Origin of the sequence: Streptomyces sp. NPDC050439 (assembly GCF_040655335.1) — a bacterium.
GTDB lineage: Bacteria > Actinomycetota > Actinomycetes > Streptomycetales > Streptomycetaceae > Streptomyces.
The window spans coordinates 1344479-1456784 of the sequence record NZ_JBFAJT010000001.1 but is presented as its reverse complement, the minus strand read 5'-3'; the positions used below and the strand labels follow the sequence as shown (position 1 = coordinate 1456784).

The following is a 112306-nucleotide window of genomic DNA, read 5'->3' as shown; positions in this document are numbered from 1 at the left end:
GTCACCTCCTCGGTGACCGTGTGCTCGACCTGGAGGCGGGGGTTGGCCTCGATGAAATGGAACTCCTCTCCGCGGAGCAGGAACTCGAAGGTGCCGAGTCCGGTGTAGCCGCACTCGCGGGCCATCCGCAGGGCCGCGGACACGAGCTTTTCCCGGACCGCCGGGGCGAGTCCCGGCGCCGGAGCGATCTCGACGAGCTTCTGGTGGCGGCGCTGGGCGCTGCAGTCGCGCTCCCAGAGGTGGGTGATCTCGCCCGTCACGTCGCCCAGGACCTGGATCTCGATGTGGCGGGCGCCGGTCAGCAACTCCTCCACGTACAACTCCGCGCGTCCGAAGCCCTGCTGGGCCTCGGAACGGCAGCGCTCCCAGGCGTCCGCCAGCTCTTCGGGGTTCCGCACGGCCCGCATGCCGCGCCCTCCGCCACCGCCGATGGCCTTCACCATCACCGCGCCCGAAGGGCCGAGGCCGGCAAGGAACGCGGTGGCATCGGCCAGGCTCGTCGGCCCCTGTGTGCCCGCGAGGACAGGCACGCCCAGCCGCGCGGCGAGCGCACGCGCGCGTGCCTTGTCGCCGAAGAGGCCGAGCACCTCGGGGGACGGCCCCACGAACCGCAGCCCGGCCTCAGCGCAGCGCCCCGCGAACTCCGCGTCCTCGCTCAGGAATCCGTAGCCTGGGTGCAGCAGCTCGCAGCCGGAACGGCGGGCCGCGGCAAGGACCGCGTCCGCGTCCAGATAGGCGGCCGGTCCCGTGCCCCCCAACGGCTGCGCCTCATCGGCCAGTTGTACGTGCCGGGCGGCGGCGTCGTCCTGCGCGTACACGGCGACCGTGCGCAGGCCCACCTCCGCGGCGGCCTGCAGGACGCGGACGGCGATCTCCCCGCGGTTGGCGACGAGCACGGCGGCAGAACCCATGAAGCCCTCCTGAGGTATCCGGCCCCGAGGTGTCCGCCCCTGAGGTGTCCGGCGCCGCCATGCTCATTGACATTGGCGTCAACGTCAATAAGCTCGCCGCGTGGCACGACATCAACAGCCCTGGGCGACCCGCACCGCCCGCGACCGCAGCGACGCCCCGGCGCGTGGGCGGCTCCTCGACGCCGCCGAGGCCGTGTTCGCGCGGCGCGGGTACGGCGCGACGACCATCGCCGACATCACCGCGGAGGCGGAGGTCTCGCGGGCGGGCTTCTATGTGTACTTCGCGTCCAAGGAGGAGATCTTCCGCGTCCTCGCGGTGCGTGTACGGGACGCGTTCCTGGCCGCGCAGGACGTGCCGGGCGTCGACCGTGACGACGCCCGCGAGGTCGTCCAGGCGTCGACCGCCGCCTTCATCGCCGCCTACGCCCAACACCTGCCGCTGCTGCGGCTGTTGGAGCAGCAGGCGCAGACCGACGCGGACGTCCGTGCCCTGTGGGAGGAGACCCAGGAGCGTCCGATCCACCGTTCCGCCCGCTACATCCGGCGGCTCGCGGCCGAGGGCACGGCCCGGCCGGTCGCCGATCCGCTCGCCGTGGCCCGCGCGGTCGGCGGCATGAGCATCCAGTTCGCCCGGCTCACGGCGTCGGCCCCGGAGACGTACGACGCGGCCGTCCGCGATGTGACCGCCATGTTCCTGCACCTGCTCGGAGTCGATCACCCGGACCGTGCCCCGGACCGGGGCCCGGACTGGACCCCGGACCGGGCCGCACGCTGAGGAGCCGCCCCATGCGCAGGGAAGCCCCTCATCGCCGAAGACGAGTGCGGGCCGCCCCGGCTCGAGGCGGGCCAGCGCCCCTACGTGTACGTGCGCACCGCCCCCGGCAGCGTCCTCACGGCGGCGGGACTGCGCGAGGGGGCGGGCGGTGCCATGGCGACCTACAAGGTGTCGGCGGTCGAGATCCTCGACGGACTGCCGCTCACCGCGACGGGCAAGTTCAGGAAGACGGAGCCGGCGGAGCGGGCGGCGGCTACGGCCGGGCCTGCGCGGCAAGGTGATCCCACGCCGCCTGCGCCGTGAACTCGGCCTGCCCGCCCCGCAGCAGCAGCTCCGCCGACGCGAACGCCGACTGGCCGGCGTGGGCGGCGACGTAGGGGATCGCGATGCAGCGCATGCCCGCCGCGTGCGCCGCGACCGCGCCCGGAGCGGCGTCCTCCAGGACCACGCAGTCGGCCGGGTCCGCGCCGAGGAGCGCGGCGGCTGCCAGGAACACGTCGGGCGCGGGCTTGCCGTGCGCGACCTCGTCCGCCGAGACGACGGTGGTCAGGAGCGCGTCGAGGCCGGTGCCCGCGAGGATCGCCTCGATGGCGGCGCGGGACGACCCGGAGGCCACGGCCATCGGCACGCCGGCACCGTGCAGCCGCTCCACGAACTTCCGCATCTCGGGGAAGACGTGGGTGTCGGCGCGGGCGAGCGCGAGATAGCGGCGGTCGAGCTCCGAGAGCAGTTCGGCCACCGGTACGCCGATGCCGTACCGGTCCTTCCACGTGGCGAGGGTCTCCTGGGTGCCGATGCCCACGTACTGCTCGTTGTCGGCCCAGGTGTAGGCGACGCCGTGCTCGGCGAGCAGTTCGCGCGACGCCTCGTAGTAATTCGGCTCGCTGTCCACGAGAGTGCCGTCGAGATCGAAGATGACCGAGGTGCCGCCGAAGATGCTCATGCACTCCAGCATGCCAAAGCCGCAGTTCAACGCTGCTCGGCGGAGGCCCTGCCGATCGACTCGACGAGCGGCAGCAGACGGTGCGGGACGCGCTCGCGCAACGCCATCTCCGTACGGGTGCGGACCACGCCCGGCATCTGGATCAGCTGCTGGACCACGTCCTCCAGGTGGCCGTTGTCCCGAGCCACGACACGGGTCAGGAGATCACCGCCGCCGGTGATCGAGAACGCCTCGATGATCTCCGGCACGGCGGCGAGCGCGTCACCCACCTCGTCCAGATGCCCCTGCGTGACCTCGATGTGCACGAAGGCGAGCACGGGATGCCCGAGCGCGGCGGCCGACAACGAAGGCCCCGTCCCGGTGATCACCCCATCCCGCTCCAGCCGGTCGAGCCGCGCCTGCAACGTGCCACGAGCAACCCCGAGCACACGCGCGTACTCCCGCACACTGGTACGAGGCTGCTCCAGAAGAAGCCGCAGAATACGGGTGTCGAGCTCATCGACGGCCATGGCACGGATCTCCCGGGTACGAGGGACGACTTCGCGACTGTACCAACGGAACACGGCGTTCGGCCTCCGGGAGACCGGCCTGACCTGCGGATACCGCCCTCGCCTCCCGCCTCAGCCGGTCGCGCCCCCGCGCTGGACCGCCCGTACCGCCGCCACCAGCGCCCTCACCCCCCGCTCGGCCTTCTCCCGTGGGCAGCCCGCGTTCAGGCGGACGTGGCCGGGGGCGCCGTATGACGTGCCGGGCATGATGGCCACCTTTTGGGTCTCGATCAGTTCGCGTTGGAGGGCGTCGTCGTCCACGGACAGGGGGCTCAGGTCGATCCAGGCCAGGTAGCCGGCCTGGGGTGGGGTCCAGTTCAGGGTGGGGAACGCCTCGTTCAGGTGGGTGGCGATCAGGTCGAGGTTGCCGCGGAGGTATGTGCCCAGGGCGTCCAGCCAAGGGGCGCCCCGGCGGTATGCCGCGATGTGGCCGACCAGGGAGAGCACCGCCGGGGAGGACAGGCCGTCGGCCTCCTTGAGGTTGCGGAGGTATGCCTCGCGAGTTGCCGGGTCGGCGATGATGCCGTAACTGCCCGTCAGGGCTGGGATGTTGAAGGATTTCGAGGCAGATGTCACCAGTGCCCAGCGCCCTTCGTGGTGGCCGTGCAGGGGCCACGGGCGGTGGACGTGCGGGGGGTGGGCCAGGTCCGAGTGAATCTCGTCGCTGATCACCGCGACGCCGTACCGCGCGCACAGAGCTGCGGTGCGGTCCAGTTCGGCCTCCGTCCACACGTGGCCGGTGGGGTTGTGGGGTGAGCAGAGGAGCAGAACGGACGTGTCCGGGAGGGCGAGGAGACGTTCCAGTTCGGCCCAGTCACCGAGCGGGCAGCCGAGCAGCCGCCGCTCGTGCGCGGCGATGGTCTTGGGGAACGCGTCGTACGTCGGCGTGTGGACGACGACGCCGTCGCCGGGGCGGGACCACAGGCGAAGCAGCTGGGAGATCTGGTAGATCACGGACGGGCCGTAGACGATCGACTCCGGCTCCACCTCGGTCGCGTGACGTTCCCCGTACCAGTCGACGATCGCGGAGAGGAAGTCCGTCTGGCGCCACCGGGAGTAGCCGAGCACCCCGTGGTCGAGCCTGCCGCGGAGCGCCGACAGGACCGCGGGCGCCGTCTCGAAGTCCATGTCCGAGATGGTGAACGGCAGCAGGTCGGGGACGCCGAAACGGTCCTCGACGTAGTCCCACTGCGTGCACCACGTGCCGTGCCGGTCCATGGGTTTGTCGAAGTCGAAGGAAGGGGCCACCACCGGTCAGCCCACCCGCACCAGCGACGCGATCGCGTCCTTCACCGACTGCACCTGCGGACCGATGATCACCTGCACATTGTGCGCGTCGAGCTTGATGACGCCGACAGCGCCGAGCTTCTTCAGGCGGGCCTCCTCGACCCGTCCGGCGTCCGCGACCGTCATGCGCAGGCGGGTGATGCAGTTGTCGAGGGTCTGGATGTTCTCGGCGCCGCCGATCGCCTCCAGGATCGCCACGGCGTCGTACTTCCCGGAGATCAGCTCACGCGGAGCCCCGGCCCCGGCCCCGTCCGCGGCATCTTCCTTTTCCTTGGCGGGCGCCCCCTCCTCGGCCTCCTCCGCCGGCTCCTCCCGCCCCGGCGTCTTGAGGTCGAAGCGCATGATGGCCCAGCGGAAGAGGAAGTAGTAGCCCGCGAACCACACCGCGGCGATGACGGGTATCAGGTACCACTTCGTGGTCGTGCCCTGAAGGACGCCGAAGACGAGCCAGTCGATGACATTGCCGTCGGTGTTGCCGATGAACACCCCGAGGACGGCGGCGGTGAGGAACCCGAGGCCGACCAGGACCGCGTGGATCAGGTACAGCCACGGCGCGATGAACAGGAACAGGAACTCCAGCGGTTCCGTGATGCCGCCGACGACACAAGCGACGACACCGGAGACCAGGAGCGCCTTGATCTCCGGTCGCATCTTCTTGTTCGCGCAGTGGTACATCGCCAGCGCCGCGCCCGGCAGCCCGCCGAGGTAGACCGCCATCTTGCCCTGGGAGAGGAAGTTCGTGGCGTCGGTGACCGCGTCACCGGGCGGGGTCGCGCAGTTGAGCTGGGCGTAGAAGAGGTTCAGCGCGCCGGAGACCTGATCGCCGCAGACCGCGCCGGAGCCGCCGACATCCGTGAAGCGGAACATCGCGACGAGGATGTGGTGCAGGCCGATCGGGCGCAGGAGCACCTCGCCCATGCCGAAGAAGAACGGGCCGAAGACGCCCGCGTGACCGATCGCGCGCCCGAGGTCCGATATCCAGCCGTTGAACGTCGGCCACACCAGCGGGATCAGCAGACCGAGCAGGCTGAGGACCAGCGTCGAGATGATCGGGACGAACCGCAGACCGCCGAAGAAGGCGAGTGCGTCAGGCATCCGCTGGGCACGAAAGCGCTGGTGGAGCACGCTGACAACGATGCCAACAGCTACGGCGCCGAGCAGTCCCGTATCGATGGACTGGATGCCGATGACGTCGGCGATGCCGTAGTGGGCGATGGCCTTCTCGTCCTCCAGGTCCACGCCCTTGGCGGTGAGGTAGAAGTTCACCGCCAGGTTCATCGCTGCGTAGCCGACGAAGCCGGAGAACGCCGCGACACCCTTGTCCTCGCGGGCAAGCCCCAGCGGGATGGCTATCGCGAACATCACGGGGAGGAACTTGAAGGCGACGAGGCCGGTGCTCGCCATCCACGTGAAGACGAGATGGAAGCCCTCGCCCTGGAGGAAGGTGAGGTTCTCGGTGACGGCCTCGCTGGAGAGCGACGAGCCGATGCCCAGCATGATGCCGCAGAACGCGAGCAGGGCCACCGGGAGCATGAACGTCTTGCCGAGGCCCTGGAGGAATTCCCAGAGCGCGGACTTGGTCTTCTGCATGTGTGGGGGTCTTTCGGGCCTGAGCGGGGGCGAACTCGATCGATCCGCCCAGGCGGATGAGATCACAGCGGCTCGTGGGCTGTCCATGGCCGTTGCACATGGTGTTCGTGGCGCCCGGGGCCGGGCCTGAGACCTGGCCGGAGACCAGGCCCGAAGGGCCCGTCCGCCGTACAATGGAAGAGCGGCAATGTGCACGACGGCGTGACTCGATCATGAACGCTCGCATCGAGGACTACGCCCTCATCAGTGACCTGGAAACCGCTGCCACGCTCGGCAGGGACGGGTCGATCGACTGGCTCTGCCTGCCGCGCTTCGACTCCCCGGCCTGTTTCGCCGCGCTGCTCGGCACGGCCGACAACGGCTTCTGGCGGGTTTCCCCCGTCGGCGCGGGACCGTGCACGCGGCGGGCCTACCGCCAGGACACCCTGGTCATGGACTCCCACTGGGAGTGCCCGACCGGTGCCGTGCGCGTCACGGACTTCATGCCTCCGCGCGCGGGGCTGCCCTGCATCGTGCGCGTCGTCGAGGGCCTGTCCGGCGCCGTCGCCATGCGCAGCGAACTGCGGCCGCGCTTCAACCAGGGCCGCGTCGTGCCGTGGGTGCGCCCGCAGGAGCACTGCACGGTCGCCGTGGCCGGGCCCGACTCCCTCTGGCTGAGCGCCGACGGCCCGATGGAGATACACACCGGCCTCCACGACTCCACCGCCCACGACCCGGGGGCAGGCGACACCAGTGCGCTGGACTTCACCGTCTCGGCGGGCCAGCGCCTCGCGCTGCAACTCGTCTGGGCCCCCTCGCACCTGCCCGAACCGCCCGAGCCCCTGCGGGTCCCGGCGGAGACGGCGCTGAAGGCGACCGGCGACTTCTGGCGGCGCTGGACCGCCAAGTGCCGCTACCAGGGCCCCTGGCGGGAAGCGGTCACCCGCTCGCTGATCACGCTGAAGGCCCTCACCTACGCGCCCACGGGCGGCATCGTCGCCGCACCGACCACCTCCCTCCCCGAGTGTGTCGGCGGCGAACGCAACTGGGACCACCGCTTCTGCTGGCTGCGCGACTCCACGCTCACCCTCTCCGCCCTGCTGCGCAGCGGCTACCGCGACGAGGCGACGGCCTGGCTCGACTGGCTGATGCGTGCCGTGGCGGGCGGCCCCGCCGATCTCCAGGCGGTGTACGGCGTGGGGGGACAGCGGCGGCTGCCGGAGGCCGAGGCTCCCTGGCTCTGCGGCTACGAGGGCTCGCGGCCCGTACGGTTCGGGAACGCCGCGGCCCATCAGCTCCAACTGGACGTCTACGGCGAGGTACTCGACACGCTGTATCTGTCGCTACGGGCGGGAATCCCGATGCAGCCCCACCTGTGGAGCCTGGTGGAATCCCTGATGAGCCACCTGCGAGAGCACTGGCACGAGCCGGACCAGGGACTGTGGGAAGTCCGCGGCGCGGGGCGGCAGTTCGTCCACTCCAAGGTCATGTCCTGGGTCGCGGCCGACCGTGCCCTGCGCATGGGCGAGATGCTCGGCAGGAACGAGTCCGCGGGGGAGTGGCGAGCCATGCGGGACGCGGTGCACAGGGAGGTGTGCCGCGAGGGGTGGGACGAAGGGCGGCGGACCTTCGTGCAGTCCTACGGATCGCCCGCCCTCGACGCTTCGGCCCTGCTGATCCCCAAGGTCGGCTTCCTGCCCGCCGACGACCCGCGGGTGCACGACACCGTACGGGCGATGCGGGCCCTGGACCATCACGGGTTCGTGCGGAGGTACGGCCACGACGGGCCGGGTGCCACCGACGTGGACGGCATGCGGGGCCGCGAGGGCACCCTCGTGGCGTGCTCCCTCTGGTACGCCGACGCGCTGGCGGCCACCGGCCGGCTCACGCAGGCGCGGGAGACCTTCGAACGTGTCCTGGACGTACGCAACGACGTGGGCCTCCTCGCGGAGCAGTGGGACCCGGACAGTCACCGCCAACTGGGGAACGCACCGCAGGCGTTCAGCCACATCGCCCTGGTGGAGACGGCGTTCGCGCTGCAGGAGGCGGGCGCCTGAGGGTGCCGCTCATGCCCGCCGCGCTGCCGTGAGCAGCACCATCCCGGAGTCCCCGTAGTCCGGCAGCGTCGGGTCGGCGTCGATCCGGGTGACCGCGAGGTGCTCGGTGAGCGGGGCGAACACCTCGGTGACGACGGCGGGGTTCACCGGACAGCCGGGCCACCGCGACGCGAGCCCGATGCGGTACGTCGGCATGTTCTCCATGAACGCCGCGACGAGATGGCCGCCCGGGGCGACCGAGCGCACGAAGCGATGGCAGAAGTCCGTGAACTCCGCGAAGTCCTCGGTGACGCCCTCGGCGACGAAGTTCATCGACGCGATGTCGTACGTGCCGGGCTCCAGCGCCCGGATGTCGCCGTGCACGACGCGCACGCCCGCGAGAGCCTCCCCAAGCGTGGGCGGCAGCTCCGGGTTGAGGCGGCGGCAGAGCGCGTGGAAGGGCAACCAGCTCGCGTCGGGGGCCTGTTCGAGCTGCCGGGTCAGATAGGCGACCCCCGCGGCGCTCGCCTCGACGGCGTCGATGCGGCGGCTCGCGGCGGCGGCCATCATCAGCGGATAGAGGTTGGGACCCGCCCCGAACTCCAGGGAGCACGCGGCGCTCGCCCGGCCGAACCGCCGGTAGAAGGCGGAGTGGTGGGCGATGACCGCGGCGTCGGACGGATGCAGCTCGCGGTAGTTCTCGCCGAGGTAGTCCTGGACGGGCCAGCTGTCCCAGTCGACGTCGTCGTTACGGGTCGGGGCCATGGCGGTGTCAGCTCCCCGGCCGCAGCGGGAAGCGTTCGGACAGGTGCGTCAGGGCGGTGTTGAGGCGGTCGACGTCGTCGTCGGAGTTCAGGGCCGTGAGCTGCACACGGAAGCCGACGCGGTCGCGCGGCACGAGCGGATAGGCCGCCAGGGTCACATAGATGCCCTGCTCCCACAGGAAACCGGCGACCGCGTCCAGGTCCGACGCGTCGGCCAGGGGGATCTCCACGATCGGCAGCTGGTCGGAGTTGAGCGTTCTCACGCCGAGCCCGGCCACGTGGTCGAGCACCCGGACGGTCTTGCGGTGCAGGTCGGCGCGGATGGCGTCGCCGCGCCGGTCGTTGACCTCCAGACCGGCGAGCGCGGTCGCCAGCGAGGCCGTGGGCGAGGGCCCGGAGTACAGATAGGGGGCGGCGGCCACCTTCAGGTGGTCCTTGAGCCAGGGCGGCAGCGCGAGGAAGGCGAGGAGCGAGGAGTAGGCCTTGGAGAAGCCGCCGACAAGGACGATGTTGTCGTACGTCTCGCCCGTGTGCCGCACGACGCTGTTGCCGCGGGACCCGTAGGGGCACGGCTCGTCGGGGCGCCGCTCCCCGATGACGCCGAACCCATGGGTGTCGTCGATGTAGAGGGTGGCGCCGAAGTCCCGGCAGATCGCGGCCAGTTCGGGTACATCGGCGATGTTCCCGCTCATGCTGTTGACGCCGTCGAGGCAGACCAGGCGGGCCGAGCCGCTCGGCACCGCCCGCAGCAGGGCGGCCAGTTCGTCGGGCCGGTCGGCGTGGAAGCGCCGCAGCGTGGCGCCCTGCCCGCGGGCGGAGACGCAGCCGTCGTACACCGTGCGGTGGGCCGCGGCCTCGACGAAGACGTGCCCTTCGCCGGCCAGGACGGGGATGACCGAGGCGTGGATCAGCGTGGCCGTCGGCAGCAGCAGGGTGTCGGGCGCCCCGAGCAGCGCGGTGAGCCGCTCCTCGATCTCGGTGTAGAGGCGGGGGCTGCCCAGGAGCCGCGACCAGCTGGGGTGGGTGCCCCAGCGGCGTACGGCGGGTTCGATGGCGTCGATGACCTCGGGATCGCAGTCGAGGCCCAGGTAGTTGCAGGAGGCGAAGTCGATGAGCCAGTGGTCCCCGCTGCGGATGTGCCGGCCGCGGACCTCGTCGAGGACGCAGTCGCTCATCGGGCTGGTGCGCCGCAGATGGTCGAGTTCGCCCCAGCGCGGATCACGCCGTACCCCCACGAGTCCGGTGTCCGTTTCGGTCATGGCGCTCTCCCTCTCCGAGGAGGTCGGGGCAGGCTCGGCGGGTGGGTCGATCACGGCGGCAGGGGCGGCAGGATGCGCAGGGGCGGCCCGGCGGTCACGTCCGGCGTCAGGGTCCCGGGTGACACCGTCGAGCCCCCGGCGCCGGCGCAGGAGCCGTTCGCCCTGCTCGGCCGTCAACGGCCGGGCGAAGAGATAGCCCTGCCCGAAACCGCAGCCCATCCCGGCCAGCAGATCCCGTTGCGCGGACTGCTCGATGCCCTCGGCGATGACCTGGAGGCCCATCGTGTCGGCGAGATGCACGATGCCCTCCACCAAAGCGAGCTGCCGGGCGTCTTCGGCGATGTCGTCGATGAACGACTTGTCGATCTTGAGTACGTCGACGGGGAACTCGCGGAGGTAGCGCAGCGAGGAGAATCCCGTGCCGAAGTCGTCGACCGCGATCCGCACGCCGAGATCCTTCAACGCCTGCATGACCGCCTGGATCTGACCGTCACGCCGCATCAGCACGGACTCGGTGAGCTCCAACTGCAGGGAGCCCGGTGCGAGTCCGGGCGTCTCCAGGGCGCTGCGCACCTCGCCGAGGAAGCCCGGGTCGCGGAACTGCCGCGCGGACACGTTGACGCTGATGTACGGGCGCCGGTCGCAGGCGGCGCCCGCGCTCTGCAGACCCGCGGTGTCCGCGGCGGCGCTGCCGAGGACCCAGGCGCCGAGCGGCGTGATGTGCCCGGTCTCCTCGGCGAGCGGGATGAACTGCTGCGGCGGCACCAGACCGCGCCGGGGGTGCGGCCAGCGGGCCAGCGCCTCGAAGCCGACGATCTCGGCGGCGCGCGGGGCGCCGCCCGCCGGGGCGCCGTTCGCGCTGATGTCGACGACGGGCTGGTAGCGCAGCGCGAACTCCTCGTCGGCGATCGCCCGGTCCAGACTCGCCTGCAGGTCGTGCCGCTCCCGCATGCGTACGTGCAGCCCCTGCCGGAAGCGGCGCCACTGACGCTTGCCCGCGGCCTTGGCCGCGTACAGGGCGAGGTCGGCGTGGGCGAGGAGTTCCTCGGCGCCGGCGCTGTCCACGGCGGTGGCCACGCCCACGCTCGCCGAGACGCTCACGCTGTCGCCGGACAGCTGGAACGGCCTGCTGAGCGCCTGCACCACCTGCGCGGCCAGGATCTCCGCGTCGACGGGCTCCTTGGCGTCCTCCATCAGGACGGCGAACTCGTCGCCGCCGAGGCGGGCCGCGGTGTCACTGCGTCGCAGCGAACGCGAGACACGGGACCCCACGGCGGCGAGGAGCCGGTCGCCGACGGAGTGCCCCAGCGTGTCGTTGACGACCTTGAAGTCGTCGAGGTCGATGAAGAGCACGCACGTCAGCGTCGACTCCCTGCGGCCGCGCAGCAGCGCTCGCTCGATGCGCTCCAGGAGCAGCGTCCGGTTGGGTAGACCGGTCAGCGCGTCGTGGAAGGCCCGCTGGGTCAGCTCGTGCTCCAGCTGACGCTGCTCGGTCACGTCCCGCAGGGTGACGACGAGTCCCCGCACGGTCGGGTCCTGCCGCAGGTCGCTGCACCGCACCTCCACCTCGATGCGTCCGCCGCCCCGCGGCATCCACCAGTAGTCGTGGGGTTCCTGCTGCCCGCCGCCGCGCATGGCCGCGAGGACGCGCGCGGCCCGGTCCCTGTCCCGCGGGTCCACCAGTTCTGGCAGCTCCGCCCCGACCAGCCGGATGTCCCCGAAGACGGCCTGCGCGGACGGGCTCGCGTACCGGACGGTGTCGTCGTCGTCCACGATGAGGATGACGTCGGAGGCGTTGCGCACCAACGTACGGAAGTACGCCTCGCTCTCGCGCCGGATGATCTCCTGCCGGAGCGCGATGCGCTCCTTGGCCAGGCCCGCGTGCGAGGCGAGGATCTCCAGGGAGCCCCAGATCTCGGTGAGCTGCTTCTCGGAGCCGGAGGCGATCAGCACGCCCGGCGGGTCGTCCCCGGCCGGTCGGTCGCGCTGGATCATCGGGCAGACCAGGGCGCTCTGCGAGGCATCGAGGCGGGCGGCGATCTCCGGGCCCAGGGCGGCGGGCCGGACCAGACGCGTGCGGCGCAGGTCCAGGGCGGCGTAGGGGAAGGGCGGGGAGTCGCCCGCCTCCAGGAGCAGGGTCCCGGGCCGGGCCCCCGGCCCGGACAGCGCGGCGACCGTCGTCTCGCAGGTCGCGATGATCTCGTTGGTCGTGATCGCGGCCACCAGCGACGCGGCCGCGCCGCGCAGCGCGAGTTCACGGTCCACGGCCTTGCGGTGCGCCACGACCATGCCCGCGAGCCGCAGGATCACCAGGAGGAACAGGGTGCCGGAGAAGGCGGCGATGACGGCCGCGTCATGGGCGCTGTCGAGGAGCGCCTCCACGAGCAGGATCGCGGGCGCGATGAGTGTGGCCGCGGCGAGCAGCACGAGCCTGCGCGGCGGCGGGAGCAGGGTCTGGCGCTGATGCGTGTACGCGGTCAGCTCCACCATCGAAGGGTGCAGCGCGGCGAGGCCCCACGCCGTGTAGAAGACGATCCAGCCCAGGTCAAGGAGCGTGCCGGTATGCCACAACCCGTTGAGCTGGAGAATCCCGTACGCGATGTCGAAGGCGAGCAGGGTGGACGTGCCGAGCACGAGCAGGCGTACGGCGGGATTGTGGCCGGTCACGAAGCCCGGCGTGAGCAGCCGCGCGAGGAGGGCGAGGACCAGCACGTCGCCCAGCGGGTAGGCGATGCTGATGGCGCGCTGCGCCCAGGTCAGGCCCTCGACCTCGGTGAGCGGCTGGACGAGGTAGACCCATACGGGCAGCGCGAGCCCACCGGTGATGATCAGCGCGTCGAGCAGGCTCGGCAGGTCACGGCCCGCCCAGCGGTAGCGCACGAGCCCGAAGAGGCCCACGGCGAGCAGCGGATACACCGCGAGGTAGGAGGCGTCGGCCGGGGAAGGGAAGGGGTTCGACGCCTGGAAGTACTGCTCGACCACGTTGTAGTACGTGTCTCCTGCCGCGAACGCGAGCAGCCCCGTCGCGAGCACGCACCACGGCCAGCGGTGCGCGGGCCGGTGGACGTACACACCGATGAGGACGGCTGCGACACCGCCGAGACCGATGAGTGCCCAGAGCGCGGCACGCAGGCCAGGGACCGTCATGTAGACGGCGGTGAGGGCGACGACCAGGACGACGTAGGCGGCCATGAGCCGCTGCGCGCGGGGTGGGTCCCGAGGGTTTGACCGAAGCAATGGCAAAGCGCCTCCCTGCGTGGCAGGGACAACCGGCCGCGCATCACGCGTCCACCTGGGGTCTCGCTGTATCGATCGTAGGCATGGCCCGTGGGCGCCTGCATCTTCGGCCCGCCGGGTCGCCTCAGTCCGGCGCGGGCAGCGCGGCCCCGACCGGCGGAGGCGTGCCGACGGCCCGGCCGAAATAGTCGACGGAACCGGGGTCGACGCCGAACAGCTTGCGCAGGTCGAGCCCCTTGTCCGCGAGGGCGCCGCAGTCAGGGGCGAGCAGGTGGGCGTCACCGGGGGAGTCGACTGCGGGCAGCTCGCCGCCGGAGAGGCAGGGGTCGACGGTCAGTCCGACGGACCGTCCGTCGAGGCGTTCCTGGCCGGTGGCCGCGCGCCAGGCGGCGAGGCCGGTGTAGGCGTGGTCGCCCCACTGCACGGTCCACTGGCCCTTCGGTGCGCGGTAGTTGTTGCCCTGGACCAGGGCGTTCTCGGCGGTGAGGCCCCGGTCCACCAGGGCGAGCGGTGAACCGTCGGTGACGAAGGTGTTGTTGCGGACGGTGACTCCCGTCTCGCCGTCCATCAGACGCAGGGCGGGACCGCTCTTGCCGTTCTCCAGGGCCGTCATCACCACGGTGTTCTGGTAGATCCGCAGGTTGCGCACGTCGTGTCCGTAGACGGCGAGTCCGCCGAAGCGCGGCAGCTTGCGGCCGTCGTCGGAGGTGAGGTTGTAGCGGATCGTGTTGTCCTTGTGCGCGCCGTTCGCCTTGCGGGTGTATGCGTAGAAGCCCGGGCCGTCGTTGTGGAACGCCAGGTTGTACTGCATCGTCGAGTCCGAGACGTTCTCGTCGAACCCGAACCCGGCGCCGTCCACCTTGGAACCCGTGTGGTTGCGGTAGGCGGTGTTGTGCTCCAGGAGCACGTCTTTGGCGTCGTACGCCCAGATGCCCACCGGTCCGGAAGGTGCCTCGCCGGACGACGTGGACCCGTTGTCGTGCGCGCTGGAGTCCCGCACCGTGGCGTCACGCACGGCGCCGAGGATGATGCCGTCGCCGGTGTGCCGGTCGTCCGCGTCCAGATCACCGGTGTTCCGGTACGCGTCGACGTCCGAGATGGTGAAGTCCTGGTGTGCATAGGCGGGTTGGGACGGCTCGAACGCGGGGCCGTACGTCAGGAGACCGGCGTCCTTGTTGCCGTGCAGCTTCGCCTGACGGATCGTCACGTCCTTGAAGCCGTTGCCCTTCTCCACGCCGCCGACCGCGATGCCCACCTGGAAACCGGAGACGGTGACGCCGGAGACCAGGACACCGGTGAGCTTGCCGCCGCCCGGCCGGTCGGCGTAGAGGTTGATGCCGCCGTCGCGGGCGTAGGCGGCGCGGTCCCCGGTGACCTTGAGGTCGCGGATCTCCACGCCCGCCGTGTTGTGCACGGAGATGCCGGGGGAGCCCTCGGCATCGACCGTCGCCCGGCCGTCGCCGTACGAGCCGACCACCACGGGCCGGTCCGCGCGGCCCGCCTCGGCGCTGTTCAGGGTGATGGTGCCGGTGAACCGTGCGCCGCCCTCAAGGAGCAGCCGGTCGCCCGGTTCGAGCGCCACACGCTCGGCGCGGGCGAGGGAACGCCAGGCCTGCCCCGGCGAGGAACCGTCGTTCTGGTCGTCGCCCCGCGGGCTGACGTAGTACGTCTGGGACGTCGGCGCGTAGTGCGGGGTGGCCGCACAGCCGCTCGCGCCGAGCAGCACGATCGCGGCGATGAGGACGCCGGGGGCGGTGCGGCGCCCGGCGGCGGGCGGTGCGGCTTTCCCGGGCATGGTGATCAGGCCTCCACGGGCACCCGCGCGGGCCCCGGCGCGGACCGCGCGGTGAACCACGCCACCGTGTGCCGAAGGCCCTCGTCGAGCGGGACGCGCGGCATCCAGCCGAGCTGCTCCACGGCCCGGTTGATCACCGGGCGGCGGCGGGTCGGATCGTCGACGGGCAGGGGGCGGCAGACGATCCGCGAGGGTGATCCGGTGATGTGCAGGACGAGTTCGGCCAGTTCTCGGACGGTGCGCTCGCTGGGGTTGCCCAGGTTGACCGGGCCGCCGCGGTCACTGTCGAGCATCGCGACGAGGCCCCGGACGAGGTCGTCGACGTAGCAGAAACTGCGGGTCTGGCTGCCGTCGCCGTAGAGCGTCAGCGGCCGGCCGGCCAGGGCCTGGCGGACGAAGGTGGACACCACGCGTCCGTCGTGCGGCCGCATCCGCGGCCCGTACGTGTTGAAGATCCGTACGATGCCCACGTCCACGCCGTGGCTGCGCCGGTACGCCATGGCCAGCGCCTCGGCGAACCGCTTGGCCTCGTCGTAGACGCTGCGCGGGCCCACCGGATTGACGTGGCCCCAGTACTCCTCCGGCTGCGGGTGGACCTCCGGGTCGCCGTAGACCTCGCTGGTGGAGGTGAGCAGGAAGCGGGCGCCGTGCCGCTGGGCCAGGCGCAGGGCGTTCTCGGTGCCGCGGCTGCCGACGGCCAGGGTCTCCAGGGCGAGCCGGTGGTAGTCCGGCGGCGAGGCGGGGCTCGCGAGATGGGCCACGGCGTCCACGGGACCCGGCACCTCGAACGGCGTCGTCACGTCGGCCCGGACCAGCCGGAAGCCGGGCGCGTCGCGCAGGTGGGCGACGTTGCGCGGTTCACCGGTGCTGAAATTGTCCAGGCAGTAAACCGCGTCGCCTCTGCGCAGCAGGGCCTCGCACAGATGGGAGCCGACGAATCCGCCGCCGCCCGTCACCACGACCCTCATGACGCACCTCCGGCGGAGAGCCGCGGGCGGCCCGGTGCGTGCACGGCCCAGCCGGCCGCCGACCAGGACCGGACGTCCAGGCTGTTGCGGGCGTCCAGGAGCACGGGGGAGCGCACGAGGGCGGCGAGCGCCGCGGGGTCGATGTCCCGGTACTCGGGCCAGTCGGTGAGATGCAGGACCAGGTCGGCGTCCTCGCACGCCTTGTCGATGTCCAGGGCGTAGGCGAGATCGGGGTGGGTCTCACGCGCGTTGTCGATGCCCTGCGGGTCGTGCACACGGACCGTGACGCCCTGCTGCTGCAGGGCCGCCGCCACGGCCAGCGCGGGCGAGTCGCGGACGTCGTCGCTGCCCGGCTTGAACGCCGCGCCGAGGACCCCGACCCTGCGGCCGGTGAACGAGCCGCCGAGGAGCCGGCGTGCCCGGTCGACGGTCCGCGAGCGCTGCCGGGTGTTGATCCGGTCGACCTCGTGCAGGAACACCACGGCCTCGCCCGCGCCGATCTCCTCGGCACGGGCGGCGAAGGCCCGGATGTCCTTGGGGAAGCAGCTGCCGCCGAAGCCGAGCCCCGGTGCGAGGAAGCGGGGGCCGATCCGCGAGTCCGCGCCGATGGCCTCGGCCAGGACCGACGCGTCGGCGCCCGCGGCGTCGCACACCTCGGCCATGGCGTTGATGAAGGAGATCTTGGTGGCGAGGAAGGAGTTCGCCGCCACCTTGACCAGTTCGGCGGTCGCCGGGTCGGTGCTGAAGAACGGCACTCCGGCGCGGATCATGGGCGCGTAGACCGCCCGTAGCACCCCCTCGGCGCGGCGCGAGGTCACGCCGACGACGAGCCGCTCGGGCCGCATCGTGTCCTGGACCGCGGACCCCTCGCGCAGGAACTCGGGGTTCCACGCGACCTCCGTGCCGGGGGCCGACGGCGCGAGGCGCTCGGCGAGCCGGGCGGCCGTGCCCACCGGCACGGTCGACTTGCCCACGACCAGGCTGCCCGGCCGCAGATGCGGGGCCAGGCCGTCCACGACGGCGTCCACGTACCGCAGGTCGGCGGCGTGGCTGTCGGGGCGCTGCGGGGTGCCCACGCACACGAAGTGTGTCCGGGCGAACGCGGCGCCCTCTTCGAGCGAGGTGGAGAAGCGCAGCCTGCCCGACGCGACGGTCCTCGCGAGCAGTTCGTCCAGGCCGCTCTCATGGATGGGCGCATGTCCCTCTGCGAGGGTGGCAACCCGGTCGGCATCGATGTCGATGCCGAGGACCTCGTGACCGATGTCGGCCATGCAAGCGGCGTGCACCGTCCCGACGTACCCCGTCCCCATCACTGTCATCCGCATGGCGCTGCTCCTAACGGTCGTTGCGCTTGTTGCCGGGGCGCCGGCCGGAACCGGCGTATCCATGGGGGTTGAGCTGCTGGAATCGCCATGCGTCGCGGCACATCTCGGGCAGTCCGCGGCTGGGGCGCCAGCCCCAGGCGCCCGCCACCGCGCGCGCGTCGGCGACGAGTTCGGTCACGTCGCCTGGGCGGCGCGGCATGATCTGGTACGGGATGGCCCTGCCGCAGGCCGCGCCGAACGCGGCGATGACGTCGAGGACCGAACGGCCGCTGCCGACACCGAGGTTGAACACCCGCAGGCCCGGCCCGTCGGCGAGGTGGTCCAGGGCGATGCGGTGCGCCTCGGCGGTGTCCATGACGTGGAGGTAGTCGCGGATCGCGGTGCCGTCGGGCGTGGCGTAGTCGTCGCCGAACACGGGGAGCCGCTCGCGCCGCCCGACGGCGACCTGCGCCACGTAAGGCATCAGATTGTCGGGGACGCCGCCCGGGTCCTCGCCGAGCAGCCCGCTGGGATGGGCGCCGACCGGGTTGAAGTAGCGCAGGGCGAGGACCGTGAACTCGGGGCAGCGGGCGCACACATCGGCGAGCACCTGCTCGCAGATCCACTTGGACGCCGCGTACGGATTGGTGGGCCGGGCGGGCGTGGCCTCGTTGAGCGGGCCTCGGCCGGCGTCGCCGTAGACCGAGCAGGACGAGGAGAACACCATCTGGTGCACGCCGTGTTCCTGCATGACCCGCAGCAGGGCGGTCGTGCCGCCGACGTTGTTGTCGTAGTACTGGACGGGCATCCGTGTCGACTCGCCCACGGCCTTGTGCGCGGCAAAGTGCACGACGGCGTCCACGGAGTGGCGGTCGAAGACGGCCGACAGGGCGCGCCGATCACGGATGTCCAGTTCATAGACGGCGCCGACGAAGCGGTCGGCGATCCGTTCCACCCGCGTGAAGACCTGCGGGGTGCTGTGGGAGTAGTCGTCGATCACGATCAACTCGTAGCCGTGGTCGAGGAGTTCGACGCAGGTGTGGCTGCCGATGAAGCCCGCGCCGCCGGTGACGAGGATGGTGGAGGGTGCGCTCATGTCAGTTCACCGGCCCAGGACGGCGGCGGCGTACGCCGGGAAGAAGACGGTGGCGGTGGCGACCGGCAGTGACACCAGCACGCCGAGGGCGACCGGGAGCCGTGCGGTCGACAGCGCGTGGCCGAAGGAGACGTCCGCGGCCCGTGCCGCCTCCCGCACATGGAGCAGCGGGACGGCGAGGGCGACGACGGCGTAGGTCGTGGCGGCGAGGAGGCACAGGAAGACATATCCGGCCGAAGGGCTCGTCAGCTCGCCCACCAGCGCGACGCAGGACAAGGAGGCCGCGAGGACGGCGAACGGCAGGGTGAGCCTGGCGGGCAGCTGCCGCGGTCCGCCGCTCTCCTTGGGCGTGACCTTGAAGGTCACCGGCCGCGGTCGCAGTTTCTGCGCGACGGCGCCGAGCAGACCCAGGATGACGAAGGGCCAGCGCGCGAGCGCGAACAGCCAGGTCTCCCAGCTGATCACCGGCGCGGTGCGCGGGCGCAGCATTCCGCGGCGGCGCATCAGGTACAGGGTCAGGAGCAGCCACACGGGCATGGACCAGAAGTGGGCCAGGAAGTCGAGGTAGTTGACGTTCATCCACGGCAGCCCGGTGAGGACGGCGATCGGCGGGAGCGTCAGGCCCGCGGTGATCATCAGGCCGAGGAGCGGATAGTAGGCAAGGGCGTACGAGAAGCGCAGCCGCAGCACGAGGGGCAGCCGTCGCAGATGGCGCGGCAGCAGGCCCAGGAGCATCGTGGTCAGGCTCCGCGACCACTGGTACTCCTGCGTGATCATGTCCGCGAAGGTGAGGGGCCCGTCCCCGTGGGCCTCGGCGTCGATGGCGAACGCCCCGTGCCAGCCCGCCGAGTTGAGCAGGTACGTGGTGGAGAAGTCCTCGGCGAGCTCCGGGCCGAGACCCCCGATGTCCCGCAGCGCGCGGGTGCGCACGGCGTAGTGGGAGCCGATGCACATCGGGGCGAGCCCGTCGCTGTGCCCCAGCTGCACCGCGCCGTGCCAGACGGCCTCGCGGTGCAGGCGCCCGCGTGCCGCCCATGACACCGCGCCGTTGGCGTCGCACATGCTGGGTGCGGCGACGTATCCGATGGCGGGGTCGTCGAAGGGGCGGACCATCTCGGCGAGGTAGGTCGCCGCGGGCACGTGGTCGCAGTCGAGCTGGGCGACGACGTCGTAGCGGCCGTAGCCCCAGTTGTCGTAGAAGTAGGCGAGGTTGCCTTCCTTGCAGCGGGTGCGGCGCGGCCAGTCGCTGCGGTGGTACAGGAGCACGCCGCGTCGGCAGGACATCCGTACCCGGTGCGTGCGGCACCAGGCGATGATCTCGTCGGTGGGGTCCTCGTCGCACAGCCACACGTCGTAGGGGTGCGGGAAGTCCTGCGCCAGCATCGCCTCCAGCGTCTGCCGGGCGGTGGGCCACGGCTCGGAGGGGGCGCGGGTCACGGCGAAGGCGACCGGGAGCGCGGGGACCGGGAGCTCCGGGTCGACGCGGCGCAGGCGGAGCGCGGTGACGAAGAAGTAGCAGGGCAGGCCGGTGAGGTACAGCAGCAGCGCACTGTTGACGATCAGCCCCGCCCACCCCACGCGATGCTCCGGCTGCAGCCACCAGGACCAGAACCACGCGAAGCTCAGCGCCCAGCACACGGCGATCACCATGAGGGCGGCCCGGTCGCGCCGGGGGAGCGCGGGCACGAAGGTCGTCGGCCGGACGCGGCGCACCGGGAACGGATGCCCGAAGACGGGGCCGCCGGCGGTGACGCGGACGACGTTGCCGTCCGACATCCGCGCGAGATCGCGCTCCACCTGGACCAGATCCGCCGACATCGGCTCGCTGTGCGTCATGGCGCGACGCTCCTGAGAGGTCGAAACGCTGTACGCTGACTATGTACGTTTACGTCGTATATGTACGACTTTGCACCCGATGCTCTCTGTGGTCAAGGGGGCCGAAGAGGCGGAGGTGGCGGACATGCCGCACGGCGAAGAAGCGCACCCGGCCCAGGGGCGGCGTGCCAGTGACCGTGGGCGCTACGGACGGCTCAGCAGGGAACGCGTCCTGGCCACGGCTCTGGAGATCGTCGACCGCGACGGGCTCTCCGGCCTGAGCATGCGCAAGCTCGGCGCGGAACTGGGCGTGGAGGCGATGGCCCTCTACCGGTACGCGGCCGGCAAGGGCGCCCTCCTGGACGGCCTGGTCGAGGCGTTCTACCAGGAGCTGGAGGACGGACTGGCCGGGCAGCCCCAAGTCGCGGACTGGAGAGGGGAGTTGCAGCGCATCGCGCTCGCCACCCACGGGGTCGCGCTGCGGCACCCGAACATGGTCCCGCTGCTCGCCACCCGCCTGTTGTCCACCCCGCTGGCCCGCCGCCCGGCGGCCGTCCTGCGCGGCGACGAACGCGTCCTGGCCCTGCTCCACGGCGCGGGGCTGGGCGACCGCCGCACGGTGGAGGTGCACCGGGCGTTCACGGCGTGGCTGCTCGGCTATCTCCTCGTGGAACTGCGGGCCATGGACGACGCGCCCGGCGAACCGGACCCGGCCTTCCGGCTGGGCCTGCACCGCATGCCCGCGCAGGAGTTCCCCCGACTGCGGGCCACCGCGCTCTCGCTGGACGGGCGCGGCGGCCCGGAGCAACTCGCCGCGGGGCTCGACGCGTTGCTCGGCCCGGCGGACCCGCGGTCATGAGACCGGGGGCGCGGACGCCGACGGAGTCAGGCCAGCGGAACGTCGAGCCGCGCCTTGCGGTGGCTGAACGTGGCGATGGAGTGCGGCCCGTGGTAATTGCCGACACCGCTCTCGCCGACTCCGCCGAACGGCAGCTCGGGGACGCGCAGATGAGCCATCGGAAGACCGAAACCGAGGCCGCCCGACGACGTCTCCGCGGCGAGCCGCCGCCGGGTGGTCTCGCTCTCGGTGAAGCCGTAGAGGGCGAGCGGCTTGTCGCGGTCGTTGATGAACGCGATGGCCTCGTCGAGTCCCCCGACGTTCACGATCGGCAGTACGGGACCGAAGATCTCCTCCCGCATCACCGGCTCGTCCGGCTTCACGTCGGTGAGCACGGTCGGCGCGATGTAGACGTCGTCGCGGTCGCTCTGCCCGCCGAACGCCGTCGTCCCGGAGCCGAGGAGCGCCGAGACCCGGTCGAAGTGCCGCTCGTTGACGATGCGTCCGTACGCCTCCGAGGACTTGGGGTCCGGTCCGAACACCCGCTCCACGGCGGTGCGCAGCTCCTCGGCGAGGGCGGGCGCGGTGTCCGGGTCGGTCAGGACGTAGTCGGGGGCCACGCATGTCTGGCCGGCGTTGCGGAACTTGGACTCGGCCAGGCGGGTGGCGACAGCGGCGAGATCGACGTCCCGGTCCACGAACACCGGTGACTTGCCGCCGAGTTCGAGGGTGACCGGCGTGAGGTGCTCGGCGGCGGCGCGCATCACGATGCGGCCGACGGCGCCGTTGCCGGTGTAGAAGATGTGGTCGTACCGCTGGGCGAGCAGCGCGGTGGTCTCGGGCACACCGCCCTCGACGACGGCGACCGCCTCCGTGTCCAGGTACTCGGGGATGAGACGGGCGATCAACCGCGAGGTGGCCGGTGTGACCTCACTCGGCTTGAGGACAGCGGTGTTGCCCGCGGCCAGAGCGCCCACGAGGGGGACGAGCAGCAGCTGCACGGGGTAGTTCCACGGCGCGATGATCAGGACGGTGCCGAGCGGCTCGTACTGCGTGCCGGCCGTGGAGCCCTCGGGCAGTCCCGCGAGGGCGCCGGGCGCGAGCGGCTGCGGGCTCAGCCACTCCTCCAGATGGGCCAGCGTGTGGTCGATCTCCCGTACGGGGAAGTCGACTTCGGCGGTGTAGGCCTCGGTGCGGGGCTTGTGCAGATCGGCGTGGAGGGCGTCCGCGATGTCCTCGCGGTGCTCCGTGAACAGGGAGCGCAGCTGGGTGAGCTGCTCCTCGCGCCAGGCAAGGGGCCGGGTGCGGCCGGTGGCGAAGGTGGCACGGAGCCCTGCGACGAGATCTTCGGGGGCGAGGGCTTCGGGGGCGAGGGTTTCGGAGCTGGGCATGAGGGGTCTCCTGGGGATGTCTCAGGTGGGGCTGTACATGGGGGCGGGAGGGAGGGCAGGGCAGGGAAGGGAAGGGCGGGTCAGGCGGTCGGCGGCGGGGCGACCGGTGTTCCGAGCAGCCCGGTCAGGAGCGCGTCCGTGGCGGGGCCGAAGAGCTCGCGGCCGTCGGGCACGGACTCCAGGCCCATGACCAGGGCGATGCAGATGTCGGCGGCCTCGGCGGGCTCCACCGCGGCCGGGGTCCCCGCCTCGGCGAAGAGGTCGATGAGCAGGCGCCGCAGCGAGCCGGTGAAGCCGTCGCAGATGTCGCCGAAGAGGCGCGCCTTCGCGTCGAGCAGCTCGGCGGAGTGCGGCGAGTCCCCGGCCAGGCGCAGGACGAGGTCGAGCTTTGCGGCGAGGACCCCCCGGACACGCTCGGCGGCGGAGGTCTCCTCGGCCGCCGCCTGCCGGGCCCGCGCGAGCGCCTCGGAGTGCAGACGCTCGGCGAGCTTGCGGAAGGCGTCGTCCTTGTTGCGTACGTACTGGTAGACCGCTGACCGGGACACGCCCATCGTGGAGGCGATGTCGTCCATCGTGGTGCGCCGTACGCCGTACCGCGTGAGGGAGTCGTAGGTGGCGTCGAGGACCTCTTCGAGCCGGTCGTTGCCCATGAGGTCAGGCCAGCTTCTTGAGCAGCTCATCCGCCAGGGGAGCCGAGGACGCCGGGTTCTGGCCGGTGACGAGGTTGCGGTCGACGACCACCTTGGGGGCCCACGCCTCGCCTTCCCGGAAGTCGACGCCCGCCGCGACGAGCCGGTCCTGGAGGAGCCACTTGGCCTTGTCGGCGAAGCCGGACTGCGTCTCCTCGGCATTGGTGAAGCCGGTCAGCTCGTACCCCGCGAACGCGTTGGAGCCGTCCTCCTTGGTGGCCGCGAGCAGAGCGGCGGGCCCGTGGCAGACGACGCCGAGCGGCATGCCGATCTCCAGCGCGGAGCTGAGCAGCCTGCCCGACTCGGCGTTGACGGCGAGGTCCTCCATGGGGCCGTGGCCGCCGGGGTAGAAGACCGCGGCGTACTCGGCGAGGTCGACCTCCTCCAGCTTGACCGGCTGCAGGAACTCGGCGATCTCCGCGAGGGTGGTGGCGATCTTCTCTGCGCCCTCCTCGCCGCCGTTGAACTCGGGCGCGAGGCTCGCCTGGTCGACGGTCGGCACGACGCCGCCCGGTGTCGCGACGACGATCTCGTGCCCGGCGGCCTTGAAGCGTTCGTACGGCGCGACGGCCTCCTCGGCCCAGAAGCCGGTCGGGTGCTGGGTTCCGTCAGCCAGCGTCCAGTGGTCGGCGCCGGTCACGACGAACAGGATCTTGGACATGGTGTCCTCTCCGAGGCTGGAATCTCTGACGTTCTGTGCTCAGAGCGTCAGGTGGTGCTGTCCTCGAAGGTAGGTGGGGGCGCCCAACGAAATCCAATAGGCTGACCCATATGGGAGATAGGAATTCCAATGGATCGGCGGGAATAGCCACGACGGGCACGGGCACGGGTGCCGGGCCGCTGGACCTGAACCTGCTGCGCACGTTCCTCGCCGTGTACCGGTCGGGTTCCTTCACCGCCGCGGCCCGGGTGCTCGGCCTCTCGCAGCCCACCGTCACCACGCAGATCAGGGCCCTGGAGCGGCAGGTCGACCGGGAGCTCTTCGAGCGGCTGCCCCGCGGCGTGGCCCCCGCGCCGTACGCGGACGCGCTCGCCGCCCGGATCGTCGATCCCCTCGACGCCCTCGCCGCGGTCACCGGACACGGCGGCCCCCTCGACGGCGCCCCCGCCGAGCCCGTCCATCTGGCGGGCCCGGCGGAGATGCTCTGCCACTGCGCGCTGCCCGCCCTTGCACCGCTGGTCGAACAGGGGGTCAGACTGCGCGTGACGACGGGCCTGACCGACCGGCTCCTGGACGAGCTGCGGGCGGGACGGCACGACCTGGTGATCGCCACGGCCCGCCCCCGCGGACGCTCCCTGAGCTCGGTGCCGCTGGCGGACGAGGAGTTCGTCCTGGTCGCGGCCCCCGCGTGGGCCGAGCGCGTCGGCGGCAGCACGCGGGTCGCCGCGGACGGCCCCGGGGTGCTGCTCGGCGTCCCCCTGGTGAGCTACGCAGATGACCTGCCGATCGCCCGCCGCTACTGGCGGCACGTCTTCGGCAAGCGGCTGGCCTGCGAGGCCTCCGTCACGGTCCCCGACCTGCGCGGCGTGCTCTCGGCGGTCACCGCGGGCGCGGGCTTCGCCGTACTGCCCCGCTACCTCTGCCGTGACGCCCTGGCGGCCGGCGCGCTGACCCTCCTGCACGACCCGGAGGACGCCCCGATCAACACCGGCTTCCTGGTGCGCCGCCCCGGGTCCGCGGACAACCCGCACGTCGCCCTCGTGCACGACCACCTGATCCGGTCCGCCCGCGCCTGGTAGGCACGTGCCCGGCAGGCGCGCGCCGCCCCGCTTAGGCGCCCGCCGCCTCCTGGGTGATCCGGTCCCACTGGGCGCCCATGGCCGCCGCGAGCGCCTGCGCGCCCGACAGGGGGCGGACCATCACCATGAACTCGTCGATCAGGCCCTCCTCGTTCACGTGCAGGAAGTCGCAGCCGGTGATCTGCCGGTCGCCGACCCGTGCCTCGAAGACGAGCGCGGAGTCCCGGCCCCCGGCGTCGTTGATCTCGCGTACGTACCGGAAATCCTCGAAGACCCGTGTCACGCCGCGCAGGATCGCGGCGGTCGTCGCCTTGCCCGGGTAGGGGCGGAACACGACCGGACTGGAGAAGACCACGTCCTCGGCCAGGAGCGCCTCGATGGCCGCGTGATCGTTGGCCTCGACGGCCTTGCGGAAAGCCTGCATGCCCACACCTCGCAGGTAAGCGTTGATAGTCAACTTGTTGAGTAGGTGCAAGGGAGAGTAATCACATCGGTGTACGGTGTCCAGATGTCTCTGAAGTACGCGGTGCTCGCGGCGCTCCTGGAGGGCGAGTCGTCCGGCTACGACCTGGCCAAGATCTTCGACGTCTCCGTGTCGAACTTCTGGTCCGCGACTCCCCAGCAGCTCTACCGCGAGCTGGAGCGCCTCGCCGCCGACGGCCTGATCGACGCACGCGTGGTGCAGCAGGAACGCAGGCCGAACAAGCGGATGTTCACGCTCACCGACACCGGCCTGCGGGATCTGCACGCCTTCGCCGCCGAGCCGCCCCGGCCCATCGCCATCCGGGACGAGCTCATGGTCAAGGTGCAGGCCATGGACGGCGCCGACCCGGCAGCGACCCGCGCGCTGATCGAGGAGCGCATGGAGTGGTCACGGGGCAAGCTCGCCCGGTACGAACGTCTGCGCCTGCACCTCCTCGGCGGCCGCGAGGAGGAGACGTACCTACGGGAGGCCGAGCGCGTCGGCCCCTACCTCACGCTCATGGCCGGCAGATCCCTGGAAGAGTCGAACCTGCGCTGGGGCGAGCGGGTCCTTGAGATCCTCGACCGACGATTCGAGTACGCCGCCAAGGGCGGGACCTCAGGAGGCAGCCATGGATGAAGTGCTCGAGGTGAGGGCGGAAGGCCCACCGCGCGCGGTGCTCACCGACTTCGGCGGGGTGCTGACCACCAGCGTGCTCGACTCGTTCCGCGCCTGGTCCACGCACGTGAGCGACGATCCGCTCCTGATCGAGCGGCTCTTCCGCGAGGACACGGAGTCCTCGGCGCTCCTGGTGGAGCACGAGTGCGGGCGCATGAGCGAGGCCGAGTTCGAGCGGGGCATCGCGGGGCGGCTGCGCGAGAAGGGCGTGGACGTCGAACCCGCGGGCCTGGTCACCGCGATCGGGGCGGGGATGCGGCCGGACGAGACGATGCTCGCGGCGCTGAGCGGGCTGCGCGCCCAGGGCGTGCCGGTGGCGATCGTGTCGAACGCCCTCGGCGACGACTGCTATCAGGGCTACGACCTGGACGCGCTCGCGGACGTCGTGGTGATCTCCAGCCGGATCGGCTCCCGCAAGCCGGGCCGCCGTATCTACCGCACGGCCTGCGATCTCCTCGGCGTGGACCCGTCCGCCTGCGTCATGATCGACGACCTGGAACACAACCTGACCGGCGCGGCCCGCCTGGGCATCAGGGGCCTGCACCACATACACAGCGACGAAACGGCCCACGCCTTGCGGGAGTTGTTCCCCGCAGACCCGGCGTGAGCCGCCCCTCCCCGCGTCGCGTTCCCTAGCCCGCCGCGTACACGTCCTCCACGTAACGCCCCTGCGCGGTCAGTTCGTCCAGCCAGCGGGCGGAGTCCTCGGGCGTGGCCCCTGCTGTGCGCTCCCGGTGGAGCGCGCGCAGGGCGTCCCGTACGCCCGGAGCCATGCGGGAGCCGTCGCCGCACACGTACACCCGGGCTCCGGCGGTCAGCAGGGCCCACACCTCCTCGCCCTCCGCCGCGATGCGGTGCTGGACGAAGGCCGCCCCGTCCACGGGGGCGGCACTGAAGGCGGGGCGCAGCGAGACCGCCCCGGCGGCCTCAGCGGCGCGCAGTTCCGCCGCGTGCAGGAAGTCGGCGTCCGGGTGGTCGCAGCCGAAGTAGCAGAGCGCGGGCGGCAGTTGGGTGCCGGACGCGATCAGGGCCGTACGGTCCGCGATGGTCCCGCGGAACGGAGCGAGGCCGGTGCCCGCGGCGACCATGATGACGGGCGCGCTGTCCGCGTGGTCGATGCGGAAGGCCTCGCGGCAGGGCTGGACCCTGGCCAGGACGGTGTCGCCCGGCCGTACGCCGTTGAGGTGACCGGAGCCCGTCCCGCGGTAAAGCCGTCCGCTGCCCGAGCGGGCCGGTGCCTCCAGGAGGGAGACCATCAGGTCGGCGTGGCCGGGCTGGGTGCCCGGTGACGAGGACACCGAGTAGTGGCGGGGCCGCAGCGGCGTGAGCACGTCGAGCAGCCGCGGCCACTCCAGGGCCCCGCGCAGCGCGGGGCAGGCCTCGACCAGTTCGAGCAGCGTGCGTCCGTCATCCGCGCGGGCCCCGGCGTCGGCGGCGAGGGCCGCGAGCTCGGCCCGCTCCGGCGGGCAGGGATTGGCGGCGGCGAGCACGGCGAGCTGCTCCGCGGTGGGACGCCCCTGCAACTCGACGTGCTGGGCCAGCAGTTGACGTGCCGTCAAGGGACGGTCGACGGCGAGGCCGTCGCGGCGCGGACGGCTCGCGCGGATGTCGAGGACGGCGTCCAGGTCCACCCCGAGGGCGGCGGCGGCCCGCTCGACGAGCGCGGGGTCGTTGACGGGCAGCACGGTGAGGTGATCGCCGGTGCGATAGGTCATGTCCTCGGGCAGCGCGAGGCGTACGAAACGCTTCGTGCGGGGGTACCCGGGCGCGGTGAGGTCCTGGGCCTCGGTGACCGTCATCGGGACGAGACCGTGCCGCGCGGCGAGCGCGTCCAGCGGGCCGCCGGTCAGCTCGCGGACCTCGTACGCGTCCGAGGAGGCCGTGGCATCCGGAGCCTCACGCGCGTCGGGATCGCCGTACTCCTCCAGGAGAGCCCTGCGCAGCCGCGCGGTGAACTCGCGTACGGTGCCGCCGAGATCACCCGAGGCGTCGGCCGCCGTACGCTCCAGGAGCCGGGTGCCGCCCAGCTCCGCGAGCCGCTCGTCGATGCGCGTCGGGACGTGCTGGTACGTGGCGGCCCAGTTGCGGTCGCCCACGCCGAGGACCGCATAGGTGACGCTCTCGGCGGCGGCCTGCGGGGCGCCGTCCAGCCAGGAGGCGAACGCCGTGGCGTCGTCGGTGGGCCGGCCGTTGTAGGAGGCGGCGGTGATGATGACGGGGCGGTCGGAGGGAAGGGCACCGGCGTACTCGTCCAGCGGCGCGACCTCCGTCGAGCAGCCCACCGAGGCGGCTTCGTCGGCCAGTTGGGCCGCGAAGTCCCGGCAGGTCCCGTAATTGCTGCCGTGCAGGAACAGCGCGCGGGTGCCGGGCACGACGCGCGCGGGCAGGGCGGCGGCGTCCGGATCCGCCGCGGCGGGGGCGGCCGTCACGCCCGGCAGCTCGCCGTGCACGCGGTCGGCGGAGGTGCGCGGCGTCAGCGTGAGCGTGAAGCCGTCGGGCTTGAGGGTGAGCGTCTCCTTCACGGTGAGCCGGTAGTCGGCGTGATCGTGCAGCCGGTAGCGATGCACCAGCATCCCGAGCAGCATCGTCGCCTCGTGCAGCGCGAACTGCCGCCCGATGCACGCCCGTTCACCAGTCCCGAACGGCTTGAACGCGTGCGGGGAGCGCGCGGCCTCCGCCTCGGCGGTGAAGCGCGCCGGGTCGAAGAGCTCCGGGTTGTCGCCCCACACGGGCTGCCGGTGCAGCATCGGCGTCAGGACGGTGACGCCCTGCCCCTCGCGCAGCGGGATGCGGCCGCCGAGGAGGGTGTCCTCGCGGGCGTGGCGGCCGAACGCGGCGGCCGTCGGCCACAGCCGCAACGCCTCGTTGAGGACCTGCCGGGTGTACGTGAGCCGCCCGACGTCGTCGAAGGTCGGCTCCGGATCGGCGGCGTCACCCCACAGGGCGTCGACCTCGCGCCGCACGAGGTCGAGGACGGCGGGGTGCTTGGCCAGGTAGTACAGCGCGAACGACATCGCGCCGGACGTCGTCTCGTGCCCCGCGATCAGGAAGGTGATGACCTGATTGCGGATGTTGGCGGTGTCCAGCTTCGTGCCGTCACCGGGGTGCGTGGCGCTGAGCATGAGCCCGAGCAGGTCCTCGGCGGGCCCCGCGCCGGGCGTGCCGCCCTGCCGCGCGGAGATGACCTCGTCCACCACCTGCGCCAGATAACCGGCGTCCGCCCGGAAGGCCGCGTCCGCCGCCGTGTGGTCGCTGCCCGGCGTACGGCTCAGCCGCGTCATGCTCCACTCCAGACAGCGCACCATGGCGTCGACGAAGGGATGCGGCTCGGCCCGCTCGAACGAACCGAAGTCGTAGCCGAAACCGGCGAGCCCGATCGTGTCCAGGGTCATGCGGGTCATGTCGCCCGGCACGTCCACGGGACGCCCGTCGCGCGCGCCCCGGTCCCAGGACTCGACGAGCCGCCGGGCGACGCGCAGCATCATCGGGTGGTACGTCCGCATCGACCCCATGGCGAACGCGGGCATCAGGATGTCGTGCGCGCGGGCCCAGTTGGGCTCGTCGTTGTACGCGGTGAACAGACCGTCGGCGGTGAACTCGCGCACGTTCTCCAGGGCGGGCCCGACATGCTTGGCGAACCGGGTCTCGTCGGCGAGCTCGGTCACGAGATCGAGATCGCTCACGAACAGCGCGTCGCGGCCGTGCAGCCGCCGTCGCACCACGGGCCCGTGCCGGCGGACCAGCTCCATGACCTGCTGCAGTGGGGTGGTCCCTGGCCCGGTGGCCGAGATGTCGATCAGCGGCACGCCGTCGAGGCCGGAGCCGGCGTCCTGGGGGAGCGGTGCGGTGGTGGTGGGGGGCATGGCGTGACAACTGCCTTTCGCCGTACGGAAGTCACTCCTCACCAGCTTGATCGCCGGTCCCCGCAGGTCCGCGCCGTGCCACTACATGATTGTGTAGTGGGGAACGACGTCCTGCTCTTGACTGCCCCGAACCCGACTGCCCTGCCGGAAGGAGTCGCCCGTGGACTCCACGGACTCCGTGCTGTGGCGCAACCGCGCCATGACCCTCTTCGACCGCATCCCGATGCCGATCGCGGTGTGCGACGCGAACGGGGCGATCATCCTCGCCAATCCGGCGATGACGGCGGAATGGGGCGCGACCTCCGGCTCCCTGCGCGGCCGCAACGTACTGGAGCTGTTCCGCCCCGAGGAGAAGACGCAGGTCCTGCGGATCGCCGAGGCCGTGCGGCTCGGGCGCCGCTCGCGCTACCCCGTCGCGGTGCGCTGGGACGCGGCCGACGGGACGCGCCGCCACGGCGAGCTGACGGCGGAGCCGGTGAGCGACACGGCCGACGCGGTCCCCGGGCTCCTGGTGCTGCTGCGCGTCCTCGGCGAGGAACACGCCCCCGCTCCGGAGCCGCCCACCCAGACCGCCACCGCGGCCGAGGCCCGCATTCTGGCCCTGCTCGCCGGCGGCGCCACCACGGCTCAGGCGGCCCGCGGAACCGGCCTCACCACGGACGGCGTCACCTACCATCTGCGCCGTCTGACCAAGCGCTGGGGCGCGGCGAACCGTACGGAACTGGTGGCGCGGGCGTACGCGCTGGGGGTGCTCGCCCCGGGGGTGTGGCCGCCGGTCGCGTGACCGGGCCTGCCGGGGGAGTGGCCCCTCCTGGGAGGGGCGGGGCTCAGCTCGGGCTCTCGCCCGACTCCGTCGAGGCGCGGCGGTACTCGGCGTTGATGCGCTGTGCCTCCTCGAGCTGGTCCTCGAGGATGACGATGCGGCAGGCCGCCTCGACCGGGGTCCCCTGGTCCACCAGTTCGCGGGCGCGGGCCGCGATCCGCAGTTGGTAGCGGGAGTACCGCCGGTGCCCGCCTTCCGAGCGGAGCGGAGTGATCAGGCGGGCCTCACCGATGGCCCGCAGGAAGCCGGGTGTGGTGCCGAGCATCTCGGCGGCCCGCCCCATGGTGTAGGCGGGGTAGTCGTCGTCATCCAGACGACCACTGAGCGGGGTATCTGCTGTCATGTCACCTCGTTATGCCAACGCGTCGAGGGGCCCTGGTGCCGTACGGCACCAGGGCCCCGAAGGAAATTCAACACCATCCGTCGGCCCTATTGCTGCGCCGACCTCCTGTTTCCGCTGTCCGGCCCTGCGAGAGGGCGGAAATGCGGGGATCGCAGATGCGTGACCGAGGACCACCTTCCGTTCCGGGGTCTTGCGGTTACCCGGGCCGAATCGATCTCGGGCCGGGCCATCCTGATGGCGTCTGCTCCTTCCGTTCTCCCTCTGGGGTTCCAGCTACGAGAGAAACCTTAATCATGCGACCGGGCAATGTCTACCATGGCGAGCATAGATTTTGTGATCTGCTCCACCGGTACATGCGCGTGGGCAACACGTGGGCAGAACGAAGAGGGCCCCGCCGGTGTACCGGCGGGGCCCTCTTCGTAGTTCTGATGTTCGTGTCGTGCGTCTTCCGCTACGCGGGAGTGGGAGTGCCGAGCAGTGCCGACGCCGTCTGGAGCGGGGTGAGGTCGCTCGGGGCGGCGTCCTCGGAAGGGGTGCGGCAGGTGAAGCCGAGCATCCGCATGGCGCGGGTGACCTCGGCGGCGCTGAAGTCACGCCGGTCCTGCCGGGTGATCACGGCGCCCACCTGCTTGATGGGGTAGTGGCGGCGGCCGACGATGACGGAGTCACCCGTGACGGGCTCGGGCTTGACCCCCTTCATCGCGTCGAGCACCCCAGCCTTGGTGAGGTCGAACGGGAAACGGGCGATGACGCAGCGCATGGTGCCTCACAGGTACGGAGAGGGGCGGTGACAGGGGTGGGACGCTCAACGCGTGAGGGCGAGAACGTCCCGTAGGCGGACCTGGTCCGTGTAGGCGGGGCCTTCGCGGACCTCGATGAGCCGGGCACGCGTGATCAGGCGCGTGCGCTGGTCGTCCTCGTCGCACAGGAACAGATGGCCGGCGCCCGCGCCTGCCATCACCGACAGGGCGAGCTCGACGGTCATGTCGTCACGGACCTGCGGTCCGCATGACGGTGCCTGAACCGGTGTCAAAGGTGCCTCCTGCAAAGGTGGGTGAGCCTGGTGGACGCGCGAGCTCTAGGCCGCCGAGCTGGTCGGCCCCCCTGCGGGACGGCGCGGGGCACGGTCGGTGCGGCGGTCCTGGGCGCTGCGGCTGCGACGGCCACGGGAAGAGGCCGAACTGCCGCGCCGGGGGCGCTCGGTGGCCGGCCGCGCGATGGTGACCGGGACGCCCGAAGGAGCCTGCGCGCCGGTGATGCGGCTCAACTCCTCCTCGCCGGAGCGCACTTGGGTGGTCTGCGGGGTGATGCCCGCGGCGGCCATCAGACGGCTCATGTCGCGACGCTGACCCGGTGTCACGAGGGTGACCACGCTGCCGGACTCACCGGCACGGGCCGTACGGCCGCCGCGGTGGAGGTAGTCCTTGTGGTCGGTGGGCGGGTCGACGTTCACGACCAGGTCGAGGTTGTCGACGTGGATGCCGCGCGCGGCGACGTTGGTCGCCACGAGCACCGTCACATGACCGGTCTTGAACTGGGTCAGGGTCCGCGTGCGCTGCGGCTGGGACTTCCCGCCGTGCAGGGCCGCGGCGCGCACGCCGCTGTTCAGCAGGTGCTCGGTCAGCCGGTCGACGCCGTGCTTGGTGTCCAGGAACATGATCACCCGGCCGTCGCGGGCCGCGATCTCCGTGGTGGCCTGGTTCTTGTCCGCGCCGTGCACGTGCAGCACGTGGTGCTCCATCGTGGTGACCGCGCCCTGCGAGGGGTCGACGGAGTGGACGACCGGGTCGTTGAGGTAGCGGCGCACCAGCAGGTCGACGTTGCGGTCGAGCGTGGCCGAGAACAGCATCCGCTGGCCCTCGGGGCGCACCTGGTCCAGCAGCGCGGTGACCTGGGGCATGAAGCCCATGTCGGCCATCTGGTCGGCCTCGTCGAGGACGGTGATGCCGACCTGGTTCAGCCGGCAGTCGCCGCGGTCGATGAGGTCCTTCAGACGGCCGGGCGTGGCGACGACGACCTCGGCGCCGGAGCGGAGCGCACCGGCCTGCCTGCCGATCGACATGCCGCCGACCACCGTGGCGAGCTTCAGCCGCAGGGCGCGGGCGTACGGCGTGAGCGCGTCGGTGACCTGCTGGGCCAGCTCGCGGGTGGGAACGAGGACCAGGGCGAGCGGCTGACGCGGCTCGGCGCGCTGGCCTTCCGTACGGGCGAGCAGCGCGAGGCCGAAGGCGAGCGTCTTGCCCGAACCGGTGCGGCCACGGCCCAGTACGTCACGGCCCGCGAGGGAGTTGGGCAGCGTCGCCCCCTGGATCGGGAACGGCACGCTCATGCCCTCGCGGCCGAGCGCGGCGAGCAGCGGCGCCGGCATCGCGAGATCCGCGAACGCCTCGACGGCCGGGAGAGCGGGGGTGACGGTGACCGGCAGGGCGAACTCGCCCTGGGGCGCCGACGGACGGCGGCCGTAGCCACCGGAACGGCGCGGTGCGCCGGAACCGGAGCGCGATCCGTAGCCGGAGCCAGAGCCAGAGCCAGAGCCCGAGCGGGCGCGGTAAGGGCGGTCGTTTGAGCGTGTGCGGTTCATGCGGAACCTTCCTCGATGCGGCACGTACCAAGGAATTTCCGCAGCAGGAATGCAGCGCGGAGAATCGCGAGAACGGGCCGGATGAAATGCGTGGGGCGAATCCGGCCGGCTGCAATGCTCTGCGGGCGGATGCGCGGGAACGTCTGGCGTTCCTGGCAGGGCACGGCAGGCGCGAGATCAGGAAAAGATATGCGCGCAGGAATTAGTGACCCTGGATGCTGCTGAAAATGCACGAGCTGGGGCCCGCACCCCAAGGTGCGGGCCCCAGCTGCGAAGTACGCGTGAGCGTCAGGCGGGAACGATGTTCTCGGCCGTCGGGCCCTTCTGGCCCTGGGCGATGTCGAAGCTCACCTTCTGGCCTTCCTGGAGCTCACGGAATCCCTGGGCGGCGATGTTCGAGTAGTGGGCGAAGACGTCGGGGCCGCCGCCGTCCTGCTCGATGAAGCCGAAGCCCTTTTCCGAGTTGAACCACTTCACGGTGCCGTTAGCCATAATTTTCTCCTTCGGGGCAGTGCCCGGAGCCGCACTGTGCTGACTCCGTGTCGCCGCGATGATTGCCCCGCCGGAAATGACCGGAAATACAAAAGTGCTCCCACCGGCCGAAAAGGCGGTGAGGGCACTTGAAGTTTTTGGGAACCACAACTGCAACTGAGATCGACAGTAGCACGGTGCGACCGGCGACGCGTGGTAAAAAAATGCGTTCCGGGCGTCGCGCAAGAAAGCCTCAGGGCGCCTGCCGCTGATTTCTCTCACGGCCGGCACACATATTGCTCCGCTCGAAACGCAGCGTTTCTGCGGCACGGAGTCGGCGGCGGGACGACAGGGCGCCGGGCCGGTAGATCAGCCCTTCCTCTGCGGGGCGATCTGGCCGTGGATCTGGAACCTGCCGACCGCGTCACCACCGGCCGACCGCAGGCTGACGGCCACGGGCCCGGCGAACGTGTAGCCCTGCTCGGCGGCGTGGCGGTGCACCTGGGCGGCGAGGTAGCGGTTCAGCTCCGTGCCGCTGGTGGTCAGCTGCCGGTGGCTCTCCGGCGGCAGGTCGATGACGAACGAATTGGGCACGAGAACGCGCTCGCGCCCGAGGATCAGCGCGCTGTCATCGCACTGCCGGCGCAGTATGGCGACCACTTCCCCGCGCTTCTGTTTCGGTGGCAGCAGCAGGGTCCACAGAGTGGCTGTCCAGCGCTCCATGGCGTGTTCGATCAGACTGATGACTCGCATGGCGCTTCTGCTGCCCGACGGCCCGGGGCGCACTCTCACCCAATGGGGTGGCCGGCCCGGCGCGGGGTGGATCAGCTCGCGGGCAGGGGCGGGATGCCGGCGCCGAGGACCAGTGCGTACGGGCCCAGGCCCACGAGACGGCTGCCCGGTATCTGTTCGCGCCCGACGTAGAGATCTCCGATGTCGCCGGTGTCCGGGTCGAACGTGACTTCGGTGAGCGTGCCGATGTCCTCGCCGTACTCGGTGAGGACCCGCTTGCCCAGCAGCCTCTTGTGCGCGCGGGAGTGCGAACCGTCGTGTGCCGTCCCGGCCGCGGCAGCGGTGGTGTCGATGATCACGGCGTCCGGTCCCATCCCGCGCACCTGCGCCCAGGGAACGCTGTCACCGCCGCTCCTGGCGCCCCGCAGATACAGCTCCGTGATCCGGCGGGTCCGCGGATCGATGCCGAGACCGTCCACCTCACCGGCCGGCCGTGCGTCATCGGCGCCGATCACCGGATGCCCGAGGACCTGGCTGAGCAGCATCATCGCTCGTGCTCCTTCCGGAGTCCCGTCTCACCCGCGGCCCGGCTCCGGTGCCACGCCGCGGTCAGCGCGTCGAGGTCGTCCACCGCCTGCCCGGCGAGCTCGGCCGGGATCACCAACGTGTCCCCGGTCATGGCCAGTTGCCCGTGCACGGGCAGGAACGCCTTGCGCTCGTGGCGGCCCATCGCCTCGGTGGTCGCGATCTCGAAGCCGGCCACCCTTCCGCTGACGCCGCTCTCCACCACGGCGTCCAGCACGGTGCCCAACTCCAGCCCCCCGTCGCTCAGTACGCGGGCGCCACGCACCTGACCGGTGCCGGCCTCGCTCCTGTCCACCACCGCGTCCCTGGCCTGCAGGACATCGGCGGAAGGGATCATCACGGCCTCGGGTCCGAGGGCGTGGACGCCGGACCAGGGCAGGCTCTGCTTGAGCGGTCCTGACAGCAGCCCGCGGCCCGCCAGCGTGAAACCGGTGATCTGTCCGCCCGAGGCGTCGAGCACGGTGTCCTTGACCTGGGCCACCGCCTCCCCGCCCAGGGTGACCACGGGCCGCTTGGTGAGCTCGGCGACGAGCATCAACGTGATCATCGAATCCCCCCGCGTCCCGCCCTGCGTCCCCGCCGGACGACGATCGCGCCGCCACCACGGCGTTTCGCCTGTACCCCGAGGACCGCACCGCCCAGCAGGAGCAGTGCGACGAGTACCACGGCCAGCCACATCCACCAGATCACAGCCGTCCACCTCCCGTGTCATCCCACGGTCGAGTCGAGTTCCCCGAAAGGCGCTTCCTATACGGAGCCACGGAGAGTCAAGTCACGGGAATGTAACGGGAGATGGTGGGTAGGAGCCCGTGCACGACGCGCTCTCGCCCGGAGGGCGCCCTCTGGACCGGGAGTGACGAAGGTGGCCCCGACGACCAGCAGCACAGCCTCCACGATGTCGTACGCCGAACGACATACCGCCGGCCCCGACTTCGACGCCGTCGAGCCGACGGGCATCGAACACCCTCCGCCGTGCACGGGGTCGCACACCGGCAGTCGGCGCACGGCCGACATCCGGGCCCTTTCCAAGGCGCTCTTCGCCCGTCTGGACGAGGCGGAGGAAGGGACGCCCGAGCACGCGTACGTACGCAACTCCCTGGTGGAGCTGAACCTCAACCTCGTGCAGTACGCGGCGCACCGGATGCGCCCGCGCGATGAGTCGTACGAGGACGTCGTGCAGGTCGGCACGATCGGTCTGATCAAGGCGATCAACCGCTTCGACCTCCAGCGAGGCGTGGAGTTCACCACCTTCGCGCTGCCGACGATCATGGGTGAGATCAAGCGGTTCTTCCGCGACACGACCTGGGCCGTCCGCGTCCCGAGGCGGCTGCAGGAACTCCGCATCGACCTGGTGAAGGCCACCACCGTCCTCGAGCAGGCCAACGGCCACACCCCGACCACGGCCGAACTGGCCGAGCACCTGGACCTGGACGAGGCCGAGATCAGCGAGGGCCTCACCGCGGCCAACGGCTACACCACGGCCTCCCTGGACTTCCCGGCCGACGGCGTCGACTCGGACGACACGCTGGCCGACCACGTCGGCTACAGCGACCCGGCGCTGGACAAGGTCGAGGACCTGCACTCCCTGAAGCCGCTCATCGCCGCGCTGCCGGCCCGCGAACGCAAGATCCTCGCGATGCGCTTCGCCGCCGACATGACGCAGAGTGAGATCGGTGCGGAGCTGGGCATCTCCCAGATGCACGTCTCGCGCATCCTCAGCCGGACCCTCGGACGGCTGCGGGCCAAGCTCACCGACAAGAGGTAAACAGCGCAGGTCAGGAGGCTGGGGCAGCGGGCGACTCGCCGCTCGGAGCTGTTTCGGGAGAGGCCACTGGGTTGATCTCGGTACGATGGCTCATGGGGGTGTGATGTCCACTGAGACCCATCGCCTGACCATCACCGAGCTCGCGAGTTGCTCCGACTCCGCGGTGCTGCGGGTCAGCGGCGAGCTCGACCAGTCCTGCGAGGAGTACTTTCTGCGTACCCTCGGCGCTTCCGTCGAGGCCGGGCACCGGCACCTGGTCCTGGACGTGACGGCGCTGATGTTCTGCGACTCGCGCGGGCTCAACTGCCTGCTCGCCGTGCGCTGGCTGCTCGCCCGCCGCGAGGGCAGGCTGCTGCTCGCCGGTGCGGGACGACGGCTGTCGGAGATGCTGACGCTGACCGGCAGCACGGAACTGCTGCCGGCCCACCGCACGGTCGGCCACGCCCTGCAGACCCTCCCGGCCGACCAGCGCCCCCAGTGGCCGCCGGCGGAGCCCTGAACGACGGCTCAGCGACGCCCGCCGAACTTGCCGAGCATCCGCTTGGCCTGGGCCCGCTTCCTGGGATCGGCCGAGGCCCGACGGGCCTGCTGGATCGTGCGCTGTCCCTGCGGGCTGCGGACGAACTGCTTGATGCGGTTGATGACTCCAGGCATGACGACTCCTAGAAACTCGAGATTCATCGGCGTACGACCGGGCCCTCGGCGAGTACCCCGGCCCGCATCAGATACGCCATGAGCCGCCACGCCCGCCCGGAATGATCCGTTGGCCCTCCCGTGGTACGGCGTGTGGGCGGGGGAGTGAGCCATTGGCTCAGTGGAACACGTGCCGGTTGAGCCAGTCGGGCTCCGGATGGTGAAATGTTGCTGTCGATGGCGCTGCGGATCCCCGCGGCGCCTTTTTCATGCGGGCAGGTCGAGTCGTACGCGGAAGGGGCGGGGCAGCCGTGCTGAAGAGGGTGTTCGTGGCGCCGGATCCGGGGCGGGCGCGGTTGCGTTTCGCGGTGCGGGCCGTCATCGGCATCGCGCTGGCGGTGGCCGTGTGCGGTCTGGCCGGGCACTCGCTGGCCGCGGCGATCACCGGTGGGCTCGCGGCGCTGCTCGCCCTGTTCACCGTGAGCGACCCGACGGTGAAGAGGCAGGCCGTCACCACTCTTCTGCTGCCGGTGGTCGGATTCCCCGTCCTTGCGCTCGCGGCCGGGCTGCACGACGTGCCCGTGGCGCGGGACGTCGCCTTCCTGGCCGTGATGGGCGCCGGCGTGTACGCGCGGCGGTGGGGGCCGCGCGGACACTCCCTCGGGGTGTTCGCGTTCATGATGTTCTTCGCGACGCAGTTCCTGCACACGGGGCCGGGGCAGCTGCCCGAGCTGTTCGCGGCCATCGTGCTGTCCCTGTGCGCCTCATCGGCCGTGCGCTTCGGGGCCTGGTGCTACGAGCGCCGCCTGCCGCCCCCGGTCGTGCCCGCGCCGCCCGGCGGCACGGGACTGGCCAGGACGACCACCCGGCAGGCGATCCAGGCGACCCTCGGCGGCGCTTTCGCGCTCGCGGCCGGTCAGGTCCTCTCCCACGAGCGGTGGTACTGGGCCGTGGGCGCCACCTGGTGGGTGTTCGTGAACACCGCGTCGAGCGGGGAGACGCTGGTGCGCGGCTTCAGGCGAGTCCTCGGCACGGTCATCGGCATCGGCGCCGGCTTCGTCCTCGCGGTACCGCTGCACGGCGCGCCGGTGCCCTCAGCGGTCATCGTCGCCGTCAGCGTCTTCGGGATCTTCTACACCGCGGCGGTCTCCTACACCTGGATGATGCTGGCGGTCACCGTGATGGCCGGGGTGCTCTACGGCCTCCTCGGAGTGCTGAACCCGGGACTGCTCGCCCTGCGGGTCGCGGAGACCGGCGTGGGGGCGCTCGGCGCCGTCCTCGCCGTGCTCCTGGTCCTGCCCGTCACCACGCACGCCACGACCAACGCCTGGATCGAGCGAGCCCTGCGGTGCGTGCACGCCTGCACGGCGGAGGCCGCGGCCCGGCTCGCGGGCTCCGGGAGCGCCGATCCCGCGCCGCTCGTCGCCGAGCTCGAGCAGCTCCTGGGGAAGGTGCGGTTCTCGCTCGCTCCGCTGGTGCACCCGTTCAGTCCGCTGCGGGCCCGCAAGGAGCGCGCCCGGCAGGTGCTCGCGCTGCTCGACGCCTGCGCCGACGAGGTACGCGGTCTTGCCTCGATCGCCGCCGACCCCGAGGCCTCGCACGACGACCGTCTCGCCGCCGCCTGCTGGCGCGTGGAGGCCGCGGTGGAGGCGCTCACCGCGCCGGACGCCGGGCGTGGACCGGCCACCGACGCCGACGCCCTGCCGCATCCCGCCACCGTGGAGCCCGTCCTGGCCCATCTGCACGGCCTGGAGAAGGCGCTCGTCGAATTGGCCGTGCCGCTGCGCAGTTCGCCCCGTACGCCTCTGATAGGGGCCTGAACAGGCACATCTCCCTCCGTTTCGGAAGCCGGAGCGACTATGCCGATCGACCCTTTCGATCGCCGACTCCGGCCGACGAGACATGAGTCGGCTCATCGCGTGGTAGACGGACTTCCGCTCCTGAGGCACGCGACTGAGAGGGATGCTGACCATGCCGACCATGCCGGAGGAATCACCGTCGATCGTGCATGACGTGTCGGTCGCGGCAGCCGTCGGGCGACGCGCGCTGCCGAACCGGCTCTGCACCGCGTTCACGCAGTCGATGGGCGCGCAGCGTGCGGCCCTGTCCTGGCTGCCCCGCCTCGAACACTGGCAACTCCTGCACGCCACCGACGAACCGGCCCTGCAGGCCGAGGCCGCGCAGTTCACCCGCGCCGACGGCCCCTCGGTCAGCGCCGCACTGGGGATGCAGCCCGTGTTCGTGCCAGACCTGCGCGACTACCCGTGCCGCACCGGACCGCCCCTGGCCGAGGAACTGCCGGGCACCCGGCGGGTGCTCGCACTCCCGCTGCACGCCCGGCAGACACCGGTCGGCGTCCTGTGCCTGTACTACACCGAGCGCACCGATGTGACCTCCGCCCACATCACCCACGCGCAGCGCGCCGCCGCCCTCGCGCTGGAGGCGCTGCTGCGCTGGCGGCCCGTGCACGACGCGGGCACCGGCTGCCGGCGCCCGGTGTGGACGACCAGCACGCGCGCGGCGCGCTGGGAGCGCATCCACCGGGCGGCGGACTATGTGGCGGCCCGTCAGGAGTGCGCCGTGGCCGAGGGACTGGCGTGGCTGCAGAAGGTGAGCGCGCGTGACGGCCTCTCGTTGCTCGACGTGGCCGACACCGTCCTGCAGCCGTCCCGGGCCCCCGCGTGATCCGCGTGCGGAAAACCGAGCGGAAGCGGATCCACCGCACATGTGAGGGAAGACGCAGACAGAAGACCCCTGAAATGGAGGCTCGTGATGGCACGGACGGTTCCGCAGGGCAAGGCCACCGAGGAAGCAGGGGGCCGGAGCGCTCCTGGTACGGCACCCCCGCTCTCCGGGTGGGCGCGGGCGATGGCCATGCTGCTGGCCTTCGCGGGAACGGTGGTCTTCGCCGTGCTGCTTGCCCGCCTCACGCTGGAACCCTCGGTCGCCTCCGAGTCCTTGACGCACAGCAATCTGCGGCCCGGCGACTCGATCCGCGACTACCTCGGACAGCCCGCGTTCCGTGACACCGTCAAACAGCTCGGCGGCAACATCGTGCTCGGCCTGCCGTTCGGCATGCTGCTGCCGGTGCTCGTGCCGCGCGCCCGGGGACTCATACGCGTCATAGCCGTCACGGCACTGGTGATGTTCCTCGTCGAGCTCGCCCAGGGCTTCCTGGTCACCGGGCGAGCCTTCGACGTCGACGACGTGCTGCTCAACACCACGGGCGCCGTGCTCGGTTACCTGCTGATCGGCCGCAGGCTCGGCCGCGCCGTGCACCCTCGCCGCCGGCATTGGTGGCACCGCTTCACGAAGCGGTCCACCGACACCCGCTGACGACGCCGTGCGCCGGTCACACGGTCAGGCGGCCGATCTCCTGCGGGTCGAGGCCGGTGAGCCGGGCGATGCGGGGCGCGGGGATGCCCGCGGCCAGCGCCCGGTGCACCAGGGCCTCCCAGTCCTGGGTCGTCTCCCGGTACTCCAGGAGTTCGCCCTCCATGTCCGTGACGGACTGGGGCGCGCACTCCTGCTGGACCCGCAGCGCCTCCTCCTCGCTCAACGGCACGAGCAGGCGCTCGGCGTCCTCGGGGATCAGCGCCTCCGATTCGGCGGGCAGGATGCGGACCAGCTCGGACGACGCCGACGCGTCGTGAGCCTGGAGCCAGCCGTGTACGGCGGGGGTCTCCGAGCACTCGAGCGCGCCGACGGCGGCGAGCGCCGTCCCCAGCCGGGGGTGCCGGTCGGGCAGGAGGAAGAGGTATGCGTCGTCGGCCATCGTGGGGGAGTCGCCTTCTCGATCGGACGTCATCAGTGCACTGCGTCAAACATCAGCGGTGCACTGATGCTAGCGCCCGCCGGCGGCCCGATTCCCGCCTTCACACCGCCCTCTTGCGCTGAGGGCGTCACTGCGTGGTGAGCATGCCCTCGCGCAGGCGGGAGAGGGTGCGGGAGAGCAGGCGCGAGACGTGCATCTGGGAGACGCCGAGGCGTTCGCCGATCTGCGACTGGGTGAGCTCGTCCACGAACCGCATGCGCAGGATCTGCCGGTCGCGCTCGCTGAGCTGGGCGAGGAGCGGGGACAGGGCGTGGAAGTCCTCCACGAGCTCCATGGCGGGGTCCTCCGCGCCGATGAAGTCGGCGAGGGGCGCCTCGTTGTCGTCGCGGTCGCCGCCGTGCAGCGTCGCGTCCAGGGAGGTGGAGTTGTAGCCGTTGGCCGCGGTGCGGGCCTCGATGACCTCTTCCTCGGTGAGGTTCATCAGCTCGGCCAGCTCGCTGACCTTGGGGGCGCGGCCGAGGCGGGTGCTGAGCTCGTCGGTGGCCTTGGCGAGCTCGACGCGGGCCTCCTGGAGGCGGCGCGGGACGTGCACGGCCCAGGAGGTGTCGCGGAAGAACCGCTTGATCTCCCCGACGATGTACGGCACGGCGAACGTGGCGAACTGGACCTCGCGGGAGAGCTCGAAGCGGTCGATGGCCTTGATCAGGCCGATCGTGCCGACCTGGACGATGTCCTCCATGTCGTCGCCGCGGTGCCGAAACCTTCCTGCGGCGTACCGGACCAGCGACATGTTCATCTCGACGAGGGTGTTGCGCGCGTACTGGTACTCGTGCGTGCCCTCTTCCAGCGTGGCGAGCCGGGAGAAGAACAGCTTCGACAGGTCGCGCGCGTCCTTGGGGCCGATGCTCTGGGGAGAGACGATCTCCGGCAGTTCCGCGATGTCCGTGCCCGTGGATGTACCGGTGGCCGTTGTCATGATGTTCCCTCCCTGTCCGCCGGCCCTCCGTCGTCCCCCGACCGGCCGGTGAACCGCACGTACCCGCACGTCGGCGCTTTATGCACGTCACTTTGCAAGAAGATCCGTTGTCGGCCGGAGCGTTACAGGGCCCGTATTGCGGGCAAGTGTGCATCTCGGACAGCGGCCATCCCATATTCGGACCGAGGACAACCCGTACGAGGAGGGCACATGAGGACGCACGGGACGCGACTGGACACAGGTCCGTCGCACCTGGACACCGGACCGTCGGACGGAGCGGTATTCGACAAGCGGCCGGAATCTGTCGCCCATGCCCGGGACTTCACACGCGCGTTCGTGGACGGGCTCCGCCCGGCCATGCAACCCCAGGACGTGGTGAGCATCGAGCTCACAGTGTCCGAGCTCATCACCAACGCCATACGGCACGCGCGCGGGACATCGTGTTCCCTGCATCTGCAGGCGGAGCCGGACGGAGTGGCCGTGACGGTCGGCGACGCCGATCCCCGACCGCCGCAGGAGCGGGCGCCCGACCTGGCGGGCGGCACCGGCGGATTCGGCTGGCCCATGGTCCAGCACATGGCCAGGACGGTCACCGTCACGAGGGGACCGAACGGCAAGACCATCCGGGCCGTGCTGCCCCGCTAGCGACCGCCCGCGCCGCCGCGTGGCGCGTGCCGCCCGCCGAGGCGTACGGAATGAGAGCGCGCGGGCGGGGCAGGAGGGGGCAATGGACGACCTGTCTCAGCTACTCCAACAGACCATGCGCCGCCGTCATCTGACGCCGCAGGCGCTCGCGGACAAGACCGGGATCCGCACCCCGCGCATCCGGGCCTTCGCGGAGGACGGCGCCGAAGGGCCCGTCCGCCCGACCGACGAGGAACTGGCCGAGCTGGCCGGCGCCCTCGCACTGCCCGCCATCAGAGACGCCGCGCGGCACACGGCCGCGGCGACCTCTCCCTGACCGCGGCGACCGCGCCCGACCGCGGAAACTCCCGCTGAGCACGAACCCCACCCCGACCTGCCGTTCACGGACGCGGTCTGGACACTTCGCCCCCTCCTGAGGTATGTGCACCGGGCACATACAGGGTGGATCACCCCGTCGACCGGGTAGTCCCGCGGCTGACAGACGCGCGGGCCGTGCGGGAGCGGTTCGCGCCCCGCAGCCGCCCCTGGGGGTGCACCATGCCGAATGCCGGCATCCCCGCCGACCCCCACCGGCGTGCCACCGACCCGGGCGCAGGCCCTGACGAGGCCGCCCTGCGCCATGCCGCCGCCGAGTTCGTCCGGCTCCACCACGGCGAGGCCGGTCACGGTGACCCAGGGCCGCGGATCGCCCAGGTGCGCGCCGAGATCGCGGCGACGGGGACGTACCACCACACCTCAGACGAGCTCGTATTCGGTGCCCGGCTCGCCTGGCGCAACGCCGCCCGCTGCATCGGACGCCTCTACTGGCGCTCCCTGCGCGTCCTGGACCGCAGGGAGCTGACCCGCGCCGAGGACATCGCCGCCGCGTCCGCGGATCACCTGCGGGAGGCCGTCGGAGCCGGGCGCCGGATCAGGCCCCTCATCACCGTCTTCGCGCCCGACGCACCCGGCCGCCCAGGGCCCCGCATCTGGAACGAGCAGCTCATCAGGTACGCCGGATACCGGCGCCCCGACGGCGGCGTCGTCGGGGACCCGCGCAACGCCGGGCTCACCGCGTTCGCGCGCGGCCTCGGCTGGCCGGGCGGTCCCGGTACCCCCTTCGACGTACTGCCCCTGATCGTCCAGGGCGCCGACGGCGCACCCCGCTGGTTCCGGCTGCCGCCCGACGCCGTGCTCGAAGTGCCCATCGAGCACCCCGAGTACGCCTGGTGGGCGGGTCTGGGGCTGCGGTGGCACGCCGTGCCCGCGCTGGCCTGCATGTGCCTGGAGATCGGGGGAGTCTGCTATCCGGCGGCACCCTTCAACGGCTGGTACATGGGCACCGAGATCGGGGCCCGCAACCTCGCCGACAGCGACCGTTACGACCTGCTGCCGCGCGTCGCCGCAGGGCTGGGGCTCGACACATCGAGCGACCGCTCGCTCTGGAAGGACCGCGCCCTCGTCGAGCTCAACCGCGCGGTGCTCCACTCCTTCGACCGGGCGGGTGTGACCATCGCCGACCACCACACCGAGTCCCGGCGCTTCCTGACCCATCTGGGCCGCGAGGAGAGCAAGGGCCGCACCGTCGGCGCCGACTGGTCCTGGATCGTGCCGCCCCTGTCCGGCAGCGCGACCCCCGTCTTCCACCGCACCTACGACCTGGTCGAGCGGCACCCCGCCTACGTCCACCACCCGGCGGCGCTCGCGAGGACGCGCGGCGAAAGCCACGGCGCCTTGGTCTAGACCGCCTGCTAGCGTCTGCCGCACGAGCGCCCCCCGAACCCGGTGCTCGGTCCGCAGTCGAGAGGGGAACGCAGTGGTCGGCAGGCACGGCGACAGTCAACGGGCGTACATCGGGTCCTTCACCGCGGCGGGCGGGGCCGGGATCCTCACCGTGGCCGTCGACCCGGACAGCGGCGCGCTGACCGTTCTCGGCGCCACGGAGACCGTCGCCGACCCCTCCTACCTCGCGCTGTCGGCGGCGGGCGACACCCTCTACGCCGTCAGTGAGACCACAGACGGGGCCGTCGTCGCGTACCGCCTCGACGGCGACAAGCCCGAGCAGACCGGGCCGCCGGTCGCGGTCGGCGGGGACGCGCCCACCCATCTGGCCCTGCACGCCGGGCATGTCCTGACCGCCAACTACGGCTCGGGCAGCGTGAGCGCCGTGCCCGTGCGCCCCGACGGCAGCCTTGCGCCCGCCCTCTCCGGCGTCCTGGCGCACACCGGCTCGGGACCCCACCCGCAGCGTCAGCAGCGTCCGCACGCCCACCAGGTGCTGCCCGACCCGAGCGGCCGGTGGGTGGTGAGCGTCGACCTCGGCACGGATTCCGTACGCGTCTGCGAGCTCTCGGCGGCGGGTGAGCCGACCCTGCGCCGCGAGGTCGCGCTGCGGCCCGGCTCGGGACCGCGGCATCTCGTGTTCCACCCGCGCGGCGACCGCGCCTACGTCCTGAACGAGCTCGCCCCCACGCTCACCATCTGCGCCTGGGACACCGCCGAGGGGACGCTCAAGCCGCTCGGCGAGGCGGCCGTCCTGCCGGGCCCCACGGACGGTGACGGCGAGGCCTACCCCTCCGAGGTCGTCATCGCCCCCGACGGCCGCTTCCTGTGGACCGCGACCCGCGGGCAGGACGTCATCTCGGTGCTCGCGCTCGACGAGGCGGGGACACGGCCGCGGCTCGCCGCCACCGTGCCGTGCGGCGGCCACTGGCCGCGTGACCTCGCCATCGATCCGTCGGGGCGGTTCCTGTACGCGGCCAATGAGCGCTCCGGCGACGTGACCTGGTTCGCCGTGGACCCGCAAACGGGCATCCCGCGGCGCGCGGGCTCGATCGAGGCCCCGGCCGCCTCCTGCGTGATCTTCAACTGAGCCGCGACCCGCGTGTACGCCGATGGGCCCGCCCCCTGCATCAGGGGGCGGGCCCATCGGCGTGACGGCATCAGGTCTGCCGGCGCGGTGCGGTCAGTGGACCGGCGCGCCCGACGGCTGCTGCGGGGCGATGCCGAGCGCCGACGTGTACTTGGAGAGGGCGAGCTTGCCGATGGCCGGGTAGGCGCCGAGCGACTCGGCGACCGCGCAGCCGGCCTCCTTGGCGGCGGCGTCGAGCAGGCTGCCGTCGATCTCGGGACCGATCAGGTACGGGGCGAGCGCCAGCTGCGTGGAGCCGGAGCCGCGCAGCTCCTCGGCGGTGTTCGCGATGGCGCCCTCCTGGTCGAGCGCGGCGGCCATAACCGGCACCGCGAGACGGGCCGCGAGCAGCATGCCGGTGATCCCGGCGGCCTGCACGGCCTCCTCGCCGCCGACCGTGGCGAGGACGATGCCGTCCGCCGCGGTGGCCACCGTGAACAGGCGGGCGCGGTCGGCGCGGGCGAGCCCGGCTTCCGACAGACGCACGTGCAGTCCCTCGGCGAGCAGCGGGTGCGGGCCGAGGACGTCGGTCAGCTCGGCGGGGGCACGGCTGTCCATCACGGCCTGGCGCACGCGCCGCATCAGCGCGTTGTCGGGACCCGCGAGGAGGGGGACCACGACGGCGACAGGGCCGTCGGGCTCGGCGACGTCCGCCCCCGCGGCGCGCGCCTGCTCGAAGCGCGCGGTGCGCTCGGCGGCGGCGTGCGCGAGCACGGAGTGCAGCGAGGGGAACTCCGGGAACGAGGTGACGGTGGCGTCCTCGGTCCCGTCGAGGTACCCGATGCGGGCGTCGAGGCCGGGCAGCTCGGAGCGGGCGATGCTCACGACTTCCTCGGCGAGGCTGCGCGTGGCGCTGCTGGGTACGCCCGGTACGGCGAGAACGAGCGCGGGCGCGTTCTCGGGAGCCGCCACGGGCTCCGGGCGGCGGTGCCGCCCGGGCTGGCGGGGTCGCGGCATTCGTACGGGCAGGCCTGATGCGGGCCCAGTGGAGGAGCTCATGGCGCCGCATGCTACTGGTTTCGAGGGCTTCGCTGTTCGGGGAGGGTACAGGTGGGCGGTATAAGTCCGCTTTTGTCTTATGAGTTACGTAAAGCTCGACTGTCATATTCCGGAGTGGTCAATTCCGGAGTGCTCACCTGCCCTTTCGCACGTGCGTCACCCGGCTTCCGGCAGGTGCACGGTCAACATGCGCGGGTCGAGCGGCAGACGCAGCCGGTCCGCGGCGAGGTCGACGGCGATGCGCACCGCGCCGTCCAGCGGGTCGCCGCCGGCCGCGACGACGCGCACATGCCGCAGCAGGTCCCGCAACTCCGCGTGCACCGGGCCGAGCAACGCCCTGCCCATCTTGAACAGGCCCCCGGTCAACGCGACTTCGGGCACCTCGCCCTGCCTCACCGCGTCGGACGCCGGGCAGACCGCGGCCGCCGCCTCGGCGATGTGCCGGGCGGCCTCCCGTAGGATCGCGTCGGCCACCGGGTCGTCGGGGGCGCAGCGCGCCACCTCGGGCGCGAACGAGGCGAGCAGCGCGGGCCGGTCCGTACGGGGATAGAGCTGACCCGGCAGTTCCGGCGCCGGGCCGAAGAGCTCCTCGGCGCGGGCGAGCAACGCCTTCGAGCCGTTGCGCCTGCCGTCGAACGCCCGCATCGCCGCCTCGAGGCCCGCCCGGCCGATCCAGGCGCCACCGCCGCAGTCGCCGAGCAGATGACCCCAGCCGTCGGCACGGTGCCAGGCGGCCAGATCCGTGCCGATCGCGATCATGCCGGTGCCCGCGGCGACGACCGCGCCGGGACGGTCGCCGAGCGCGCCCACGTACGCGGTGACGCCGTCCGCGGCGAGGGCCACGCGCCGTACCCCCAGGGCTTGCTGCAGCGCCCCCGGCAGCTGTGCGCGCAGGTCGTCACCGAGGCTCGCCATGCCCGCCGCGCCGACGGCGACGGCGGTGATGTGCCCTCCGCCCGCCTGCGCCAGCAACTCCCGGGCCATGGGCACCAGTTGCTCGGTGAAGTGCTCGGCGTCGATGCCGCGCGCGCCCGTGCGCACCGGCTCCTTCGAGCTCACCGGGGCCGGGAGGGCCGCACCGTGCAGGCCGCCGAGGGCGACCCGCATTCCGGAGCCGCCGGAGTCCACCCCGAGGACACACGAGGTGTCCGTCACGGAAGGCGCCAGTCCACCGGCTGCCCGCCCTGCTGGACGAGGAGGTCGTTGGCGCGGCTGAAGGGGCGCGAGCCGAAGAAGCCGCGGTCCGCCGACATCGGCGAGGGGTGTGACGACTCGACCGACGGCAACGGGCCGAGCAGCGGCCGCAGATTGCGCGCGTCGCGCCCCCACAGGATGGAGACGAGGGGACGGCCGCGTGCGGCGAGCGCCTTGATGGCCTGCTCGGTGACCTCCTCCCAGCCCTTGCCCCGATGCGCGGCGGGGCGCCCCGGGGCCGTGGTGAGCGCCTTGTTGAGCAGCAGGACGCCCTGCTGCGTCCAGGGCGTCAGGTCGCCGTTCGACGGCTGCGGGAGGTTCAGGTCGGAGCCGAGCTCGCGGTAGATGTTGATGAGACTGCCGGGCAGCGGGCGCACCTCGGGCGCGACCGAGAACGACAGGCCCACCGCGTGCCCGGGGGTCGGATAGGGGTCCTGGCCGACGATCAGCACCCGCACCTCGTCGAAGGGCTGTTGGAACGCGCGCAGCACGTTCGGCCCGGACGGGAGGTAGGTGCGTCCCGCGGCGATCTCCGCGCGCAGGAAGTCTCCCATCTCGGTGATCTTCCCGGCGACGGGTTCGAGGGCCTTCGCCCAGCCCGCCTCGACGATTTCATGCAAGGGTCGTGGTGCCACGGCGTCACCCTACTGCCGTAACGGGGTCGTCGATCAACCGATGGCCGCCGCCCTCACGCACAGTACGTCGGGCAGGTGGGACGCCAACTCCCGCCAGCTGTCGCCGTCGTCCGCCGACGCGTACACCTCGCCGTTGCGATTGCCGAAGTAGATGCCCGCGGGATCCCGGCCGTCGCTGCACATCGCGTCGCGCAGCACCGTGCCGTAGTGGTCGCCCGCAGGGAGGCCCTCGCTGAGCGGCTCCCAGCTCTTGCCCGCGTCGGACGTGCGGTAGACGCGGCAGCGGTGGTCGGCGGGGACGCGGTCCATGTCGGCGTTGATGGGGAAGACATAGGCGGTGTCCGCCCGGTGCGGGTGGGCGACGGCGGCGAAACCGAAGTCGGACGGCAGGCCCTCGCCGATGTCCGTCCAGGTCCCGCCCGCGTCGTCGCTGCGGAACACGCCCCAGTGGTTCTGCAGATACAGGCGGTCCGGGTCGGCCGCGTCCCGCGCGACCTTGTGCACGCACTGGCCGAACTCCGGGTTCGGGTCCGGCAGGAAGACCGCGGAGACGCCGTTGTTCGACGGGGTCCAGCTCTTGCCGCCGTCCTGGGTGCGGAAGACTCCGGCGGTGGAGACGGCGACCGTCACCGCGTCCGGGTCACGGGGGTCGGTCAGGATGGTGTGCAGGCCCTCACCGCCGCCTCCCGGCACCCACTGGTCGCGCGTGGGGTGCTCCCAGAGGGGGCGTACGAGCTCGAAGGTCTCGCCGCGGTCGTGCGACTTGTACAGCGCGGCTGGTTCCGTTCCCGCGTACACGACGTCCGGTTCGGCGGCGGCCGGGTGCAGTTGCCAGACCCGCTCCAGTGAGGCCTCGGTGTCCTTGGGGAACTTGACGGCCGCCTTGGACGGCTCCGTCCAGGTCCTGCCGAGGTCGTCGGAGTGGAAGACGGACGGACCGAAATGGGAGCTGTCGCCGCCCACCAGGAGGCGCGGGGCGCTGCCGCGGGTGTCGATGGCCACCGAATAGATGGCCTGGGCGTTGAAGTACGGGCTGTCGTCGAACTGCCAGGCGTCCGAACCGGCGCGCTTGCGGCCGATGAAAAGGCCCTTGCGGGTGCCTACGGTCAGGATGATCTCGGCCATGGTGAGCCACCTCCGGGACGTCGTTGTCTCAGGTACGGCTCAGTCTGCACCCCGGCACTGACAGTTACCCCTGAGCGAGACGTCCTCGCAGGTCGGAGCGTGTGTGGCAGAGGTGCCGAACACCTCTGCGCACGCCTTTGGACCTCACTCGGGCCGGTCGGTCCCGGACAGTTCCGCGGCCACCCGGGCGATCGTTTCCGGCCCCACCCGGCAGCACCCTCCGATCAGGCGCGCCCCCGCGTCCCGCAGGCCCGTGACCCGGCCCGCGGTGAAGCGCGCGGGACCCCGCCATGCCCTGGCGGTCGCGTCCCACGTCTCGCCGCTGTTGGGGTACGCCACCACCGGCTTCCCGGTGATCCTCGCGGCGAGGCGCACCGCCGTGTCCGCGTCCCGCGGGTCGCAGCAGTTGACGCCCACCGCGAGGATCTCCTCGGCGTCGGCGGCCAGCGCGAAGGCCTCCGTCAGGGGCTGGCCGGCCCGCGTGTAGCCCCCGGCGACGGTGTACGACAGCCAGGCGGGCACCCCCAGGCCGCGCACCGCCCGCAGCAGGGCCCGCGCCTCGTCGGTGTCCGGCACCGTCTCCAGGGCGATGACATCCGGTTCCGCGTCGGCGAGGACCTCCAGGCGCGGGCGGTGGAAGCGTTCGAGCTCGGCCACCGTCAGGCCGTACCCGCCCCGGTACTCGGAGCCGTCCGCGAGCATCGCGCCGTACGGTCCCGCGGACGCGGCCACCCACACCTCGCGGCCCACGTCAGCGCCCGCGCCCCGGGCCAGCTCGACGCTCAATCGCAGCAGTTCGGCGGTGCTCACCGCGTCGATGCCGTGCTGCGCGAAGCCCTCGAACGTCGCCTGATAGCTCGCCGTGGTGGCGATGTCCGCGCCCGCCTCGTAGTACGCCCGGTGTGCCGCCGCGACGGCCTCCGGCCGGTCGGCGAGCAGCCTCGCCGACCACAGGGCGTCGCTCAGGTCGTGCCCCGCGGCCTCCAGCTGGTTGGAGAGGCCGCCGTCGAGCACGAGCGGGCGTCGGGTCAGGGCATCCGCGAGTTTCACGCTGTCGACGCTAGCCGAGGCGCGGACAGGGGGAAGTGACACGCGACCTGGTGTCCCGGGCCGTTCGGCGTGCTCGCCTGCGGCTCCGCGGTGGCGCAGACGTCCTGCGCCGCGGGACAGCGGGTACGGAACCGGCAGCCAGACGGCGGTTTCGCCGCCGACGGTGTCTCGCCCTCCAGGGGTGTGCGGTCGACACCGTGCGCCGCGTCCGGGTCCGGCAGGTTGACCGTGTCGAGCAGGCCCCGCGTGTAGGGGTGCAGGGGATGGGCGTACACCTGCTTGGCGGGTCCCGACTCGACCAACTTGCCCAGGTACATCACACCGACGGTGTCCGCGAGGTGGCGCACCACTGCCAGGTCGTGCGAGATGAACAGATACGTAAGGCCGCGCTCCCGCTGCAGCTCCCGCATCAGGTTCAGGATCTGCGCCTGCACGGAGACGTCGAGCGCGGACACCGGCTCGTCCGCGACCACCAGGTCCGGGGAGAGCGTCAACGCCCGCGCGAGCCCCAGGCGTTGGCGCTGGCCTCCGGAGAACTCGTGGGGGTAGCGGTGCACGGCGCCGCGCGGCAGGCCTACCGCGTCCAGGAGTCCGGCGATCAGTTCTTCCTGTTCGGCGCGGGTGCCGACGCCCTGGATGACGAGGGGCTCCCGGAGGATCTCGCCCACCCGCATCCGGGGGTCCATGGCGGCCGTGGAGTCCTGGAACATCAGCTGGACGCGCCGCCGGTGCGCCCGCCGCTCGGCCCGTGACATCCGCGCCGGGTCCTGGCCGTCGAAGCGCATGTGCCCGGCCGTCGGCTCCTCCAGGCCCGCGACGATCCGGCCGAGCGTGGTCTTGCCGCACCCGGACTCGCCGACCATGCCGAACGTCTCGCCCTTGCGGACCTCCAGGGACACCCCGCCGACCGCGCTCACCGTGCCTCGGGTGCGCGAGAAGGCGCCGCCCTTGAGCGGGAACTCCTTGACGAGAGAGTCGAGTTCGAGGAGTACGTCGCCGGGCGCGCGCGGCGCGGGCACGGTCGGTGGCACGACGACCTCGTCCACCGACGCGTTGTCCGGCACCGGATGGAAGCAGGCGAACCGGTGCTTACCGCTCTGCACTTCGTCGTCCGCGAGCTGCGGTTCCTTCGCGCGGCACTCGTCCGTGGCGAAGGTGCAGCGCGGAGCGAACCGGCACCCGGCCGGGCGCACCGCCAGGTTCGGCGGGAGGCCCGGGATCGTGTGGAGGGCGGTGCCGTTGTCCGCGGCCCGCTCGGGGAGCGAGGCGAAGAGCGCCTCCGTGTAGCGGTGCCGGGGTCTCGCGAACAGGGCGCGTACGTCGGCCTGTTCGGCGACCTTGCCCGCGTACATCACCGCGACCCGGTCGACCCGGTTGGCGATGACGCCCAGGTCGTGCGTGACCAGGATCATCGCCATGCCGAGGCGCTCGCGCAGGCCGTCGATCAGCTCCAGGATCTGGTGCTGCGTCGTCACGTCGAGGGCGGTCGTCGGCTCGTCCGCGATGAGCAGTTTCGGCTCACAGACCAGGGCCATGGCGATCGCCACGCGCTGGCGCATGCCCCCGGACAGCTGGTGCGGATACGCCTTCATCCGCTCGGCGGGCTGCGGCATGCCGACCAGGCGCAGCATCTCCTCGGCCCGCGCCCATGTCTCTTTCCTGCTCAGCTCGGGGCGGTGCAGGACGAGCGGCTCGGCCACCTGCGCGCCGATCGTCATCGTCGGGTTGAGCGAGGTGAGCGGGTCCTGGAAGACCATGCCGATGGTGTTGCCCCGTACGCCTTGGAGGACCGGCGCGGGGGCCGCGGCCAGGTCCTGGCCGTCGAACAGGACGCGTCCGCCGGTGATCTCGCCGCCGGGCGGGAGCAGGCCGAGGACGCCGAGCGCGGTCATCGTCTTGCCGCAGCCCGACTCGCCGACGATGCCCAGGGCTTCGCCCGGGGCGAGTTCGAGGGAGATGCCGTCGAGGGCGTGGACGGTGCGCTCGCGCGAGGTGATGTCGACGCGCAGGTCGTCGATCGTGAGCAGCGGGTCGTTTGTGAGCAGAGGCTCGGTCATGGTGTCGGTTCTCCCTTACTTCCGCAGCCGTACTTCGAACGCGTCCCGCAGCCCGTCACCGATGAAGTTGAACGCGGCGACGACCAGCACGATCGCGATGCCCGGCGGGAAGATCAGCCACCAGTAGCCGTTCTGCGTGTAGGTGATGCCGGCCGAGAGCATCGAGCCCCAGTCGGCCGACGGCGGCGGGATGCTCAGGCCGAGGAAGGCCAGGTAGCTGACGTAGAGGATGGCGTCGGCGATCTGGAACGTGCAGTTGACGATGACCGTGCCGATCGCGTTCGGCACGATGTGCTTGAACACCGCCCGCGCGCCACCGCCGCCCATCATCCGCATCGCCTGCACGTACTCGCGGTCGCGCAGCGAGAGCGCCTCCCCGCGCACCAGGCGGGCGGGGGAGAGCCAGGCGACCGAGGCGATGATGACGATGAGGACGCCCTTGCTCGGCGTGATGATCGCGGCGACCACGACGAGCAGGAACATCGCCGGGATCGCGAGTGCCGCGTCCGTGATCCGCATCATGGCCGCGTCCACCCAGCCGCCGAAGTACCCCGCGACGGCGCCGTACACGGTCCCGAAGAGCGTCGCCAACAGGCCCGCCGCCAGGCCGATTTCGAGCGACGTCTGCCCGGCGACCATGAGCCGACCGACCATGTCGTACCCGAGGTCGGTGGTGCCCAGGAGATGGCCGGCGTCGCCCGGTGCGAGATTCGCTTGTGACAGGTCGGTGTGCGTCTGCTCGGTGGAGTACAGGAGCGGCCCGAGGTAGCTGAAGGCAAGCAGCAGCACCAGGACCACCACGCCCGTCAGGGCGAGCTTGTTGCCGGTGAAGACCTGGAGCGTGCGGCGGGCCAGCGAGGGCGTGGCCTGGGCCGCCGCCTCGTTCCCCGGGGCCGCCTCGGGGGTGACGTCTGCGGTCGCGGTACTCATGCCACGCTCCGTATCCGGGGGTCGAGGACGGCGTACAGGATGTCGGTGAGCAGCGAGCCGACGACGGTGGCGACGCCGACGACGAGCGTCACGCCCAGAAGGACCGGGAAGTCGGAGCCCTGCGCCGCGTTCCAGAACAGCAGCCCCATGCCGGGGTAGTTGAACATCGACTCGACGACGAGCGCGCCGCTGAAGAGTGTCGGCAGGTAGAGACCGAGGAGAGTGGCCAGCGGAATCAGTGCGTTGCGCAGGACGTGCCTGACCATGATCCGGCGGCTCGACTGGCCCTTGGCCATCGCCGTACGGACGTACTCCTCGGTGAGGTTGTCGAGGACCGCCGAGCGCATGTAGCGGCTGAACATCGCCACGATGCCGAATGCCATGGTGACCACCGGCAGCACCAACCCGGTGAAGTCGCCCAGGAGTTCGCGCACGCTCTCGCCCTGCGGCGCCTCCGCCGGGAGGATCGGCATCACCTGCGCGAACAGGATGATCATGATGAGGCCGAGGAAGAACACCGGCGTCGCGTAGAGGAGGAAGGCGAGGCCCGTCAGCGCGTAGTCCGACGCCTTGCCGCGCCGCACGGCCTGGAGCAGGCCGAGCGGGGCGGCGATGACCACGGCGAGCACGGTGGAGAGGACCGTCAGAAGCAGGGTCTTCGGCAGGCGCTGCTTGAGCAGGTCGAAGACCGGCGAGTTCAGCTTGAACGACTCGCCGAGGTCCCCGGTGAACAGCCGCTTCAGGTACATCACGTACTGCGCCGGCAGTGAACGGTCGTAGCCCTGCTGGTGGTTGAAGGTCTCGATCTGCTGCGGTGTGCCCTTGGGGCCGAGGATGGCGCGTGCGGGGCCGCCGGGCAGCATGTGGAGGAGGGTGAAGACGATGATCGAGACCAGGAACAGCACGACCAGCGCCTGAAGGAAGCGCTTGACCAGAAAGCCGGTCACTTGTCGGCTCCCTTCTTCTTGACGTAGTACCAGTCCTGCGGCGCGAAGGTGACCGTCGGGTTCTGGCCGACGCCCCGCAGGTCGTTGCGGATCACGGAGACCTGGTAGGCGGGGTTGGGCATCCACATCACCGGCAGCTGCTCGGCCAGGTACTCCCCGTACTCGTGCACGGCCTTCATGTCGGGCGAGTACTGCACGCCGCGGATGATCCGGTCGGCCTTCTTGTCGCTGTAGTTGCCGAAGTTGGCGGAAGCGCCGGTGGAGAAGAGCTGCTCACCGCTCGGGTTGAGCGGGTAGTACCAGCTGCCGGCCGTGCCGAAGAACGACATGTCCCAGTCGCAGCCGGGGTCCTTCGCCTTGCAGGGCACGGAGTTGCCGAGCACCGAGTTCAGCGGCTGCTGGCGCACGGTCAGGTCGATCCCGCCCTTGGAGAGCGAGGACTTGAGCTCCTGCATCATGTTCGTGGTCTCGGTGGAGCCGGACTGCGAGAGCAGGGTCAGTTCGAGCGGCGCGTTCCTCGCGATGCCCTTGCCGCACTCGTCGGCGCCCGTCCCGGGGCGTACGCAGCGGGCGGTGCCGTCCTGCGTCCGCCAGCCGTGCTCGGCGAGGAGTCGCCGCGCCCTCTTCACGTCGAAGGGGTACTGGTTCTTCTCCATCGCCTCGGACAGGTACTGGCTCTTCGGGGTCACCGGCACCGGACCGAGCGTCGGCGTGGCGCTGCCCTGCCAGATGACGTCGCTCATCGCCTGCTGGTCGACGAGGTGCTGCATCGCCTGGCGGATGTAGAGCTGGTCCATCATCGGGCCCGCGTGCGTGGAGTTGAAGTTGTAGACGATGTACGTGGCCGCCCAGCCCTCCCAGGGGTCGGTGCGGTAGCCCTTCTCCTCGAACTTCTCCTTCTGTGCCATGACCGACGGCGGGATGTAGCCGTAGTCGACGCCGCCCGAGCGCAGGACGTTGTACTCGGAGTCCGCGGTGGTGAAGGGTTTGAAGACGACCTTGTCGAGGTGCGGGCGCTGCGACTTCGGGCCGGTGTACTTCTCGTTGGGGACGATGGTGACCTGGCCGCTGTCGCGCCAGCCCGCCAGCTTCCAGGGGCCGTTGACCGTCTTCCAGAGCGGGTCCGAACCGTAGGACCCGAGGCTCTTGGCGTGCCGCGTGAGCCGCGCGAAGACGGTCTTGGCGCCGGACTTCGTACGGTCCCAGTCGCCGACCTCGCCGCCGTCGGTCTTGGCGTCCCAGGCGTGCTGGGGCAGGGCCCGCATCAGGGTGAGCTGGTTCGCGGTGAACCAGTCCGGGTTGTACGCGCGGCTCAGGTGCAGCCGCACGGTGTGGTCGTCGACGGTCTCGAACCGCTTGACGTTGTCGGGCATCGTGCCGACCGAGTAGTTGCCCCAGCTCGTCTTGTTGGCCTTGACGAGGTTGAACCAGAACTCGATGTCCCGCGAGGTGACCGGCTTTCCGTCGGACCACGTCACGCCCTCGCGCAGCGGCACGGTCACCGTCTTGTTGCCGTCGCTGAACTTCGGCTCCCGGCCCAGCGTGCTCGGGCCGTGCGTGGTCAGCTCGTTCTTGTCCTTGTCCTGCACTGCGTCGTACACCGGCATGTAGAGCAGCGACTGGATGCCGTAGTTGTACGAGGCCCCGTAGCCGGGGGCGCCGATCGGGAAGATCCAGTTCGGCGTCGCGGCGGGCGGCAGGGCCATGGTGGCGGTGCCGCCCTCGACCGGAGTGCCGCCGGTGGGGCCCATGTCGATACGGCCGCCCTCCTGCGTGCAGCCGGTGACCGCCGCCGCGAGGACGAGCAGCGCCGCCGCCGCAGACCTGAATGAGCGCATGGCGATGGGCCTCCAAGGGGTACGGGGCCGGCCCCGTGCCGGAGAACGACGAGGCGGCGCCCGAACGCTAGGCCGCACGAGAAAAACAAGTCAATAGCTTCATTCGGCAAGAAGTCTTAAAGTCGGCAAGGCTGGCCAACTTGCTTCGAAGGGACCTAGTGTTCCTCCCGATGTCGAACGAACTGATCGAAGCAACTGGGGGCGGCATGGCCGGAACACCGCACGGCGAACCGGGGTCGGCGCAGCACATCCTGCAGCTGGTCTCCTCGGGCGCCGCCTCCTCCCGGGCCGATCTCGTACGGGAGCTGGGGCTCGCCCCCTCCACCGTGTCGCTGCGCGTGCAGGAACTCGTCACCGCCGGGGTGCTCACCGAATCCGGCGAGGGAGCCTCACGCGGCGGCCGCCGCCCCCGGCTCCTGCGCGTCCGGGCACAGGGCGGCGTCGCCCTCGCCGCCGACCTCGGCAGCCACCACGCGCGCATCGGCGTCGTCGACCTCGGCGGCACCGTCCTGGACGCCGTCGACCTGCCGCACGACATCACCGCCGGGCCCGAGTCCGCCGTCGACTGGCTCTGCGGCCAGGTCGCCGAACTCGGCGCCCGGCAGCGCGAGGCGGGCCGCACCGTCCGCGCCCTGGGCGTCGCCTTCCCGGGGCCCGTGCAGCCCGCCGAAGGCCGCGTGCTGAGCCCCTCCCGCATGCCCGGCTGGCACCGCTACCCGCTGCGCGATGTCCTCGCCGAACGCCTCGGCATCCCCGTCACCGTCGACAACGACGCCACGATGATGGCCGTCGGCGAGCACCGCACCGCTCGCCCCGGGCTCGACCACATGGTCGTCGTCAAGGCGGGCCGCGGCATCGGCAGCGGCGTCATCGTGGCGGGCCGCCCGCACGACGGCGCCAACGGCTCCGCGGGCGACATCAGCCACGTACGCATCGAGGCGGCGGGCGACCGCCCGTGCAGCTGCGGCAACATCGGCTGCCTGGAGACCGTGGCCAGCGGCGCGGCGCTCATCCGCGAACTCGCCCTGCACGGCGTCGAGGTGGCGGACACCACCGCGCTCCTGCGACTCGTCGCCGACGGCGACCCGCAGGCCACCACGCTCGTGCGCGCCGCGGGACGGCACATCGGCACGGTCCTCTCCGTCGTCGTGAACTTCTTCAACCCCCAGGCCGTCGCCCTCGGCGGTGTCCTCGCCACCGCCGAGCCGCTCGTCGCGGCCGTACGCGGTGTCCTCTACGAGCGCTGCCTGCCCCTGGCCACCGCGGACCTGGAGATCACCACCACCGTGACAGGGCGCGACGCGGGCCTCCTCGGCGCAGGACTCACCGCCCTGCGCCAGAACCTCCCGACGACCCCGGCACCCCAGGAAGAGAGCGTCCAGGCATGACCACTCCCGCGACCGTCCAGCGCCGCCTCCGTATCGGCATCGGCGGCATCGGCATCGAGTCCTCCACCTTCTGCCCGCACCGCTCCACCACGGACGACTTCCGCCAGACCCGCGGCCAGGACCTCCTGGACCGCTACACCTGGACCCGGCCGGAGTCCGACCTCGCGTACACGGTCGAATGGGTGCCGCTCCTGCACGCGACCTCGCTGCCCGGCGGCCCGGTGGAAGCAGAGTCGTATCTGATCCTCAAGGACGAACTGGTCACGCGCATACGGGAAGCGGGCCCCCTGGACGGCCTTGTCTACGACATCCACGGCGCGATGAGCGTCATCGGCCTGACCGACGCCGAGGCCGACCTGACGGAAGCCGTGCGCGCCGCACTCGACGCCGTCGGCACCCCCGACGGCGGCCGCCCGATGATCTCGACCGCCATGGACCTGCACGGCAACGTCTCGCGCAGGTTCGCCGAGCCGATCGACCTGCTCACCGCCCACCGCCTCGCCCCGCACGAGGACGCCTGGGACACCCGCGAGCGCGCCGCGCGCAATCTCGTGCGCTGTCTGCGCGAGGGCACCCGGCCGCACCGCGCCTGGGTCCAGGTGCCGGTGCTGCTGCCCGGCGAGAAGACCAGCACCCGCCTGGAGCCCGCCAAGTCCCTCTACGCCTCGCTCGCCGGCATCGAGAAACTGGACGGCATCCTCGACGCCGCGATGTGGGTCGGCTACGCCTGGGCGGACGAACCGCGCTGCAAGGCCGCGATCGTCGTCACCGGGGACGACCCCGAACTGGCCGCCGCCGAGGCCGAGAAGCTGGCCCGCCGCTACTGGGACGCACGCCGTGACTTCGTCTTCGTCGGCCCGACCGGCGGCGCCGAGGAGTGCATCGAGAAGGCGGTGGCATCGGACCAGCGGCCCTTCCTGATCAGCGACTCCGGCGACAACCCCACGGCGGGCGGCGCCGGAGACCTCGCGTACATGCTGGGCAAGCTCCTGGAGAACGAGGACATCCGCTCCGGGAAGGTCGCCGCCGTCCACCCCGGCATCACCGACCCGGTCGCCGTCGCCCGCTGCTTCGAGGCCGGAGTGGGCGCCGAGGTCACCCTCAGCGTCGGCGGCAAGGTCGACGCCAACCACGGCGGACCGTACGAACTCACCGGCACCGTCGTGGCGTTGCAGCGCGCGACCGAGCAGAAGGACCGGGCGGAGGGCGGCGCCTACGACCGTGGCGTCGACATGGCGGCGGTGCGGACCGGCGGCGTGACCGTGATCCTGGTCGAGCGCCGCAAGCCCTTCCACACCCTCGCGGACTTCATGGGCCCGGCCGACGGCGGCCTCGGCATCGACCCGCGCACCTTCGACCTCGTGGTCGTCAAGATCGGCTATCTGGAACCCGAACTGCACGACATGGCCGCCGACTGGCTCCTCGCCCTCACCCCGGGCGGCGTCGACCAGGACCTGCTGCGGCTCGGCCACCACCGGGTGGAGCGCCCGCTCTACCCGTTCGACGAGGACGCGTACGACGACGGGGCGGGCCCGGACCTGACGGCGGCCCGGCTGACGCCGCTCGCCTGATGAGAAAGGGCTTCACCGGTCAGATCGCTTCTGCGAAGGTGATCCCTCCGAGCCGCGTCCCCGTACGGAGGAGCCCCCGTGAAGCGTGCCGCCACCCTGTCCGCCCTGGTCTGCCTGCTCGCCGTCACGGCCGCCGCGCCCGCGTCACCCGACGCGGGGCGCGGCAAGGACCGGCACCACGGCAGCCTCCTGGACTCCGTGCCGAAGACAGGCGTCCTGAAGGTCTGCACGACCGGCGACTACCGCCCGTTCACGCACCTCGACCCCGCCGACAAGACGTACAGCGGCGTGGACATCAAGATGGCCGAGGACCTGGCGGAAAGCCTCGACGCCAAGCCCAAATACGTGCACACCACCTGGGCGAACCTCACCAAGGACGTCGCGGCGGGCCGCTGCGACATCGCGGTCGGCGGCGTCTCCATCACCCTGCCGCGCGCCCGCCAGGTCTACTTCAGCGAGCCGACCCGCGAGGACGGCAAGACGCCGATCGTGCGCTGCGCCGACAAGGAGAAGTTCGGCGAGGGCGCCCTCAAGGACATCGACAAGCCGGGCACCACCGTCATCGTCAACCCCGGCGGCACGAACGAACAGTTCGCGCGCGAGAACATCAAGCAGGCCACCATCAAGCAGCACCCCGAGAACACCACGATCTTCCAGGAGATCATCGAGGGCCGCGCGGACGTGATGATGACCGACGCGAGCGAGACCCGCTACCAGTCCAAGATCCACCCCGAGCTCTGCTCCCTGCACCCCGACAAGCCCTTCACCTTCTCCGAGAAGGCCTACGCGCTGCCCCGCGGGGACGCCGAGTTCAAGGCGTACGTCGACCAGTTCACGCACCTGGCCACGCACGACGGCACATACGCGGGCTACGAGGCGGAATGGATGGGTCCTGCCTCGGGTTCCTAGTCGCCCCGGCCCCTTCCCGGTCGTTCCCGGTCCGGGGTTATCCCTGAGCCCGCCCCCGATGTCGTGACGGTGGCGCCGCCCTACCTTCCTGGGCATGACTTCCTACCGTGAGCGGTGCATCCACAGCCGGCAGGGCGGGCGACTCGCCTCGACCACCACCGCCGACATCGACGAGCTCGTGGCCGGGCTCAAGGACCGGCGGCGTGTGGTGCTCCACTTCCACGGTGGACTCATCGACGACACGCTGGGATTCGCCACCGCCGCGCGGCTCGCGCCCGTCTACGAGGCGGCGGGCGCGGAGCCCGTCTTCTTCGTGTGGAGCAGCGGACTCCTGGAGACCCTGCGGGGCAACCTGCCGCAGATCCTGAACGAGAGCGTCTTCCGTACGCTGCTCAACAGGGTCACCCGTTACGCCACCGGCACCGTGTTCCGGGAGCCGGGACAGCGGGCCTTCGGGGCGGTGACCGCCCCCGCCCCGAGGGCCGTGGCGGCCGAACTCGCCCAGGTACGGGCGGGGCAGGAACCTTACGCGCGGCTGACCGCCCCGCCCGAGGTGCCGCCCCTGAACGAGGACGAGCAGAGGCAGATCGCCGCCGAACTCTCGGCGGACACCGAACTGGCCGAGCGCACCCGGGAGATCGTGAACTCGGTGACGCCGCAGGCCGGGCCCACCAGGCCCACCCCCACAGAGCCGGTCGCCGCGGCGCGAGACATTTTCGGGGGGCGTGCCGCGGCGGCCACACTGATGTCACCCGACGTCGTGGCCGACCTCGCGGACCGGGCGGCCACCGGGGAACGCGCCCTGGTGAGCACCGCGTTGATGGTGCGCAAGACGGTGCGCGTCGTGGCCGCCGTCGTCGGCCGCTTCCGGCAGCGCAACGACCACGGGCTCTACGCGACGGTCGTCGAGGAGATCCTCCGCGAGTTCTACCTCGCCAATGTGGGCGCCGCGATCTGGGACGCGATGAAGCGGCAGACCGCGGACACCTTCGCCGCCGCGGACGACGAGGTGCGCGCCGGACGCTACTTCCTGGACCGGTTCGCCGAGCTGCTCGCCACCGGCACCCGCCCCCAGGTGACCGTGGTCGGCCACAGCGCGGGCGCCGTGTTCATCGGCAACCTCCTCGACGACCTCGTGCGCAGGCGCGCCGCGGTCGACGACCCTCTCCCCGCGGACTTCAGGCTGCGGGACGTGGTGCTCCTCGCGCCGGCCTGCACGGTGGGACAGCTCGCGCCCGTGGTGCGCCGCCAGGCCGAACTCTTCGACCGGCTGCGGATGTTCACCATGACCGACAGGGCGGAGCAGGCCGACCACCTCGTGCCGTTCCTGTATCCGAGGTCGCTGCTGTACTTCATCTCCGGTGTCCTGGAGCGCGGCCCGTCCCGGCAGTCCGCCGTCATGCCCGTCGCGGGCATGCAGCACTGGTACCTCGACACCGCCGCCCTCGGCCCCGACTCCGACGACCTGCGCGGCTTCCTGCGGGCGGACTCCGCGCGCACGGTGTGGTCACCGGGCGACGGTGGACCCGGCCTGAGCGCGGGGGCGCTCAGCCATGCCGCGTTCGACGACGACCCGCAGGTCCTCGCGAGCGTGGCGGCGATGCTCGCGGACTGACGGCGCGAGGACCGAACGTAGGGGGAGAGTCCGATGAACGACCTGCACTACGCCGTGGTCGTCGGCATCAACCGTTATCCGGCCATCAGCGACCTGCAGGCCGCACGGGGTGACGCGGTCCGGTTCCGTGACTGGCTCGTCGACCCCGAGGGAGGCGATGTGCCCGAGGACAACGTCACGCTGGTGACCGCCACCGAGGAACAGGAACGCACCGCGGACTTCATGACCGCCGTACCGACCAGAGAGAACGTGGACCTGGCGCTCTACCGCGCCAACAGGGCGGTCCAGCAGGCGATAGAGGACCGGCCCGAGGAGGAATGGGAGGCCGCCAGGCAGCGCACCCGGCTCTACTTCTTCCTCGCGGGGCACGGCTTCCTGACACCGCCCAACAGCACCGCGCTGCTGATGGCCAACGCCGCGTTCGACCTGCTCGGCAACCACCTCGCCGTGGGCCAGTACCTGGACTGGTACGAGTCGTCGTCGCCGTTCCGAGAGATCGTCTGTTTCGCGGACTGCTGCCGTACGAGCAGCGGCAACGGCTCCATGTTCCCCTTCGGGCCGCCCTTCACCACCACGGCGGCCGCACTGGAGAAGGTCGACTGCTTCGTCGGGTACGCCACCTCGCAGGGAGATCCCGCCTACGAGGAACAGAACGCCGACCCCGACCTCGCGCGCGGCCACTTCACGACCGCGCTCCTCGACGGCCTGGCCGGCCGCAGCGCCAACCGCAAGGGCGTCATCACCTCCGACAGCCTCGCGGACTACGTCGTACGGCATGTGGAGGACCGCACGAAACACCTGCTGGTCCCGCAGCAGCCCAGGTTCGTCAAGGGCAGCGCTCCGATGGTCTTCGCCCGTGACGTGGAGAACGGGATGCCCTCCGTCACGCTGCGCTTCCCGGACGGGTTCCGGGGCTGGGTGCAGCTGCGCGGCGGCGATCCCGACGAGCCGCCGCTGAGGCTGCTCGTCGACGCCACGGAACGTGTCGAGAAGCTCGCGCCGGGGCTGTACCGCGCGACGCCGGAGAGCTGGGCGGCGGACGACTTCCAGAACGGCGGATTCTTCGAGGTAATGACGGGCGGTGGCAATGGTGTCCAGCTCTGAAGAGCGGCGGCGCGCACGGGAGACGAGGGCGAAGCAGGTGCCGTTCGTCGTCGTACCGGACACCCCGTCGGTCCTCGTCACGGTCACGGACTCCGCGTTCCGCCAGGTGGCGCACGCGATGGGCACCATCGACACGACGCTGCCGCCCGGCATCTACCGCATCGAGCAGCGCTTCGGAGGCGAGGTGGAGAGCCACTTCGTCGAGGTCGGCACCGAGCCGTTCACCGAGCGCCTCGCACTGCCTCGCATGCCCACGGCCACCCCGGTCGAGGGCACGCCCACCACCCGGCAGGACCACCGCGAGGCCGCGGTGCGCTGGAGCACCGAGGCGACGCACGGCGGCGGGCCGCCGACCCTGATGGTCCTCGTCCGCAACCTGCGCCGGGGCTGGCAGCTCGACCCGTTCGCCCTGGAGATCGCCGACGAGCACGGCGCGCCCGTGGACGGCGGCGCCGGGGGCTGGGAGCCGTCCGGCGGGCAGGAATGGGCGGCCTGGAGCGGTGAACTGCCGCCCGGCGGCTATCGGTTGAGGACGCGCAGGCAGCCCGCGGACGGGCTGTCCCTCGCGCAGGCGCTGCACGTGCTCGACGGGTGGACGACGCTGGTGTTTGTGAGCAACGGCCCGCAGGGGCCGCAACCGCAGTTCGCCTCGATCCAGCTGGTGCCCCACGGCGTGGGCTGGCAGCCGGCCGACCGCACCCTCGACCTCGCCATGGAGGCCGCCCTTTCGGGGCTGCGGCAGGGGATCGACCTCGTGTCGACGCGACAGCTGCACGGCCTGCTCGACGCGCGCAACGTCAACCCCTTCCTCGGCATCATCGGGGCCCATGCCCTGCTGCTGCACCCGAGCCCCGACCTGGGCCGGATCGGCGGCATCCTGGACCGGCTCGTCAAGTACGCCACCGAACAGCCGGACATCGCCGCACTGTGCACCCTGCTCGACGAGCCGGTGCCACCGGTCGCGTCACCGCCCATGCTCGCGGCCTCCTGCCGCCTGCTTGTCCGGGCGGACTCGGCGGACCCGGGGATCCTGCGGGACGGTTCGCCGGCCGAGAGCGCGGCCGGGCACCTGGTCGGGCGCGGGGTCTGGACGACGTGGCTGGAGCAGGAGCCCCGGCCGGGCCTCGCGGCGCGCGGCGGCCTCGTCCCGCCGGTGGCGGCGGACGCCCGCGCCGAGAGGCGCTCCCGGGCCGTCGATCCGGTCGACCGGGTCCAGCGCTACGTGTGCGAGATCGCGAGTGTCGAGGACCGGAGCGTCGACGACGTACTGAGCAGCATGGAGCCAAAAGACCTGTCCCGCAGGACCGGGTTGCCGCACAGCGCGGTCGACCAAGCCATCGAGCAGCTCAGGCGCCCGCAGGGGGAGTGAACGGAAGACGGTGACGGCTCCGGGAGGCATCGCCTGCCGGAGCCGCCACCGTCACCGGCGTCCCCTGCCGCGCTCGGCACCCCCGTGACCGTGCGTGGCGGAACGTCGGTGGCCTGCCGGCCGCGTCCCCCAACGCGGCCGGCAGGGGCGGGTTGGCCGGCCCGAGGCCCGTGCACCCCCGAACGCGCACGGACAGCCGGGCCGGCGGTGACGTGGTGGCACGTCACCCGTTCTCGGGGAACCCCCGCCGCACCATCGTGCGGAACTGCTCCGAGGGCTCGATGCCGAGCTCCGCGCGGAGCAGCCCGCGGAACGCCTCGAAGTGGCGTACCGCCTCCACGAGGTTGTTCTCGGCGAGGTGCACCGTCACGACCGCGCGGTGCGCGCTCTCGCGCAGCGGGTCGATTCGGGTGCTCTCCAGCGCGGCCTCCAGGGCGGGGGCGTACTGCTCGTGCACGACGAGCCGGGCGGAAAGGGCTTCCAGCGCGTGCAGCCGCAGTTGATGCAGCCGCTCGCGCTCGAAGACCACCCAGTCCTGGTGCCAGCCGGGCAGCAGCTCCCCCATGCCCAGCAGAGAGGAGCACGCGACCCCGGTTCCCTCGGCCGGGGCCGCGAGTATGTGGTGGGCCGTGGCGGTGAAGTCCTGGATGTCCATCCGGACCCGCCGGCTGAGCGCGAGCACCCCGGGCCGGGGGCCGCCGACGGCCGAACTCGCCGCGTTCAGGCGCCAGATGGAGGTGCGCAGGCAGGCCCGCGCCCGCTCCTCGGTGACGTCGGGCCACAGGGTGCCCGCGAGCACCGAACGTGTCGCGGGACCCCGCAGCCCGAGGAGGGCCAGCAGCTGCTGTCCGCCGGCGGGCACGTCGACCTGTCCGCCGCCGTCGCCCTCGCCGCGGCTGAGATGAAATCCCCCCAGCAGCCGCAGGCGCAGGGCCGGTGGTGCGTCGCCGCGTACCGCCGGACATTCCGTGACAGCCATCTGTGCACCCCCAGTTGTGCATCCCATCCCCTGACCAGCCAAGAAACTACGCCGGGCAGGGGCGGGGGTGCCTCAGGGAACCGCCCAGGGATAACCCCGGTGTGCCGGGGCTCCGGCCAGGGGAGTGCGCCAGGTCTGCCGGGACTAGGACGACGTGCGCCGGTCCTGGGGGGCGAAGTGCTGGACGAGACCGATACGCGAGGTGATGCCGAGCTTCGTATAGGTGTGGCCCAGGTGGTACTCGATGGTCTTGACGCTCAGCGCGAGCGCGGTGGCGATCTGCCGGTTGGTGAAGCCCTGCGACGCGAGGCGCGCCACGGCCAGCTCCTGCGGGGTCAGGCCTTCGGCGGCGGAGTCGACGTCCGCCGGGTCGTGCGCGGGCCGCGGCGGAGCCGCCCGTCCGCAGGCGTCCAACTCCCGTTCGCAGCGCGCCAGATAGGGCGTCGCCTCCAGTTCGTTCATCGTCGTGTACGCCGCCTGGAGCTGGGCCACGGCGACCGAGCGACGGCCGATCCTGCGCAGGAACGCCCCGTGGTCGAGCTGTACGCGGGCGCGGCCGAACGGGGAAGGGATCTGCGCCGCCTGGTCGTGCGCGCGCAGGAACGCCGCCTGGGCGCGGTCCGTCTCCCGGCGCGCCGCGTGCAGATTGCCGCGCACCCGGGCCGCGGCGGACAACGCCCCGTGCCGGCCGCGCGCCTGTGCCCGCTCCTCGTAGGGCAGCAGGACCGCCTGTGCCTCGTCCAGGTCGCCGAGCTGGATCAGCGCGTCGACGAGCAGCTCACGCCAGGACACCACGCCCGGTTCGTTCACCCCGTCGTGCGAGGCGAAGTCCAGGAGCGGCCGCAGCGCGTCGACGACCCGCTCCGGCTCGGCACGGGCCTCGGCGTAGGCCCCGTGCGCCGACGCCGCGTACGCGTAGGCGAGGGCGCTCTCGTCGCAGCCCGGCGCGTCAAGGGCGAGCCGCAGGTGCGCCGATGCGCGGTCCCATGAGCCGCGCGCCGAGAGGATCCAGCTGGCGATGGCGTGGGTGACGGGCTTGAGCCACGACTGCTCGCTGTCGTCGGCGATCGATGCGGACGCCTCGGCGTGGATCAGCGCCTCGTCCCAGTCGCCGAGCCGGTGCAGGGTCTGCGCGACCGCGGAGGCCGAGAGCAGCCGCAACGGCACCGTGCCCCTGCGGCAGTTGGCGACAGCGCCGAGCAAGTCGGCGCGTGCGCCCAGGAGGTCGTCCGACCAGAGCCGCAACTGCCCCCGCGCCAACAGCAGATCGATGTCGGACGACGGCACGAGCAGCGGATCGGGGAGCTCCCCGGCGAGTTCGATGGCCTTCTTGGCGGAGCCGCTGAGGCCCAGCGCCAGGAGGTGGTTGAAGCGCAGCATCCGGCTCGGACCCTGAAGGGTGGAGAGCCGCTGGGCACGCTCGGCCCACCGGGCCGCGTCGGAGGAGCGCCCGCGCATCACGGCGGCGTAGCTCAACTGCTCGGCCGCGCGCGCCGCCAGCGAGGGGTCGCTCTCGTGGTCGCACTGGTTCCAGGCATCGACGAGCAGGGTCTGGGCCTGCTCCATGCGGCCCTGGACACGTGCCACGTAGCCACGCACGTAACCGCGCAACGCCGGGTCCGCGCCGGGCGGCAGTCCCGCCGCGAGTTCCGCGGACTCGTGCACCCGGCCGTCGAGCAGCAGCGCCTCGACCGCCTCGACGGCGAGCCGGTCGCGCTCCAGGTCGGTCGTCGCCACCCGCGAGGCGTGCCGCAGGTGGGTGCCGGCCACCGCCCACTGACCGGTGGCCGCCTCGCGCCGCGCGCAGGCGGCGAGCGCGGCGGCCAGATGCTCGTCCGGGCCGGTGGCGGCGAGCACCCGGTGGCGCAGGCTCGCGTACTCGTCGTCGACCAGGGCGGCGGCCCGCGTGTGCAGATCGGCGCGGTGGGCGGGGCCGATGTCCTGGTAGACCGCGGCATGGACGAGGGGGTGCGGGAAGGCGATCTCGGGCGCGGCGCCCGGGTGCGTCTCCTTCAACAGCCCCGCCTTGACGGCTCGTTCGAGCGCGGGCAGCGGCGCGGTGACACGGGCGAGGGCGGCGGCCACGCTCAGCGGGCAGGAGAGGCCGAGCACGCTGACGGCCTGGACGAGCCGCAGCGCCTGGGACCCGCACTCCGCGAGGTTGGCGAGCACCAGCATGGCGTACGAACGCGGCGCGGGCAGCGGTGTGGTCACGTCCCGCAGGACGTGCGCGGGCACTTGGTCCAGGAGCGCGCGGGCGTGCAGCGGATTGCCGTGTGTGTGGTCCCGCAGGCGTACGGACGCGGAGTGCGGCAACCGGTTGCTGCCCATCTGCGCGCTGAGGGAGCCCAGTTCGTCCGGGCTGAGTCCGTGCAGAGGGATGCGCCGGGTGCGCACGTCGGCCAGCAACCGGCGTATTCCTTCGGGCAGTTGCGGGGCCTGCGGGTCCCGCGCCGTCACGATCGCGAGGACCTTGTCGACGCGCAGCCGTCGCAGCGCGAACGTCAGCGCGTTCAGCGACGCGGAGTCGGCCCAGTGGGCGTCGTCGAGCACCAGGATGACGGGTCCCTTGTCCTGCAGTTCGCTCAGCAGGTCGAGCAGCCCGAATCCCGCGGCGAGCGGCGGCAGGGTGCCGGGCGCCGAGCGGGGCGTGCGGATCAGCGAACCCAGGCTGTCCGGCAGCGGGTTGGGGCTCTGCCCGACGAACTGGGCGAGCACTCCGCAGGGCAGCGCGCTCTCGTTCTCCTCGCCGCTGGCCTGGAGCACACAGGCGTCACCCGCCGTGTCCAGGAACCTGCGCACCAGCGCGGACTTGCCGATGCCGCCGGGTCCGTCGATCAGGACGAGCCGTGGCGCACCCTCGCGCGACTGGCGGAACTCCTCCTGCAACGCGGCGAGTTCGCGCGTTCGGCCGGAGAACGCCTCATGGGGCGCCGGTGCGTGGACATGGCCGTTCAGTGTGTCGCCGGACGTCATCACCGCCCCCACATGTCGGCACCCGGTACGGACGCCTGGAATGTGCCGGCGAACCGTGCCGGGCGCGTGGCCCTGAACGTCCACGATGATGCTGAAACCGTTCTCGGTACAAGTGGATTCGCCACTCCCGAAGAGCCGGTTCACGCGAGGCGGCATCAGGCGCCACAGGAGTCGTCCCCCGTCGCGCACGCGTCTTCGCCGGTCTCCGTGGACGCGGCGTCCCCGGGCGGTTCGAGCAGCGAGAGCAGTTCGAGCCAGCCGTGGAACTGCGTGCTGTGGCCCGTGTCCCCTTCCTCGCAGCTCTCGCCCACCACATTGCCGTGCACGCCCCCGGGGGAGCGGAACACCTCGATGACGTAGCGCACAACGTCCTCCCGAGGGCCGGTACGGGCCCCGAACCGTGACACATCGCGACAGCGCCACGGTATGAACCCCGGGCCGGCCGCCGCTTCGGGGTGTCACCTAGGGATGACCCCAGTCCCCACCCTTGGCCAAGGCTGCGGGGACGGGAAGCGGCGGCGCGCGGCGGGGCTCACACCATGCGGTGGTACTGCTGGGGCGTGGCGACATCGCCGCCCAGCTCGTTCGCCGCGTGGCGGGCCCAGGAGGGGTTGCGCAGGAGCTCGCGGCCCAGGAGCACGGCGTCCGCCTCACCGTTGGCGAGGATCTTCTCGGCCTGCTCGGGTTCGGTGATCATGCCGACTGCCGCCACGGGCAGCGAGGTCTCCGCCTTCACCCGCGCCGCGAACGGGACCTGGTAGCCGGGGCCCGCCTGGATGCGCGCCCTCGGGGCGTTGCCGCCGGAGGAGACGTCCAGCAGGTCCACGCCGTGGGCATGCAGTTCCTTGGCGAGCCGGACCGTGTCGTCGGCCGTCCAGCCCTCCCGCTCGTCCTCGGGGTTCTCCGTCAGCCAGTCGGTCGCGGAGATCCGGAAGAAGAGGGGCAGCTCCTCGGGCCATACGGCGCGGACGGCGTCGACGACCTCCAGGGCGAGCCGGGAGCGGTTCTCGAAGGAGCCGCCGTACTCGTCCGTGCGGTGGTTGGAGAACGGCGAGAGGAATTCGCCGATGAGGTAGCCGTGGGCGCCGTGGACCTCGACGACCTGGAAGCCGGCGTCCAGCGCGCGCCGGGCCGCGTCGGCGAAATGGCCGACGACGTCGCGGATCTCGTCCGTGCTGAGTTCGTGCGGCAGGTGGTGGCCCTCGTCGAAGGGGAGCGCGCTGGGCGCCACCGGCTGCCAGCCGTGCTCGTCCTGTCCGACGGGTCCGCCGCCCTTCCAGGGGCGGTCGGTGGACGCCTTGCGGCCGGCGTGGGCGAGCTGGATGCCCGGGGTGGTGCCCTGGGTCTTCAGGAAGCCGGTGATGCGGCGCAGCGCCTCGACCTGCGTGTCGTTCCATATGCCGAGGTCCGCGGGGCTGATGCGGCCCTCGGGGCTCACGGCGGTCGCCTCGACGAGGATCAGGCCGGTGCCGCCGGTGGCGCGTGCCCCGTAGTGGGCGAAGTGCCAGTCGGTGGCCACACCCGCGTTCGGCCCGAACACCTCGGCCGAGTACTGGCACATCGGCGCCATCCACACACGGTTGGGGACGGTCAGCGATCGCAGGGTGTAGGGCTCGAACAGCGCGCTCACGGCGGACTCCATTCGTCACGGATTTCGGTACGGCTCGTACGATAGACCTCGTAGTACGGCAGATGTCAAACTACGATGACTCTCGTACTATGGGGCCTTCGAGAAGACGTAGAGCCCAGACGTGAAGCCCCGACGAAGTGGAGCCGTCATGACGACCGCCGCGCCCATCAGCAGCCGTGCGCTCGACCATCCGACGCGTGCGGAGATCCGGCTCGAGGGTGTGCTCCACGCGCTGTCGGACCCGATGCGCCTGCGCGTCGTGCGGCAGCTCGCCGGGTGCGAGCCGGGCCTCGACGGTCTCTCCTGCTCACAGATCGACCTGCCCGTCACCAAGTCCACGTCCACGCACCACTTCAGGGTGCTGCGCGAGAGCGGCGTGATCCAACAGATCTACCGCGGCACGGCCAAACTCAACGGCTTGCGCCGCGAGGACCTGGACGCGCTGTTCCCGGGACTCCTGGACAACGTCCTGTCGGCGGCAACGGCACAAGCGGAGCGAACCAGCGCCCCTTAGGGGCGCGGGGAACCGCGCGATCAGCCCCCACCGGCCCGCGGTCGTAGTCCCGCCCGGCTCACTCCTCGCCGCCGCGCGCAGCGCCCCGCAGCCCCGCCCAGTCCGGGATTTTCACCGGCCCACGCCCAAGCGCAGCGCCAAGCTCCGCCTCCGCCCGCTCGATCCCCAGCCAGCCCTGCCACTCGACGGGACGCAGACCCGCCTCGCGCAGAGCCCGCAGTGGATCCTCGGGCACACCTCTCCGTACGAGGGCGGGGGCGTCCTCAAGAAGCGAGAGCACCGTTTCCTTGGCGCACGGGCGGTTGGTCCCGATCACCCCCGTCGGCCCCCGCTTGATCCAGCCCGCCACATACTCGCCGGGGGACGCGGCACCCTCCCGCTGCACCCGCCCCGCCGCATGCGGCACCGTGCCGAGCCCGGGGTCGAACGGCAGCCCCTCGATGGGCACCCCGCGATAGCCCACCGAGCGCAGGACCAACTGCCCCGCGATGTCCTCGTACTCCCCGCAGTCCGTCACCCCGCCGCGGCCGTCCGGCAGCGTCCGCTCGAACCGCACCCCGCCGACGCGCCCCGCGGCCTCCGTCACGGCCACCGGACGCAGGAAGAAACGGAGCCGGATGCGGCGCGGCAGATGCTGCGCGGGGCGCTCGGCCCAGCCGCACATCACCTCGATGTTGCGGCGGCCCGCCGCGGGCAGCCCTGAGGGGTCGGCGTACGCGGGATCGAGTGCCAACTCTGCGGGGTCGACGACGACTTCGGTGTCCGGGAGTGAGCCGAGCTCACGCAGTTCCTTCGTGGTGAAGCGTGCCTGCGAGGGGCCGCGCCGCCCCACCATGTGGACCTCGCGCACCCGGCTCCCGGCCAGCACGCCGAGCGCCGCCTGCGGCATGTCGGTGGGCCGCAGCTCGGACACGCCGCGCGCCAGCATCCGGGCCACGTCCACCGCGACGTTCCCGACGCCGATGACCACGGCGGACTCGACGCCCGCGATGAAACCGTCGGTGGTCGCGTCCGGGTGCGCGCTGTACCAGGACACGAACTCCGTGGCCGAGTGGCTGCCCGGCAGGTCCTCACCCGGCACGCCCAGCCTGCGGTCCGCCGCGGCGCCCACGCAGTAGACCACCGCGTGGTACAGGTCGAGCAGCCGCGCCGTGGAGAAGCCCCCGGGGCCGATCTCGACGCCGCCGAGAAAGCGGACGCGGTCGTGTTCGAGGACCGTACGCAGGTTGTTCTGCAGGGACTTGATCTTCTCGTGGTCGGGCGCGACACCGTAACGGACGAGGCCGTACGGGCAGGGCAGCCGGTCGATGACATCGACGCGCACCCCCGGCACGAGGTCCTGCTGGACGAGGGACTGCGCGGTGTAGACCCCGCTCGGGCCCGATCCGACGACGGCGACCTGCAGCACGGCGGTGCTCCTTCCGCGAGGCGGCCTCGGGGGGTGACTTCAGCATCGCACCCCCGTGCGTGAAGGGGGAGACGCCGTGAGGGGCGCGTTGATCCGGGCATCCTGCTCAGGAACTGGTCGCCGCACGGTCCCTGCGTGCCGTTCGTGACCTAATGCGATCGCACGGCTACCTTTTGATTGTGCTTGAGAGCCCCTTTCTTGGCGTTTCTGATCACTATCGACCGAATGCTGCCGAACCGCCCTCGTTTCATGTACGGCTGACTTTCGGTGACGGAGTTGCCGTCGACGCCCGGGCCGTGGTGACGGAGGGACGGATCACCCTGGAGGGCCTGCACGCCGAGCCGCGCCGAACGGACGACGACGTCCTCCGGGACCCGCCCGCCGTACGACGCGCCCGCCCGGCCTGGCCCCGCGGACGCGACGGGCGGCTGAAGGCGGCCCAGGAGTACCGCTCGGCGCAGGCCGAGGGGCGTGATCCCGTCCTCGCGGTGATGCGGGCGACCGGCCGCAGCCGCCGCAGGTCCCTCAAGCTCATCGCGGCGGCCCGGGACGCGGGCGCGCTGCCCGCACGCCACAACCGCCGCTGAGCCGCCCCTCTGGCCGCCGCGCCGTCACCACGCCCAGGCGGGCGTCCACGTCTCGCCGTCGCGGTGGGCCGACCGTGCCGCCGCGAGGTGGTCGCGCAGGGCGGCGAGCGCGGGATGCGGGTTGTCCCGGCGCCAGATCAGCGAGTGCGGGTAGACCGGCGTCGGGCCGTGCACCGCGATGCGTCGCAGGTCGTCCTCGGCCGGCCAGTTGAGGCGGGTCTGCTCGCCGACGAAGGTGGACAGGACCGCGGAGTCCGCGATCGTGTCGAGGAGGGGCTCGGTGCCGAACTCGGGTCCGGTCGCCTCGATGGTGAGCCCGAACGCGGTGGCCAGCGCCTCGTAATAGGCGGCCCACTCGGTGCCGTCGACGAGACCGGGCATCCAGATCCTGTGCCCCGCCAGCTGCGCGGGAGCGATCGCGCGCGCGGCGGCGAACGCGTGCTCCGGCCCGGTGAGCAGCTGCACGGGCTCGTCGTACACACGGGCGGCCTCGACACCGTCGGGCAGCTGGCGTGCGGGCAGGGTGAGGGCGCGGAAGGACGCGTCGATCGTGCCCGCCCGGACGGCGGCCAGGGCGGCGTCGGCGTCGAAGAGCGTCACGACGTCCAGCTCGGTGCCGGGATGCGCACGGCGGAAGCCGCTCAGAAGTTCCGCGGGCGCGAGCCGCCGTCCGATCACGTCGACGCGCAGGGCCCGGCGGCCGGGCCGCACCGACGCCGCCGCCCGCTCCTCGGCGCGCAGCAGATCGCGGGCGTGGGGCAGAAACGCCTGCCCGTCGACGGTGAGCCGGGCACCGCGCGCGGTCCGGGTGAACAGCCGGACCCCGAGGTCCTTCTCCAGCGAGGCGACGCGCTTGGAGACCGCCTGCTGGGTCACCGCGAGCGCGGCCGCCGCGGCCTGGAACTGGCCGGTGTCGGCGACGGCGACAAAGGTGCGCACGGCGAGGAGATCCACGCACGCCATCCTAGATCTACAACCATCGGTTGTGGCTGCTCGTTCCCGGCGGTTGTTTGACCTGCGGGCCCGTCGCCGGTTTGGATGCCGCAGGTCGCAGTGGGCGGGTTCGAGAGCGAGGCGAGGGGTGGCACCGGGCATGGAGGCCAGCGCGTCCCTAGGGCGGCAGTTCGGATGGCTGTGGGCGGCCTACACGGTCAGCGCCTTCGGTACCCGGCTCGCGTTCGACGCGTTCCCCCTGATCGCGATTCTGGCCCTGGACGCAGGACCGACGGAGGTGTCGGTCCTCGCGGCGGCGGGGTTCGCGGTGGGTGCGGTGGTGGCGGTGCCGCTCGGGCCGTGGGTGGAGTTCCGCCGCAAGCGGGCGGTGATGATCGCGATGGACCTGGTCCGGTGCGCGGCACTGCTCAGCATCCCGGCCGCGTACGCACTCGGCCTGCTCGGCTTCGGCCAGCTCCTGCTGGTGGCGGTCGTCGTGGGCGCGGCCGACATCGCCTTCGGCGCGGCGAGCGGTGCCTGCCTCAAGGCGCTCGTACGGCCGGATCAGCTGCTCGTCGCCAACGGCCGCCTGGAGTCCACGAGTTGGACCGCCCTGATGCTCGGCCCGCCGCTCGGCGGAGCCGCGATCGGTCTCTTCGGACCGGTGATGACGGTGGTGGCCGACGCGGTCAGCTATCTGCTCTCGGCCCTTGGGGTCCGTGCGATCGGCGGCAAGGAGGCGCACCCCGAGCACACCGGGCGGGCGACAGGTTTCCGGGCGGGCGACCTGCTCGACGGGTGGCGGCACATCCTGGCGGGCCCCGTGCTGCGCCCGCTGTTCTTCAACACGGTGCTGAACAACGGACTGATCATGGCGACATCGCCGCTCCTGATCGTCCTGATGGTCGGCGAACTCGGCTTCGCGCCCTGGCAGTACGGCCTGGCCTTCGCCGCGCCCTGCGTCGGCGGCCTGATCGGCTCGCGGCTCGCGGGGCGGCTCGTCGAGCGGTTCGGGCGGCACCGGGTCCTGCGCACCGCCGGCACGCTGCGGGCGTGCTGGCTCATCGGCCTCGTCTTCATCGGCCCCGGTGCCGCCGGGCTCGTGCTCGTCATCGTCGTCGAGTTCGGCCTGATCCTGTGCTCAGGGGTGTTCAACCCGGTGTTCGCCACCTACCGGCTCGATCACACCCCGGCGGACCGCATCGCCCGTACCTTGTCCGCGTGGTCGGTCACCAGCAAGCTCTCCATCGCGGCCATGACCGGCCTGTGGGGTCTGCTGGCCGGCGTCACGGGGCCGCGTACCGCGGTCGGGATCGCCGGGGTCCTCATCCTCGCCACGCCGCTGCTGCTGCCGCGACGCGACCACGAGCCGCGCGACGAGCGGGACACCGCCGCCCGAAACCGCATCCCCTGACCCTGAGCCTCACATCTCGCGCATCCTCGTGATCTCCGTCGTCTGCTGCGCGATCACGTCGTTGGCCATCTCCTCGACCTGGATGTTGTTGCCGTCGGAGAGCACCTCCGTGGCCATCGTGACGGCGCCGTTGTGATGCGTGATCATCAGCTTCAGGAAGAGCTCGTCGAACGTCTTGCCCTTCGCCGAGCGCAACTGCTTCAGCTGCCCCTCGGTGGCCATGCCCGGCATCGTGGAGTGATCGTGACCGGCGTGCTTCTTCGCGCCGCCGTGCTTCTTCAACCAGCCCTTCATGGCGCCGATTTCGGGGCGCTGCGCGGCCGAGATGCGGTCGGCGAGGCGCTTGACCTTCGTTGATCCGGCACGTTTCGGGGCGAGTTCGGTCATCTTGAGGGCCTGACCGTGGTGCGTGATCATCATTTGCGTGTAGGTGAAATCCGCCGAGTTGGGGGAGTCGTCGTCGGTTCTCTTCTTGGCCGCGTCCTCGGCGGACATCGTCGCCGCCGTCTCGCCCGGCTTGCCGGGAGCGATGACGGAGGGGCCGGGGGCCGCCTTCTTCTCCGGCTTGGGACCGGAGTCGGAACCTCCCGAATCGCAGGCGCCGAGCGCGAGAACGGCGGCCGTGAGGAACACGGCGACGGCGGGCGTACGACGGTGGTGCACGGCTGCCTCCTGTGGCGCGCGGGGGAGTTGGGGACCGTCCTAGCACGCTTACGTGCGGGATTGATCAAAAACTTTCATTACAGATGCGTTGCCATCTGTTGATCTGTGCATGCAGAGCACGATACTGCGGGGTGTCCGTGAACCGTTCAACTACGAACGGCGACTAGGGAGGACGCAGTGACCCTGTTGAACAACCCCCGAACACGGCGCAGACGCTTCGGCGTCGGCGCGGCCGCGCTCGGTCTGATGGCCGCACTGTTCAGCGCGGCGCCCGCCGGAGCGACGCCCGACCCGGGCGACTCGCCTGCCGCGCCCAAGAGCGTGTCGAAGAGCGACGCCGCCGAGGCGAGGGAAGCCGTCAAGAGCGGCGAGATACCCGCGCCCGACGAGATCGTGCACTCGGCCAACATCAAGCATCTCGCCAACATCCCCAAGGACGCGCTGCCGGGGTTCAACACCGACCTCGCCTTCCAGGGGAAGTACGCCTTCGCGGGCAACTACGACGGCTTCCGCATCTACGACATCAGCAACCCGAAGAAGCCGCGGACCGTCTCGCAGGTCCTGTGCCCCGGTTCGCAGAACGACATCTCCGTCTCCGGGAACCTGCTCTTCCTCTCCACCGACTCCTCGCGCAGCGACGACTCCTGCAACAGCACCACGCAGCCCGCGACGGAGAAGGCCTCGTGGGAGGGCATGAAGGTCTTCGACATCAGCGACAAGGCCAACCCGAGGTACGTCTCCGCCGTCGAGACCGCCTGCGGCTCGCACACGCACACGCTCGTGCCGGAGAAGCGCAACGTCTACGTGTACGTCTCCTCGTACTCCCCGAGCGCGACGTTCCCGGACTGCCAGCCCCCGCACGACGGCATCTCCGTCATCAAGGTGCCGCGCAAGGCCCCGCAGAAGGCGGCGGTCGTCGACTTCCCCGTGCTCTTCCCGGGTGAGGGCCCCGACGGCGGCGGCAACCCGGGCGGTCCCACCAACCCCGGCGTCTCCAAGACCACCGGCTGCCACGACATCACCGTGCTGCCCTCCAAGGACCTGGCCGCCGGCGCCTGCATGGGTGACGGAATCCTCTTCTCCATCAAGAACCCGGAGAAGCCCAAGGTCATCGACCAGGTGCAGGACAACAAGAACTTCGCGTTCTGGCACTCGGCGACCTTCAACCAGAAGGCGAACAAGGTCGTCTTCACCGACGAGCTGGGCGGCGGAGGCGGCGCGACCTGCGACGAGGCCACCGGCCCCGAGCGCGGCGCCAACGGCATCTACGAGGTCAAGGGCAAGGGCGACCACCGCAAGCTCGTCTTCAAGAGCTACTACAAGATCCCGCGCCACCAGGCTGCGACCGAGAACTGCGTGGCCCACAACGGCTCGCTGATCCCGGTCAAGGGCAAGGACCTGATGGTCCAGGCGTGGTACCAGGGCGGCGTCTCCGTCTGGGACTTCACCAACTCCTCGAAGCCGAAGGAGATCGGCTACTTCGAGCGCGGTCCGCTCAGCGCGGACACGCTCCAGACCGGCGGCTCCTGGTCGGCGTACTACTACAACGGCTACATCTACTCGAACGACATCGCCAAGGGCTTCGACGTCCTGAAGATCGACGACAAGCGGACGGATCCCGCCGAGCGGGTCCGCACCCGTGAGCTCAACGTCCAGACCCAGCCGGACTACTTCGACTGACCGGACTGTCGCGTGAAGCGCTGCGCGGACCGCCCAGGGGACCGAGTCTCCTGCGCGGCCTGATCGGCGACTCGCGCATGTGTCCCGCCGGGCGGTTCGTCGCCCGGCGGGACCCCGAGCTCCCAGGCGAGCCCATACCGCTGAAAGAGCTCGGCCCGCAGCGCTGACGGCGGCATCGGCGCCCCCGGAAGCAGCACCGCGAAGACCGCGCCCATCAGCAGGGCGCGCAGCAGCGGATAGTCGGTGTCCACGTCGGGCGAGCCATGGCGTACGACGGTGTCGCGGAGCAGTTCGGCGAGGTGCTGCTGCTCGGGGCAGCGCACGAATCCGTCCGCCTGGAGGATGCCGGCCATGTGAGTGCGCATGAGGAGGGGCTGGTCGCGGGCCAGGCCCAGGATCGCGTCGATGGCGCGGGCCAGGAGCTCGTCGCCGTCCGCCGACCGCGGTTCCCGTTCGAGGGCCTCCTGGAGCGTGCGGTGCATCAGCCGGTGCACCGCCGACTGCAAGAGCTGGCGCTTGCCGGGGAAGTAGTACGACACCAGGCCGCGGGCCGAGCCCGCGCGGTCCGCGATGTCGCCGAGTGTCGTCGCCTCGTACCCCCGCTCGCTCACCAGGTCGACAGTGGCCTGCAGGAGCCGCTCCCTGGAACGCCTTCGCAACTCTTCATTGACCGATGCGCTACGCGGGGACATCCTGTAACTCCTGCGTTGACTGGCTGAGAGCCAGTATACTCAGCGTGTCGCGGACCAAGACCCTCAGTGGTCGTCTCATGGTCCGGTGCGACCTGGAGCAGGCAACACCGCGGGGGAGTGTTGCCTGCTCACAGGTGCCGATCGGCCGAACCCTCCTTACAGTGGGCCGGGGGGCCGAGGAGGCGTACTGAGATGGATCAAGAGCAGATTCTGTCCCGGATCTCGTCGATGGTCGACGACGAGCGGACGCTGCGGGAGTCGCTAGCGGCGGGCGCGATCGACGAGGCGACGGAGCGCGCGAGGCTCGGCGCGCTGGAGCGTGAACTCGACAGGTGCTGGGACCTGCTGCGCCAGCGGCGTGCGAAGGCCGAGTTCGGCGAGAACCCGGACGAGTCGCGGGCCCGCCCCGCGGCCCAGGTCGAGGGCTACCGCTCATGAGGCGCCCCGCACCCTGACGCGCACGACCCCCTGCGACGCTTTTGAGGCCGTGACATCTCAGCCCCCGTCGACGACACCGAGGACGGGGCGCAGTCCGTCCGGCCGCTGGTCCACGGGCAGATGGTCCACGAAGTGGACGGCGCAGCCGAGTGCGGTGGCGCCGGCGTCCGCGTGCCGGTCGTCGCCCACCATCAGCGCGTCCGCGGGATCGACGCCGAGCGTTTCGCAGGCGTGCGCGAAGAGGCGTGGGTCGGGCTTCTGGATCTCGTGCTCGTACGACAGGGTGTACGCGTCGACGTACGGGTCCAGGCCGTGGGCGCGGAAGACGGGGCGCAGGTCCCACCCGATGTTGCTGATCACCGCGACGCGGACGCCCCGTTCGCGGAGCCCGGTGAGCACCTCGGCCGCGTCGGGGTAGGGGCGCCACGCCTCCGGCCGCATATGGCGGTCGTACAGGGCGTCGTGCAGGAGCGGATCGGGCAACCGGACCTCGCGCGAGAGGCCGGTGAACGCGGCGCGGTGCTGTGCGGCGCTGCGGTCGCGCTGGGCCCACAACTCGGCGAGCCGATCGGGTACGAGGTCGGGCCGCGCCCCGCCCGGCAGCGCGCCGGCCCGCTCAAGTCCCTCCGTCAGCCGCTCGATCTCGGCCGGGGGAAGCGGAAGCCCGGCCTCCCGGAGCACGGCCCGCAGCCAGGACCCGGTGGACTCGATGCGGAACAGGGTCCCGGAGAAATCGAAGAGCGCACCCTTGATCGTCATGCCGGCGATCCTCCGGGACGGGCGGATGGGTGGTCAAGAGTGCTTTTGCGACGCGGGTGTTGGAGGGGGCTAGGTGGCCTCGGGGGCGCGGGTGGCCGGACCTCGGGCGTACGTGGCGATCGCGAGGGTCACCATCAGCGTGCCGAGCAGCCAGCCGCCGACGACGTCCGACGGCCAGTGCACGCCGTTCCAGACGCGGGTCACGCCCACCCCGACGACGGAGACCGCGGCGATCACGACGGCGGTGCGCCACACGGCGGCTCCGACGCCATACATGCGCAGCAGCCACAGGAGCAGCCCGCAGACGACCGTCGCCGTCATGGCGTGGCCCGAGGGGAACGCCGCGAAGTGCGCGGAGTCCACCGGGTCCGGCCAGCTCGGGCGCGGTTTGTCGACCGCGGCCTTGAGGCCCTGCTGCACCAGGGTGCCGACCGCGCAGGTGACCGCGAGCCACACGGCCGGGCGGTTCTCCCGGCGGTAGAGGAGCCACAACACGGTCGCAATGATCAGCAGGCGCATCGTCCACGGGTCCCACACCCAGTCGGTCAGGATGCGGCTGGCCTGGGTGAGGCCGTCGTGCGCGACCGCCCAGCGGTGCGTGGCGCGCGCGATGTCGCCGTCGAGGGTGCCGAGCGGGCCCCACTCCAGCTCGACCAGAAGGATCAGCAGGAGCGAGAGGCAGCCCAGGAGCGCGGCGACGAGCGGGGCGCGGGGCCTGCGGGGGCGGGTCGGACCGGGCGGCGAGTCGAGGGGAGCGGCGGGGTGCATGGACAGATCCTCGCCGACGGGCGGTGCCGGGGGCCATCCCGGGGTGCTGTCCCGTGGGGCGCGCCCCGGCTTCCCCGGCTTCCTCGGCCTTCGGCGGCAGGCCGTCACCCCAGCGCGCGCAGCCCCGGCACGAACGTCACCAGGAGCGGGACCACCGGCACGAGCGCCGCGGCGGCCGTCAGCCGCAGCCGCCGTCCCGCGGTGAGCCGTGGCCGCGCGGACAGCAGCCGGTGCACCCGCTGCGGCACGTGGGCCTGCGGGGTCGGGCAGGGGCCGAACACGCCCCGGTCCTCGTTGAGCTCGACCAGCGCGAGGGCGATGGTGAGACGACCGAAGCGGCGCGAGGCCACGTCGTCGGCGGCCAGTTCGACCAGGCGGTGCATCTCGTCCCGGAACGCGGCGAAGACCGGCACCTGCGGGAACCCCGTGGCCAGCGCGCCCGAGCAGTGCAGGAGCCAGTCGTGCCGTGCCTGCGCGTGCCCTTGCTCATGGGCGAGCACGGCATCCAGCTGACGGCCCTTCAGGCGGCGCAACGCGGCGGTGGTGATGACCAGTTGCGGAGCGGACCCCGGCAGCCACCAGGCGTCGGGGCGCTCACCCTCGAGCACGACGAGGCGGTCGGCACCGGGCTCCTCACCGGGCAACAGCGGTGCGCGCAGGCGGAGTTCGGTGCGCCCCTTGCGGCGCCTCGCCCGGGCCCGGACGATCTCGCGGGTCAGCATCGCGGCGGTCCACACGCCGCCGAGGGCCAGCGCCACGGCCGTCGCGGGAGCCCAGGAGCCGCCCGCACCCAGCGCGTACGCGTCGACCACGTCGTGCGGGGCGGGGGCGAAGACGTGACCGCGCACGGCCTGCCATGCGGCGGCGGCGCTGAGGGTCATCGACAGGGCGCAGCACAGGAGCACACCCGCCACGACGCACTGCCACGCCCACAGCGCGACCACCGGTTCACGCTCCGGCCAGTCGGCGCGTGCGATGAGGCGCGGGGCGACGACGGCGGCGAGGGCGCCCAGCAGCAACAGCGCAACGGGGAGCAACATGTGTCAAGACTATGAGGGCGGCGCCGTCGGAGGGTATGGCCTATCGCCGCAAGTGACGCACGCCACGGCCGTTCGCGGGGGTATCGCCCCCTTACGGCAGCCGGGCTCTTCTCCCGCCCGGGGCCCCGCGGCGGCCTACAGCGTCAGCAGCATCGCGATCATGGCGATCCCCATGGACAGCCGGCACACCATCGCCAGCTCGGTGCGATCCCCCCACCCCATGACCGCGCCTGCGCCACCGCCCCCGCCTTCCGCCGTCGCGAGCGTGGGTACGGGCAGCAGGCGGGCGCCCGACCACAGCACGTACCCGGCGAAGTAGAGCAGCAGTGCCCCGGTGAGCGCCGGGGCGCCCCCGCCGCCGTGGCCCGCGTGCGCGGTGGGCGTCGCGGCCATGGCCGCCGCCATGTAGACCATGGCGCCCGCGCCGACCAGGTGATGCAGGTGGTGCCGATCGCGTCGGGCTCCCCACAGGGCGCGCAGTGCCGCCGCGCCGAACACGGCCGCGTACCCCAGCCAGGCCCAGCGCGGCGGGGTGAGGACGGCCGCGGGTACGGCCATCAGAGCCATGCCGAAGCCCATCAGCGCCTCGCCGCCGGCCGTTCGGCGCTGTGCCTCGATCCTGCTGCGCATCCGCAGCAGACAGTAGGACCCGGTCGCCGCGCACAGCGCGACGAGCAGCCAGCCGGCCTGCGCCGGTCCGTGCACCGCGCACCTCCCCGATCGACGGTGTCCCTGGGGTCGATGCCCTCGCGCGGCGCGTCGTACGCGAGCGCATGGGTGTACGCGGGGAGCGCGGAGGGGGCGGACGCGGGGGTGACGGAAGAGACTTCCGAGGTAAATCATTTCCGAGTAAAACACTTGCTAAGCTTCTCGCATGAGCAGCGCACCACCATCCCCTTCGCCCCGCCCCTCCGTACCTTCCGGCCCCTCCCGTGTCCGTCGACTCCCGCTGGCCGGTGTGCTGCGTCCGGGGAAGCCGTCCGACATCTGGTTCAAGCCCGCGTCCAGCGTGGTCGTCGCCACCGCGATACCGAATCTGACGCTCCTCGCGATCGGCCGCCTCGATCTCGTCATGTACACGATGGCCGGATCGTTCTGCGCCCTCTACACGCACAACCTCCCCTATGCCGCACGGGCCCGGGCCCTCGCCGGAGTCGTCGCCGGCATGCTGGCCAGTGTCGGCATCGCGATGGTCGCCGCCTCGCTCACCACGTCGGCGGCGGTGCTCGTGGCGGTCGGGGCGCTGCTCGCCGCCGCGCAGAAGACGCTGTGCGACGCGACCCGCATCGGGCCGCCCGGGCACCTCATCTTCACCTTCATCAGCTCCGCCACACTGTTCGCGCCGCAGTCCATCGGGCAGGTCCCCGGTCACCTCGCCCTGACGCTCGGCGCGGGCGCCGTGGCCTGGCTGGTCGGCATGGCCCCCGCCCTGGTGCGGCCGCACGGCCCCGAGCGCCGGGCCACCGCGCGGGCCCTGCGTGCGGCCGCCGCGTACGCCGAGGCCTCGGGCCCCGGCCGCGAGCGGGCCCGCCCCGCGGCGGCCGCGGCCGTCCACGCGGCCTGGCAGTCACTGCTCGCCACCGGCGCCCGCACGGCTGCGCGCCGCGCTCTGGAGCGCCTGGTCATCCGGGCCGAGGACGCCCTGGCGGCGCCCTCGTCGGCGGACCCCGCCCAGCTGCGCTCCTGGGCGACGGGCCTGCGCGGCACGGGCGCGGTGCCGCGCCCCGTCGGCGTACGGCCCGATGAGGCCGACGAACTCCTCGGCGTGGAAGCGGAGTTGGCGGCAAAGGCTGCCAAGGTTTCCCTGTGGCGGCGGCTGGGCCCCGGATCGCCGCTGCTGCCCATCGCGCTGCGTACGGCGGTCGGCTGCGCGCTCGCGGGATACGCGTCGCTGGCCCTGGGCGTCGGCCGCCCCTACTGGGCGCTGGTCACGGCGGCGTCCCTCTATCAGGCCAACGTCACGCTCACCTGGAACAGGGGAGTGCAGCGCGTGGTGGGCAACCTCGTGGGGGTGTTCGCGTTCGCCGCGATCGTCCCGCTGGCCCATCTCAGTCACGCCGCGCTGATCTTCTGCTGCCTGGCGCTCGCCTTCGGGGCAGAGGCGCTGATCGGCCGCAACTACTGGCTCGGCAGCGTGTGCGTCACACCGATGGCCCTGCTGGTCACCGAGTTCGCCCGGTTCCAGCAGCCCGGAGAGCTGATCCTCGACCGGGTCGTGGACACGTTCGTCGGCGCGCTGCTCGGCGTCGTCGCGGCGATGCTCGTCACCAACCGGCGCGCCGCCGACCACATCGAACTGGCCATAGACGCCACGGACCGGGCCCGTACCCGCGCCGAACAGGCCCTGGCGGCTCCGGCCCCCACGCCCGCCACCCTTCGCCCTGCGCGCCGGGGCCTGACCGCCGCCCTGGTGGACCTGCGCACCGCGCACGACGCGGCGGCGGGCGAGTGGTGGCAGCGCGCCCTGCCGGACCAGCGGGTGATGATCGCCGAACAGGCCGGACACCGTACGCTCGCGGCGACGGTACGCGGTACGCAGCAGGGCACACACGTACGAGCATGAAGGCCGGGCAAGACGGAAGGCCGAGGACGGGGCACATGAGGGACGGCAGCAAAGGGGACGCGGCGGGGAAGAGGGGACCCCACGCGGGGGGAGGAACCGAGGGGGAGGCCCCCGCTTCGGCGAGGGGCGGCGCTGCTTCGGGCGGCGTCGCCTCCGGCGGTCCCGTGCCTGCGGTGGGTGGCGTTTCGGCTGTGGTGGCTGGGGGCGGCGCCGTGGCGGGTCGTGCTTCTGACGTTCCCGGCGACACCGTCGCCGCCGTCGTGCGGCAGTGGCAGGCCGTGCGGCCCGATGTCGATACCGGGCCGATGGAGGTCATCGGGCGCATCAATCGGTGTGCGGCTCTTCTGCAGCAGGCCGAGGACGCGCCGTTGCGTCGTGTGGGGCTGACCCGTCCGGAGTTCGATCTTCTCGGCGCGTTGCGCCGGACCGGACACGAGCTGACCCCGGGTGAACTGGCCCGCGAGACCTTCTCATCGGGGGCCGCCGTCACCAAGCGCCTCAAGCAGCTCCAGGAGCGTGACCTCGTCGACCGGCGTGCCGACACCCGTGACCGCCGCGTCTCGCACGTCGGCCTGACCGACGCGGGCCGCGATCTCGTCGACTCGATCCTGCCCGATCAGCTCGCCTACGAGACCGTTGTTCTGGCTGGCATCGACGAGGGCGGCCAGGCACAACTCAGTTCCCTGCTGGGGGAGTTGCTCGGACAGCTTGAGGGGCGGCTCGGGCCGGCCTCCGGGTTCCGGGGGTGACGGGCGTGAAATTGGGGCGCGGCTGACCGGGCGGCGCTGAAGCCGTCCTCTCAGTGGTCCTCCACCGACGCCACCAGCAACTCCCTTGCCTCCGGCTCCACATGGTCCGCGTAGTACTCGTACAGCGCCGTACGGCCCAGGCGCGCGGCGAGCGGGCCGTCCCCCGAGGTGATCGCCGCCAGGACCTCCCGGTGGTGGGCTATGGAGCGCTCCATCCAGGCCGTGGTGTCCGTGACCCCCGCGATCTTCTTCTCGATGACCTCCACCACCGCCTCGTGCACGGCGCGTGCGCACAGGCCCAGGAGGGAGTTGCCGCTCGCCTCGGCGATCGCCCGGTGGAAGAGCGCGTCCGCCTCGCTGAACGCGTGCAGGGAGGCCGGGCCGCCACGGCACAGCGCTTCCATGCGGGTGATCTGTTCGCGCATCCGGGCGAGATCCTCCTCGCCGTGCAGGCGGGCGGCCAGACGATTGCTCTCCGCGTCCAACACCATGCGGAACTGCACCAGTTCACCGAGTGTCGCCACGCTGGAGCGGGTCAGCCGCCCCAGGGCCTGGCTGAGGTTGTCGGGCGAGACGCCGAGCACCTCGGCGCCCAGCGGGTCGCCTGGGCGGGAACGGATCAGGCCCGCCGACTGCAGGACACGCAGCGCCTCGCGCACGGTGGAGCGGCCCACGCCGAAGCGGTTGACCAGCTCGCGCTCGGCGGGCAGCCGGGACCCGGGCGGCAGATCACCGCTGAGGATGCGTTCCTCGATCTGCTCTGCCACCCGCTGATAGGCGCGGACCGGTGTGACCGGCCGGAACAGGTCGGCGTCGTCGGCGGCCATCGGCCCGCCCCCTCCACGGTACGTAACTGACACGCGATGCCGGCGCGGGAAAACCAAGATCTGGTGGTTGACCCGGCCTCGAACGTGGAGGCAGAGTACGGGAACTCAACTGGTCTGACCAGTCGACTGGCCTCATGCTCAGCCGACTTGGAGGTTCCATGCACACCAGCTCAAGTCACACCGGCTCACGTCATATCGACTCGGTCATCGACTCCGAAGCCGTCGTCGCCTTCTCCCAGGACCTGGTCCGCCTGCGTACCGTCAACGCGGCCAGAGCCACCGTGGTGGAGCAGCCCGCGGCCGACCTCGTCGCCGGGCTCTTCACCGAGTTCGGCTGGACGTACGACGTGGTGGAGGTCGCGCCGGGGCGCCCCAACACCGTCGCCGTCGTCGAGGGCGGAGGGGGCGACGGGCCGACCCTGATGTTCGAGGGGCACATCGACGTCGTCACGGAAGGGGACCCGGGGGACTGGAGCGTCGACCCCTACGGGGCGGAGATCCGCGACGGCCGACTGTGGGGGCGCGGCTCCGCCGACATGAAGTCCGGCGTCGCGGCGATGATCTACGCGGTGCGGGCCCTGCAACTGGCCGGCCCCTTCCCGGGCCGGGTCGTCATCGGCGTGCTGTGCGACGAGGAAGGGCTGATGCTCGGCGCGAAGGCGTTCGCCGCCACCCCGCTCGCGCGCGAGGTGGACGGAGTCATCGTCTGCGAGCCCGAGGGGTACGAGGTGTGCACCTCGGCCCGTGGCGGCATCCGGCTCCGGCTCGATCTCGACGGGGTGATGGCCCACGGCGCCATGCCGCAGGAGGCCAAGAGCCCGATCGTCGCCGGGGCGCGCATCGTCGAGGCGCTCGCCCACGTGCAGGACTGGGCCCAGAAGCGGTACGGCACCCACCCGCACGCCGGGAGCGTGACGGTCACGCCGACCGTCCTGCACGGCGGAGACCCGGACCAGCTCAACGTCATCCCCGCACATGGGCTCGTCGGCATCGACGTACGCACGATTCCCGGCACCGACCACACCGAACTCATCGAGCGGGTACGGGAGTCCGCGGTCGAAGCGGCCAGGACCGTGGGGGTGGGTGTCGGGCTGACCGTCGTCGACGACCGGCCCGCCGTCGAGATCCCCGACGATCACCCCGTGGTCACCGCGCTCGTCGAGGGACACCGCCAAGTGCACGGCGCCGCACCGCCGTTCGGGGCGGTGCCCGGCACCACGGACGGAACCATCCTCACCCGCGACGCCGGGCTGCCGACCGTGGTCTACGGGCCCGGCGGGAAGTGGATCGCGCACCAGAAGGACGAATTCGTCGAGGTGCGCGAGATCGTCGAGTACACACGGGTGTACGCCGCGGCGGCGCGCTCCTTCCTGAACGGCGCGACCGGAGGTGCGCGATGACCTGCCCCGAAGGGCTGCCCGTCGGCGACGGCTGGGTGACCGCGCCCGGCAGCGGCCCCGTCCGCTTCCCGTACGACGGCGGTGAGATCGGCACGGCGCCGATCGGCGACGCGGACCTCGCGGCCCGGGCCGTCGGACATGCCGCCGCGGTGCGGGTGAGGGTGGCCGGGCTGCCCGCGGGGGTGCGGCGGCAGGTGCTCGCCGGGGCGGCCGAGACGCTGGCCGAAGCGGTGCCGGAACTGGTGGACCTCCTCGTCCTGGAGACCGGGAAGCCGCGGGTCGACTGCCGGGTCGAGATGCTGCGGGCGGTGGCCACCTGGCAGTCCGCCGCCGACGAGGTGGCCCATCTGCACGGCGAGACCGTGCCGTTGGACCTCCAGCCGTCCGGCGAGGGACTCTTCGGCTACTGGACGCGGCGGCCCGTCGGCGTGGTGGTCGGCATCGCGGGCTTCAACTACCCGGTGCTTCTCGCCTCCCACAAGATCGCACCGGCGCTCGCCGCGGGGTGCCCGGTGATCGTCAAGCCCGCCCCGGCGACACCGCTCGCCACCCTGCGGCTCGTCCATCTCGTACGGGAACAGCTGGTGGCGGCGGGTGCGCCCGCCGGAGCGGTGCAACTCGTCACGGGGGACGCGGAGGTCGGCCGTACGCTCACCACGCATCCGGAGGTCGCCGCGGTCTCCTTCACCGGGTCGGCGGCCGTCGGCCACCGCATCGCGCGGGACGCGGCGCCGCGCAAGGTGGTCCTCGAACTCGGCTCCAACGCGGCGCTCGTCGTGGCCGCGGACGCCGATCTCGACGCGGCGGCCGACGCGGTCGTGCGGGGCGGGTTCTACGCCTCGGGGCAGGCGTGCATCTCCGTACAGCGGGTCATCGTGGTGGCCGCGGTCGCGGAGGAGTTCGAGAAGCGGCTCGCCGAGCGGCTGCCGGACGTGGTGGTCGGCGACCCGCGGGATGCCGGGACCCGGGTGTCGGCGCTCATCGACGAGACGGCGACGGAGCGGGTCCTCGACTGGGTCGAACGCGCGCGGGCGGCGGGGGCGCGGCTGGTCGCCGGGGGAACCCGCGACGCGGATGGCCGGTGCATCGCCCCGACGCTGCTCGCGGACGTCCCCGACGGCGAACCCGCCTGGGACGAGGAGATCTTCGGCCCGGTCGTCTGCCTGCGCACGGTGCCGGACCTGGACACCGCGTACGACGTGGTCAACGCGAGCCGTTACGGCCTGCACGCCGCCGTCTACACGAGTGGCCTGCGGGCCGCGCTGGAGGCGGTGGAACGCCTGGAGGTGGGCGGCGTAGTGGTGAACGAAGTCCCCGGCTACCGCAGCGACATCGCCCCCTACGGCGGCGTCAAGGACTCGGGCATCGGCCGCGAGGGCCCCAGATTCGCGATCGAGGAAATGACGGTGACCCGGATGGCGGTCATCAGACCTTGAGCGGGGCCAACCGTCCCCGAAGCCGTCACGCGCCCGCACTCACCATCGCCCCGACCCCCGACCCCCGGCCGCCAGCCCGGCCAGAGAGGTAGCAGCACCATGGACTACGGCAACCTGTTCCGGCTCGACGGCCGTCGTGTCGCGGTCGTTGGCGGCGCGAGCGGCATCGGTCGCGAGGCCGCTCGCGCACTGGTCGCCCAGGGCGCGCACGTCATCGTCGCCGACCGGGACACAGAGGGCGCGGAACGGACGGCGGCGCTCGCGGTGGGCCCGAGCGATGCGGCGGACCAGCGTCTCGGTACGGCTGTCACGCACCCCCTGGACGTCCTCGACCCCGACGCCGTCCGGAGCGCCGTCGCCGCGTGGGGGCCGCTCGACGGGCTCGTCGTCACCGTCGGGGCCAACGTACGCAAGCGCCTCGCGGACTACGGCCTCGACGAGTTCGACCGTGTCATCGCGCTGAACCTGCGCTCCTACCTCACGCTCATCCAGGCGGTCGCCCCCGGCATGGCCGAGCGCGGCCGGGGGAGCGTGGTCGGGTTCGCCTCGATGCGGGCCTTTCAGGTGGAGCCGGGGCAGGGGCCGTATGCCGCGTCCAAGGCGGGGCTGATCCAATTGCTGCGGACGGCGGCCGCGGAGTGGGGGCCGCAGGGCGTGCGGTTCAACGCCGTCGCGCCCGGCGTCGTCCGTACGCCGCTCACCGACCAGATCGCCGCCGACCCCGCGTGGTTCGACGCCTACGCCCAGGCCTCCGCGCTCAAGCGGTGGGCCCGCGCCGACGAACTGGCCGGAGCCGTCGCCTATCTCGTCTCGGACGCGTCCACCTTCGTCACCGGCACCGTGCTGACCGTCGACGGCGGCTGGACCGCGGTCGACGGCCGGTACGACCCGTCCGTGTGATCTTGTCTGTTCCCGCGGCCCTCTTCGTCCCTGCCCAAGGAGCCCCCCCCCATGCCCCCCACATCCGAAGACGGCGGCGAGCAGAGTCCACCGGATCCGGCGGCCTCGCCCCTGGACGGGCCCCTGGACGGCCTCCCCACCCTCCGCGGCGCGGCCCGCCCCTCCCTCTGGTTGCTCCTCGTCCCCGTCCTGCTCTACGGCGCCGCCCCCTTCGTCGCCAACCGCATCGAGCCACGCGTCCTGGGCGTCCCCTTCCTCCTGGCCTGGGTCATCGCCGCCACCGTGATCAGCCCCCTGGTCATCTGGATCGCCGCCCGGCTCGACCCCGCGTACCGCCTGAACGCCGTCGAACCCATCCCCGCCGACGACCTCCCGGGCTTCGACAACGGCACCGCCCCCGAAGGAGGCAGCCGATGAACGGCTCCGCAGCCGTCGCCACCACCATCTTCGGGCTCGCCATGGTCGCCACGATCCTGATCGGGGTGTGGAGCGCCCGCGGCAGGTCCAAGGGCCTCGCCGAGTGGTCCGTCTCCAGCCGCGGACTCGGCGTCCTGTTCATCTGGCTGCTCATGGCCGGCGAGACGTACACGAGCTTCTCGTTCCTCGGCACCGCGGGATGGTCGTACTCGTTCGGCGCGCCGATCCTCTACCTGGTCGCCTATCTCACCGTCGGTTTCGCCGTCGCGTACGTCGTGGGCCCCGCCCTGTGGACGTACGCGAGCCGGCACGGCCTCATCTCCATCGCGGACATCGCCGAATTCCGCTTCCGCTCGAGGCCGGTGGGGATTCTCGTCGCCGTCGTCGCGACGGTCTTCATCGTCCCCTACATCCAGGTGCAGATTCAGGGCATGGGCGTCGTCGTGAACGCGATGACGTACGGCAGCGTCGATCTCAAGGTCGCCGCCGTCATCTCCTTCGTCGTGGCCGAAATCTTCATCCTCGTGTCCGGCCTTCGCGGCTCTGCGTGGGTGAGCGCGCTCAAGGACATGCTGGTGATCGTTGCCGTCGTGTTCCTCGCCGTCTACATCCCCATGCACTACCTCGGCGGATTCGGCGACTTCATGCAGCGCATGGTGACCGAGAAACCCGAGTGGCTGACCTTCCCCGGGCACGAGTCCGGCGGGCGCAACGCCATGTGGTTCCTGAGCACCGTCGTGCTCAACGCCGTGACCATCACCATCTTCCCGACCACGGTCGCCGGTTACCTCAGCGCAAAGAGCCCGAACGCGCTGCGCCGCAACGCGCTGCTCCTGCCCTGGTACCAACTGCTCCTGTTCGTCCCGATGGTGGTCGGCGCGACGGCCCTGTTCGTGATGCCGACCCTGGGCAACCCCGACCTGGCCCTCTTCAGCCTGGTCACCGATTCGCTGCCCTCACCCGTCGTCGCGCTCATCGGCGTCGCGGGCGCGCTCTCGGCGATCGTGCCGATGAGTGTCTTCATGCTCTCCATCGGCACCCTGTGGGGCCGCACCGTCCTCGGCGGAGGCAATGGCGCCGACCCGCGGGCACGCCGTCGAGCGGCCGGGAAGACCGGCGACGCGAACGACATGCGGGCCAAGAGGCTATCTCAACTGGTTTGCGTGGTGGCCGGGTTGATCGCCCTCGCGGGCAGTCTCTTCTACCCGAACACTCTCGTGGAGCTCTCCGTCCTGTCCTACGAGGGGCTGGCGCAGCTCGTGCCGGTCGTGCTCCTCGCCCTGTTCTGGCGGCGGCTGACCGCGCGGGCCGCGGTGGCGGGGATGCTCACCGGGCTCGCGGTGATGACCATCCTGTGGGCCACCGACAACGACCCGTACCACGGCGTGAACGGCGGCATCATCGCGCTCGCCGCCAACCTCGTCGTGCTGCTCGCGGTCGTGCGGATCGCACCGGGCCCCGGCCCCGCCGGGATTCCCGCCACCAGACCGGCGGTACCGGACGAGCGCGCGACGCGGACGAGGTCCCGCTGACCGGACGCTCAGCCCTTGCCGGCCGCTCAGTTCTCGTGCTGGCGCACGAGCCGACGGAGGCGGGCAGGAATGTCGTCGGCGCCCAGCACGAAGTCCACCTGACCGGTCCCGATCGCGGACTTGGGCATCCCGTGGAACTTGGCCGTGGCCGGGTCCTCCACGATGACGGTGCCGCCGCCCGACTTCACCGCTTCCACCCCGCGGGCGCCGTCGCCGTCGGCCCCGGTCAGGACACAGGCGATGAGCAGAGGGCCGAACGTGGCGGCCGCCGACTCGAAGAGGGGGTCGGCGGCCGGGCGGGACTGGTTGACCGGGGGCTCCTGAGACAGGGAAAGGCTGCCGTCCGCGGGGACGCACAGGTGGTGATCGGGCGGGGCGATGTACACCGTCCCGGGCTCCGGGATCTCGCCGTCCTCGGCCAGCTTGACGGTCAGCGTGGTGCGGCGGGAAAGGATGGCGACGATGTGCGTCTCGCGGGCACGCCGCAGGTGATGGGCCACCAGCACCGGCGCCGGGAAGTCGGCGCCGAGGCCGGCCAGCAGCGCCTGCAGCCCCTCGATGCCCCCCGCGGAGGAGGCCACCACGACGACGGGGCGGCGGGTGTGCGGCTCTTGCGGATGTTCGCTGCTCACGCCCGAACCCTAACCCCGCCCGCTCTGTCCTCGGGCCCGTCGTGGAGGGTGCCATCCTCGTGTCGGACGACAACCTGAACTGGCTCGTGAGTGAGGCATGCATGACGGACAGGGATGACTTCGAGGTGCCGGGCCTGCGGGAGTCCGTGGAGATCCGGATCGACCGGTGGGGTGTCCCGCATCTGTACGCCGCGTCCCAGGACGACCTCTTCCTGGCCCAGGGCTTCAACGCGGCCCGCGACCGCCTCTTCCAGCTCGACCTGTGGCGGCGGCGCGGACTCGGCCTGCTCGCCGAGGTGTTGGGGGAGCGGTACGCCGAACACGACCGTGCGGCACGGCTGTTCCTCTACCGAGGCGACATGGCCGAGGAGTGGCGCGCGTACGGCGACGACACGGAGCGGGTGACGAGGGCCTTCGTCGCCGGCATCAACGCGTACGTGTCACTGTGCCGCGCGGACGCGACGCAACTGCCGCCCGAATTCACCCTGTTGAACTACGAACCGGCGTACTGGCAGCCCTCCGACGTGGCCCGCATCCGCAGCCACGGCCTGCAGTACAACCTGCGCGACGAGGTCGCCCGCGCGCTCACCCTGCGCGACCACGGCCCCGGGGCGGAGGAGCTGCGCCGCCGCCGCGAGCCCGCGCCGCACCGGCTGCGCGTCCCCGAGGGCCTCGACCTCTCCGTCATCCCGGCCGACGTCCTGCGCGTGTACGACATGGCCACCACGCCTCCGTGGGCGGCGGGCGCGGCGCCCCGCCAGGGCCTGGACGGCTCCAACAACTGGGTCATCGCCCCCTCGCGCACCGCCACCGGCCGCCCCCTCCTGGCCAACGACCCGCACCGCGGGATCGCTCTGCCCGCGCTGCGTTACCTGGCGCACCTCTCGGCGCCGGGCATCGACGCCGTCGGTGCGGGCGAACCGGCCCTGCCCGGCATCTCCATCGGCCACAACGGCCACGTCGCCTTCGGCCTGACGATCTTCCCGATCGACCAGGAGGACCTGTACGTCTACCGCACGAACCCGGAGAACCCGCGCGAGTACTGGTACCAGGACCGCTGGGAGCCGATGACACGGATCACGGAGGCGATCCCGGTGCGTGACGGCGACGCGCTCCCGGCCGACCTGTGGTTCACCCGCCACGGCCCGGTCATCCGCGAACTCCCGGAACGGAACGCGGCGTTCGCGGTACGGGCGGCATGGCTCGGCCCCGGCATGGCCCCCTACCTGGGCAGCATGGACTACATGCGGGCGGCGAGCCCCGACGCGTTCGTGGCGGCGATGCGACGCTGGGGCGCCCCCGGCGAGAACCAGGTCTACGCGGCGCCCGACGGGACGATCGGCTGGCGGCCCGCCGGTCGTGTCCCCGTCCGCCCCGGCTGGGACGGCACGCTCCCGGTGCCGGGCGACGGTCGCTACGAATGGGACGGCTTCCTGGACGTGGAGGAACTCCCCTCCGTCCGCGACCCGGCCCAGGGCTGGTTCGCCACGGCCAACCAACTGAATCTGCCGCCGACGTACCCGAACGCGGAGAAGACGGTGACGTACGACTGGTACGCACCGACCCGCCACGACCGCATCACGGAAGAACTCGGCTCCCACAGCTCCTGGACGGTCGAGGACTGCGTACGCCTGCAGACGGACTACGTGAGTCTGCCGGGACGGCGGATACAGGGGTTGCTCACGGGCCTTGAGGACAGCCGGGCCAATGTCACCACCGCCCTCGCCCTCCTCCGCGACTGGGACGCCCGTCTCACCGCCGGCTCGGCTGCCGCGGCCCTCTTCGAGGTCTGGTACCGGCGGCATCTGCGGCCCGCCCTGCTGGCGCGGGCCCTCGAAGGGGTCGTGGGCGAGGAGCAGCGTGACCGGGCCCTGGCGCGGGTTCTGCCCGCCGAGGACGCGGCGGCGGACGCCCGCGTCGATCTGGAGCTTCTGGACGGTGACCCGGACCCCGGCCTGCTGCTCGGCACGCTGTCCGCGGCCGTGGACGAGCTCGCCGGGCTGCTGGGGGACGACCCCGCCGACTGGTCCTGGGGCGCCCTCCATCACGCCCACCCGCACCACCCCATCGCCGCGCTGCTCGCCGGGACCGCCCCGGAGTGGGCCGCCGTGGGGCCGGCCCCACGTGGCGGCAGCGGGGACACCGTGGGAGCCGCCGCCTACGGGCCCGGGTTCCGGCAGACCGCGGGGGCCACCTTCCGGATCGTGGTGGACGTCGGCTCCTGGGACGACTCCGTGGCGATGAACTCCCCGGGGCAGTCCGGCGTTCCGGGCAGCCCGCACTACGACGACCTGTTCGCGAGCTGGGCCGCCGACGGCTCCTTCCCGCTCCTCTACTCGCGGGAGGCGGTGGAGAAGCACACCCGGCGGACCATCACCCTGCGACCGCCCGCCGCGGACGGTCAGGGGGCCGCCGACCCGAAGGGCAGGTAGTCCGCCTCGTACCCGAAACAGCGTGGGCCGGTCAGCGCGAGGCCGCCCGGAGTGATCCAGCGCGGATCGCAGCGGGCGGCGATGACGCTGACGCGCTGGCCGTAACGCAGCCCCTCCGTGGTCACCGGATCGCCGGTCTCGCTGTCCAGGACACAGATCAGGTCGGGCGTGGTCGCCACGCTCTCCCCGTCGCGCGTGGCCATCAAGTGCTCGTTCTGGAAGCCGAGTTCGAGCACCCGGCCCGCGTCACCGCGCGTTCCCTCGATGCGGGCGTGACCGCGCGCGAAGCCGCCCTCCGTGCGACGCGCCACGTCGGCCACCCTGCCCGCCAGGAGGGGGATGCCGTCCAGGAGCGACCGCGCGGCCGCCACCGGATCACCGTGCGCGGTGCGCGCCTCGCGCACCACGGCACCAAGCCGCCCGGCGAGCGTCAGCGTCGCCGGGACCAGGCCGTCGGCGAGCTGATCGCCGCGCAGCACCGTGTCCGCGCAACTGATCTGGCAGCCGAGCTCCACGCACACCGCGCGCGCGATCCGCTCGGCCGCGTGGTTGTCGACGGCCTCGACGACGATGGTGTTGCCCTTGTCGTCGGCGAGCGCCATCGGCGAGTTGGAGATCCCGGCGAGGCCGGGCAGCACCATCTGCGCCTCGGGGAACGCCCGCCCCATCGCGTCCCCGTCCACCAGGGGCAGCCCGGCCCGCGCGGCGCACGCGATCGGCAGCATCGAGTTGACCCCGCCGACCTCCAGCGGCGTCAGGTGCGTGGCCCGCCGCCCGAGGTGTCGTTCCAGGGCGCGCAGCGCGTCCAGATGTTCCCGTCCGTTGGGCACCCGCTCCAGGAGGACGGTGGGCGCGCCCATGCCGGAGATGGGGACCACGGTCGCGTCGGCGTCCACCTCGTCGATGCCGACCACCCGCACCGGACCGCGCGCGCGGATCGCCTCGCGGGCGACCAGCTTGCCGATGTACGGGTCGCCGCCCCCGCCCGTGCCGAGGATGCCCGCGCCCCGCGCGATGTCGTCGAGGTTGCCGAGGGTGATCTCACGCATGGGTGACCGCCCCGGCGCCGGGCGCGATGACCCCGCCGAGACGCCCCAGGTCCAGATCGCCCACGGCCCGCACCCGGATGCGGGTGGCGCCGCCGGGCAGATAGGCGAGCGGCACCTCCTCGATGTCGACGACGCGTACGCTCCCGGCGCGGGCCCCGGCGTCCAGCGCACGCCCGACGGCCTCGTCGCGGGCCCCGGCGAGCACGGTGTCCCGGTGGCCGTCGGGGACGCGGAAGACCCGGTCGACCTCGCCGCCGACCTGCGCGATCGCCGCGCCCACCGCGTTGGCCACGTCGAAGTGGTCCGGCCGGCGCACATCGGTGAAGCCGGGCAGCGCCTCGGGCAGGAGGATGGAACCGCCTCCCACGACGACCACCGGCAGCATCGCGGCGGAGGTCCGCATCCGGTCCACGCCTTCGGCCAGCCGCTCGTCGATGCGGTCCAGGGCGCGTGCCGTGAACTCGCGCCCCAGGTGCGCGACATGAGGCACGTGCCCGATGTCCGCGCGACCCGCGGCCACCGCGAGATCCGTCGCCGTCAGCCGCCTGCCGCCGAAGACGAGCGCTTCCCGCGTGAGCAGGTGACCCACCGACCGCGGGCCCGTCTCGCCGTCGCGCGAGACCAGGGACCCGCCGCCGATGCCGAGGGAAAGCACGTCAGGGATACGGAAGTTGGTGCGGATGCCGGCGGCCTCGCTCTCACCGCCGGCCTCCCGCGGGTAGCCACCGCTCAGGACACCGATGTCGGCGGTCGTGCCGCCCACGTCGATGACCGCGCAGTCCCCGATCCCGGAGAGGAGCGCCGCGCCCCGCATCGAGTTGGTCGGCCCGGACGCGAACGTCGCGACGGGGTACGCGCGCGCGAAGTCGACGTCCATCAGCGTCCCGTCGTTCTGCGAGAGGAAGAACGGCGCCGTGATCGACAGCTCGGCCAGTGCCTTGCCGAACGACTCGACGATGACGGTGGCCAGATCCCGCAGTGACGCGTTGATGATCGTGGCGTTCTCGCGCGCGAGAAGACCGACCCGGCCGAGATCGTGCGAGAGCGAGAAGTGCACGCCCTCGCCCAGCTCGTCGCGCAGGATCTCGGCGGCACGCCACTCGTCCGCCTCGGCGACGGGCGAGAACACCGAGGACACGGCGACCGAGGTGAGACCGCGTGCGGCGATGTCGGCGGCCGTCCGGCGCAGCTCGTCCGGATCGAGCGGCGAAAGGGGCCGCCCGTCGAACTCCCGTCCGCCATGGCAGAGATAGCCGTGTCCGCCGACGGCGGCCCGCTGCCGCTCCGGCCAGTCCGCCATGGGCGGCAGGGCGGCGGTGGCGGGAAGGCCGAGGCGTACGGCGGCCACCGGGGTGAGCCGGGCGCCCTCGACGAGCGCGTTGAGGAAGTGCGTGGTGCCGATCATCACCGAGGTGACGGATTCGACGGGTGGTGCGAGGCCCTGGATCGCCGCGGTGACACCGGAGGTGATGTCGGGCGTGGTCGGTGACTTGGCGGCCGCGAGCACGCGGTCGTCGTGCCCGAGGAGGGCGGCGTCGGTGTTGGTCCCACCGACATCGATGCCGATACGCATGGGGGTGAAGTCCTTCGTGTGGCGACAGGCGGGTGACGCGTAGTACGGACGTGACGCGCGCCGTGATCAACCAGACGGCGAGACGGCGGTTTCCGGGGCGTCTCCCGGCCATCCGGTGGCTGCATCGACCTTCAGACGGCGGCCGCGCCGTTCCGGAGCCCCGATCACCTGCTTTTCGCCGTCCTGTCCAGGACTCCGGCACGCCGAAGCGGCGCCTACCTCACCACTGGTAGTCGCCGCCCGCCCGCACGACCAGGGAGGAATCCGCTGCTCCGGCGTGCGTGCGGCATCCTGCCGTGCTCCCGCGCAAAGGCCGGCGCTCGCAGCTCGCGAGCACCGGCCTTCGTGTGAACCCTGTCGACGCCTCTACGGGAACAGCGGCTTCTCCGGGGCCATGGAACGTGCCGCCACCTCCGACGTCATCCGCGCGTGGATCTCCTCCGGCGAGAGATAGACGTCCGTCTTCTCGAAGTCCGCCAGTGTGGCGGGCCGCTGGGACTGGAACCCGGTGCGCACGTAGTCGTCGCCCGCGAGCGCGTTGAGCCCCCAGTTCGCGGCCGTACGGAAGCGCGCGGTGACGGTCCGCAGCGCCCCCAGGTGGTAGCCGCGCGCGACGATCTGCGCGGGCAGCCCGGTCAGCTGCACACCCAGCGGCTTCGACACGGCCTGGATGCCGCCGAGGTCCACGACCAGGCCCATGTCCTTGTGCCGGTAAGGGGTCAGGGGCGTGCCCCGCAGGGCCGCGGTGACGTTCTTCGCCGCCGCCCAGCCCTGGCGCATCGCGTGCTGTGCGGTGGGCGGGCAGATCGCGTCGCCGCCCTTGGCGAGGTCCGGCACGGCCGCCGCGTCGCCGAGCGCGAACACGCCGTCCATGCCCGGAACCGTCAGCTCGGGGTCGACGACCAGGCGGCCCCGGTTGGTCTCCGCGCCCAGCGTGGCGATGAGCGGGCTCGGCGCGACACCGGCGGTCCAGATCAGCGTCCGGCAGGGCAGCGCGCGCCCGTCGGTGAGGGTGACGGTGTCCTCGGTGGCCTTGTCCACGGTCACCCCGAGGGAGACCTCGACGCCCCGCCGCCGCATGATGGCGAGCGCCTTCTCCCCGAGCCGGTCACCCAGTTCAGGCATCAACTTCGGTGCCACGTCGACCAGATGCCACTTGATCTCCGCGGGGTCGAGCCCCGGGTACCGCTCGGCCGCGGCGCTCGTCAGGCGGTGCAGATACGCCGCCGTCTCCGTCCCGGCGTACCCGCCGCCGACGACCACGAACTGCAGCCGCGACTCGCGCTCGGCCCGGTCCGAGCTCGCCGACGCCAGGTCGAGCTGCGAGATCACGTGGTCACGGATCCAGGCGGCCTCGGCCAGCGTCTTCACGCCCACGGCGTGCTGGTCGACTCCGGGGATGTCGAACTGCCGGGTCACGCTGCCCGGGGTCAGGACGAGGTAGTCGTAGCGCTCGACGACCTCCTCGCCGTTGATCTTGCGTACGATCACGGCCTTCGCGCTCGGGTCCACGCCGATGGCCCCGCCCGGCACGATCGCCGTACGGCGCAGCATGCGGCGCAGCGGCACGGCGACCGACTGCGGGGTCAGCACGCCCGACGCGACATGGGGGAGCAGGGGCAGATACAGCTGGTGGTCCTGCGGGCTGATGAGCCGCAGTTCGGCGTCCTGCGCCTTGAGCGTCCGCTCCAGCTTGTGCGCGCACTCCATACCGGCGAAGCCACCGCCGATGATCAGAATCCGGGGACGTTGCATACGAGATCGCTCCAGGGTTGGGCGAGGGGTCCGGTCAATCCTCCGACGAGGGGCGTCCCGGCGCACGTCGGGTGCGCCGGGCGGGGAACCCGGGTACCCCGCGACCGCCGGACGAATACCCCCGGACCGTCGAATCAGCCGCCTGCACCGGCGAGCCGCAGATAGTCCCACGGATCGTGCGCGTTCAGGACGGTGAACTCCTCCGTCCGGGTGGCCACCTCCCGCAGCCGCCCCTGATTGGCGACCCTCAGCTCGGCGTCCACCTGGGCGTCCAGCTGGATGAGGTCCATCAGGGGATGCGAGTGCGGGGCCTCGGCGGCGATCTCGCGGTGGTAGAAGTACGCGTCCCCGGCATGCACCAGCCACCGCCCGCGGTCGCGCACGGCGACGGCGGCATGCCCGGCGCTGTGCCCGCCGAGCGGCACGATCAGGAACTCCTCGCCGAGCCCGGTCAGTTGCCGCACCCCGGAGAATCCCGCCCACTCCTCGCCGACGCCTTCCTCGTACGTCTCCCAGTGCGGGCCGTGCGCCCAGTGCGCGGGCCGGTAGCGACGGCTCGGTGCCTCGGTGAGAGCCGCGGTCAGCTCGGCGGCCATGAGGTGCACGCGCGCCTCGGGAAAATCGGGCAGCCCGCCGCTGTGATCGACGTCCAGGTGCGTGAGCGCGATGTGCCGTACGTCGGACGCCGCGTATCCCAGCCGTTCGACCTGCGAGAGGGCCGTCTCGGCGAAGTCCAGTTCCGGGGCGGCCAGTTCGGTCCACTCGGGGTCGAGGGAGGCGAGCGGCCTGCGTACGTCGTCCCGGCCGAGCCCGCTCTCGACGAGCACGAGCCCGTCCGTGTCGGTCTCCACCAGCAGGCAGTGGCACACGGCGTGCAGGGGCGGCGGCCCGTCGTAGGTGGGCTCGATCTTCAGCATGGAACCGCAGTTGAGGTGATGGACCTTCACGCGCCGCCCACCGTCCCCTTCGGGTTCTCCAGGCTCCGGGCGACGACCGAGGCGACGCGCCGGGCCACCGACGAGATGACCGCGGTGTCACGCCGCACCTGCGCCAGGAGAAGAGCCCCCTGCAAGGACGACATCACGAGTTCGGCGAGCTCGGCGGCCTCCTCCTCGGCGGCGCCCCAGCCGCGAAACGCCTCCGCGAGACCCGAGAGCCAGGAGTCGTAGGTGACCTGGCAGACATCGCTGATGGGCCCCTCGCCCCCCGCCTGTTCCAGCGCGACGGTGGCGACGGGACAGCCGTCCCGGAAGCCGGACTCGCGCAGCCCTTGCGCGAGCAGCTCCCCGACCCCGAGGACGGCCTCCTCCGCCCCGGCCGCGGAGCCCACGACGTCGGCCATGCGCGCGCCCATCTCGCCCCCGGCGAGCGCCACGGCCTCGGCGGCCAACTGTTCCTTGCCCTGCGGGAAGTGGAAGTACAGCGACCCCTTGGGGGCGCCGCTCTCCGCGAGCACCTGATTGAGCCCTGTGGCGCCGTAGCCCTGCCGTTGGAACAGATCGGCGGCCGTGCGCAGGATGCGGGCGCGGGTCTCTCCGCGTGTCTTGGTCACACCTGAAACAATAGACCGACCGGTCTAGAGAGAACAAGAGGGGAGAGCTGCCCCTGAGTCAGATCCCGGGCCGGTACCGGATCGGATGGTCCTCCGGCACCTCGACGATGACGATCTTGACGCCGTCGGGGTCCGCGATCCACATCTCGACCAGCCCCCAGGGCTCCTTCAGCGGCTCCCGCACCACCTCCACCCCCCGGGCCACGAGTTCCGCGTGCGCCGCCCGCGCGTCCGCCACCTGCAGCCACAACTGCAGGCCGGGTGCGGGCGGGGTCTCCGAGCGGCCGGAGACCTCCAGGTGGCCGCCGCCCAGGAAGTAGACGGTGCCGCGGTCGGGGCCCGTGCCGAACTCGCGGTAGACGGCGAGGCCGAGCGCCTCCCCGTAGAACGCGCGCGAACGCTCGGGGTCGGTGGGCCGGAGAAGTGTCCTGCTGCTCAGTACATGCACCATGCAGCCGCACCTTAGTGGGGGGATACGCTCGACCGTGCCTCGCCCACGCCGCGTCCGACAGCGGCGGGCCAGAGAGATCGGAGAACCCGCCCCATGGACACCGCCCCGCGCCCCAGCACGAGCGACCTCAGCGTCACCGCGAGCGACCTCACCTTCCGGGACGCCACCGACGCGGACGTCGACGCACTCGTCTCGCTGATCCAGTCGGCGTACCGGGGTGACGCCAGCCGGGCCGGCTGGACCACGGAGGCGGACATCCTGCAGGGCCAGCGGACCGACCCGCAGGGTGTCGTCGACGTCATCAAGTCATCCGCGAGCAAGCTGCTCACGGTCGAGCGGGACGGCGCCGTCGTCGCCTGCTGCCAGCTCGAACACCGCGGGGAGCACGCCTACTTCGGGATGTTCGCGGTGAGCCCGGCGCTCCAAGGCGCGGGCCTCGGCAAGGTGATCATGGCGGAGGCCGAGCGCCGGGTCCGCGAGGCGTGGGGTGTGCGGGAGATGCACATGACCGTGATCTCCGTACGCGACGAGCTCATCGCCTGGTACGAGCGGCGCGGCTACCGCCGTACGGGAAAGATGACTCCCTTCCCGTACGGCGACGAGCGCTTCGGCGTTCCGCAGCGGGACGACCTGCAGTTCGAGCTGCTCGTCAAGCCGCTGGTCTGAGCGGGGGCCCGGTCACGCCGTGAAGCGGCCCGTCCGCTTGATCTCCGGGTAGTCCGTGGTCGCTCCGTCGAGCTGCAGCGCGCGTACGAGCCGCAGATCGTCCTGCGTGTTGACGACCCAGCCGATGATGCGCAGGTCGGCCTTCTTCGCTCGCTCCACGATCTCCAGCGTCAGCCGCCTGATGTTCAGGACGAGGGTGGTGGCACCGACCGTCGTGGCGCGCTCCACGACGTCGGTGCCGTAGCGGCTCGCGACGAGAGCGGTGCGCACGCCGGGGACGAGGCGGGCGATCTCGGCGATCGCCTCGTCGTGGAAGGAGATCACCTCGACGCGGCCGACCAGGTCGCGCCGGTGCATCACCTCGGCGAGGGCGCGGGCGGCGGCCACGTCCTTGATCTCGGCCTGCAGCGGCGCCTTCACCGCGTCGAGGACCTCTTCGAAGACGGGGATGCGCTCCCCGCGCCCCGCGTCGAGCTCCCGCAGCTCGGCCAGGGTCTTCTCGGCGATCGGTCCCTTGCCGTCGGTCGTACGGGCCACGTCCGCGTCGTGCATGACGACGAGGGCGCCGTCCTTGCTCAGATGCAGATCGAGCTCGATGAGATCGAGGCCCGCGGCTTGCGCGGCGATGAAGGACCGGAGGGTGTTCTCGGGTTCGACACCCATGACCCCGCGGTGACCGATGGTGAGGAAGTTCAAGGTTCACTCGCTTCCGTCGACGGCGGCTCGGTGGCCGCGGGGAGGTGCCACGCGGCAAGGTCGCAGCCTAACGGCCCGCCTCCGCGAAGGAACCGCCCGTACGGGGGTGCCCGGCTGAATCGGAGTCGTCCGCTCTGCTTCCCACGATCCCGAGCAGAAGACCGGTGATGACGGCGGCGACAAGGACGGCGCGGGTGGTCACAGGTGCACTGCTCCATACGGCGGGGTCGGCTGACCCCGCCCGTCCTACCGCCTTGGGCCCGCGCGCCGCGAGCCACGTCACCCGTGGGTGGGCGAGTCCTCCGGGGGTTGACCGGAGGGCGTCGGCGGCGCCATCTCCGCGAGGTCGACGAGCATCGCCTCCGCCAGCTCGATCTCCGCCTCAAGGCGCCGCCCGCTCCAGCGCAGGGCGATCTGCGGGTGCGTCCATGCCGTCTCGCCGTCCGCGCGGGCGAGCGCGTCGCGCACCTCCTTGAGCTCGCCCCGCGTATGCGCGATGTGCTCGGCCACCAGGGCCCGCAGGTGCTCCGGCGCCGCGAGGTGCCCGAGCCAGACCCGCAGGAGCAGCGGGTGCTTCAGCACGGCGGGGCCCGCGTCCCCGGCGCCCCCCGCCCACCCGATCAGCGCGGCACGTCCCTCGGCGGTGATGGCGTACGACCGCTTCGCGCGAGGCTCCTCGGGCCCCGAGCGCCGCGACGTCGCGTACCCGAGTGCCTCCAGGCGGCGCAACTCGGCGTAGATCTGGCTGATGGCGGGCGACCAGTAGAAGTGGCGCAGTGAGGCGTCCGCCCACTTCTTCAGTTCGTATCCCGTGCGTTCCCCGGGGAAGGAGAGCAGGCCGAGCACGGCCCACGCGGTCGGCGGCAGCTCGGCGGGCCGACGCGGGGAAGGGGGATCCTGGGGGGAAGTGGAGCGGGGGACTGCCATATGACTGATTGAAGTGAACGTCACAGTCCCGGCGCAAGATGTGTGCGGTGCGAAGGACATGCGCGGGTATAGGGGCTTCATGAGTGATCTCCCGACGTCGCACATCCGCAGGCTGCTCGGCGCCACCGACCGCCTGGCGTTCCACCGTGTGGCCGCCCGCTCCTGGCCGGCGGCACAGCCCGTCCTGCCCCGGCTGAGCCGGGCGGCCGACCACGGTTTTCTGTGGTTCGGCATCGCGGCGGGGATGTGGGTCTTCGGCGGTGCACGCGGCAGGCGGGCCGCGGTGCGTGGCGTCTCCTCGCTGGCCCTCGCGTCGGCCACGGTCAACACGCTGGGCAAGAGCGCGGTGCGCCGCTCCCGGCCGGTCCTGGACACGGTGCCGGTGATACGGCACCTGTCGCACCAGCCGATCACCAGTTCCTTCCCCTCCGGGCACTCCGCGTCGGCTGCCGCCTTCGCCACGGGTGTGGCCCTGGAGTCGCGGGGACTCGGCGCGGCCGTCGCCCCGATCGCGGCGTCGGTGGCCTTCTCCCGCGTCTACACGGGCGTGCACTACCCCAGTGACGTGCTGGTGGGCGCGGCCCTCGGCGCGGGCGCCGCCTACGCCGTGCGCGGCATGGTGCCCTCCAGGTCACAGCTGCCGCCGCCCGCGCGGCCCCGTACGGACGCGCCCGCGCTGCCGGAGGGCGAGGGCCTCGTCGTGGTGGTGAACCCCTCGTCCGGCGCCCAGCCGCAACTCATGGACCCGGTCCGGCAGTTGAAGATGGCCCTGCCCCGCGCGGAGGTGATCCTCTACGAGGAGGAAGCGGGGCCGCTGCCCAAGGTCCTGGAGGAGGCCGCCAGGGACGCCGCCCGGCGCGGCGGAGTCTTCGGCGTGTGCGGCGGGGACGGCACGGTGAACGCCGCCGTGACCCCGGCCCTGCGCTTCGACGTGCCGCTGATGGTGCTGCCCGGCGGAACGTTCAACCACTTCGCCGCCGACCTCGGCGTCGACACGGTCGCGGACGCCTGCATCGCCCTCGCCGAGGGCAGCGCCGTCAAGGCCGACGTCGGCCGGGTCAAGCCCCTGGCCGGGATCGGTCCCGACGGCAAGACGTACTCCGAGCCGGTGTACTTCCTGAACACCTTCAGCCTCGGCTCCTACCCCGAGCTCGTACGCATCAGGGAGGAATGGTCCCCGAAGGTCGGCGGTCCGCCCGCGGCGCTGCTCGGCGTCGCCCAGATCCTGCACACGGGACGGCCGCTGCGCGCGGTGGTGAACGGCAAGACCCGCTCGATGTGGCTGCTCTTCGCGGGCAACGGCGCCTACCGCAGCGCCGGCATCGCCCCGGTGCGCAGGCACGACCTGGCCGATGGCCTGCTCGACGTCCGCATCGCGCACGGCGGTCGCTTCGCGCGCAGCCGCCTGCTGGCCGCGGCCGTCGTCGGCCAGCTGACCAAGACCCGCCTGTACGCCTCGGCCAAGGCCCAGCGCCTGGTCATCTCCGGCCTGCCCGAGGGCACACAGATGGCGTACGACGGTGAACTCGCCCCCGCGCCCGCCGCGCTGCTCCTCGACAAGCTCCCCGAGGCGCTCACCGTGTACCGGCCGACCCTCGACTGACCGCGGCAGCGGCCCGGGAGCCGTTACGCCAAGCGGAGCACTCGGGGTGCGGGCCGCTCCCGTCGCCAGTGTGCTGGCCCTCATGGGCTACGACATAGACAGCCCGCGTGAAGCGGGCAGCACACGACGCGACGTACTCGGCGTCGCCGCGGTCCTTCTGGCCGGCGGCGCCCTCACGGTGGCGGGACCCGCGCCGCACGCCGCCGCCGAAACGGACGGCGGCTGCGGCCTCGGCTACGACGAGGAGTTCGAGGAAGCCCTCGCCGAGGCGGACGAGGCGGTCCCCGAGAACCGGGCGCTCGTCCCGGAGAAACCACGGCGCAAGTTCGTCCTGCCGATCCGCCGGCGCTTCCGCGTCTCCGCCCGCTACGGGGTGCGCGGCAACTGGCTCGCCGGACACCACACCGGGATCGACCTCGCGGTCCCCACGGGAACCCCGGTGCACGCCGTCGGCGGCGGCACGGTGGTCCTGGCCCGCTGGTCGGGCGCGTACGGCAAGGCGGTCACGGTGCGGCTGCGGGACGGGCATTACGCCGTCTACGCGCACCTGTCGCGCCTCTCCGTGCGCCAGGGGTCCCGCATCGGCACCGGCGACCGTATCGGCAGCAGCGGGTCCACGGGCCGGGCCACCGGCCCGCACCTCCACCTGGAGATCCGGGCCAAGCGCGGCTACGGAACGGACGTCAATCCGGTCAAATATCTCGCACGGCGGGGCGCCCAGCTGTTGTGAGACGGTGATTACCGTCGAGTAAGGTCTGCCTCCTTTCACCCTCTCAGGAGGCACCATGCCGTCGGCGTCCCGTTCCCCCTTGCTTCTGGCCGGTCTGCTGGCCGGGGCCGGTGCCCTGCACCTCGCCGCACCGAAGACGTTCGACGCCACCGTGCCGCGCGTCCTGCCCGGTTCGCCGCGCACCTGGACGTACGCGAGCGGCGTCGTCGAGCTGGCCCTCGCGGCCGGGGTGGCGGCGCCCCGCACCCGGCGCGCCGCCGCGCTGGCCACGGCGGCGTTCTTCGTGGGCGTGTTCCCCGCCAACGTGCAGATGGCGGTGGACTGGCGTCATCGCCCCGCGCCCCAGAGGGCGGCGGCGTTCGGCCGCCTGCCGCTCCAGGTTCCGCTCGTGCTGTGGGCGAGGAACGTCGCGGGGCGTGCCGGGTCCTAGCCGACGCCGGCGCGGCCCGCGACCGGGGCGGCGGTCGTCGTGGTGTGGGCCAGGCGCGCGGTCCGGGCGGGGACGTCGACCGTGTAGGTGTCCACGGTCATGGCCCGCCCGGAGACCTTCAGGACCATGAACCCCACGTCGGAGAAGTTCTGCCAGGCGGCGGGGTGGTCGAAGTGGGCCCTGCCGTCACCGGACTTGGCGGCCGCCCCGCAGACGATCTGCCGGGTGCCCGCCGTGCGGGTCGTGGGCTCCAGGATCTGCAGGGTGTGGTCGTGCCCGGACAGGATCAGGTCGGCGCGGCCGCACACCACCTCCTCGTACAGCTCCTTGAGGTGGATGCCCCGCGTGTAGTGGCCGATGAGGAAGCCGTCGTACGAACCGGCGCTGCCGTGCTTGCCGTTGTTCAGGTAGGGGTGGTGGCCGAGCACCACCTTCCAGCGGGCCCGAGACGCGGCCAGGGCGGAGTCCAGCCACTGGCGCTGAGCGCGCATGTAGGGACCGTCCCACTGGTAGTGGCGCGAGGTCTGGGCGACGGTCGAGGCCACGGGATTGGTGTCGAGGGCGAAGAACTCCACCACCGGGTCGCCGTCCCCCGGAGCCTCGGACGCCGGCAGGGCGACGTTGTAGTAGCGGCTCGGCATGTACCAGCGCGGGGACGTGGCCGCGTAGGAGACCTCGCGGTCCCCGCGCGAGGGGTCACCGCCGCTGCCCGGGATCAGGCCCGAGCAGTCGTGGTTGCCGAGGACCATGAGCCAGGGGACGTCGATGCCCGTGTTGGGCGTCTCGAACTTGTCGCGGAACTCGGAGTCGTGGTCGGACTCGGGCCCGTTCTCGTAGATGTTGTCTCCCAGGCCGACGGCGAGGGAGATCCCCTCCTCGCGGCACACCCGGCGCGCGGCCTCGGTCACGGCGAGCTGTTCCTCGCCTCCGGTTCCGGAGTCCCCGGTCACCAGGACGGCGAACTCCCCCTTGTGGTTCGGCGCCTCGGGGAGAGGGAACTTCGCCGCGCCCCGGGCGGCGGCCTCTGCCGCTGCGCCCGGCGCCGCAGCGGCCTGCCCCGCGCCGAAGGGCAGCGCGGCGAGCGCGGCCCCGGCGGCGGCACCGCCGAGCAGGGTGCGGCGGTGCAGGGTGAGGGCCGCCGGACCCCACTTGTCGGAGAGGGTCCGGGCGAGCGGCGCGTCGTCCCGCAGCCACTGCTGCTCGGTCAAGTCCGCCCGGGGCGGTATCAGTTCGTCATCGCACATCAGAGCGTTCTCCCATATCGGCGCGGCCAGGGGAAGACGATCAGACGAATTGCCGGTGGCGGCGCGGCCTCGAGCCGCTGACCGGCAACGTAAGGTCACCGCCGCCGCGACCCGCACCGCCCTGGACCACCCGCCCGAACTGACCGAGGGTGGTCAGGTCCCGCTCACCACGGCCAAGGAGGCCCCCCGCACATGCCCGACGAGCCCCGCCCCGCCTCCCCCCTGGCCGGCACGAAGGTCGTGGACCTGTCCAAGATCCTCGCCGGCCCCTACGTCACCATGTCCCTCGCCGACCTCGGAGCGGACGTCATCAAGGTCGAGCACCCCCGGGGCGGCGACCCGACCCGCGCCTGGGGCCCGCCCTTCAACGGCCCCGACGCCACCTACTACCTGGCGGCCAATCGCAACAAACGCTCGGTGACCCTGGACCTCAAGTCCCCCGAGGGACAGGAGGCCGTGCACCGCATGCTCGCCGACGCCGACGTCCTGGTGGAGAACTTCCGCCCCGGAAGCTCCCTGGCCGACGTCTTCGACTACCGCGCGCTCAGCGAGCGCTACCCCCGCCTGGTGCTGCTCCACATCTCGGCGTTCGGCGACACCGGCCCGCTGCGCGACGAGCCCGGCTACGACATGGTCGCCCAGGCGAGCGCCGGACTGATGTCACTCACGGGCGAGCCCGACGGCCCGCCCGTCAAGGCCGGGTACGCGATGGGCGACCTCGGCGCCGCGCTCTTCGGCCTCATCGGTGTCACCTCGGCCCTCGTCGAACGCGAGCGCACGGGGCGCGGCCAGTACGTCACGACATCCCTGTACGAGTCGCAGCTCGCCCTGCACATCAACTGGGCCACGGGCTACTTCGCCACCGGGGAACGGCCCACGCGCCTGGGCTCGGGCCATCCGAGCCTCGTCCCGTACCAGGCCTACGCCGCCTCCGACGGGTACTTCGTGATCGCCGTCGGCAGCGACGGACTCTTCCGCCGCCTGAGCGGGACGCTCGGCCACCCGCAGTGGGCCGACGACCCGCGTTTCGCCACCAACCGCGCCCGCGTCACCCACCGCAAGGCCCTCAACGCCAAGCTGGAGGCCGTCCTCGTCGACGACACGGTGGCCCACTGGTGCGGGCTGCTCAAGCAGCACGGCGTTCCCGTCGCCCCCATCCGCACCCTCGACGAGGTCTACGACTGCCCGCAGACCGAGGCGCTCGGCATGGTCCAGAAGGTCGACCATCCGGACGTGGGCCCGCTCCGGCAGGTCGCCTTCCCCGTCAGCTTCCGGGGCGAGCGTCCCGCCGTACGCACCGCACCGCCCACCCTCGGCGCGCACAGCAGGGATGTGCTCGCCGAACTCGGGTACGACGAGGCGGAGATCGACCTACTCAGCCGTTGAGCTGGTGCAGCGCGGCGCCCACCAGCGTCTGTACGCCCGGCAGCAGGACCGAGAGGTCCGGGGCGAACAGGGGACTGTGGTTGGCCGGCACCGCGGTGATCTTCTCGCCGAGTCCCTCGCCCGGGGCTGCGTGCCAGGCGTCCCGCGGTGTCGAGGCCACGAACCAGAAGTCGTAGGGGACCCCGGTGGGCACGAGGAGCGAGAAGTCCTCGCTGCCCATCGCGGGCCCGAAGTTGAACACGCCCTGCGCGCCGAGCAGTTCGCGGTGCACGGCCGCGATCTCCGCGTCCAGTGCCGCGTCATTGACGGTGGCCGGGAAGCCGGCGCCCAGGTTCACCTCGGGCGGCGTCGGGCACCCGGCGGCGTCGCATTCCCCCTCGACGATGCGGCGCACCGCGGCCAGGACCCGCTCGCGGACCTTCACGTCCTGCGTACGGAGGTTCAGGCCGAGGCGGGCTTCCGCGGGGATGATGTTGGGCCGCTGCCCTGCGTGGAACTGCCCCGTGGTCAGCACCACCGAGTCCGCCGCCGAGACCTCACGGGACACGACGGTCTGCAGCCGGGTGACGATGTACGCGGCCGTCACCACCGGATCGACGCTCGCCTCGGGCCGCGAGCCGTGGCCGCCGACCCCCGGCACCACGATGTGCAGGTCGTCGGCGGCCGACATGATCAGCCCCGGTGTGTGGGAGACGAAACCCGCGGGGCCGGGGGCGACATGCTGGCCGAAGACGGCGTCGGGGCGCGGGAAGCGTTCCTGGAGCCCGTCGGCGACCATGGCCCTGGCTCCGCCGCCCGCCTCCTCGGCGGGCTGCCCGATCACCACGAGAGTGCCCGACCAGGTGTCCCGTGCGGCCGCCAGTGCTTCGGCGGCGAACGTCAGCCAGGTGACGTGCATGTCGTGGCCGCAGGCGTGCATGACTCCGTCCACGGTGGAGGCGTACGCGAGCCCCGTGGTCTCGGTGACCGGCAGCGCGTCCATGTCACCGCGCAGCCACACCACGGGCCCGTCGCCGTTCTCCAGGACGCCCACCACGCCGGTCCCGCCGACCCCGGTGGTCACCGCGTACCCGGCGGTGCCCAGCCGTCCGGCGAGGGTCCCGGCCGTGCGGTGCTCCTGGAAGGAGAGCTCGGGATGGCGGTGCAGGTCCTGGTACAGCTTCTCCAGATCCGGCACCTTCAGCCCTGAGGTGAGGTCCAGGGCCAGACTCGCTGCGGCGGCTGCGGTGGGCATGCGGCTCCTTGCGTGCGAAGCGGTCGAGGTGATCGAAGCGACCGAGGCATTCGAGGGACGGGATCACCCTTTCGGTCACCCTCGCACAGGGCGCGGCGCCCGGCAGCGGTCGCTCCGGAAGGTGCGGCAGGTGGCAAAGTGCAAAAATCGGTGCATACCCCCCGATAGGAGTGTGGTCAGCGTGTCCCGGAACCGCCGTCTGATCCTGGCCTCACCGGCCGAGGTCTGGAGTCTGCTGTCCGACGGCCGCCGGTACGGGGAATGGGTGACGGGAACCCAGGAGGTTCTCGCCGTGGACCCGCACTGGCCCGCGGTGGGTGCCCGGCTGAAAGTCCGGGTCGGCGTCGGCCGGCTGGTCCTTGACGACACCTGCGTCGTCCGCATCAGCGAACCGGAGAGCCGCCTGCAGTTGGAGGCGAAGGCGGGCCCCCTCGGCGCGGCCCGCATCGCCATGAACCTGGTCCCCTGGGGCGAACACACCCTCATGATCCTCGACTGGCACCCTCTCCGCGGCCCCGGCACCCGGATGCACGGGCTCCCCGTGGACTACGTGATCGGGGTCCGCAACGGCATGATGCTGACGAAGCTGGCCAGGGTCGCGGTGGGGGAGCACGGCCGCAACGTCTGAGGCTCAGCCCAGCGACTTCCAGAAGTGGTACCGGTGGTCCTTGGCGAAGTCCACCGGGCGGATGCCGCCGGGGCCCGAGGCCAGGGACTGTGTGTTCGGGTCGGTGGGAGTGGTGGGCTTCCAGGAGGCCCTGCCGGTGCGGGCGAAGTCCGTCCAGATGCGGATCATCACGTCGGACAGGCCGCGCTGGGCGGGGTCGAGCTCCTCGTAGTCGTCGATCTCGAAGAGGTAGGGCAGCTCGAAGAGATGCCCGGCACCGGCCGGGAAGCCGGGCTCGGGGTACATCGGGTCCGCGTACCAGGGGGTCTCCTTCTCCGCGAACTCGTAGGAGTACGTGGGGACATGGCGGGCGAGTGCGCGGCCGGTCTCGATGGCGGGCTTGGCGTAGAGGGCGTCCGTGAGGGGGGCGGCGAGCGCCAGGGCGGGGGTGTCGTCGTAGGCGTGGACGGGGTAGCGCTCCAAGACGGTCGCGGCCTTCTCCTTGCCGAACTCCTCCTCCAGGCGGGCCCGATGGTCGGCCGCGTCGATCGTCGCGCCGGGGTCGCCGGTGGCCTGCTTCTTGGCGAGTTCCATGCCGTAGACCATCGACCGCATCTCGTCGCGGTTGGTGCCCTGGAGGACCGGGACCTTGTTGAACCGGCCCGTGGCGAACGCCTCCTTGGGTGTCAGGGGCAGCAACTCGCCCCCGTAGACGGGGGAGTAGCTCGGGCCCTGGCCGAAGGGGTGGATCAGGTGCTCGACGGGAGCTTTGCGCCAATCCTTCACGCCGGGCTCCTTCTCCAGGGCGGCGGCTGTCCTCTTGCCCTGCCGCAACGCGTCCTTGCGATCGGTCTTGCCGTCGGGGCCGGTGCAGGGGCCGCTCTGCGAGATGACCCGGTCGAAGAGTCCTGCCGATGAAGGGGCGACCAGGTGGGCGCAGGTGCTGTGCGATCCGGCGGACTCCCCGAAGAGGGTGACGTTGCCGGGGTCGCCGCCGAAGGCGGAGGCGTTGTGCCGCACCCAGCGCAGGGCTGCCTGCTGGTCGAGGAAACCGTAGTTGCCGGACTCGCCGTGCCGTGAACCCTTCTCCAGGCCGGGGTGGGCGAGGTAACCCAGCGCCCCGATCCGGTAGTTGACGGTCACGACGATCACATCACCTTGCGCGGCCAACCGTTCGGCACCGTGCATGGCGCCCTCGCCGTCCGTGTGATCACCGCCGTGCAGATAGACCATCACCGGGCGGGGCCGGGTGGGCTCGGCGCGCGGGGTGGTGACGTTGAGGAAGAGGCAGTCCTCGTTGTTCGACTTGGGCCCCGCCGGCGGGACGGAGCCGGTCTGCGGGCAGCCGGAGCCCGGCTCGGTCGCGTCCTTGACGCCCTGCCACTTCCTCGCGGGCGCGGTGGGCGCCCAGCGTCGCTCGCCGGTCGGCGGGGCCGCGTAGGGGATGCCCTCGAAGGTGCGCGCGTCGGCGGTGACGGTGCCGCGCACGGAGCCCTTGTCGGTCCGCACCACCGAACGCTCTGCGCCGCCGCTTGAGTCGGCGGCCGCCGTGCAGGTCAGGGCGGCCAATGTGCCGATGGCGAGAGTGCCGGTGATCGCTGCGTGTGCTGTTCGCTTCATCATGTAGACGAGCGTATGGATCCGGGAATCCGGCGAGCAGCCGGACAGCCACCGGCTGCGGGGTGGTGTCAGCACCACCCCGTGGGGCGCGGGAGTCAGGACGGCTGTGTCGGTCGCAGTCCCCGAAGAAGCAGCGCGATCAAGCGGCGGGAGTCGTAGCGGTCGGGGTCGCTGTCGTGCCCGATGCAGAGGTTGCCGATGCCGCGCATGAGTTCGTAGGCGCGGGTGCCCGGTTCGATCTCGTCGGCGTCGGCCGCTGCCTGGAGCAGTTGCTCGCAGACGGGCACCAGACGGTCGAGGAAGTACGTGTGCAGCGCCTCGAAGCCGCCGCTGTCCGACTGCAGCGCGTTGGCGAGCCCGTGCTTGGTGACCAGGAAGTCGACGAAGAGGTCGACCCATCGGTGGAGCGCGGCCAGCGGGGAACCGGCATCCGCCAGCAGGGCCGGCCCCGCCTCGGCGCACGCCTCGACCTGGTGGCGGTAGACGGCGACAACG

106 protein-coding genes (2 of these 106 cut by a window edge) are annotated in these 112306 nt (G+C 71.9%); 42 read left to right on the top strand and 64 right to left on the bottom strand.

Annotated elements, in window-relative coordinates:
- On the bottom strand, positions 1–911 hold the 5' end (the start) of the coding sequence (locus AB0I66_RS06510) for a carboxyl transferase domain-containing protein (protein ID WP_363206550.1). The gene continues 2272 nt to the left of window position 1, outside the view; 911 of the gene's 3183 nt are visible here — the first part of the coding sequence; its start codon is at positions 909–911; the stop codon falls past the left edge of the window.
- Between the two features lie 100 nt (positions 912–1011).
- On the opposite strand from AB0I66_RS06510, the gene AB0I66_RS06505 reads away from it, so the two are divergent.
- On the top strand, positions 1012–1686 hold the full coding sequence (locus tag AB0I66_RS06505) for a TetR/AcrR family transcriptional regulator (protein ID WP_363206549.1): 675 nt from the start codon (positions 1012–1014) through the stop codon (positions 1684–1686).
- Between the two features lie 84 nt (positions 1687–1770).
- On the top strand, positions 1771–1989 hold the full coding sequence (locus AB0I66_RS06500) for a hypothetical protein (RefSeq protein WP_363206548.1): 219 nt from the start codon (positions 1771–1773) through the stop codon (positions 1987–1989).
- On the opposite strand, the gene AB0I66_RS06495 is transcribed toward AB0I66_RS06500, so the two are convergent.
- The 4 genes from AB0I66_RS06495 to malX form a co-directional block, all read right to left on the bottom strand.
- The gene (locus AB0I66_RS06495) at positions 1940–2629 is read right to left on the bottom strand and encodes an HAD family phosphatase (RefSeq protein ID WP_363206547.1); all 690 of its coding nucleotides are present in this window, start codon (positions 2627–2629) and stop codon (positions 1940–1942) included. The genes AB0I66_RS06500 and AB0I66_RS06495 overlap by 50 nt on opposite strands.
- Positions 2630–2655: 26 nt before the next feature.
- Positions 2656–3138 carry an Lrp/AsnC family transcriptional regulator gene (locus AB0I66_RS06490; RefSeq protein WP_361840899.1) on the bottom strand — a complete coding sequence of 161 codons (483 nt, stop codon included), beginning with the start codon at positions 3136–3138 and terminating at the stop codon, positions 2656–2658.
- A gap of 111 nt (positions 3139–3249) precedes the next feature.
- Positions 3250–4395, bottom strand: coding sequence for a MalY/PatB family protein (locus AB0I66_RS06485; RefSeq protein WP_363206707.1), 1146 nt, complete (start codon positions 4393–4395; stop codon positions 3250–3252).
- Between the two features lie 36 nt (positions 4396–4431).
- Positions 4432–6054 (bottom strand): maltose/glucose-specific PTS transporter subunit IIBC, encoded by a 1623-nt coding sequence (malX, locus tag AB0I66_RS06480; protein WP_363206546.1) that lies wholly within the window; start codon positions 6052–6054, stop codon positions 4432–4434.
- Positions 6055–6266: 212 nt separating this feature from the next.
- On the opposite strand from malX, the gene AB0I66_RS06475 reads away from it, so the two are divergent.
- Positions 6267–8090 (top strand): glycoside hydrolase family 15 protein, encoded by a 1824-nt coding sequence (locus tag AB0I66_RS06475; protein ID WP_363206545.1) that lies wholly within the window; start codon positions 6267–6269, stop codon positions 8088–8090.
- Between the two features lie 9 nt (positions 8091–8099).
- Here the strand turns inward: AB0I66_RS06475 and AB0I66_RS06470 are convergent, their stop codons facing one another.
- The 7 genes from AB0I66_RS06470 to AB0I66_RS06440 form a co-directional block, all read right to left on the bottom strand.
- Positions 8100–8834, bottom strand: coding sequence for a class I SAM-dependent methyltransferase (locus AB0I66_RS06470; RefSeq protein WP_363206544.1), 735 nt, complete (start codon positions 8832–8834; stop codon positions 8100–8102).
- A 7-nt stretch (positions 8835–8841) separates the two neighbouring features.
- On the bottom strand, positions 8842–13284 hold the full coding sequence (locus tag AB0I66_RS06465; protein ID WP_363206543.1) for an aminotransferase class I/II-fold pyridoxal phosphate-dependent enzyme: 4443 nt from the start codon (positions 13282–13284) through the stop codon (positions 8842–8844).
- 169 nt (positions 13285–13453) lie between these two features.
- Positions 13454–15124 (bottom strand): right-handed parallel beta-helix repeat-containing protein, encoded by a 1671-nt coding sequence (locus AB0I66_RS06460; RefSeq protein ID WP_363206542.1) that lies wholly within the window; start codon positions 15122–15124, stop codon positions 13454–13456.
- A 5-nt stretch (positions 15125–15129) separates the two neighbouring features.
- Positions 15130–16092, bottom strand: a complete 963-nt coding sequence (locus tag AB0I66_RS06455) for a UDP-glucuronic acid decarboxylase family protein (protein WP_363206541.1) — start codon at positions 16090–16092, stop codon at positions 15130–15132.
- Positions 16089–17417, bottom strand: a complete 1329-nt coding sequence (locus tag AB0I66_RS06450) for a UDP-glucose/GDP-mannose dehydrogenase family protein (protein ID WP_363206540.1) — start codon at positions 17415–17417, stop codon at positions 16089–16091. The genes AB0I66_RS06455 and AB0I66_RS06450 overlap by 4 nt, the downstream gene beginning before the upstream one ends.
- Positions 17418–17427: 10 nt before the next feature.
- Positions 17428–18492 (bottom strand): UDP-glucose 4-epimerase GalE, encoded by a 1065-nt coding sequence (galE, locus tag AB0I66_RS06445; RefSeq protein WP_363206539.1) that lies wholly within the window; start codon positions 18490–18492, stop codon positions 17428–17430.
- A 6-nt stretch (positions 18493–18498) separates the two neighbouring features.
- Positions 18499–20328: a glycosyltransferase gene (locus tag AB0I66_RS06440; protein ID WP_363206538.1), complete on the bottom strand. Its 1830-nt coding sequence runs from the start codon at positions 20326–20328 to the stop codon at positions 18499–18501.
- Between the two features lie 124 nt (positions 20329–20452).
- On the opposite strand from AB0I66_RS06440, the gene AB0I66_RS06435 reads away from it, so the two are divergent.
- Positions 20453–21166 carry a TetR/AcrR family transcriptional regulator C-terminal domain-containing protein gene (locus tag AB0I66_RS06435; protein WP_363206706.1) on the top strand — a complete coding sequence of 238 codons (714 nt, stop codon included), beginning with the start codon at positions 20453–20455 and terminating at the stop codon, positions 21164–21166.
- Positions 21167–21192: 26 nt separating this feature from the next.
- Here AB0I66_RS06435 and AB0I66_RS06430 read toward each other — a convergent pair whose 3' ends face one another.
- The 3 genes from AB0I66_RS06430 to AB0I66_RS06420 form a co-directional block, all read right to left on the bottom strand.
- On the bottom strand, positions 21193–22536 hold the full coding sequence (locus tag AB0I66_RS06430) for an aldehyde dehydrogenase family protein (RefSeq protein ID WP_363206537.1): 1344 nt from the start codon (positions 22534–22536) through the stop codon (positions 21193–21195).
- Between the two features lie 80 nt (positions 22537–22616).
- Complete coding sequence (locus AB0I66_RS06425) at positions 22617–23186, bottom strand: helix-turn-helix domain-containing protein (protein ID WP_363206536.1); 570 nt, start codon at positions 23184–23186, stop codon at positions 22617–22619.
- 4 nt (positions 23187–23190) lie between these two features.
- Positions 23191–23886 carry a type 1 glutamine amidotransferase domain-containing protein gene (locus tag AB0I66_RS06420; protein WP_363206535.1) on the bottom strand — a complete coding sequence of 232 codons (696 nt, stop codon included), beginning with the start codon at positions 23884–23886 and terminating at the stop codon, positions 23191–23193.
- Positions 23887–23996: 110 nt separating this feature from the next.
- Between AB0I66_RS06420 and AB0I66_RS06415 the strand changes: the two genes are divergently transcribed.
- Positions 23997–24965 carry a LysR family transcriptional regulator gene (locus AB0I66_RS06415; protein ID WP_363206534.1) on the top strand — a complete coding sequence of 323 codons (969 nt, stop codon included), beginning with the start codon at positions 23997–23999 and terminating at the stop codon, positions 24963–24965.
- Positions 24966–24996: 31 nt separating this feature from the next.
- On the opposite strand, the gene AB0I66_RS06410 is transcribed toward AB0I66_RS06415, so the two are convergent.
- The gene (locus AB0I66_RS06410) at positions 24997–25389 is read right to left on the bottom strand and encodes a nuclear transport factor 2 family protein (RefSeq protein WP_363206533.1); all 393 of its coding nucleotides are present in this window, start codon (positions 25387–25389) and stop codon (positions 24997–24999) included.
- 84 nt (positions 25390–25473) lie between these two features.
- On the opposite strand from AB0I66_RS06410, the gene AB0I66_RS06405 reads away from it, so the two are divergent.
- Together AB0I66_RS06405 and AB0I66_RS06400 are read left to right on the top strand one after the other, a co-directional pair.
- Positions 25474–26067 (top strand): PadR family transcriptional regulator, encoded by a 594-nt coding sequence (locus AB0I66_RS06405; protein ID WP_363206532.1) that lies wholly within the window; start codon positions 25474–25476, stop codon positions 26065–26067.
- On the top strand, positions 26060–26713 hold the full coding sequence (locus tag AB0I66_RS06400) for an HAD family phosphatase (RefSeq protein ID WP_363206531.1): 654 nt from the start codon (positions 26060–26062) through the stop codon (positions 26711–26713). Before AB0I66_RS06405 ends, AB0I66_RS06400 begins: the two co-directional genes overlap by 8 nt.
- 25 nt (positions 26714–26738) lie before the next feature.
- On the opposite strand, the gene AB0I66_RS06395 is transcribed toward AB0I66_RS06400, so the two are convergent.
- The gene (locus tag AB0I66_RS06395; protein ID WP_363206530.1) at positions 26739–29969 is read right to left on the bottom strand and encodes a cytochrome P450; all 3231 of its coding nucleotides are present in this window, start codon (positions 29967–29969) and stop codon (positions 26739–26741) included.
- A gap of 199 nt (positions 29970–30168) precedes the next feature.
- Between AB0I66_RS06395 and AB0I66_RS06390 the strand changes: the two genes are divergently transcribed.
- Positions 30169–30753 carry a PAS domain S-box protein gene (locus AB0I66_RS06390; RefSeq protein ID WP_363206705.1) on the top strand — a complete coding sequence of 195 codons (585 nt, stop codon included), beginning with the start codon at positions 30169–30171 and terminating at the stop codon, positions 30751–30753.
- A 43-nt stretch (positions 30754–30796) separates the two neighbouring features.
- Here the strand turns inward: AB0I66_RS06390 and AB0I66_RS06385 are convergent, their stop codons facing one another.
- The 8 genes from AB0I66_RS06385 to AB0I66_RS06350 form a co-directional block, all read right to left on the bottom strand.
- A complete protein-coding gene (locus tag AB0I66_RS06385) occupies positions 30797–31135 on the bottom strand; it encodes a MerR family transcriptional regulator (RefSeq protein WP_363206529.1) in 339 nt (112 codons plus the stop codon).
- Positions 31136–31586: 451 nt separating this feature from the next.
- A complete protein-coding gene (locus tag AB0I66_RS06380) occupies positions 31587–31895 on the bottom strand; it encodes an SCO5918 family protein (RefSeq protein ID WP_363206528.1) in 309 nt (102 codons plus the stop codon).
- A 45-nt stretch (positions 31896–31940) separates the two neighbouring features.
- Complete coding sequence (locus AB0I66_RS06375; protein ID WP_363206527.1) at positions 31941–32120, bottom strand: hypothetical protein; 180 nt, start codon at positions 32118–32120, stop codon at positions 31941–31943.
- 93 nt (positions 32121–32213) lie between these two features.
- The gene (locus AB0I66_RS06370; protein ID WP_363206526.1) at positions 32214–33716 is read right to left on the bottom strand and encodes a DEAD/DEAH box helicase; all 1503 of its coding nucleotides are present in this window, start codon (positions 33714–33716) and stop codon (positions 32214–32216) included.
- 288 nt (positions 33717–34004) lie between these two features.
- On the bottom strand, positions 34005–34208 hold the full coding sequence (locus tag AB0I66_RS06365; RefSeq protein ID WP_363206525.1) for a cold-shock protein: 204 nt from the start codon (positions 34206–34208) through the stop codon (positions 34005–34007).
- A 348-nt stretch (positions 34209–34556) separates the two neighbouring features.
- Positions 34557–34940: an FhaA domain-containing protein gene (locus AB0I66_RS06360; protein ID WP_363206524.1), complete on the bottom strand. Its 384-nt coding sequence runs from the start codon at positions 34938–34940 to the stop codon at positions 34557–34559.
- 71 nt (positions 34941–35011) lie between these two features.
- Positions 35012–35467 (bottom strand): PRC-barrel domain-containing protein, encoded by a 456-nt coding sequence (locus tag AB0I66_RS06355; protein WP_363206523.1) that lies wholly within the window; start codon positions 35465–35467, stop codon positions 35012–35014.
- Positions 35464–36051: a PRC-barrel domain-containing protein gene (locus tag AB0I66_RS06350; RefSeq protein WP_363206522.1), complete on the bottom strand. Its 588-nt coding sequence runs from the start codon at positions 36049–36051 to the stop codon at positions 35464–35466. The genes AB0I66_RS06355 and AB0I66_RS06350 overlap by 4 nt, the downstream gene beginning before the upstream one ends.
- A gap of 315 nt (positions 36052–36366) precedes the next feature.
- Between AB0I66_RS06350 and AB0I66_RS06345 the strand changes: the two genes are divergently transcribed.
- Both AB0I66_RS06345 and AB0I66_RS06340 read left to right on the top strand, forming a co-directional pair.
- Positions 36367–37269: an RNA polymerase sigma factor SigF gene (locus AB0I66_RS06345; protein WP_363206521.1), complete on the top strand. Its 903-nt coding sequence runs from the start codon at positions 36367–36369 to the stop codon at positions 37267–37269.
- A gap of 103 nt (positions 37270–37372) precedes the next feature.
- Complete coding sequence (locus AB0I66_RS06340; protein ID WP_363206520.1) at positions 37373–37768, top strand: STAS domain-containing protein; 396 nt, start codon at positions 37373–37375, stop codon at positions 37766–37768.
- 8 nt (positions 37769–37776) lie between these two features.
- Here AB0I66_RS06340 and AB0I66_RS06335 read toward each other — a convergent pair whose 3' ends face one another.
- Complete coding sequence (locus AB0I66_RS06335; protein ID WP_363206519.1) at positions 37777–37923, bottom strand: hypothetical protein; 147 nt, start codon at positions 37921–37923, stop codon at positions 37777–37779.
- Positions 37924–38213: 290 nt separating this feature from the next.
- Here AB0I66_RS06335 and AB0I66_RS06330 point away from each other — a divergent pair, with 290 nt between their 5' ends.
- From AB0I66_RS06330 to AB0I66_RS06320, 3 genes are all read left to right on the top strand, one after another.
- Entirely contained in the window at positions 38214–39722 is a 1509-nt protein-coding gene (locus tag AB0I66_RS06330; protein ID WP_363206518.1) for an FUSC family protein, read from the top strand.
- Between the two features lie 151 nt (positions 39723–39873).
- Positions 39874–40587, top strand: a complete 714-nt coding sequence (locus tag AB0I66_RS06325; protein ID WP_363206517.1) for a GAF domain-containing protein — start codon at positions 39874–39876, stop codon at positions 40585–40587.
- Positions 40588–40674: 87 nt separating this feature from the next.
- Positions 40675–41238 (top strand): VanZ family protein, encoded by a 564-nt coding sequence (locus AB0I66_RS06320; RefSeq protein ID WP_363206516.1) that lies wholly within the window; start codon positions 40675–40677, stop codon positions 41236–41238.
- A gap of 16 nt (positions 41239–41254) precedes the next feature.
- Here the strand turns inward: AB0I66_RS06320 and AB0I66_RS06315 are convergent, their stop codons facing one another.
- Both AB0I66_RS06315 and AB0I66_RS06310 read right to left on the bottom strand, forming a co-directional pair.
- Complete coding sequence (locus AB0I66_RS06315) at positions 41255–41710, bottom strand: DUF6003 family protein (protein ID WP_363206515.1); 456 nt, start codon at positions 41708–41710, stop codon at positions 41255–41257.
- Between the two features lie 94 nt (positions 41711–41804).
- A complete protein-coding gene (locus AB0I66_RS06310) occupies positions 41805–42653 on the bottom strand; it encodes an RNA polymerase sigma factor SigF (protein ID WP_363206514.1) in 849 nt (282 codons plus the stop codon).
- Between the two features lie 210 nt (positions 42654–42863).
- Here AB0I66_RS06310 and AB0I66_RS06305 point away from each other — a divergent pair, with 210 nt between their 5' ends.
- The 4 genes from AB0I66_RS06305 (at position 42864) to AB0I66_RS06290 (ending at position 46149) form a co-directional block, all read left to right on the top strand.
- Entirely contained in the window at positions 42864–43298 is a 435-nt protein-coding gene (locus tag AB0I66_RS06305; RefSeq protein ID WP_363206513.1) for an ATP-binding protein, read from the top strand.
- An 82-nt stretch (positions 43299–43380) separates the two neighbouring features.
- On the top strand, positions 43381–43614 hold the full coding sequence (locus AB0I66_RS06300; protein WP_363206512.1) for an XRE family transcriptional regulator: 234 nt from the start codon (positions 43381–43383) through the stop codon (positions 43612–43614).
- A 221-nt stretch (positions 43615–43835) separates the two neighbouring features.
- Positions 43836–45020, top strand: coding sequence for a nitric oxide synthase oxygenase (locus AB0I66_RS06295; RefSeq protein WP_363206511.1), 1185 nt, complete (start codon positions 43836–43838; stop codon positions 45018–45020).
- A gap of 73 nt (positions 45021–45093) precedes the next feature.
- A complete protein-coding gene (locus tag AB0I66_RS06290) occupies positions 45094–46149 on the top strand; it encodes a lactonase family protein (RefSeq protein WP_363206510.1) in 1056 nt (351 codons plus the stop codon).
- A 93-nt stretch (positions 46150–46242) separates the two neighbouring features.
- Here AB0I66_RS06290 and AB0I66_RS06285 read toward each other — a convergent pair whose 3' ends face one another.
- The 9 genes from AB0I66_RS06285 to AB0I66_RS06245 form a co-directional block, all read right to left on the bottom strand.
- The gene (locus AB0I66_RS06285; protein WP_363206509.1) at positions 46243–47187 is read right to left on the bottom strand and encodes a hypothetical protein; all 945 of its coding nucleotides are present in this window, start codon (positions 47185–47187) and stop codon (positions 46243–46245) included.
- 156 nt (positions 47188–47343) lie between these two features.
- On the bottom strand, positions 47344–48342 hold the full coding sequence (locus AB0I66_RS06280; RefSeq protein ID WP_363206508.1) for a BadF/BadG/BcrA/BcrD ATPase family protein: 999 nt from the start codon (positions 48340–48342) through the stop codon (positions 47344–47346).
- Positions 48339–49016, bottom strand: a complete 678-nt coding sequence (locus tag AB0I66_RS06275) for a uracil-DNA glycosylase (protein ID WP_363206507.1) — start codon at positions 49014–49016, stop codon at positions 48339–48341. The genes AB0I66_RS06280 and AB0I66_RS06275 overlap by 4 nt, the downstream gene beginning before the upstream one ends.
- A 33-nt stretch (positions 49017–49049) precedes the next feature.
- Positions 49050–50141, bottom strand: a complete 1092-nt coding sequence (locus tag AB0I66_RS06270) for an exo-alpha-sialidase (protein ID WP_363206506.1) — start codon at positions 50139–50141, stop codon at positions 49050–49052.
- Positions 50142–50285: 144 nt separating this feature from the next.
- Entirely contained in the window at positions 50286–51191 is a 906-nt protein-coding gene (mmuM, locus tag AB0I66_RS06265; protein WP_363206505.1) for a homocysteine S-methyltransferase, read from the bottom strand.
- On the bottom strand, positions 51188–53248 hold the full coding sequence (locus tag AB0I66_RS06260; protein WP_363206504.1) for an ABC transporter ATP-binding protein: 2061 nt from the start codon (positions 53246–53248) through the stop codon (positions 51188–51190). Before AB0I66_RS06260 ends, mmuM begins: the two co-directional genes overlap by 4 nt.
- Positions 53249–53263: 15 nt before the next feature.
- Complete coding sequence (locus AB0I66_RS06255) at positions 53264–54178, bottom strand: ABC transporter permease (protein ID WP_363206503.1); 915 nt, start codon at positions 54176–54178, stop codon at positions 53264–53266.
- Positions 54175–55125: an ABC transporter permease gene (locus AB0I66_RS06250; RefSeq protein ID WP_363206502.1), complete on the bottom strand. Its 951-nt coding sequence runs from the start codon at positions 55123–55125 to the stop codon at positions 54175–54177. Before AB0I66_RS06250 ends, AB0I66_RS06255 begins: the two co-directional genes overlap by 4 nt.
- Positions 55122–56963: a peptide ABC transporter substrate-binding protein gene (locus AB0I66_RS06245; RefSeq protein ID WP_363206501.1), complete on the bottom strand. Its 1842-nt coding sequence runs from the start codon at positions 56961–56963 to the stop codon at positions 55122–55124. Before AB0I66_RS06245 ends, AB0I66_RS06250 begins: the two co-directional genes overlap by 4 nt.
- A 206-nt stretch (positions 56964–57169) precedes the next feature.
- Between AB0I66_RS06245 and AB0I66_RS06240 the strand changes: the two genes are divergently transcribed.
- From AB0I66_RS06240 to AB0I66_RS06215, 6 genes are all read left to right on the top strand, one after another.
- On the top strand, positions 57170–58351 hold the full coding sequence (locus AB0I66_RS06240) for an ROK family transcriptional regulator (RefSeq protein WP_363206704.1): 1182 nt from the start codon (positions 57170–57172) through the stop codon (positions 58349–58351).
- On the top strand, positions 58348–59922 hold the full coding sequence (locus AB0I66_RS06235; RefSeq protein ID WP_363206500.1) for a M81 family metallopeptidase: 1575 nt from the start codon (positions 58348–58350) through the stop codon (positions 59920–59922). The genes AB0I66_RS06240 and AB0I66_RS06235 overlap by 4 nt, the downstream gene beginning before the upstream one ends.
- A 78-nt stretch (positions 59923–60000) precedes the next feature.
- Positions 60001–60831: a transporter substrate-binding domain-containing protein gene (locus tag AB0I66_RS06230; RefSeq protein WP_363206499.1), complete on the top strand. Its 831-nt coding sequence runs from the start codon at positions 60001–60003 to the stop codon at positions 60829–60831.
- A 94-nt stretch (positions 60832–60925) separates the two neighbouring features.
- The gene (locus AB0I66_RS06225) at positions 60926–62446 is read left to right on the top strand and encodes a hypothetical protein (RefSeq protein WP_363206498.1); all 1521 of its coding nucleotides are present in this window, start codon (positions 60926–60928) and stop codon (positions 62444–62446) included.
- Positions 62447–62479: 33 nt separating this feature from the next.
- Positions 62480–63550 carry a hypothetical protein gene (locus AB0I66_RS06220; RefSeq protein ID WP_363206497.1) on the top strand — a complete coding sequence of 357 codons (1071 nt, stop codon included), beginning with the start codon at positions 62480–62482 and terminating at the stop codon, positions 63548–63550.
- On the top strand, positions 63534–64919 hold the full coding sequence (locus AB0I66_RS06215) for a hypothetical protein (protein WP_363206496.1): 1386 nt from the start codon (positions 63534–63536) through the stop codon (positions 64917–64919). The genes AB0I66_RS06220 and AB0I66_RS06215 overlap by 17 nt, the downstream gene beginning before the upstream one ends.
- 223 nt (positions 64920–65142) lie before the next feature.
- Here AB0I66_RS06215 and AB0I66_RS06210 read toward each other — a convergent pair whose 3' ends face one another.
- The 4 genes from AB0I66_RS06210 to AB0I66_RS06195 form a co-directional block, all read right to left on the bottom strand.
- Positions 65143–65898, bottom strand: a complete 756-nt coding sequence (locus tag AB0I66_RS06210; RefSeq protein WP_363206495.1) for a BTAD domain-containing putative transcriptional regulator — start codon at positions 65896–65898, stop codon at positions 65143–65145.
- A 144-nt stretch (positions 65899–66042) separates the two neighbouring features.
- Positions 66043–68874 carry an AAA family ATPase gene (locus AB0I66_RS06205; RefSeq protein WP_363206494.1) on the bottom strand — a complete coding sequence of 944 codons (2832 nt, stop codon included), beginning with the start codon at positions 68872–68874 and terminating at the stop codon, positions 66043–66045.
- Positions 68875–69029: 155 nt separating this feature from the next.
- Positions 69030–69239, bottom strand: a complete 210-nt coding sequence (locus tag AB0I66_RS06200) for a hypothetical protein (protein WP_363206493.1) — start codon at positions 69237–69239, stop codon at positions 69030–69032.
- 167 nt (positions 69240–69406) lie between these two features.
- Positions 69407–70504 carry an NADH:flavin oxidoreductase/NADH oxidase gene (locus AB0I66_RS06195; RefSeq protein WP_363206492.1) on the bottom strand — a complete coding sequence of 366 codons (1098 nt, stop codon included), beginning with the start codon at positions 70502–70504 and terminating at the stop codon, positions 69407–69409.
- A 148-nt stretch (positions 70505–70652) separates the two neighbouring features.
- On the opposite strand from AB0I66_RS06195, the gene AB0I66_RS06190 reads away from it, so the two are divergent.
- Positions 70653–71018 carry a helix-turn-helix transcriptional regulator gene (locus AB0I66_RS06190; RefSeq protein WP_363206491.1) on the top strand — a complete coding sequence of 122 codons (366 nt, stop codon included), beginning with the start codon at positions 70653–70655 and terminating at the stop codon, positions 71016–71018.
- Between the two features lie 58 nt (positions 71019–71076).
- On the opposite strand, the gene AB0I66_RS06185 is transcribed toward AB0I66_RS06190, so the two are convergent.
- Positions 71077–72426 carry an FAD-dependent oxidoreductase gene (locus AB0I66_RS06185; RefSeq protein ID WP_363206490.1) on the bottom strand — a complete coding sequence of 450 codons (1350 nt, stop codon included), beginning with the start codon at positions 72424–72426 and terminating at the stop codon, positions 71077–71079.
- A gap of 152 nt (positions 72427–72578) precedes the next feature.
- Here AB0I66_RS06185 and AB0I66_RS06180 point away from each other — a divergent pair, with 152 nt between their 5' ends.
- A complete protein-coding gene (locus AB0I66_RS06180; protein WP_363206489.1) occupies positions 72579–73013 on the top strand; it encodes a DUF6214 family protein in 435 nt (144 codons plus the stop codon).
- A 24-nt stretch (positions 73014–73037) separates the two neighbouring features.
- Here AB0I66_RS06180 and AB0I66_RS06175 read toward each other — a convergent pair whose 3' ends face one another.
- Positions 73038–73967, bottom strand: coding sequence for a LysR family transcriptional regulator (locus AB0I66_RS06175; protein WP_363206488.1), 930 nt, complete (start codon positions 73965–73967; stop codon positions 73038–73040).
- A 139-nt stretch (positions 73968–74106) separates the two neighbouring features.
- On the opposite strand from AB0I66_RS06175, the gene AB0I66_RS06170 reads away from it, so the two are divergent.
- Positions 74107–75360 (top strand): MFS transporter, encoded by a 1254-nt coding sequence (locus AB0I66_RS06170; protein WP_363206487.1) that lies wholly within the window; start codon positions 74107–74109, stop codon positions 75358–75360.
- A 9-nt stretch (positions 75361–75369) separates the two neighbouring features.
- Here the strand turns inward: AB0I66_RS06170 and AB0I66_RS06165 are convergent, their stop codons facing one another.
- Positions 75370–76023 carry a DUF305 domain-containing protein gene (locus tag AB0I66_RS06165; RefSeq protein ID WP_363206486.1) on the bottom strand — a complete coding sequence of 218 codons (654 nt, stop codon included), beginning with the start codon at positions 76021–76023 and terminating at the stop codon, positions 75370–75372.
- A 177-nt stretch (positions 76024–76200) separates the two neighbouring features.
- Here AB0I66_RS06165 and AB0I66_RS06160 point away from each other — a divergent pair, with 177 nt between their 5' ends.
- Positions 76201–77703 carry a hypothetical protein gene (locus tag AB0I66_RS06160; protein ID WP_363206485.1) on the top strand — a complete coding sequence of 501 codons (1503 nt, stop codon included), beginning with the start codon at positions 76201–76203 and terminating at the stop codon, positions 77701–77703.
- Here the strand turns inward: AB0I66_RS06160 and AB0I66_RS06155 are convergent.
- Entirely contained in the window at positions 77691–78395 is a 705-nt protein-coding gene (locus tag AB0I66_RS06155; RefSeq protein WP_363206484.1) for a helix-turn-helix domain-containing protein, read from the bottom strand. The genes AB0I66_RS06160 and AB0I66_RS06155 overlap by 13 nt on opposite strands.
- A gap of 192 nt (positions 78396–78587) precedes the next feature.
- On the opposite strand from AB0I66_RS06155, the gene AB0I66_RS06150 reads away from it, so the two are divergent.
- Positions 78588–78833, top strand: coding sequence for a DUF2630 family protein (locus AB0I66_RS06150; protein ID WP_363206483.1), 246 nt, complete (start codon positions 78588–78590; stop codon positions 78831–78833).
- Between the two features lie 57 nt (positions 78834–78890).
- Here the strand turns inward: AB0I66_RS06150 and AB0I66_RS06145 are convergent, their stop codons facing one another.
- From AB0I66_RS06145 to AB0I66_RS06130, 4 genes are all read right to left on the bottom strand, one after another.
- On the bottom strand, positions 78891–79592 hold the full coding sequence (locus tag AB0I66_RS06145; protein WP_363206482.1) for an HAD-IA family hydrolase: 702 nt from the start codon (positions 79590–79592) through the stop codon (positions 78891–78893).
- Between the two features lie 69 nt (positions 79593–79661).
- Complete coding sequence (locus AB0I66_RS06140) at positions 79662–80360, bottom strand: phosphatase PAP2 family protein (protein ID WP_363206481.1); 699 nt, start codon at positions 80358–80360, stop codon at positions 79662–79664.
- Between the two features lie 104 nt (positions 80361–80464).
- Entirely contained in the window at positions 80465–81400 is a 936-nt protein-coding gene (locus AB0I66_RS06135) for a M56 family metallopeptidase (RefSeq protein ID WP_363206480.1), read from the bottom strand.
- A 135-nt stretch (positions 81401–81535) separates the two neighbouring features.
- On the bottom strand, positions 81536–82105 hold the full coding sequence (locus AB0I66_RS06130) for a DUF5134 domain-containing protein (protein ID WP_363206479.1): 570 nt from the start codon (positions 82103–82105) through the stop codon (positions 81536–81538).
- A 169-nt stretch (positions 82106–82274) separates the two neighbouring features.
- Between AB0I66_RS06130 and AB0I66_RS06125 the strand changes: the two genes are divergently transcribed.
- Positions 82275–83963: an FUSC family protein gene (locus AB0I66_RS06125; RefSeq protein ID WP_363206478.1), complete on the top strand. Its 1689-nt coding sequence runs from the start codon at positions 82275–82277 to the stop codon at positions 83961–83963.
- A gap of 212 nt (positions 83964–84175) precedes the next feature.
- A complete protein-coding gene (locus AB0I66_RS06120) occupies positions 84176–84712 on the top strand; it encodes a MarR family transcriptional regulator (protein ID WP_363206477.1) in 537 nt (178 codons plus the stop codon).
- A 50-nt stretch (positions 84713–84762) separates the two neighbouring features.
- On the opposite strand, the gene AB0I66_RS06115 is transcribed toward AB0I66_RS06120, so the two are convergent.
- The gene (locus AB0I66_RS06115; RefSeq protein WP_363206476.1) at positions 84763–85539 is read right to left on the bottom strand and encodes a FadR/GntR family transcriptional regulator; all 777 of its coding nucleotides are present in this window, start codon (positions 85537–85539) and stop codon (positions 84763–84765) included.
- Between the two features lie 158 nt (positions 85540–85697).
- Between AB0I66_RS06115 and AB0I66_RS06110 the strand changes: the two genes are divergently transcribed.
- The 5 genes from AB0I66_RS06110 (at position 85698) to AB0I66_RS06090 (ending at position 91224) form a co-directional block, all read left to right on the top strand.
- Positions 85698–86939: a M20 family metallopeptidase gene (locus AB0I66_RS06110; protein ID WP_363206475.1), complete on the top strand. Its 1242-nt coding sequence runs from the start codon at positions 85698–85700 to the stop codon at positions 86937–86939.
- The gene (locus AB0I66_RS06105; protein WP_363206474.1) at positions 86936–88375 is read left to right on the top strand and encodes an aldehyde dehydrogenase family protein; all 1440 of its coding nucleotides are present in this window, start codon (positions 86936–86938) and stop codon (positions 88373–88375) included. The genes AB0I66_RS06110 and AB0I66_RS06105 overlap by 4 nt, the downstream gene beginning before the upstream one ends.
- Positions 88376–88474: 99 nt before the next feature.
- Positions 88475–89275: an SDR family oxidoreductase gene (locus tag AB0I66_RS06100; RefSeq protein WP_363206473.1), complete on the top strand. Its 801-nt coding sequence runs from the start codon at positions 88475–88477 to the stop codon at positions 89273–89275.
- Between the two features lie 51 nt (positions 89276–89326).
- A complete protein-coding gene (locus AB0I66_RS06095) occupies positions 89327–89692 on the top strand; it encodes a DUF3311 domain-containing protein (RefSeq protein ID WP_363206472.1) in 366 nt (121 codons plus the stop codon).
- Entirely contained in the window at positions 89689–91224 is a 1536-nt protein-coding gene (locus AB0I66_RS06090) for a sodium:solute symporter family protein (protein ID WP_363206471.1), read from the top strand. The genes AB0I66_RS06095 and AB0I66_RS06090 overlap by 4 nt, the downstream gene beginning before the upstream one ends.
- Positions 91225–91250: 26 nt before the next feature.
- On the opposite strand, the gene AB0I66_RS06085 is transcribed toward AB0I66_RS06090, so the two are convergent.
- Positions 91251–91856 carry a chemotaxis protein CheB gene (locus AB0I66_RS06085; protein WP_363206470.1) on the bottom strand — a complete coding sequence of 202 codons (606 nt, stop codon included), beginning with the start codon at positions 91854–91856 and terminating at the stop codon, positions 91251–91253.
- Between the two features lie 101 nt (positions 91857–91957).
- Here AB0I66_RS06085 and AB0I66_RS06080 point away from each other — a divergent pair, with 101 nt between their 5' ends.
- Positions 91958–94288 (top strand): penicillin acylase family protein, encoded by a 2331-nt coding sequence (locus tag AB0I66_RS06080; RefSeq protein WP_363206469.1) that lies wholly within the window; start codon positions 91958–91960, stop codon positions 94286–94288.
- Here the strand turns inward: AB0I66_RS06080 and AB0I66_RS06075 are convergent.
- The 6 genes from AB0I66_RS06075 to AB0I66_RS06050 all read right to left on the bottom strand — a co-directional run bounded on the left by AB0I66_RS06075 (position 94258) and on the right by AB0I66_RS06050 (position 100668).
- Complete coding sequence (locus tag AB0I66_RS06075; protein WP_363206468.1) at positions 94258–95337, bottom strand: DUF917 domain-containing protein; 1080 nt, start codon at positions 95335–95337, stop codon at positions 94258–94260. The genes AB0I66_RS06080 and AB0I66_RS06075 overlap by 31 nt on opposite strands.
- On the bottom strand, positions 95330–96910 hold the full coding sequence (locus AB0I66_RS06070; RefSeq protein ID WP_363206467.1) for a hydantoinase/oxoprolinase family protein: 1581 nt from the start codon (positions 96908–96910) through the stop codon (positions 95330–95332). The genes AB0I66_RS06075 and AB0I66_RS06070 overlap by 8 nt, the downstream gene beginning before the upstream one ends.
- 366 nt (positions 96911–97276) lie before the next feature.
- The gene (locus AB0I66_RS06065) at positions 97277–98665 is read right to left on the bottom strand and encodes an NAD(P)/FAD-dependent oxidoreductase (RefSeq protein WP_363206466.1); all 1389 of its coding nucleotides are present in this window, start codon (positions 98663–98665) and stop codon (positions 97277–97279) included.
- A gap of 134 nt (positions 98666–98799) precedes the next feature.
- Entirely contained in the window at positions 98800–99612 is an 813-nt protein-coding gene (locus tag AB0I66_RS06060) for an MBL fold metallo-hydrolase (RefSeq protein ID WP_363206465.1), read from the bottom strand.
- A complete protein-coding gene (locus tag AB0I66_RS06055) occupies positions 99609–100217 on the bottom strand; it encodes a TetR/AcrR family transcriptional regulator (protein ID WP_363206464.1) in 609 nt (202 codons plus the stop codon). The genes AB0I66_RS06060 and AB0I66_RS06055 overlap by 4 nt, the downstream gene beginning before the upstream one ends.
- Positions 100218–100275: 58 nt before the next feature.
- The gene (locus AB0I66_RS06050; protein WP_363206463.1) at positions 100276–100668 is read right to left on the bottom strand and encodes a VOC family protein; all 393 of its coding nucleotides are present in this window, start codon (positions 100666–100668) and stop codon (positions 100276–100278) included.
- A gap of 93 nt (positions 100669–100761) precedes the next feature.
- Between AB0I66_RS06050 and AB0I66_RS06045 the strand changes: the two genes are divergently transcribed.
- Entirely contained in the window at positions 100762–101334 is a 573-nt protein-coding gene (locus AB0I66_RS06045; RefSeq protein ID WP_363206462.1) for an N-acetyltransferase, read from the top strand.
- A 12-nt stretch (positions 101335–101346) separates the two neighbouring features.
- Here AB0I66_RS06045 and AB0I66_RS06040 read toward each other — a convergent pair whose 3' ends face one another.
- The 3 genes from AB0I66_RS06040 to AB0I66_RS06030 form a co-directional block, all read right to left on the bottom strand.
- On the bottom strand, positions 101347–102030 hold the full coding sequence (locus AB0I66_RS06040) for a glycerophosphodiester phosphodiesterase family protein (protein ID WP_363206461.1): 684 nt from the start codon (positions 102028–102030) through the stop codon (positions 101347–101349).
- A gap of 67 nt (positions 102031–102097) precedes the next feature.
- Positions 102098–102232: a hypothetical protein gene (locus AB0I66_RS06035; protein ID WP_363206460.1), complete on the bottom strand. Its 135-nt coding sequence runs from the start codon at positions 102230–102232 to the stop codon at positions 102098–102100.
- Between the two features lie 77 nt (positions 102233–102309).
- Entirely contained in the window at positions 102310–102957 is a 648-nt protein-coding gene (locus AB0I66_RS06030) for a PadR family transcriptional regulator (protein ID WP_363206459.1), read from the bottom strand.
- A gap of 79 nt (positions 102958–103036) precedes the next feature.
- Between AB0I66_RS06030 and AB0I66_RS06025 the strand changes: the two genes are divergently transcribed.
- The 3 genes from AB0I66_RS06025 to AB0I66_RS06015 all read left to right on the top strand — a co-directional run bounded on the left by AB0I66_RS06025 (position 103037) and on the right by AB0I66_RS06015 (position 105720).
- Positions 103037–104560 (top strand): phosphatase PAP2 family protein, encoded by a 1524-nt coding sequence (locus tag AB0I66_RS06025; protein WP_363206458.1) that lies wholly within the window; start codon positions 103037–103039, stop codon positions 104558–104560.
- An 82-nt stretch (positions 104561–104642) separates the two neighbouring features.
- Positions 104643–105290 carry a M23 family metallopeptidase gene (locus tag AB0I66_RS06020; protein ID WP_363206457.1) on the top strand — a complete coding sequence of 216 codons (648 nt, stop codon included), beginning with the start codon at positions 104643–104645 and terminating at the stop codon, positions 105288–105290.
- A 55-nt stretch (positions 105291–105345) separates the two neighbouring features.
- Positions 105346–105720, top strand: coding sequence for a DoxX family protein (locus AB0I66_RS06015; protein ID WP_363206456.1), 375 nt, complete (start codon positions 105346–105348; stop codon positions 105718–105720).
- Here the strand turns inward: AB0I66_RS06015 and AB0I66_RS06010 are convergent.
- Positions 105717–106964 (bottom strand): metallophosphoesterase, encoded by a 1248-nt coding sequence (locus AB0I66_RS06010; protein ID WP_363206455.1) that lies wholly within the window; start codon positions 106962–106964, stop codon positions 105717–105719. The two genes, AB0I66_RS06015 and AB0I66_RS06010, sit on opposite strands and share 4 nt — an antisense overlap.
- Positions 106965–107156: 192 nt before the next feature.
- On the opposite strand from AB0I66_RS06010, the gene AB0I66_RS06005 reads away from it, so the two are divergent.
- Positions 107157–108350, top strand: coding sequence for a CoA transferase (locus AB0I66_RS06005; RefSeq protein ID WP_363206454.1), 1194 nt, complete (start codon positions 107157–107159; stop codon positions 108348–108350).
- Here the strand turns inward: AB0I66_RS06005 and AB0I66_RS06000 are convergent.
- Positions 108340–109584 (bottom strand): amidohydrolase, encoded by a 1245-nt coding sequence (locus tag AB0I66_RS06000; RefSeq protein ID WP_363206453.1) that lies wholly within the window; start codon positions 109582–109584, stop codon positions 108340–108342. The genes AB0I66_RS06005 and AB0I66_RS06000 overlap by 11 nt on opposite strands.
- 181 nt (positions 109585–109765) lie before the next feature.
- Between AB0I66_RS06000 and AB0I66_RS05995 the strand changes: the two genes are divergently transcribed.
- Positions 109766–110212 carry an SRPBCC family protein gene (locus AB0I66_RS05995; protein WP_363206452.1) on the top strand — a complete coding sequence of 149 codons (447 nt, stop codon included), beginning with the start codon at positions 109766–109768 and terminating at the stop codon, positions 110210–110212.
- A gap of 3 nt (positions 110213–110215) precedes the next feature.
- Here the strand turns inward: AB0I66_RS05995 and AB0I66_RS05990 are convergent, their stop codons facing one another.
- Both AB0I66_RS05990 and AB0I66_RS05985 read right to left on the bottom strand, forming a co-directional pair.
- Positions 110216–111814 (bottom strand): carboxylesterase family protein, encoded by a 1599-nt coding sequence (locus AB0I66_RS05990; protein WP_363206451.1) that lies wholly within the window; start codon positions 111812–111814, stop codon positions 110216–110218.
- Positions 111815–111906: 92 nt separating this feature from the next.
- A protein-coding gene (locus AB0I66_RS05985; protein ID WP_363206450.1) for a TetR/AcrR family transcriptional regulator crosses the window boundary here: on the bottom strand, positions 111907–112306 show its 3' portion. Its footprint extends 212 nt past the window's final position; only the last 400 of its 612 coding nucleotides appear in the window; the start codon falls outside the window, past its right edge; the stop codon is at positions 111907–111909.

Excerpts from the sequence above, each read along its gene's own strand:
- AB0I66_RS06495 (WP_363206547.1), bottom strand. The coding sequence starts at position 2,629 with ATGAGCATCTTCGGCGGCACCTCGGTCATCTTCGATCTCGACGGCACT.
- AB0I66_RS06490 (WP_361840899.1), bottom strand. The coding sequence starts at position 3,138 with ATGGCCGTCGATGAGCTCGACACCCGTATTCTGCGGCTTCTTCTGGAG.
- AB0I66_RS06485 (WP_363206707.1), bottom strand. The coding sequence starts at position 4,395 with ATGGACCGGCACGGCACGTGGTGCACGCAGTGGGACTACGTCGAGGAC.
- malX (WP_363206546.1), bottom strand. The coding sequence starts at position 6,054 with ATGCAGAAGACCAAGTCCGCGCTCTGGGAATTCCTCCAGGGCCTCGGC.
- AB0I66_RS06475 (WP_363206545.1), top strand. The coding sequence starts at position 6,267 with ATGAACGCTCGCATCGAGGACTACGCCCTCATCAGTGACCTGGAAACC.
- AB0I66_RS06470 (WP_363206544.1), bottom strand. The coding sequence starts at position 8,834 with ATGGCCCCGACCCGTAACGACGACGTCGACTGGGACAGCTGGCCCGTC.
- AB0I66_RS06465 (WP_363206543.1), bottom strand. The coding sequence starts at position 13,284 with ATGGCCGCCTACGTCGTCCTGGTCGTCGCCCTCACCGCCGTCTACATG.
- AB0I66_RS06460 (WP_363206542.1), bottom strand. The coding sequence starts at position 15,124 with ATGCCCGGGAAAGCCGCACCGCCCGCCGCCGGGCGCCGCACCGCCCCC.
- AB0I66_RS06455 (WP_363206541.1), bottom strand. The coding sequence starts at position 16,092 with ATGAGGGTCGTGGTGACGGGCGGCGGCGGATTCGTCGGCTCCCATCTG.
- AB0I66_RS06450 (WP_363206540.1), bottom strand. The coding sequence starts at position 17,417 with ATGCGGATGACAGTGATGGGGACGGGGTACGTCGGGACGGTGCACGCC.
- galE (WP_363206539.1), bottom strand. The coding sequence starts at position 18,492 with ATGAGCGCACCCTCCACCATCCTCGTCACCGGCGGCGCGGGCTTCATC.
- AB0I66_RS06440 (WP_363206538.1), bottom strand. The coding sequence starts at position 20,328 with ATGACGCACAGCGAGCCGATGTCGGCGGATCTGGTCCAGGTGGAGCGC.
- AB0I66_RS06435 (WP_363206706.1), top strand. The coding sequence starts at position 20,453 with ATGCCGCACGGCGAAGAAGCGCACCCGGCCCAGGGGCGGCGTGCCAGT.
- AB0I66_RS06430 (WP_363206537.1), bottom strand. The coding sequence starts at position 22,536 with ATGCCCAGCTCCGAAACCCTCGCCCCCGAAGCCCTCGCCCCCGAAGAT.
- AB0I66_RS06425 (WP_363206536.1), bottom strand. The coding sequence starts at position 23,186 with ATGGGCAACGACCGGCTCGAAGAGGTCCTCGACGCCACCTACGACTCC.
- AB0I66_RS06420 (WP_363206535.1), bottom strand. The coding sequence starts at position 23,886 with ATGTCCAAGATCCTGTTCGTCGTGACCGGCGCCGACCACTGGACGCTG.
- AB0I66_RS06415 (WP_363206534.1), top strand. The coding sequence starts at position 23,997 with ATGGGAGATAGGAATTCCAATGGATCGGCGGGAATAGCCACGACGGGC.
- AB0I66_RS06410 (WP_363206533.1), bottom strand. The coding sequence starts at position 25,389 with ATGCAGGCTTTCCGCAAGGCCGTCGAGGCCAACGATCACGCGGCCATC.
- AB0I66_RS06405 (WP_363206532.1), top strand. The coding sequence starts at position 25,474 with ATGTCTCTGAAGTACGCGGTGCTCGCGGCGCTCCTGGAGGGCGAGTCG.
- AB0I66_RS06400 (WP_363206531.1), top strand. The coding sequence starts at position 26,060 with ATGGATGAAGTGCTCGAGGTGAGGGCGGAAGGCCCACCGCGCGCGGTG.
- AB0I66_RS06395 (WP_363206530.1), bottom strand. The coding sequence starts at position 29,969 with ATGCCCCCCACCACCACCGCACCGCTCCCCCAGGACGCCGGCTCCGGC.
- AB0I66_RS06390 (WP_363206705.1), top strand. The coding sequence starts at position 30,169 with ATGACCCTCTTCGACCGCATCCCGATGCCGATCGCGGTGTGCGACGCG.
- AB0I66_RS06385 (WP_363206529.1), bottom strand. The coding sequence starts at position 31,135 with ATGACAGCAGATACCCCGCTCAGTGGTCGTCTGGATGACGACGACTAC.
- AB0I66_RS06380 (WP_363206528.1), bottom strand. The coding sequence starts at position 31,895 with ATGCGCTGCGTCATCGCCCGTTTCCCGTTCGACCTCACCAAGGCTGGG.
- AB0I66_RS06375 (WP_363206527.1), bottom strand. The coding sequence starts at position 32,120 with ATGACCGTCGAGCTCGCCCTGTCGGTGATGGCAGGCGCGGGCGCCGGC.
- AB0I66_RS06370 (WP_363206526.1), bottom strand. The coding sequence starts at position 33,716 with ATGAACCGCACACGCTCAAACGACCGCCCTTACCGCGCCCGCTCGGGC.
- AB0I66_RS06365 (WP_363206525.1), bottom strand. The coding sequence starts at position 34,208 with ATGGCTAACGGCACCGTGAAGTGGTTCAACTCGGAAAAGGGCTTCGGC.
- AB0I66_RS06360 (WP_363206524.1), bottom strand. The coding sequence starts at position 34,940 with ATGCGAGTCATCAGTCTGATCGAACACGCCATGGAGCGCTGGACAGCC.
- AB0I66_RS06355 (WP_363206523.1), bottom strand. The coding sequence starts at position 35,467 with ATGATGCTGCTCAGCCAGGTCCTCGGGCATCCGGTGATCGGCGCCGAT.
- AB0I66_RS06350 (WP_363206522.1), bottom strand. The coding sequence starts at position 36,051 with ATGATCACGTTGATGCTCGTCGCCGAGCTCACCAAGCGGCCCGTGGTC.
- AB0I66_RS06340 (WP_363206520.1), top strand. The coding sequence starts at position 37,373 with ATGTCCACTGAGACCCATCGCCTGACCATCACCGAGCTCGCGAGTTGC.
- AB0I66_RS06335 (WP_363206519.1), bottom strand. The coding sequence starts at position 37,923 with ATGCCTGGAGTCATCAACCGCATCAAGCAGTTCGTCCGCAGCCCGCAG.
- AB0I66_RS06325 (WP_363206517.1), top strand. The coding sequence starts at position 39,874 with ATGCCGACCATGCCGGAGGAATCACCGTCGATCGTGCATGACGTGTCG.
- AB0I66_RS06320 (WP_363206516.1), top strand. The coding sequence starts at position 40,675 with ATGGCACGGACGGTTCCGCAGGGCAAGGCCACCGAGGAAGCAGGGGGC.
- AB0I66_RS06315 (WP_363206515.1), bottom strand. The coding sequence starts at position 41,710 with ATGACGTCCGATCGAGAAGGCGACTCCCCCACGATGGCCGACGACGCA.
- AB0I66_RS06310 (WP_363206514.1), bottom strand. The coding sequence starts at position 42,653 with ATGACAACGGCCACCGGTACATCCACGGGCACGGACATCGCGGAACTG.
- AB0I66_RS06305 (WP_363206513.1), top strand. The coding sequence starts at position 42,864 with ATGAGGACGCACGGGACGCGACTGGACACAGGTCCGTCGCACCTGGAC.
- AB0I66_RS06300 (WP_363206512.1), top strand. The coding sequence starts at position 43,381 with ATGGACGACCTGTCTCAGCTACTCCAACAGACCATGCGCCGCCGTCAT.
- AB0I66_RS06295 (WP_363206511.1), top strand. The coding sequence starts at position 43,836 with ATGCCGAATGCCGGCATCCCCGCCGACCCCCACCGGCGTGCCACCGAC.
- AB0I66_RS06285 (WP_363206509.1), bottom strand. The coding sequence starts at position 47,187 with ATGAGCTCCTCCACTGGGCCCGCATCAGGCCTGCCCGTACGAATGCCG.
- AB0I66_RS06270 (WP_363206506.1), bottom strand. The coding sequence starts at position 50,141 with ATGGCCGAGATCATCCTGACCGTAGGCACCCGCAAGGGCCTTTTCATC.
- AB0I66_RS06260 (WP_363206504.1), bottom strand. The coding sequence starts at position 53,248 with ATGACCGAGCCTCTGCTCACAAACGACCCGCTGCTCACGATCGACGAC.
- AB0I66_RS06255 (WP_363206503.1), bottom strand. The coding sequence starts at position 54,178 with ATGAGTACCGCGACCGCAGACGTCACCCCCGAGGCGGCCCCGGGGAAC.
- AB0I66_RS06245 (WP_363206501.1), bottom strand. The coding sequence starts at position 56,963 with ATGCGCTCATTCAGGTCTGCGGCGGCGGCGCTGCTCGTCCTCGCGGCG.
- AB0I66_RS06240 (WP_363206704.1), top strand. The coding sequence starts at position 57,170 with ATGGCCGGAACACCGCACGGCGAACCGGGGTCGGCGCAGCACATCCTG.
- AB0I66_RS06235 (WP_363206500.1), top strand. The coding sequence starts at position 58,348 with ATGACCACTCCCGCGACCGTCCAGCGCCGCCTCCGTATCGGCATCGGC.
- AB0I66_RS06225 (WP_363206498.1), top strand. The coding sequence starts at position 60,926 with ATGACTTCCTACCGTGAGCGGTGCATCCACAGCCGGCAGGGCGGGCGA.
- AB0I66_RS06220 (WP_363206497.1), top strand. The coding sequence starts at position 62,480 with ATGAACGACCTGCACTACGCCGTGGTCGTCGGCATCAACCGTTATCCG.
- AB0I66_RS06215 (WP_363206496.1), top strand. The coding sequence starts at position 63,534 with ATGGTGTCCAGCTCTGAAGAGCGGCGGCGCGCACGGGAGACGAGGGCG.
- AB0I66_RS06210 (WP_363206495.1), bottom strand. The coding sequence starts at position 65,898 with ATGGCTGTCACGGAATGTCCGGCGGTACGCGGCGACGCACCACCGGCC.
- AB0I66_RS06205 (WP_363206494.1), bottom strand. The coding sequence starts at position 68,874 with ATGACGTCCGGCGACACACTGAACGGCCATGTCCACGCACCGGCGCCC.
- AB0I66_RS06190 (WP_363206491.1), top strand. The coding sequence starts at position 70,653 with ATGACGACCGCCGCGCCCATCAGCAGCCGTGCGCTCGACCATCCGACG.
- AB0I66_RS06180 (WP_363206489.1), top strand. The coding sequence starts at position 72,579 with ATGCGATCGCACGGCTACCTTTTGATTGTGCTTGAGAGCCCCTTTCTT.
- AB0I66_RS06170 (WP_363206487.1), top strand. The coding sequence starts at position 74,107 with ATGGAGGCCAGCGCGTCCCTAGGGCGGCAGTTCGGATGGCTGTGGGCG.
- AB0I66_RS06155 (WP_363206484.1), bottom strand. The coding sequence starts at position 78,395 with ATGTCCCCGCGTAGCGCATCGGTCAATGAAGAGTTGCGAAGGCGTTCC.
- AB0I66_RS06150 (WP_363206483.1), top strand. The coding sequence starts at position 78,588 with ATGGATCAAGAGCAGATTCTGTCCCGGATCTCGTCGATGGTCGACGAC.
- AB0I66_RS06145 (WP_363206482.1), bottom strand. The coding sequence starts at position 79,592 with ATGACGATCAAGGGTGCGCTCTTCGATTTCTCCGGGACCCTGTTCCGC.
- AB0I66_RS06140 (WP_363206481.1), bottom strand. The coding sequence starts at position 80,360 with ATGCACCCCGCCGCTCCCCTCGACTCGCCGCCCGGTCCGACCCGCCCC.
- AB0I66_RS06135 (WP_363206480.1), bottom strand. The coding sequence starts at position 81,400 with ATGTTGCTCCCCGTTGCGCTGTTGCTGCTGGGCGCCCTCGCCGCCGTC.
- AB0I66_RS06125 (WP_363206478.1), top strand. The coding sequence starts at position 82,275 with ATGAGCAGCGCACCACCATCCCCTTCGCCCCGCCCCTCCGTACCTTCC.
- AB0I66_RS06115 (WP_363206476.1), bottom strand. The coding sequence starts at position 85,539 with ATGGCCGCCGACGACGCCGACCTGTTCCGGCCGGTCACACCGGTCCGC.
- AB0I66_RS06110 (WP_363206475.1), top strand. The coding sequence starts at position 85,698 with ATGCACACCAGCTCAAGTCACACCGGCTCACGTCATATCGACTCGGTC.
- AB0I66_RS06105 (WP_363206474.1), top strand. The coding sequence starts at position 86,936 with ATGACCTGCCCCGAAGGGCTGCCCGTCGGCGACGGCTGGGTGACCGCG.
- AB0I66_RS06100 (WP_363206473.1), top strand. The coding sequence starts at position 88,475 with ATGGACTACGGCAACCTGTTCCGGCTCGACGGCCGTCGTGTCGCGGTC.
- AB0I66_RS06095 (WP_363206472.1), top strand. The coding sequence starts at position 89,327 with ATGCCCCCCACATCCGAAGACGGCGGCGAGCAGAGTCCACCGGATCCG.
- AB0I66_RS06090 (WP_363206471.1), top strand. The coding sequence starts at position 89,689 with ATGAACGGCTCCGCAGCCGTCGCCACCACCATCTTCGGGCTCGCCATG.
- AB0I66_RS06080 (WP_363206469.1), top strand. The coding sequence starts at position 91,958 with ATGACGGACAGGGATGACTTCGAGGTGCCGGGCCTGCGGGAGTCCGTG.
- AB0I66_RS06075 (WP_363206468.1), bottom strand. The coding sequence starts at position 95,337 with ATGCGTGAGATCACCCTCGGCAACCTCGACGACATCGCGCGGGGCGCG.
- AB0I66_RS06070 (WP_363206467.1), bottom strand. The coding sequence starts at position 96,910 with ATGCGTATCGGCATCGATGTCGGTGGGACCAACACCGACGCCGCCCTC.
- AB0I66_RS06065 (WP_363206466.1), bottom strand. The coding sequence starts at position 98,665 with ATGCAACGTCCCCGGATTCTGATCATCGGCGGTGGCTTCGCCGGTATG.
- AB0I66_RS06050 (WP_363206463.1), bottom strand. The coding sequence starts at position 100,668 with ATGGTGCATGTACTGAGCAGCAGGACACTTCTCCGGCCCACCGACCCC.
- AB0I66_RS06045 (WP_363206462.1), top strand. The coding sequence starts at position 100,762 with ATGGACACCGCCCCGCGCCCCAGCACGAGCGACCTCAGCGTCACCGCG.
- AB0I66_RS06030 (WP_363206459.1), bottom strand. The coding sequence starts at position 102,957 with ATGGCAGTCCCCCGCTCCACTTCCCCCCAGGATCCCCCTTCCCCGCGT.
- AB0I66_RS06025 (WP_363206458.1), top strand. The coding sequence starts at position 103,037 with ATGAGTGATCTCCCGACGTCGCACATCCGCAGGCTGCTCGGCGCCACC.
- AB0I66_RS06020 (WP_363206457.1), top strand. The coding sequence starts at position 104,643 with ATGGGCTACGACATAGACAGCCCGCGTGAAGCGGGCAGCACACGACGC.
- AB0I66_RS06015 (WP_363206456.1), top strand. The coding sequence starts at position 105,346 with ATGCCGTCGGCGTCCCGTTCCCCCTTGCTTCTGGCCGGTCTGCTGGCC.
- AB0I66_RS06010 (WP_363206455.1), bottom strand. The coding sequence starts at position 106,964 with ATGTGCGATGACGAACTGATACCGCCCCGGGCGGACTTGACCGAGCAG.
- AB0I66_RS06005 (WP_363206454.1), top strand. The coding sequence starts at position 107,157 with ATGCCCGACGAGCCCCGCCCCGCCTCCCCCCTGGCCGGCACGAAGGTC.
- AB0I66_RS06000 (WP_363206453.1), bottom strand. The coding sequence starts at position 109,584 with ATGCCCACCGCAGCCGCCGCAGCGAGTCTGGCCCTGGACCTCACCTCA.
- AB0I66_RS05990 (WP_363206451.1), bottom strand. The coding sequence starts at position 111,814 with ATGATGAAGCGAACAGCACACGCAGCGATCACCGGCACTCTCGCCATC.